This is a genomic window from Streptomyces sp. NPDC001401 (genome assembly GCF_042895385.1).
GTDB lineage: Bacteria > Actinomycetota > Actinomycetes > Streptomycetales > Streptomycetaceae > Streptomyces.
On the sequence record NZ_JBIAWI010000001.1, the window covers coordinates 323,980 to 437,792 of the forward strand.

Sequence of the window (113,813 nt, forward strand, 5' to 3'; positions counted from 1 at the left end):
ACCGTACGCACCATCTCGGTCAGACGGCGGTTGAGCTTGACCGCCTCCAGGTGGTCGCGCAGGTTCTGCCCGGCCTTGCCCTTGACCTCCTCGACGCGCTCGACGAGCTCCGCGAACGAACCGAACTGGTTGATCCACTTCGCGGCCGTCTTCTCGCCGACCCCGGGAATGCCCGGCAGGTTGTCGGACGGGTCGCCGCGCAGGGCCGCGAAGTCGGGGTACTGCGCGGGCGTCAGCCCGTACTTCTCGAAGACCTTCTCCGGGGTGAACCGGGTCAGCTCGGAGACGCCCTTCGTCGGGTACAGCACCGTCGTGTGCTCGCTGACCAGCTGGAAGGAGTCACGGTCGCCGGTGACGATCAGCACCTCGAAGCCTTCGGCCTCGGCCTGGGTGGCGAGGGTGGCGATGATGTCGTCCGCCTCGAAGCCGTCGACCGCGAACCGTGCCGCGTGCATCGCGTCGAGGAGCTCGCCGATCAGCTCGACCTGGCCCTTGAACTCGTCCGGGGTCTTGGAGCGGTTCGCCTTGTACTCCGTGAACTCCTCGGAGCGCCAGGTCTTGCGGGAGACGTCGAAGGCCACCGCGAAGTGGGTGGGCTCCTCGTCACGCAGGGTGTTGGCCAGCATCGACGCGAAGCCGTAGATCGCGTTCGTCGGCTGGCCCGTCGCCGTCGTGAAGTTCTCCGCGGGCAGCGCGAAGAACGCGCGGTAGGCCAGTGAGTGCCCGTCCATGAGCATGAGGCGGGGCCGCTTGCCGCCGGAGGTCGTCTCGGTCTTCTTCGATGCTGTCTCTGCCACGAACCCGATCCTGCCACGAGCCACTGACAGTCGGACCTCCGCACGCCCTGGCACCCTCGCTGTCACCGGCGCGTGCGAGGATCGAAGTGGTAGCTCGCAGGTGTCTGTGAAGGAGAGTGCGCGATGGCGACGAAGCCGCCCAAGGGTGATCCGGTCCAGGACGCGCCGCAGGTCGCCGAGCCGAAGCACGCGGCGGCCGGGCTGCCGGCCATCGGGCACACCCTGCGCATCGCCCAGCAGCAGATGGGCGTGAAGCGGACCGCGCTGACGCTGCTGCGCGTCAACCAGAAGGACGGCTTCGACTGCCCGGGCTGCGCCTGGCCGGAGCCGGACCACCGGCACAAGGCGGAGTTCTGTGAGAACGGCGCGAAGGCGGTCGCCGAGGAGGCCACCCTGCGCCGGGTCACCCCGGAGTTCTTCGCCGCGCACTCCGTCGCCGACCTCGCCACCCGCAGCGGTTACTGGCTGGGCCAGCAGGGCCGCCTCACGCACCCCATGCATCTGCCCGAAGGGGGCACGCACTACGAGCCGGTGAGCTGGGAGCGGGCCTTCGGCATCGTCGCCGAGGAGATCGCCGCCCTCGGCTCCCCCGACGAGGCGCTCTTCTACACCTCGGGGCGCACCAGCAACGAAGCGGCCTTCCTGTACCAGCTGTTCGCCCGGCAGCTCGGCACGAACAACCTGCCCGACTGCTCCAACATGTGCCACGAGTCGTCCGGTTCGGCACTGAGCGAGACGATCGGCATCGGCAAGGGCAGCGTCCTGCTGGAGGACCTGTACAAGGCCGACCTGATCATCGTCGCCGGCCAGAACCCCGGCACCAACCACCCGCGCATGCTCTCCGCCCTGGAGAAGGCCAAGGCCAACGGCGCGAAGATCATCAGCGTCAACCCGCTGCCCGAAGCCGGCCTGGAGCGGTTCAAGAACCCGCAGACCCCGCAGGGAATGCTCAGGGGCGCCGCCCTCAACGACCTGTTCCTGCAGATCCGCATCGGCGGCGACCAGGCCCTCTTCCGCCTCCTCAACAAGCTGATCCTCGAGAGCGAGGGCGCGGTCGACGAGGATTTCGTGCGCGAACACACCCACGGCTACGAGGAGTTCGCGGCGGCCGCCCGCGGAGCCGACTGGGACGAGACGCTGACCGCGACCGGTCTCACGCGCGCGGAGATCGACCGCGCCCTGAAGATGATCCTCGCCTCCAAGCGCACCATCGTGTGCTGGGCGATGGGCCTCACCCAGCACAAACACGCCGTGCCGACCATCCGCGAGGTCGTCAACTTCCTCCTCCTGCGCGGCAACATCGGCCGCCCCGGTGCGGGCGTGTGCCCGGTGCGCGGCCACTCCAACGTGCAGGGCGACCGCACCATGGGCATCTTCGAGCGCCCCGCGCCCGCCTTCCTGGACGCCCTGGAGAAGGAGTTCGGCTTCGCCCCGCCGCGCGAGCACGGCTACGACACCGTCGAGGCCATCCGCGCCCTGCGTGACGGCAAGGCGAAGGTGTTCTTCGCCATGGGCGGCAACTTCGTCTCCGCCTCCCCCGACACCGACGTCACCGAGGCCGCCATGCGGCGCGCCCGCCTCACCGTGCATGTGTCGACCAAGCTCAACCGCTCGCACGCCGTCACGGGCGCGCGTGCCCTCATCCTGCCCACCCTCGGCCGCACCGAGCGCGACCTTCAGGGCAGCGGCGAGCAGTTCGTGACCGTCGAGGACTCCATGGGCATGGTGCACGCCTCCCGCGGCCGCCTGGAGCCCGCGAGCAGCCACCTTCTGTCCGAACCGGCCATCGTGTGCCGCCTGGCCCGCCGCGTGCTCGGCGAGGACAGCACGGTGCCCTGGGAGGAGTTCGAGAAGGACTACGCCACCATCCGCGACCGCATCGCGCGCGTGGTCCCCGGCTTCGAGGACTTCAACGCGCGCGTGGCCCATCCCGGCGGCTTCACCCTCCCTCACGCCCCGCGCGACGAACGCCGCTTCCCGACCGCGACGGGGAAGGCGAACTTCACCGCGGCGCCCGTCGAGTACCCCAGGCTCCCCGAAGGCCGCCTGCTATTGCAGACGCTGCGCTCGCACGACCAGTACAACACCACCATCTACGGCCTCGACGACCGCTACCGCGGCATCAAGAACGGCCGCCGGGTCGTCCTGGTCAATCCCGAGGACGCACAGGCGCTCGGGGTGGCCGACGGGTCGTACGTCGACCTGGTCGGCGAGTGGAAGGACGGCGTCGAGCGCCGGGCGCCCGGCTTCCGCGTCGTGCACTACCCGACGGCACGCGGCTGCGCGGCCGCCTACTACCCCGAGACCAACGTCCTGGTCCCGCTGGACTCCACCGCGGACACCAGCAACACCCCGGCCAGCAAGTCCGTCGTCGTACGTCTGGAACAATCGACAGCCGACTGAGCGTTTGCTCAGGCAGGCTGGACGAGTGATCAGGACGAACGGAGCCGGGCCCATGGGCGAGCAGCAGTACGTGAAGTTCCCGCAGGAGGTCATCGACGAGTACGCCGCACTCGGCGTCGACCTCCCGGCCCTGTTCTCCGCCGGACACCTCGGCACCCGCATGGGCGTGGAGATCATCGAGGCCTCCGCGGACCGCGTCGTCGGCACGATGCCCGTCGAGGGCAACACCCAGCCCTACGGACTCCTGCACGGCGGCGCCTCCGCCGTCCTCGCCGAGACCCTCGGCTCCGTCGGCTCCATGCTCCACGGAGGCAGCACCAAGATCGCAGTCGGCGTCGACCTGAACTGCACCCACCACCGGGGCGTGCGGTCGGGGCTGGTGACCGGCGTGGCCACACCCGTCCACCGCGGCCGCTCGACAGCCACGTACGAGATCGTGATCAGCGACGAGGACGGGCGGCGCGTGTGCAGCGCACGGCTGACCTGCCTGCTGCGGGACGTGCGGCCGGGGGACGGGGCCCCCGTGGGTGCCGCCAACTGACGTACGCACGGCACGGATGAACCGGCCGGAAGACGCACACGGGACGGTTGTCGGCGGACAACCCCTGTCCTAGCGTCAAGAACATGAGGAGAACCCCTCCCAGGTACGGGCGCGCCCGCACCGGCGCCCGCGCGCTCGCCACCGCAGCCCTCGCCATCGCACTCGGCGCGGGCTGCTCCACCCCTTCGGCATCGGGGAAGGCCACCACCCCGTCCCCGGACGACACCTCACCCGTCGGCGCCTGCACCAAGCTGATCTCGTACTGGGCCAAGGAGTCGATCACCGGCGGGAAGTGGGCCGGCCTCGACTGGGAACAGAAGGGCCTGTCCAACCAGCAGTACGAGATCATGGACGTGATCATCAAGAACGCCCGCGCCGAGCAGAAGCGCCATGGACTGGCATCCGCGAAGAAGTTGATCGACCGTCAGACCAAGCAGCGCTGCACCGAGGAGAACGGTGCCACCTGGAGCTCACAGAACTGGCGCCCGCCGAAATGACCAGCGGCATCGGCCCAGTCGAGGAATCCGCGCACGACAGTCGAGAGGCCCGGGAGCGCGACAGCGGGAGTCGCGACCGGGAGATCATTGTCTCCAACTCCCCGTCCGGACACTCCCGTTCACGGCTGCGTGCCCCCGCGATGGTCGCCGCCACCACCGTCGCCCTCACGGCCGGCCTGCTCACCACCCCCCTCGGCGACGCCCCGCGCACCGCACCCGCACCCTGGCCGCTCAGCGTCACCCAACTCACCTACACGGGCCTGCGCAAACCCCCCGACCCGCACACCCGCACGTTCGCCTTCCGGCTCCAGGCCTCCCTGGCCGCCGGGCCCCCCACGACCCTGACCCGCCTGACCCAGCCGTACGACGGGCTGACCATGAACGTCACTCCCGCCACCCCGCTCACCCTGAAGACCGGAAAACCACGCAACCTGACGCTCGTCGTGGCCGTCCACCACTGCACAGGGCTTCCACAGGGAGTCGAACTTCCCCTCCTGAACGTAACATTGCGTAACATGCGCGGAACCCAGAACCCGAGCTACATCCTCGGGGCCGCCTATGCGCAAGACCTGTCCACGTCACTTCACGCAATCTGCGCGTGACTTGGATCGGCACCTCGCTCCGCGCCGCGACGGAACTGCGGATTCTCAGCATGCGGTCATCACAACGGGGGTGAAATGCCCGATATGTTCCCCGTATGTCATGGGTAACGGCCCGATCGATAACAGTCGAGTCACATCCGACCTTCACCGCTCCCTCATGCCGTCAGCTGGACCTAAAGTCACCGCCAGTCACTGTGCCACGGGGGCGCGCCTACGGAATCGAATCACCGGCTCCGACGACCCCCGCGCACAACGGCACCTCAGCAGAGGGAGCCGCGCCTGGGAAAGGATTGACCGTGCGAAACCGTTCCTTGCTCATCATCACCACCGTGATCACCACTGGTGCCCTCACGCTGACCGCATGCGGATCGCGCGACAAGAACGACTCCAAGAGCAACGGGGGCACCACCGTCGTCATCGGTGTCGACGCCCCGCTCACCGGCTCGCTCTCCGCGCTCGGCCAGGGCATCAAGAACTCGGTGGACCTCGCCGCCAAGACGGCCAACAAGAACAAGGAAGTCAAGGGCGTCACGTTCAAGGTCGTTCCCCTCGACGACCAGGCGGTTCCCGCCTCCGGTCACCAGAACGCCGTCAAGCTCGTCGGCGAAAGCGACGTACTCGGCGTCGTCGGCCCGCTGAACTCCGGCGTCGCCCAGTCCATGCAGAGCGACTTCGCCAAGGCCAACCTCGTCGAGGTCTCGCCGGCCAACACCAACCCGGCACTCACCCAGGGCGACAACTGGGCCAAGGGCGACCTCAAGCGCCCCTTCCCCACCTACTTCCGTACGGCCACCACCGACGTCATCCAGGGCCGCTTCGCCGCGCAGTACTACTACAACGAGGCCAAGAAGCGGAAGGTCTTCGTCATCGACGACAAGCAGACCTACGGCGCCGGCCTCGCCGCGATCTTCTCCCAGGAGTTCAAGCGCCTCGGCGGCAAGGTCGTCGGCACCGACCACATCACCGTGAAGGAGACCGACTTCTCCTCCACCGCCGACAAGGTCAAGACCTCCGGCGCCGACTCCGTCTACTTCGGCGGCCAGTACCCCGAGGGCGGCCTCATCTCCGACCAGGTCAAGAAGACCGGCGCCAAGATCCCCACCATGGGCGGCGACGGCATCTACGACCCCGCCTTCATCTCCGCCTCCGGCGTCCCCAACGACGGTGACCTCGCCACCTCCGTCGGCTACCCGGTCGAGCAGCTCGACACCGCCAAGACCTTCATCAACGACTACAAGGCAGCCGGCTACAAGGACCCGTACGCGGCCTACGGCGGCTACTCCTACGACGCCGCCTGGGCCATCATCCAGGCCGTCAAGTCGGTCGTCGACGCCAACGGCGGCAAGCTCCCCAGCGACGCCCGCGCCAAGATCACCAAGGCCATGAGCGACGTCTCCTTCGACGGCGTCACCGGCAAGGTCTCCTTCGACCAGTACGGCGACACCACCAACAAGCAGCTGACCGTCTACAAGGTCGAAAACGGCGCCTGGAAGGCCGTGAAGAGCGCCACCTTCAAGGACTGACCCACACACAACCAGCCCCGCACCACCTGAAACCCACCGCGCGAGGGCGCAAACAGCGCCCTCGCGCGGAGTCATATCCGACACGCTCATCGGAGGCCCTGCGGTGCACGAACTGCCGCAAACGCTGGCCAACGGCCTGACCCTTGGTGCCCTGTATGGCCTCATCGCCATCGGCTACACCATGGTTTACGGAATCGTCCAGCTCATCAACTTCGCCCACGGCGAGATCTACATGATCGGGGGCTTCGGTGCCCTCACCATCTACATATGGCTCCCCAGCGGCACCCCGCTGTTCGTCGCCATCCCGTTCATGATCATCGGTGGCGTGATCGCCTCAGTGGCCGTCGCCACCGCCGCCGAAAGATTCGCCTACCGGCCCCTGCGCACCGCGCCACGCCTGGCCCCGCTGATCACCGCAATCGGCCTCTCCATCGCCCTCCAGCAAATCGTCTGGGGCTTCTACCCCGGCGCCAAGCAGGCCAAGAGCTTCCCCGAATTCCACGGCGACGCCTTCAAGATCACAGACAACCTGCAGATCCAGCGCGCCGACCTCTTCCTCCTCATCGCCGCCCCCCTCTGCATGCTCATGCTCGGCCTCTTCGTCTCCAAGAGCCGCGCCGGCCGCGCCATGCAGGCCACCGCGCAGGACCCCGACACCGCCAAGCTCATGGGCGTCAACACCGACCGCATCATCGTCATGGCCTTCGCCATCGGCGCCGCGTTCGCCGCCATCGCAGCCGTCTCCTCCGGCCTCAAATACGGCCAGATCAACTACGAGATGGGCTTCATCGCCGGACTCAAGGCCTTCACCGCCGCCGTCCTCGGCGGCATCGGCAACATCTACGGCGCCATGCTCGGCGGCGTCGTCCTCGGCCTCGCCGAAGCCCTCTCCATCCAGTACATCCAGGACATCCCCGGAATGGACAAGCTCGGCGGCGGCGCCTGGGCCAACGTCTGGGCCTTCGTCCTCCTCATCGTCGTCCTCCTGGTCAGGCCCCAAGGCCTGCTCGGCGAACGCGTCGCGGATCGAGCGTGATAACGATGACCACCACAAACCACGAGACCACCCCGGTCATCCCGCTCCCCGAGGCAGGCGCACGCCTCACCCTCGCCGTCGGAGCCATCGCCACCCTCGCCAGCACATTCCTCTCCTGGACCTACACCACCGACTTCCCCGGCGACCTCACCGTCACCGGCTACCCCGGCGGCCTCCAAGTCCTCACCCTCGTAGGCGCAGCCCTCACCCTGCTCTACGCCGCCGCCGGCTTCGGCATCCGCGGCCTCGGCTGGCTCAACCCCGCAGGCAGCAACACCCCCCTGCTCCTGATGGCCCTCGGCACCTTCGCCACCACCTGGTTCACCGTCATCGCCATCGCCGCCGAACTCGGCGGAATCGTCAACCTCGACCCAGGCGGCTTCATAGCAGCGGCAGCCTCACTCATCGCCCTGCTCGCCGCACTCGGCCTCCCCCTCCCCCGCGACACCGACCCCACCAGCACCGGTTTCGCACGAGCCACCACCCCGATCCTGGGCACCGCCCACGGCCGCCTCAAGCAGCCCAAGGCACTCAACTCCTGGGCCGAAATCGGCATCATCATCGTCGCCTTCGCCCTCGGCCTCTTCGTCGCCGCCTACGGCATCGCCACCCCCTACGGCGAACTCTTCGTCGGCTTCCTCATCCTGGCCGGATTCGCCCTCGGCGCCCTCGCCCGAGCCGGACTCACCACCCGCCTCAAAGCCCTCACCACCAAACACCGCCAAGTCACCGTCGGCGCCGCCTTCGCAGCCGCCGCCGTCTTCCCCTTCACCCAGAAAACCGACGAGTTCACCCTCCTCGCCGTCAGCATCCTGATCTTCGCCACCGTCGCCCTCGGCCTCAACGTCGTCGTCGGCCTCGCCGGACTCCTCGACCTCGGATACGTCGCCTTCCTCGGCGTCGGCGCCTACACCGCAGCCCTCGTCTCCGGCACCACCGCCAGCACCTTCGACGTCAAATTCCCCTTCTGGGCCGCCGCCCTCACCGGCGCCGCCGCATCCCTCATCTTCGGCGTCCTCATCGGCGCCCCCACCCTGCGACTGCGCGGCGACTACCTCGCCATCGTCACCCTCGGCTTCGGAGAAATCTTCCGCATCGCCATGGGCAACCTCGACGGCACCTCAGGCCCCAACATCACCAACGGGCCCAACGGCATCCCCAACATCCCCGACCTCAAAATCCTCGGCTACGACTTCGGCGCCGAACACACCATCCTCGGCTTCACCCTCGGCTCCTACGCCAACTACTTCTGGCTGATGCTCCTGGTCACCGCGCTGGTCGTCACCATCTTCGCCCGCGCCGGAAACTCCCGCATCGGCCGCGCCTGGGTCGCCATCCGCGAAGACGAAACCGCCGCCACCGCCATGGGCATCAACGGCTTCCGCGTCAAACTCATCGCCTTCGCCCTCGGCGCCACCCTCGCCGGCCTCGCCGGCACCGTACAAGCACACGTACAGCACACCGTCGTCCCCGAGATGTACGTCTTCGCCGGACCCGTGCCCCCCAGCTCCGCCTTCCTCCTCGCCGCCGTCATCCTCGGCGGCATGGGCACCATCACCGGCCCCCTCCTCGGCGCCACCCTGCTCTACGTCATCCCCACCAAACTGCAATTCCTCAACGACTACCAGCTGCTCTTCTTCGGCATCGCACTCGTCCTCCTCATGCGCTTCCGCCCCGAAGGAATCGTCGCCAACAAACGACAGCAGCTCGAATACCACGAGACCGACCAACTCGCCGTACCCGAAGACACCACACTCCCCGAGGGCACGGTCGGCGTCTCCAAGGCAGGGGCGTGAGACCCGAGATGACCACCAACACCACCACCGGCACCCCCGTACTCGAAGCCGCCGGAGTCACCATGCGCTTCGGCGGACTCACCGCCGTACGCAGCGTCGACTTCACCGTCAACAGCGGCGAAATCGTCGGCCTCATCGGCCCCAACGGCGCCGGAAAAACAACCTTCTTCAACTGCCTCACCGGCCTCTACATACCCACCGAAGGCACCGTCCGGTACAAAGGCAACGTCCTCCCCGCCAAGCCACACCTCGTCACCAAAGCCGGCATGGCCCGCACCTTCCAGAACATCCGGCTCTTCGCCAACATGACCGTCCTGGAAAACGTCCTCGTCGGCCGCCACACACGGACGAAGGAAGGCCTCTGGTCAGCGCTGCTCCGCGGCCCCGGCTTCAAAAAAGCGGAAAAGGCCTCCGAGGAACGCGCCATGGAACTCCTCGAGTTCATCGGCCTCGCAGGCAAACGCGACCACCTCGCCAGAAACCTCCCCTACGGCGAACAACGCAAGCTGGAAATCGCCCGCGCACTGGCCAGCGAGCCGGGCCTGCTGCTCCTCGACGAGCCCACGGCCGGCATGAACCCCCAGGAAACGCGCGCCACAGAGGAACTGGTCTTCGCCATCCGCGACAAGGGCATCGCCGTCCTCGTCATCGAGCACGACATGCGCTTCATCTTCAACCTCTGCGACCGCGTCGCCGTCCTCGTCCAGGGCGAAAAACTCGTCGAAGGCACATCCGAAGTCGTCCAGGCCGACGAACGCGTCATCGCCGCCTACCTCGGCGAACCCTTCGAAGGCGACCCCGGAGAAGCCGAAGCGGCCGAAATCGCCGCCGTCGAAGCGGCCGCCGACGCGCCCAGCACCACCAAGGGAGAAGCCCAGTGACCGCACTTCTCGAGGTCGAAGACCTCCGGGTCGCCTACGGCAAAATCGAAGCCGTAAAAGGCATCTCCTTCAAAGTCGAAGCAGGCCAGGTCGTCACCCTCATCGGCACCAACGGCGCCGGCAAGACGACGACCCTGCGCACCCTGTCCGGCCTGCTGAAGCCCAGCACCGGCAAGATCATGTTCGACGGGCAGCCCCTCAACCACGTCCCCGCCCACAAAATCGTCGCCCTCGGCCTCGCCCACTCCCCCGAAGGCCGACACATCTTCCCCCGCCTCACCATCGAGGAAAACCTCCGCCTCGGCGCCTTCCTCAGGAAAGACAAGGAAGGCATCCAAAAGGACATCCAGCGGGCCTACGACCTCTTCCCCATCCTGGGAGAGCGCCGCAAGCAGGCTGCAGGCACCTTGTCCGGCGGCGAGCAGCAGATGCTGGCCATGGGCCGCGCCCTGATGTCCCAGCCGAAACTGCTCATGCTCGACGAGCCCTCCATGGGCCTCTCCCCGATCATGATGCAGAAGATCATGTCGACCATCGCCGAACTCAAGTCCCAGGGCACCACGATCCTGCTCGTCGAACAGAACGCCCAAGCGGCGCTCTCACTCGCCGACCAGGGCCACGTCATGGAGGTCGGCAACATCGTCCTCTCCGGCAGTGGGCAAGACCTGCTGCACGACGAGTCGGTACGGAAGGCGTACCTCGGCGAGGACTGAGGTCCGGTTTCTTGGTTGCAGGTTGTACGACGAGGCCCGCGCCCCTGATCACTCAGGGACGCGGGCCTCGGTCTGTGCTCGGGCGGGGCTGGGTCAGCCCTTCGACGCCTTCTTCTCATCCGCGTCCTGAATGACCGCCTCCGCCACCTGCTGCATCGACATCCGACGGTCCATGGACGTCTTCTGGATCCACCGGAACGCGGCCGGCTCCGTCAGCCCGTACTCGGTCTGGAGGATGGACTTCGCACGGTCGACGAGCTTCCGCGTCTCGAGGCGGAGCGTGAGGTCGGCGACCTCCTTCTCCAGCTCCTTCAGCTCGGTGAACCGGGACACGGCCATCTCGATGGCAGGCACGACGTCACTCTTGCTGAACGGCTTCACGAGGTACGCCATGGCACCGGCATCCCGGGCGCGCTCCACTAGGTCGCGCTGCGAGAAAGCGGTGAGCATGAGCACCGGGGCGATCCGCTCCTCGGCGATCTTCTCGGCCGCCGAGATGCCGTCCAGCTTGGGCATCTTCACATCGAGGATCACGAGGTCGGGCTGGTGCTCACGGGCGAGCTCGATGGCCTGCTCACCGTCACCGGCCTCGCCGACGACGCTGTAGCCCTCCTCCTCCAGCATCTCTTTGAGGTCGAGCCGGATCAGGGCCTCATCCTCGGCGATGACGACACGGGTCGTCAGCGGAGGCACGTGCGACTTGTCGTCGTCGGGCGCGTCTACGGGCTGGGGCGACTCGGGGGCGGTCACGGGGGCTCCTTGTTCAGGGCAGGGGTGCTGCTGACAAGAGACTACCTAGCTGCGATAAGGTAGGGGCACAGCGGGTGACCGCTGACCTTTGTTTTAGGGGAAGCCCCGGTAGTCCAGCGGTAGAGACACGGTGCTCAAACCACCGACAGCGTCGGTTCGAATCCGACTCGGGGCACTTTTCCTTCGATTCGAAGGTCGACACCAAAAGCGGATGTCCACGTTCTCGTGAACATCCGCTTTTTACTGCGTGTCGTCGCGATCACGCTCACAAGCTGTCCATATGTACGACATCAGCACGCGCAAGCGGGCACTCGCCTTGGTTGCACAGGGGCGGAGCCTGAATTCGGTCAGCCGCGAGACGGGTATCTCACGCGCTGCACTCCGCTCCTGGCAAAGCCGCATCGAGCCCCTGCTTCGCATGGCATCGCCGGACCCCGGGCCACCTGCAGATGAACACGCGTACGCCTACCTGCTGGGCCTCTACCTCGGCGACGGCTGCGTCAGCCCCCATCCTCGTGGCACCGGCTACTACCTGAGGATCGCGTGCGCCGACGCGTGGCCTGGGCTGATCGAGCAGTGCCGCGACGCCATCAAGAAGGTGCGGCCCGCTCTTGGCGTCTACCTCATGCAGAGAGAGGGCTGCACCATGGTCACGAGCTACAACCGACGCTGGCCCGCCCTCTTCCCTCAACACGGCCCCGGCAAGAAACACGAGCGTCGGATCGCCCTCGAGCCTTGGCAGCAGGAAATCGTCGACGCCCACCCTTGGCAGTTCATCCGCGGCCTCATCCACTCCGACGGCTGCCGTATCACCAATTGGACGACTCGCCTCGTCGGCGGTGAGTGCAAGCGCTACGAATACCCCCGGTACTTCTTCACGAACGTCTCCGACGACATCCGCCGGCTCTACACGGACACCCTCGACAAACTCGGCGTCGAGTGGACCCAATGCACGCGCAACGGAACCCCGTTCAACATCTCCGTTGCAAAGAAGGCTTCGGTCGCCCTCCTCGACACCCACGTAGGCCCCAAGTACTGACCCCAGCCGCCTACTTGGGGCTGTCGTCCTCCCCAATGTGATGCACCCGCACCATGTTCGTCGACCCCGACACCCCCGGAGGCGACCCCGCCGTAATCACCACGACGTCACCCTTCTGGCAGCGGCCGTACTTCAACAGCAGCTCGTCCACCTGGTCGACCATCGCATCCGTCGAGTCCACGTGCGGCCCAAGGAACGTCTCCGCTCCCCACGTCAGGCTCAGCTGGGACCGCGTCGCCGGCTCCGGTGTGAAGGCGAGGAGCGGGATCGGTGAGCGGTAGCGGGAGAGGCGGCGGGCGGTGTCGCCGGACTGGGTGAAGGCGACCAGGAACTTGGCGCCGAGGAAGTCGCCCATTTCCGCCGCCGCCCGGGCGACCGCGCCGCCTTGTGTGCGGGGCTTGTTGCGTTCGGTCAGGGGCGGGAGGCCCTTGGCGAGGATGTCCTCCTCCGCTGCCTCGACGATCTTCGCCATCGTCCGGACCGTTTCGATGGGGTACTTGCCGACGCTCGTCTCGCCGGACAGCATCACCGCGTCCGTGCCGTCGATCACGGCGTTCGCCACGTCACTCGCTTCCGCGCGTGTCGGGCGGGAGTTTTCGATCATCGAGTCGAGCATCTGGGTCGCCACGATGACCGGCTTGGCGTTGCGCTTCGCCAGTTTGATTGCGCGCTTCTGGACGATTGGCACGTCTTCCAGGGGCATTTCCACGCCGAGGTCTCCGCGGGCGACCATGATGCCGTCGAAGGCGGCGACGATGTCGTCGATCGCTTCGACCGCCTGTGGCTTCTCCACCTTGGCGATGACGGGCAGCCGACGCGCCTCCTCGTCCATGATGCGGTGGACGTCCTCGATGTCGCGGCCGCTCCTCACGAACGACAGGGCGATGACGTCGAAGCCCGTCCGCAGGGCCCACCTCAGGTCCGCTTCGTCTTTGTCCGAGAGGGCGGGGACGGAGACTGCGACGCCAGGGAGGTTGAGGCCTTTGTGGTCGGAGACCATGCCGCCTTCGATGACCCGGGTGTGGACGCGGGGGCCGTCGACGGTGGTGACTTGGAGGCAGACTTTGCCGTCGTCGACGAGGATGCGTTCGCCGGGGGTGACGTCGGTGGCGAGGCCGGAGTATGTCGTGCCGCAGGTGTGGCGGTCGCCTTCGGCGCCGTCCTCGACCGTGATGGTGAAGGTGTCGCCGCGTTCAAGGAGTACGGGGCCTTCGGTGAAGTGGCCGAGTCGGATCTTCGGGCCTTGAAGGTCGGCGAGGAGTCCGATGCTGCGGCCGGTTTCGTCGGCGGCCTTGCGTACGCGCTGGTAGCGCTCCTCGTGTTCGGCGTGGGTGCCGTGGCTGAGGTTGAAGCGGGCGACGTCCATTCCGGCTTCGACCAGGGCTTTGATCTGGTCGTAGGAGTCGGTGGCGGGGCCCAGGGTGCAGACGATTTTTGCTCGGCGCATGTTTTTGACCCTAGGCCTTACCAGTGGGTAGAGAATTGGGTGTGCGTGACTACTCAACAACCTTTGGGTGAAGGGGTGTTGACAAGTATTGAATTGTGCATGGGGGCGCTCCGATGAGCATTTCTACGCCGTACTTGGACCGTGATTACAGCTGTGGCGGCGCCATGGTGAAGCGGGCGTTGACTGCGGCGTATACGCGTTGGCGTTGGGGTTCGAGGTCGAGTGCGGGGGCGGTGTCTTCGGCGGCTGCCCCGTAGGCCATGGAGCGCATGCGGCCGCCGGGGGCTTGCGGGTAGGGCTGGGCGTCCTCGGCTCCGATGTCGGCGAGTTCGACGAGTGCGGCGAGTGATGTGCCGAGTGCCTCGGCGTACTCCCTGGCTCGTTGGACTGCTTCCTTCACTGCCTGTTGTCGGGCTTCGCGGTGGGCGGGTGAGTTGGGGCGCAGGGCCCACCAAGGGCCGTCGACTCGGGTGAGGTCCAAGTCGGCGAGGCGGGTGGTGAGTTCGCCGAGGGCGGTGAAGTCGGTGAGTTCGGCGGTGAGGTGGACGCGGCCGTGGTAGGCGTGGATGCGTTCGCCGCGGCCTTTGTCCTTCAGTTCGGGGCTGATGGAGAAGGCGCCGGTCTCCAGTCGTTCGACGGCGTCGCCGTAGGTCTTGATGAGGTCGAGGGCGGTGGTGTTGCGGCGGGTGAGGTCGTCGAGGGCGGCGCGGCGGTCTTTGCCGCGGGAGGCAACGGTGATGCCGATGCGGGCGATTTCGGGGTCGACTTCGAGGCGGGCTTCGCCGCGGACGGCGATGCGGGGGGCGTCGGGGGTGCCGTAGGGGACGGCGGGCTGGGGGGTGTCGGACGGAGGGGTGGTCATACGCCCCACTCTGTCACTCCTTGGCTGGTTACGGGCTTGGGATGGGCAGGTTGGGTCACCAGATCGAAACCTGCCAGACCTGTTGCCGCTTGCCATGACCGGGTCAGAATCTACGCGCGTCGTTGACCATTCGCCGAGGAGATCCAGACATGCCCTTGAACCGTCGGAAGTTTCTGAAGGAGTCCGCCGCGACCGGAGCGGGGGTGGCGATCGCGAGTGCGGTGGCTGCTCCGGCGGCGCAGGCGGCGGAGAGCACGGCGGTGCAGAGGCCCGCCAGGCGGTACTCGCTCACCGTCATGGGCACGACCGATCTGCACGGGCATGTCTTCAACTGGGACTACTTCAAGAACGCGGAGTACTCCGACAAGGCCGGCAACGCCCAGGGTCTGTCCCGGATCTCGACGCTGGTGAATCAGGTGCGTGCGGAGAAGGGGCGTTGCAACACGCTGCTGCTGGACGCGGGCGACACGATCCAGGGCACCCCGCTGACGTACTACTACGCGAAGGTGGACCCGATCACCGCGAAGGGTGGTCCGGTGCATCCGATGGCGCAGGCGATGAACGCGATCGGGTTTGACGCGGCGGCGCTGGGCAACCACGAGTTCAACTACGGCATCGAGACGCTGCGGAAGTTCGAGGAGCAGCTGCACTTCCCGCTGCTGGGTGCGAACGCGCTGGATGCGAAGACGCAGAAGCCGGCCTTCCCGCCGTACTTCATCAAGAGGTTCCGGGTGCCGGGGCTGCCGTCGGTGAAGGTGGCGGTGCTCGGTCTGACGAACCCGGGTATTGCGATCTGGGACAAGGCGTATGTGCAGGGGAAGTTGGAGTTCCCGGGTCTGGAGGAGCAGGCCGCGAAGTGGGTGCCGAGGCTGAAGTCGATGGGTGCGGACGTGGTGGTCGTGTCCGCGCACAGCGGTTCGTCGGGGACGTCGTCGTACGGTGATCAGCTGCCGTATGTGGAGAACTCGGCGGCGCTGGTGGCGCAGCAGGTGCCGGACATCGACGCGATTCTGGTCGGGCATGCGCACGTGGAGATTCCCGAGCTGAAGGTCACCAACACCAAGACCGGGAAGACGGTGGTGCTGTCGGAGCCGCTGGCGTATGCGGAGCGGCTGTCGCTCTTCGACATCGAGCTGGTCTTCGCGAGGGGCCGTTGGAGCGTGGAGTCCGTGTCGTCGAGGGTGCTGAACTCCAACAGCGTCGCCGATGACCCGAAGATCACCAAGCTGCTCGGTGACGAGCATGCGAAGGTCGTCGAGTACGTCAACCAGGTGGTCGGTACGGCGACTCAGACGCTGACGACGGTCGAGGCGCGGTACAAGGACGCGCCGATCATCGATCTGATCACCAAGGTCCAGGAGGACGTCGTGAAGGCGGCTTTGGCGGGTACGTCGTACGCGTCGCTGCCGGTGATCGCGCAGGCTTCCCCGTTCTCGCGGACGTCCGAGATCCCGGCTGGCAATGTGACCATCCGGGATCTCTCCAGCCTGTATGTGTACGACAACACGCTGGTTGCGAAGTTGCTGACGGGTGCGCAGTTGCGGGCGTATCTGGAGTACTCGGCGGAGTACTTCGTGCAGACGGCGGCCGATGCGGTGGTCGACGTGGAGAAGCTGACGAATGCGAACGGCCGTCCGGACTACAACTACGACTATGTGTCGGGGCTGTCGTACGACATCGACATCGCCCAGGCGGCGGGTTCGCGGATCAGGAACCTCACCTACAACGGTGCCGCGCTGGACGACGCTCAGCAGTTCGTGTTCGCGGTGAACAACTACCGTGCCAATGGTGGTGGTGCGTTTCCGCATGTGGCGTCGGCGGCCGAGTTGTGGTCGGAGTCGACGGAGATCCGGACGCGGATCGCGGAGTGGGTGACGGCGAAGGGTGTGCTGGATCCGAAGGACTTCGCGTCGGTGGACTGGAAGCTGACCAGGAACGGCACCGCTGTCTTCTAGAGGTCCGGCTGGAGGTCGAGCAGGGTTACGTCGATGGCGTCGGCGATGGCTTTTGCGCCGGCGTCGTTGATGTGGAGGCCGTCGCCGGCGTTGAACTCGGGCCGGATCCGGGTGGGTTGGTCGGGGTCGGCGACGGCTGCGGCGATGTCGATGACGGCGTCGAAGGGGTGGTCGGGGCCGAGGAGCCAGTCGTTGACCTGGTGGCGTATGGCTTGGCCTTCGGGGGTGTCGACGCCGTCGTAGATGGTGCCTTCGTAGGGGCCGAGGGTGGTGCCGATGGCGGTGAGGCCTGCGGTGTGGATGCGGTCGGCGAGGGTGGTGAGGCCGGTGATGAGGTCGTCGGCGGTGGGCCTGTCGGTCGGGGGTTCGGGGTGGGACTGGGCGCTGGGCAGGCCGATGTCGTTGAGGCCGATGTGGATGAGGATGTGGCTGGCTCCGGGGACGGCGAGGGCGTCGCGGTCGAGGCGGGCGAGGAGGTGTTCGCCGACCTCGTCGGTGAGCAGGCGGTTGCCGGAGATGCCCTGGTTGACGATCCAGCCGTGGGTGAGGCGGCGGCTGAGCTGGGCGGGGAAGCTGTTGTCGGTGCCGGGGGTGGTGAAGGCGCCTTCGATCCAGGAGTCGCCGAATGCGACGGCGATGCGGGTGTCTTGCGGGGCGAGGACGTCGACGCCGGTGAGGAAGTGGCCGGTGGGCAACTCTTCGGCGTTTTCGAGGACTTCGGCGGACAGTTGGTTGCCGGGGGCGGCGTGGCCGATGTCGTAGGGCACGGCGCTGTACGTGCTCAGTCCTGTGTCGCCGGGGAGGTGGAGGGTGACGGTGAGTTCCTCGCCCGCGCTCACGGGCAGTTCGACGGGGTCGCTGACGATTTCCTCGCCGACGGGGATGGTGACGGTGTGGGTGCCGGAGAAGCGCAGGGGTGTGTCGCTGGTGGGGTCGATGCCGCTGCCCTGGGTGCGTACGGCGAGGTGGGCGCCGCCGATGTCGAGGGGTTCTTTGCCGTAGCGGTTGCTGAGCCGTATCCGTAGGGCTTCGCCTCCTCCGGCCGCTCGCAGGGTCTGCCTGATGGTCTGGCCGGTGAAGGAGCGGGGTTCGAAGAGGTGGAAGCCTTCGTGCGGGTTGATGACGGCGGTGCGGTGGGCTGCGATCCAGGTCGTGGTCATGGTTTGCCGCAACACCGCCGCTGCCGGAGTTCTTCCTGCCCTTTGTGGCTTCTTATCTGCCGTCGGTGAGCGGGGTGAGGACTTGTGCCTGGCGGGCTCGTGGGATGTGGGGCTGCTGTTGCTCGTCGAGTCCGAAGGTGGTGAAGGCGGTTCGGGCGGGGAGGGGGTAAGTCTCTTTTCCGGTGAGGGAGTTGAGGATGGTGGCGGAGCGCCAGGCGGCGAGGCCGAGGTCGGGGGTGCCGACGCCGTGGGTGTGTCGTTCGGCGTTCTGTACGTAGACGTGGCAGTCGGCGGCGCTGATGGAGGGGTCGAGGGCGAGGCGGAAGCGTTCGTCGATGCGGGGGCGGTCGCGGCTGTCGCGGCGCAGGTAGGGGTCGAGGCCGGCGAGGAGGCGGTCGAGGGGGCGTTCGCGGTAGCCGGTGGCGAGGACGACGGCGTCGGTGGTGAGGCGGGAGCGGGTGTCCTGCTGGATGTGTTCGAGGTGGAGTTCGACTTTGGTGGTGGCGAGGCGGCCTGCGGTGCGCACCCGGACGCCGGGGGTGAGGACGACGTCGGGCCAGCCGCCGTGCAGGGTGCGGCGGTAGAGCTCGTCGTGGATGGCGGCGATGGTGTCGGCGTCGATGCCTTTGTGGAGTTGCCACTGGCTGGTGACGAGGCGGTCGCGGACGGCTTCGGGCAGGGCGTGGAAGTAGCGGGTGTAGTCGGGGGTGAAGTGTTCGAGGCCGAGTTTGGAGTACTCCATGGGGGCGAAGGCCTCGGTGCGGCCGAGCCAGTGGAGTTTTTCGCGGCCGGTGGGGCGGGCGCGGAGCAGGTCGAGGAAGATTTCGGCGCCGGATTGTCCTGATCCGATGACGGTGACGTGGTCGGCGGCCATGAGTGTGTCGCGGTGGTTGAGGTAGTCGGCGGAGTGGACGACGGGTACGCCGGGGGCTTCGACGAGGGTTTTGAGGGGTTCGGGGACGTGGGGCTCGGTGCCGATGCCGAGGACGATGTTGCGGGTGTGGGTGCGGCCGAGGGCCTGGGCTTCTCCGTCGGCGTCGAGCTGGGTGAAGTCGACCTCGAAGATGTCGCGTTCGGGGTTCCAGCGGACGGCGTCGATCTGGTGGCCGAAGTGGAGTCCGGGGAGGTGGTCGGCGACCCAGCGGCAGTAGGTGTCGTACTCGGTGCGCTGGATGTGGAAGCGCTCGGCGAAGTAGAAGGGGAAGAGGCGGTCGCGGGCCTTGAGGTGGTTGAGGAAGGTCCAGGGGCTGGCGGGGTCGGCGAGGGTGACCAGGTCGGCGAGGAAGGGGACTTGGATGCGGGCGCCGTCGATGAGGAGGCCGGGGTGCCAGGTGAAGGCGGGGCACTGGTCGTAGAAGACGGCGTCGAGTTCGGCGAGGGGGTGGGCGAGGGCGGCGAGGGAGAGGTTGAAGGGGCCGATGCCGATGCCGACGAGGTCGCGGGGTGCGTCGGGCTCGTGGTGTGAAGGGTGTGGGTGCGGGGGTGTGCTCATCGGGGTGTTCCTTCCACGGGTGGTCGGCGGGCTCTTCGGCGGGTTCTTCGACTTCGCGGGCGGCTTCGTCTCGGCGGGTTCGGGCGGGTCTCAGGCGGGTTCCTGGACGGTTTTTTCGACGAGAGCGAGGAGGGCGGCGAGGTCGTCGGGGCGGGTGTAGGGGTTGAGCAGGGTGGCTTTGAGCCAGAGGCGGCCGTCGAGGCGGGCGCGGCCGAGGACGGCGCGGCCCTGGTGGAGGAGTTTTCGGCGGACGGCGGCGACGGTGTCGTCGGTGGTGTGTGCGGGCCGGAACAGGACGGTGCTGATGGTGGGCCGGTCGTGGAGTTCGAAGGCGGGGTGGCCTTGGACGAGGGCGGCGAACTCCTGGGCGTGGTCGCAGACTTGGTCGACGAGGGTGCCGAGGCCGGTGCGGCCGAGGGTTTTGAGGGTGACGGCGATTTTGAGGATGTCGGGGCGGCGGGTGGTGCGCAGGGAGCGGCCGAGGAGGTCGGGGAGGCCGGCTTCGGTGTCGTCGTCGGCGTTGAGGTAGTCGGTGTGCTGGTGGAGTGCGGTGAGGTCGTGCGGGTCGCGTACGGCGAGGAGGCCGGCGGCGACCGGCTGCCAGCCGAGTTTGTGCAGGTCGAGGGTGACGGTGCCGGCGGCGCCCAGACCGGTGAGCTTGTGCCGCTGTCTGTCGCTGAAGAGGAGTCCCCCGCCGTACGCGGCGTCGATGTGCAGGCGGGCGCCGTGGGTTTGGCAGACGGCGGCGATCTCGGGGAGCGGGTCGATGAGTCCGGCGTCGGTGGTGCCGGCGGTGGCGGCGACGAGGTGGGGGCCGTGGATCTCGGTGAGTGCGTCGTCGAGGGCGGCGGGGTCGAGGGTGCCGGCGGGTGCGGGGACGATCACGGGGTCGGGCAGGCCCAGCAGCCAGGCGGCGCGGGGCAGGGAGTGGTGGGTGTTGGCTCCGCAGACCAGGTGGACGCCGGCGCCGAGAGCTTCTCTGGCCAGGAGGAGGGCCAGTTGGTTGGATTCGGTGCCGCCGGTGGTGACGAGGGCGTCGGATGCGCCGGCCTCTCTCGCCAGTGCCCGGGTGACGAGGGCTTCCAGTTCGGAGGCGGACGGGGCCTGGTCCCAGGAGTCGAGGGAGGGGTTGAGGACGCCGACGGCGAGGTCGGCGGCGGTGGCGACGGCGAGGGGCGGGCAGTGCAGGTGGGCGGCACACAGCGGGTCGGCCGGGTCGGCGGCGCCCTCGGCGAGGGCGTGTACGAGGGTGCGCAGGGCGTGGGGGTCGCCGTTGGGTGGCAGTACGTCGCCGACGGCGGCCCGGACGCGTGCGGCGACGGCGGCCGGTCCGCCGGCGGGCAGGGGTCCCCCGCGTGCGTGTGCGCCCTCGTCGAGCGCTTCGAGCACGGTGTCGAGCAACGGCCGTAGGGCGTGGGGGCCTTGGGGGCCCGAGGCGAGGCTCGGTGTGCTCATGGGTTCCTCCCGGGCGCGCGGGCAGAGGGGGTTCCAGCTTGTCGGTGGATGGGTGCGCGTGCCCGAAAGGTTCAACGATCGGAACCCGAAAGGGTGTCCTTACGGCTTTCCTGCGGGGAAAACGTGTTGGGGGTTCAGGGGTGTTGGGCCGTTGCCCGGCCTCAGGCCCGGAAGTCGTCCGTGTGGTCGTCGGCCCAGGCGGCGAAGGTGCGGGCCGGGGTTCCGGTGATCTTTTCGACGGTGGTGGTGATTTCCGGGGGGACGCCGACGGTGGCCGCGAAGGACTTCAGCAGGCTCTCGCGCATCTGCGGCGGGAGGTGCGGGAAGAGTTCGGGGCCGGCTTGGTCCGGGGCCACCTCGACGAAGTCCAGGTCGCGTCCGATCGCCCGGCCGATGGCGGCGATCTGATCGGCGTTGCTGACCGCCTCGGGCCCGGTGAGGCGGTGGACGGCGCCTTCGTGGCCGGGGTCGAGGAGGGCGCGTTCGGCGACGGCGGCGATGTCGTCCTCGTGGATGGGGGCGCTCAGCCCGTCCGCGAAGACGCCGCGGACGGTGTCGCCGGCGCGGATCTGCGGTGCCCACTGGAGGGCGTTGGCGGCGAAGGCGTTGGGTCGCAGGAAGGTCCACTCCAGTCCGCTGTCGCGGATGGCCCGTTCCACGGTGGCGTGCATGACGTGGATGGGGTGGGTTTCGTCGGCGCCCTCCTGGATGATCCCCGAGGACAGCAGGACGACCTGCCGGACGCCGGCCGCGCGGGCCGCCGCCAGCAGGTCGGTGCCTGCCTGGATGTAGAGGAAGAGCTTTGCCGCTCCTTCGAACAGGGCCTGAGGCCGGTCGTGTTGGAGCCGTACCACCTCGGCCCCGCCGGGCAGTGCGGCCCGCTCCGGATCACGGGTCAGGGCCCGCACCGGCCGCCCGTCGGCGACGAGGCGTTCGACGAGGGCACGGCCGACGTTGCCGGTGGCGCCGGTCACTACGATCACGGGGTTGCCTCCTGAGGAGAGTTCGGACTGATCGCCCTTGGCCCGGTCGAGCCTAGGAAGGACAATCAACTCCCCGCATCGTCGTCAGGGACCAGCCGCGCCCGCGACGTCGTACGTCCCCGGTCCTACGCCTTCCTCACCCGCAACACCCGTGCCAGGTCGTCGAGTTCGTCGGCAAGGCTGCGGCGCAGGGACGGGATCGGGTCGGCGTGGTCGAGGCACTCTTCGCCGAGGCGCAGGTTCTCGGTGTCGACGGCGTGGGCGGGGAAGGCCCGGCGGCCGACGGCGGTGGCGATGGCGGGGCCGCGGCGGGCGGCGACGGTGACTGCGTCCTGGTAGTAGCGGGGGACGTACTCGCGTACCAGGTCGGCCTGTTCGGGCTGCCAGAAGCCGCGGGCGGTGGCGGTGAAGAGGTAGTTCGACAGATCGGTGCGGTCGTCGCCGCCGAACATTGCCGCCCAGGCCCTGGCCTTGGCCTCGGCGTCGGGCAGGGCGGCACGGCAGCGGGCGGCGCCTTCCTGGCCGGTGGCGGAGGGGTCGCGGTCCAGTTCGGCGGCGATGGCGGCCTCGTCGGTGGCGCCGAGGACGGCGAGGCGGGCGAGGACGCGCCAGCGCAGTTCGGGGTCGAGTTCGGGGCCGCCGGGGACGGTGCCGTCGGCGAGCCAGGCGGCGATGGTGTCGGGGTGGGCGGCGACGTCGATGAAGTGGCGTACGGCGATCAGGCGCAGGCCGGGGTTGTCGCCGTCCTCGGTGCGGCGGATGAGGTCGCGGCAGAGGGAGGTGAGGGTGGTCAGGGCTGCCGGGCGCTGCTCGGGGGTGAGGTAGCGGTCGGCGATCTGGGCGGTGGCGAAGGCGAGGACGCCCTGGGTGATGGCGAGGTCGGTTTCGTGCGGGAGGTGGGTGCGGGCGGTCTCCAGGTAGGCGGTGGGTGGGAGTTGGCCGTCGCGGACGGCGTCGCGCAGGGCGTTCCAGACGACCGCGCGGGTGAGGGGGTCGGGCAGGCCGGAGAGGCTGGTGCGGACGGCTTCGAAGGAGTCGGCGTCGAAGCGGATCTTGGCGTAGGTGAGGTCGCCGTCGTTGAGGAGGAGCAGGGCGGGGCGTTTGCCGACGGGTTCGGGTGCGGTGTGCGGGATGTCGAGGTCGAGGCGGTCGCGCAGGACCAGGTGGCGGCCCTCGTCGGCGACGTCCAGGTCGTAGAGGCCGACGGCGATGCGGTGCGGGCGGCTGCCGGTGTGTTCGATGTGCAGTGTGTACGTGCCTTCGTCGCCGGGGGTGACCACGGGGGTGAGGGTGTCGACGCCGGTGGTGCGCAGCCAGGTGTCGGCCCAGGCGTGGACGTCGCGCTCGGTGGCGGAGGCGAGGGAGTCGATGAAGTCGGCGAGGGTGGCGTTGGCGAAGCGGTGGCGGGCGAAGTGGGTGTTGATGCCGGCAAGGAAGTCCTTCTCGCCGAGCCAGGCGACGAGTTGGCGTAGTGCGGAGGCGCCCTTGGCGTAGGAGATGCCGTCGAAGTTGAGGAGGGCGGAGGCCGTGTCGTCGACGTTCTCGGGGGCTACGGGGTGGGTGGACGGGCGCTGGTCGGCGTCGTAGCCCCAGGCCTTGCGGGCGACGCCGAAGTCGGTCCAGGTGTCGGTGAAGCGGGTCGCCTCGGTGAGGGTCTGGTAGCCCATGTATTCGGCGAAGGACTCGTTCAGCCAGATGTCGTCCCACCAGCGCAGGGTGACGAGGTCGCCGAACCACATGTGGGCCATCTCGTGGGCGATGACCATGGCGCGGGTCTGGCGTTCGGTGTCGGTGACGGCGGAGCGGTAGACGAACTCGTCGCGGAAGGTGACCAGGCCGGGGTTCTCCATGGCGCCGGCGTTGAACTCGGGGACGAACGCCTGGTCGTAGGAGTCGAAGGGGTAGGGCTCCTCGAACTTCTCGTGGTAGCGGTCGTAGCACTGGCGGGTGATCTCGAAGAGCTCGTCGGCGTCCGTGTCCAGGTGCGGCGCGAGGGAGCGGCGGCAGTGCAGGCCGAAGGGCAGGCCGCGGTGTTCGGTGCGTACGGAGTGCCAGGGGCCGGCGGCGACGGCGACGAGGTAGGTGGAGATCAGGGGGGTGGGGGCGGCCTGCCAGCGGCCCTCGCCGAGGTGTTCGGTGGTGCTGTTGGCGAGGACGGTCCAGCCTTCGGGGGCGGTGACGGTCAGCTCGAAGACGGCCTTGAGGTCGGGCTGGTCGAAGGCGGCGAAGACGCGCTGCACGTCGTCCATGAACAGCTGGGTGTAGACGTAGGTCTCGCTGTCGGTGGGGTCGGTGAAGCGGTGCATGCCCTCGCCGGTGCGGGAGTAGCGCATGCTCGCGTCGATGCGCAGTTCGTGCTCGCCGGCGGTGAGGTTGTTCAGGGGCAGCCTGTTGCCGTCCAGGGTCTGCGGGTCGAGGGGCTGTCCGTCGAGGGTGGCGGAGCGCAGCTGGGCGGGCTTGAGCTCGACGAACGTGTCCGCGTCCGTGCGCGCGGTGAAGCGGATGACGGTGCGGGAGTCGAAGGTCTCGTCGCCGGTGGTCAGATCGAGGTCGATCGTGTAGCGGTGGGCGTCGAGGAGTTTGGCACGGGTCTGCGCTTCGTCGCGCGTCAATACGGACATGCAGGTAATGCTGCCCGATGGCACTGACATGGCACAGGGGCGGACCGGTACGCGGTCTATGTCCGGTCCCCTTCGAGCTCCCCGTTGTGCGCCTGGCTGAGGCGCTGAGTGGGGAGGCGGGCGTCCGGGTGGGGCAGGGCGGTGGCGCGGGGGGCGGGTTCGTCGGCCTCGGTGTGGTCCTTGACGAGGGCGCGCAGTTCGCGGATCTCCTGCTCCAGGGCGAGGTGGCGGCGGTGGGCGTCGTAGAGGTAGCGGACCTTGGTGCGCAGCGACCAGGGGTCTATGGGTTTCATGACGAGGTCGGCGACGCCGAGTGCGAAGGCGGTGGAGGTCAGTAACCGGTCCGGGCCGAAGCCGGTGAGGAGGATGACCGGGATGTGCTGGGTCTGTTCCACGCGGCGCATGTAGCGGACCACGTCCAGGCCGCTGACGCCGGGCATGCGGACGTCGAGCAGGAGGAGGCCGACCTGTCCGCGGAGCACCTGCTTGAGGGCCTCGTCGCCGTTGGTGGCGCGGCCCAGCTGATAGCCCAGCGGGGCCAGGGCGCTCTCCAGGGCGTACAGGGTGTCCTCGTGGTCGTCCACGATGAGGATCTTGGCTTCCGGCATGGCCCGTCGTCCCTCCCGCGAGACAACCAGCTTATGTCCGAGGCGCTGACGGGCCGTGGCCGTCAGCTGACAAGGAGTGCACAGCGCAGCATGCCCTCTGCGGGCCCTCCTGTCACGCCCTCTGCGGCATTCACCGAGGTCAATTCGCCGTTTTTGCGCAGCCGTTCACGGCGTCGTCCGCGATGCGTTCGTGGTGGCGGATCACCTCGGCGATGATGAAATTCAGGAACTTCTCAGCGAACGCCGGGTCCAGCTTGGCGCTTTCGGCGAGGGCGCGCAGGCGCTCGATCTGGCGGGCCTCGCGGGCCGGGTCGGCGGGCGGCAGCTGGTGTGCGGCCTTGAGGTGGCCGACCTGCTGGGTGGCCTTGAAGCGTTCGGCGAGCATGTGGATGACGGCCGCGTCGATGTTGTCGATGCTGTCGCGCAGCCGGGCGAGTTCCTCGCGGACGGCGGGGTCGACGTCGCGGGTGCCGGTGTTGCTGGTGGTCATGGGCGCCCAGCCTACGTGGCGGGCACAGGTCCGATCATCCCTACCTGGCGGGCGGGCGTTCGATCATCGGTGGGTCGTCGGGGTCGGGGACCTGGTTGCTCCAGCCGCCGGGGACGGCACGGTACTGCTGCGCGCGGAAGCGGACGGGCGGCATGCCGACGCGGCGGGTGAACAGGCGGGAGAAATAGGCCGGATCGTCGTAGCCGACGCGGCGGGCGACGGCGGCGACGGGGAGTTCGGTGGCGGCGAGGAGTTCCTTGGCGCGGCCGAGGCGGATGCCGAGCAGGTAGTCCTTGGGGCTGCAGCCGGCGCCGCGGCGCACGGCGGTGCGCAGTTCGGCGGGGGTCATGCCGTGCCGGGCGGCGTGGTCGGCGACCGAGAGGGGCAGGCAGGCGTCGCGGGCGAGGGCCTTGAGGACCGGGTCGCCGTCGGGGGCGAGGTCGGCTCGGGCGCGGCGCAGGGCGACGAGGAGTTCGTGGACGGCGGCGCCGGTCTCCACCTCCAGGAGGGGGTTTCCGCGGCGGGCGGCGCGGGCGATGCGTCCGATGACGGCGCGCGGGCCGGTGGCGTCGGAGAGGGGTACGACGGGGCGGTCGGGTTCGATGTAGCCGAGTTCGGTGTACGTGGTCGTCGCGGGCCCGGTGAAGACGGCGAAGCCCTCGTCCCAGCCGGCGTCGGGGTCGGGCCCGTAGTGGTGCGGTACGCCGGGGGTGAGCCACAGCAGGGCGGGCGCGGTGACGGTGGTGCGGCGGCCGTCGGGGCTGAGGTACCAGCCGCTGCCCGCGTTGATGACGACGGCGACGTGGTGGTCGAGGGTGCGGGGGCCGACGGTGGGCAGTGCGCCGTACTGCAGGCCGACGCCGAGGCAGACGAGGCCGAGACGGTGGTGGGCCGGTCCGGGCGTGAAGAACCGCATCCAGGTGTGGTACATCGGCGCGCTCCTCCCGGCGTCGTCCGGGCCGTTGACCGGACCGTGGTTCGGTCCGTCGTTCAACCGTCGTGTTTTCGTCCAAGCAGCGCTGATCTTTGTCCATGGACGGTGATCGACGCCAGGGGTGAGGCTGGGGTGCATGAGCGAGTTCACGGTGGGCGAGGCTGACTTCCTGCTGGACGGGCGGCCGGTGCGGCTGCTGTCCGGCGCGCTGCACTACTTCCGGGTGCACGAGGAGCACTGGGGTCACCGGCTGGCGATGCTGCGGGCGATGGGCCTGGGCTGCGTGGAGACGTATGTGCCGTGGAACCTGCACGAGCCGCGGCCGGGGCACTTCGAGGACGTGCAGGCCCTGGGCCGTTTCCTGGACGCGGCCCGTCAGGCGGGGCTGTGGGCGATCGTGCGGCCGGGGCCGTACATCTGCGCCGAGTGGGAGAACGGCGGGCTGCCGCACTGGCTGACGGGCGAGCTGGGCACGCGCGTGCGTACGCGTGACGAACGGTTCCTGGAACACCTCGAGCGCTGGTTCGGCGCGCTGCTGCCCCAGATCGTGGACCGGCAGATCGACCGCGGCGGCCCGGTGATCATGGTGCAGGTGGAGAACGAGTACGGCAGCTACGGCTCGGACGCCGCGTATCTGCGCCGCCTCGCCGACCTGCTGCGGGAGCAGGGCGTCACGGTCCCGCTGGTCACCTCGGACGGCCCGGAGGACCACATGCTCGGCAGCGGTTCGATCCCAGGTGTGCTCGCCACGGTGAACTTCGGCTCCCACGCGCGCGAGGGCTTCGGGACGCTGCGCCGGCACCGCCCCGAAGGGCCGCTGATGTGCATGGAGTTCTGGTGCGGCTGGTTCGACCACTGGGGCGGCGAGCACATCACCCGCGACGCCGGGGACGCCGCGGCCGCTCTGCGGGAGATCCTGGAGTGCGGGGCCTCGGTCAACCTCTACATGGCGCACGGCGGCACCAGCTTCGCCGGCTGGGCGGGCGCCAACAGAGGCGGCGGCGCGCTGCACGAGGGGCCGCTGGAGCCCGATGTGACGTCGTACGACTACGACGCACCGATCGACGAGTTCGGAAGGCCGACGGAGAAGTTCTGGCGCTTCCGGGAGGTGCTCGCCGAGTACGCGCAGGTCCCGCTGCCCGAACTGCCGCCCGCCCCCGCGCGGTTGGGTGCGCCGGCCGAGGTGCGCCTCGACGGCTGGGCGCCCCTGGACGTCGTACTGGAGGCACGGGGAGGCCCGGAGACTTCGGCGCCCGTGCCGCCCACCTTCGAGGAACTGGACGTGGACCGCGGGCTCGTACGGTATGCGGTGACGGTGCCCGGGCCGCGGCAGCCGTACCCGCTGACCGCGCGCGGCCTGCGGGATCTGGCCGTGGTGTACGTCGACGGTGAGCGGGCCGGTGTGCTCGCCGAGGGCGACGAGCAGCTCAAGGAGCCCGTCGCCGGGCACGCGCGCGTGGAGCTGTGGGTGGAGTCCCTGGGACGCGTCAACTACGGGCCGCGCAGCGGCGAGTCCAAGGGCGTCACCGGAGGTCTGCTGCACGAGCGGCAGTATCTGCACGACGTACGCGCGCGTGGGCTGCGTCTGGATGCGCTGGACGACATCGGGGACGTCCCCTTGCAGCCGCTTGCCGAGGACGGCGCCCCGGGGCTGTACCGGGGCACCGTCACGGTGCGGGGCGCCGGGGACGCGCGGCTCGAACTGCCGGGCTGGACCCGGGGGTTCGCCTGGGTCAACGGGTTCAATCTGGGCCGCTACTGGTCGGCGGGCCCGCAGCGGTCTCTGTACGTGCCCGGTCCCGTGCTGCGCGAGGGCGAGAACGAGGTGTGGCTGCTGGAGCTGGAGGAGTCGGCCCCGGCAGGCACGGAAGGCGTCCTCCTGCGCACCCCCTAGAGGGGCTTACAGCGCGTCCGCCGCCCGGGATATGGCGTTCGCGAAGGTGCTGACCTGGGTGTAGATACCGGGCGCGCCCCGGCGTGCGCAGCCGTCGCCCCAGCTGGTGATGCCGACCTCGACCCAGTGGCCGGCGTCGTCCTTGCGGAACATGGGGCCGCCGGAGTCGCCGGAGCAGGTGTCGACGCCGCCCTGGGGGTAGCCGGCGCAGATGTCGTCCTTGGGCTTGAGCCTGTCCCCGTAGTGCCGCTTGCACACGCTGTCGGAGACATAGGGGACGGTCGCCTTGAGGAGCTTGGTCGGGCGGCTCCCGCCGCTCTCCTTCGTGGTGCCCCAGCCGATGATGGTGAACTTCCCCCGGTCGTAGCGCGTGCTGGTGGCGATCTTCAGGGTGGGCAGGTCGACCGGCTGGGCAAGCTTGATCAGCGCCCAGTCCTTGCCGTTGGTCTCGCCGTGGAAGCCGGGGGCCTGCACGACCTCGGTCGACTTCACCTTGATCGCGGAGGAGGAGTTGAGGTCGGTGACACCGGCGGTGACGGTGATGCCGGTGTTGCTGCCGGAGCCGTGCACGCAGTGGGCGGCGGTCAGCACCACGTCCTCCTTGTAGAGCGCGCCGCCGCAGCCCATGGAGAGATGGACCATGAACGGGAACTCGTTCTGCGCGGCGGGCGTTCCTCCGACGACGGGTGCGCGCGTGGTCTGGGTGGCCTGCGCGGCGAGGGGCTCCAGGCTCGCGACCGCCAGGACGACGGCACCGGCGGCCACGGCCCGCTTCACCGGCGTGAGCCCGCGTCTACGGGAGGTGGAACGGGTCAACGGACGTCCTTTCGTGGGGGGTTCGGCGGCCCGCAGTATGAAGATCGGGAGGCGTGCATGACAAGGACGGATGTCACGCCCGCGCCATGGAACCCGGCCGGGGAAATTCCGCTCACCTCCCCGTAAAGTGGAATCGGGTTCAGGGCGTCTTGGGGGTTCAGGCGTGGCGAACGGCGGACCGGTCGAGCACGGCTACCCACACCTGGAGACGGTGCGGGCCGCCATCACCGCGCTCTACAAGCGGTTGTCGTACGACACCATCCAGACCTTCTCCAGCAGTGTCCTGCCCGCCGATGTGGCCTTCTGCGACACGGACGACCTCTATATGGGCGCCCAGCGGGTGGCCCGCGAGCTGGTGCGCCACTACCGGCTGCCGGACGCCCGGCTGATCGTCAGCTTCCGCGAGATGCAGCACGCCGCGAACGTCGAACTCGCCGCGGGCCCCGAGTACTTCGTCGAACTGAACGACCGCTTCCGCACCCACCGCCGCGACATCGGCGCCGCCCTGGCCCACGAGATCATGCACGTCTATCTGCACCGCCTGGACCTGTCCTTCCCCGGCACCCGCGACAACGAGATCCTCACCGACACGGCGACGACGTACCTGGGCGCGGGCTGGCTGCTGCTGGACGCCTACCGGGAGGACTCGGCCTCCTCCCAGAAGCTCGGCTATCTGACCCCCGAGGAGTTCGGCTACGTCCTGGCGAAACGCGCGCTGATCTTCAACGAGGACCCGTCGATCTGGTTCACCAGCCCCCAGGCCTACGAGGCCTACACCCGGGGCATGACACAGGCCCGCCACGACGGGCAGCAGCCCCCGCTGACGGCGGCCGGCTGGGCGGGCCGCCGCCGCTACGCCCGCGACCGCCGGCACGCCCAGGACACCCACGCGGCGTCGCGCCCCGGGGCGCCGTACACGTTCACTCCCGACGGCCGGGGCCCCCTCCGGGTTTCCTTCCCCTGCCCGACCTGCCATCAGCGCATCAGGGTGCCGGTACGGGGGCACGTCCGTGCGCGGTGCGGGCTGTGCCGGACTGTGCTGGAGTGCGACACGTAGCCGTCCGGGGGCTGCCGCCCCCAGACCCCCGCTTCGGCCTGAACGGCCTCGTCCTCAAACGCCGGACGGGCTGAAATACCTCATGCTCCGGGCGGGCTGGGCGACACCGCCCGGCGCGGCAGCGCACCGCACAGCACCGCGCACACCACGAACGTCCCGGTCACCCACGGCATCGCCGCCGTCAGGGCGTCCGTCAGGCCGTCCCCGGCGTGATTGAAGAACACCGTGCCCACAGTGGCCGCACCGAGCGCACCCCCGAACTGCTGCGCCGTGGAGAAGATCCCGGACGCGCCGCCCGCCAGCTCCCCCGGCACGGCGGACAGCACCACGTTCACCAGTGGCACCACCAGGAACCCCAGCCCGGCCCCGGCGATCACCAGCCCCGGCACCAGCGGCCACGACCCGGTGTGTGCGGCGGACGCGTCGGTGACCGCCGCCCACACCCAGCCGAAGCCGGCCGCCATCATCAGCGCACCGGCCCCGATCACCAGACGCCCGAACCGCACCGCAAGCCCGTCCGCGGCAGGCGCCGTGAGAAAGCCCCCGACCGAAAAGGCCGCGGTCACCACTCCGGCCTGCATCGGCGTGTACCGCTCGCCGCCCTGCAGCCAGAGCGCGAAGACCAGGAAGAAGCCCTGCATACCGACCGAGAACAGCAGTTGCACCAGCACGCCCACCGAGAACGCGGGCAGCCGGAACGCCCGCGCCGGCAGCAGCGGCACCGTCCCCGCCGTACGCCGCCGCGCCTCGAACACCCCGAGCCCGGCGACAGCGCAGACACCCGCGGCGAGGCAGACCCAGCCCCACAGCGGCCATCCGTTCTCCCGCCCCTGCACCAGGGGCAGCACGATCGCCACCAGCCCGGCCGCCAGCACCAGGCTGCCGAGCAGATCCGGCCGCCCGGCGGACCGCTCCTTGGTGGACGGCACGAGCACCAGCCCTGCGACCAGGGTGCCCACCGCCACGGGCACGTTCACCAGGAACACCGAGCGCCAGCCCCACCCGAACAGATCGGCATCGGTCAAAAGTCCGCCGAGCAGCAGCCCCACCGCGGAGGCGAACCCGGCGACGGCGCCGTACATCCCGAAGGCGGCTCCACGCTCCTTGCCCCGGAACAGTGTCCGGAACGAGCCGAGCACCTGCGGCATCAGCACCGCCGCCAGCACACCCTGCACGGCCCGTGCGGCGATCAGCTGACCGGGCGTCTGGGCGAGGCCACACCCCAGGCTCGCCAGCCCGAACCCCGCGGTGCCGGCGAGGAACAGTCCCCGGCGCCCGAAGCGGTCCCCGAGGTGCCCGGAGACGATCAGTGTGGCGGCGAAGCCCAGCAGATAGGCGGAGACCAGCCACTGCAGGTCGCTCTGCGAGGCGTGCAGGTCACGGCCGATGGACGGGATCGCCACGTTCACGATCGTCACGTCCAGCAGGTCCATCAGCGCCGCGATCATCATCACGACGGCGGCGGCCCAGCGGCGCGGATACGGATCCGCCTCGGTGGGCGGGGATGGGGCAAGGGTCGTGGTCACAGCGTCTCCCGTTGGCTCGGATTTATTTCGTTCGACCTAACGAAAGACTTGCACCGACACTTCCGTGATCGCAAGTACTTAGTTCGACCGAACGAAATATTTGCTACGCTGACGCCATGAGCCACGTGCCAAATCTCGAGGCGGCCGTCCCCAAGGACGACAAGCCGCGGGCCGAAACGCTGTTGCGGCTGTTCGCCGTGGGCCGGGAGAACAGCGGCAGCACAGTGATGTTCCATTCCGCGGTGGCCGCCAAGCAGGGCCTGAACCCGACCGAGGAGAAGGCCCTCGACCTCCTGGAGCGGCACGGTCCGCTCACCGCGAAGGAGCTCGCCGAACGGACCGGTCTGGCTCCCGCGTCCGTCACCGGCCTCGTCGACCGGCTCGAGGGCAAGGGATTTGTACGCCGGGTCAAGCACCCGACGGACAAGCGGCGGGTGCTCGTCGAGCTGAACCGGGAGAAGATCGCCCATCTCTTCGCGTTCTTCGAGGAGTGGGCGCGCGACATCGCCGCGGCGTGCGAGGAGTTCAGCACGGAGGAGCTGGACACCGTGATCCGCTTCCTGCAGGTGATGACGGAGGAGCAGCGCAAGGCCGCCGCCCGTCTCACCGGCTGAGCGCGCTCAGGCGCCGTACACCGCCCCCGGCTCCACCGCCTGTGCCAGCAGCTTCAGGGCCGCCTCACCCGCCTCGCCCGGACTCCAGCGCGCCCCCTTGTCGGCGCTCGGTCCCGGCCGCCAGCCCTCCATGACCGTGATCCGGCCGCCCTCCGCCTCGAACACCCGCCCGCTCACACCGGCACTTGCGGCGGAGCCGAGCCAGACCACGAGGGGGGAGACGTTCTCGGCAGCCATCGCGTCGAAACCGGCCGCGGGCGCCGTCATCGTCTCGGCGAAGGTACGTTCCGTCATCCGCGTCCGGGCCGCGGGCGCGACGGCGTTGACCTGGACGCCGTACCGGCGCAGTTCGGCCGCGGCGACCAGTGTCAGGCCGACGATGCCGGCCTTCGCGGCGCTGTAGTTACCCTGCCCGACCGATCCCAACAGCCCGGCCCCGCTGCTTGTGTTGACGATCCTGGCCGCCGGCATGCGGCCCGCCTTGGCTTCGGCCCGCCAGTGCGCGGCGGCGTGCTTCAGCGGCAGGAAGTGACCCTTGAGATGGACGCGCAGGACGGCGTCCCAGTCGTCCTCGTCGAGGTTGACGAGCATCCGGTCGCGCAGGAAGCCGGCGTTGTTGACGAGCGTGTCGAGCCGGCCGTACGTCTCCAGGGCGGTCGCGATCAGGGAGGACGCCCCTTCGGTGGTGGCGATGTCGCCGCCGTGGGCGACCGCCCGGCCGCCCGCCGCGCGGATCTCGTCCACCACCTGCCTGGCCGGACTGCCCGGGCCCGGCGCGCCGTCCAGGCCCACCCCCAGGTCGTTGACGACCAGCAGGGCTCCTTCCGCCGCGAACGCGCGCGCGTGCGCTCGCCCGAGCCCGCGGCCGGCACCGGTGACGACCACGACACGTCCGTCGCAGATTCCGCTCATCTCACGCCTCCTTGTTGGCAGTTGCCGCATCCAGGAACGCCGGCCGCTCCCCTCCCCCGTGCACGAGCAGGCTCGCCCCGGTGATGTAGGCGGCCGCGTCGGAGGCCAGGAACACGGCGCCGGCGCCGACATCGGCGGGCGTGGCCAGCCGGCCGAGCGGCACCGTGCGGGAGACCGCCTCGATGCCGTCCTCGCCGCCGTAGTGGAGGTGGGCCAGCTCGGTGCGGACCATGCCGACGACGAGGGTGTTGACGCGGACCTGGGGCGCCCACTCCACGGCCATCGAGCGGGCGAGGTTCTCCAGGCCCGCCTTGGCCGCCCCGTAGGCCGCCGAACCGGGCGACGGGCGGCTCCCGCTGACGCTGCCGATCATCACCACGGCGCCCTTCGCCCGCCGGAGGTGCTCGTACGCGGCCAGGGAGACCGTCAGCGGCGCGACGAGGTTCAGCTCCAGGACGCGCGCGTGCCGCTCGGCGTCCGCGTCGGCCAGCAGCCGGTAGGGCCCGCCGCCCGCGTTGTTGACCAGGACATCGAGCCGGGGCAGGGCGGCGAAGAAGGCGCGCACGGCGGGCGGGTCGCGCAGGTCGAGCGGCGCGAACTCCACGCCGTCGAGCGGCACTTCGGGCGGTCTGCGCGCACAGGCGACGACCTGGGCACCGGCCTCGACGAATGCCTTGGCGATCCCGGCTCCGACGCCGCGGGTGCCGCCGGTGACGACGACGGTCCTGCCGCTCAGCTGCGGCCGGCGCAAGTTTTCCACAGGCCTCCCGCTCCGATCCGACGGCTGCTAGCTTCGAAGCCTCGCACCTAACAAATGTTTGGTGGAAAGGCGTTGGTTGGAAAGGTAGCTGATGTGCCCATGGGTGTCTCCACCTCGTCCCCGGAAAAGGGGCCGGAAAAAGATGGAATCGCCGTCGTGACGGTCGACTTCCCGCCGGTGAACGCGCTGCCGGTGGACGGCTGGTTCGCCCTGGCCGACGCCGTGCGCACAGCGGGCCGCGACCCACAGGTGCGGTGCGTGGTGCTGGCCGCGGAGGGGCGGGGGTTCAACGCGGGCGTGGACATCAAGGAGATACAGACGCAGGGCTCGAGCGCGCTGGTCGGCGCCAACCGCGGCTGCTTCGAGGCGTTCGCGGCGGTGTACGAGTGCGCGGTGCCCGTGGTGGCGGCCGTGCAGGGCTTCTGCCTGGGCGGCGGGATCGGGCTGGTGGGGAACGCGGACGTGATCGTCGCGAGCGAGGACGCCACCTTCGGGCTGCCGGAGCTGGACCGGGGCGCCCTGGGCGCGGCCACACACCTGTCCCGGCTGGTCCCGCAGCACCTGATGCGCGCGCTGTACTACACCTCCCGCACCGCGACCGCGGCCGAGCTGCACGCGCACGGCTCGGTGTGGCGGGTGGTACCGCGCGAGGAACTGCGCGCCGCCGCCTTGGAGTTGGCGCGCGAGATAGCCGCCAAGGACGGTGAGCTGCTGCGCCTGGCCAAGGCCGCCATCAACGGCATCGACCCGGTCGACGTGCGCCGCAGCTACCGCTTCGAGCAGGGCTTCACCTTCGAGGCAAGCGCGGTCGGCGTGGCCGACCGGGTTCGGGACACCTTCGGCAAGGAGAAGGAGGGTGCGTAGGCGTGAGTGACAAGACGATGACCGCCGAGGAGGCCGTCTCCCGTCTGGAGAGCGGCATGACCCTCGGCATCGGCGGCTGGGGTTCACGACGCAAGCCGATGGCCCTGGTCAGAGCACTGTTACGGTCGGACGTCAGCGACCTCACGATCGTCTCGTACGGCGGCCCGGACGTCGGCATGCTCGCAGCGGCCGGGCGGGTGCGGAAGCTGGTGACGGCCTTCGTCACCCTCGACTCGATCCCGCTCGAACCGCACTACCGCGCGGCTCGCGAGCGCGGCGCCTTCGAGCTGATGGAGATCGACGAGGCGATGCTCATGTGGGGGCTGCACGCGGCGGCGAACCGGCTGCCGTTCCTGCCGGTGCGGGCCGGGATCGGCTCGGACGTGATGCGGGTCAACCCCCGTCTCAGGACGGTGACTTCGCCGTACGACGACGGGGAGACGTTCGTGGCGATGCCCGCCCTGCGGATGGATGCGGCCCTGGTGCACGTGGGCCGAGCCGACCGGCTGGGCAACGGGCAGTATCTGGGCCCGGACCCGTACTTCGACGACCTGTTCTGCGAGGCGGCGGACGCGGCGTACGTCTCGTGCGAGCGGATCGTCGACACGGCCGAGCTGACGAAGGAGGCGGCACCGCAGACGCTGCTCGTCAAGCGGCACACGGTCACCGGTGTCGTCGAGGCTCCGAACGGCGCGCACTTCACGTCCTGCGCGCCGGACTACGGCAGGGACGAGGCCTTCCAGAAGCAGTACGCGTCCACACCCTGGCCGGAGTTCGCGGCCCGCTTCCTCGCCGGGGACGAACAGGCCTACCGATCCGCCGTCCAGGCCTGGCAGGAGGAGCAGCGATGACCAGCGCCCCGCCACTCACACCCACCCGCGCCGAGTACTGCGTGATCGCCTGCGCCGAGGCCTGGCGCGACGCCGGTGAGATCCTGGCAAGCCCGATGGGCGTGATCCCGTCCGTGGGAGCCCGGCTGGCGCGGCTCACCTTCTCCCCGGACCTGCTGCTGACCGACGGCGAGGCGATGCTCGTCCGCCCGGACGGGACGACGGAGGGCTGGCTGCCGTACCGGCAGCACCTTGCCCTGGTCTCCAGTGGCCGGCGGCACGTGATGATGGGCGCGAGCCAGATCGACCGGTTCGGCAACCAGAACATCTCGTGCATCGGTGACTGGGAGCGGCCGAAACGGCAGTTGCTCGGGGTGCGGGGCGCGCCGGTCAACACCCTCAACAATCCGACCAGTTACTGGGTGCCGAGGCATTCGAGGCGGGTCTTCGTCGAGAAGGTCGACATGGTGTGCGGAGTCGGATACGACCATGCGTCCGCGCATCCGGACACGGCCCGCTTCCACCGCATCCCGCGCGTCGTCTCCGACCTGGGTGTCTTCGACTTCGAGACGCCGGACCGCTCGATGCGGGCGGCTTCCCTGCACCCGGGGGTGAGCGTCGACGAGGTGCGGGAGGCGACCGGCTTCGAACTGTTCGTCCCGGACGACGTGCGGCCGACCCGCGAACCCACTGCCGAGGAGCTGCGGCTCGTCCGGGAGGTCATCGACCCGGCCGACTCCCGTGCCAGGGAGGTCGGTTAGTGATGGAGACCGCGCTCACCCGGCTGGTCGGGGTCCGGCACCCGATCGTGCAGACGGGTATGGGCTGGGTGGCGGGCCCGCGTCTGGTCTCCGCGACGGCGAACGCGGGTGCGCTGGGCATCCTGGCCTCCGCGACGATGACCGTCGACCGGCTGCGCGAGGCGATACGGGAGGTCAAGTCCCGTACGGACGCGCCGTTCGGGGTCAACCTGCGCGCGGACGCGGGCGACGCCCACGACCGGGTTCGCCTGATCATCGACGAGGGCGTGCGGGTCGCCTCGTTCGCCCTCGCCCCCTCCCCCGAGCTGATCGCCGAGCTGAAGGAGGCCGGCGTGGTCGTCATCCCCTCCATAGGCGCCCGGCGGCACGCCGAGAAGGTCGCGGCGTGGGGTGCTGATGCCGTGATCGTGCAGGGCGGTGAGGGCGGCGGGCACACCGGCGAGGTGGCGACGACGGTGCTGTTGCCGCAGGTGGTGGACGCGGTCGGCATACCGGTCGTCGCGGCCGGCGGCTTCTTCGACGGGCGGGGGCTGGTCGCGGCGCTGGCGTACGGGGCGGCGGGTGTCGCGATGGGCACGCGGTTCCTGCTGACCTCCGACTCGACGGTGCCGGACGCGGTGAAGGCGAGATACCTGGCGGCCACGGTCCGGGACGTCACGGTCACCACGGCGGTGGACGGGCTGCCGCACCGCATGCTGCGCACGGACCTGGTGGACTCCCTGGAGAACTCCGGCCGCGCGAGGGCTCTGCTGCAGGCGGTCCGCCGGGCGACGGGGTTCCGGAAGCTGTCCGGCCTCACCTGGCGGCAGATGGTGCGCGACGGGCTCGCCCTGAAGCACGGCAAGGAGCTGTCCTGGAGTCAGGTGCTGCTGGCCGCCAACACCCCGATGCTGCTCAAGTCGGCGATGGTGGACGGCCGTACGGACCTCGGGGTGATGGCCTCGGGACAGGTCGCCGGGGTCATCGAGGATCTGCCGTCGTGTGCGGAGCTGGTGGGGCGGGTGATGGCCGAGGCCGCGGAAATCGTCGGTGCACTGTCGGCGGGCGGTGCTTCAATGCGCGCATGACGGAGACGATCAAAGAGCCCTGGGGGCTCAGTGTGTTCGGTGCGGGCAGTGTGCGGGTCGAGCCGCAGCTGGTGCGGGTCAAGCTGACGGTGGATGTGCTGGAACCCTTGCCGGACAAGGCGTTTCAGGAGGCGGGCGGGTCGGTGGCACGGCTGCGCGAGGTGCTGCGCGGACACGGGATACCGGACGCGTCGGTGTCGGGTTCCCGGCTCAAGCTCAGCTCGGACTACGCCGGTTACGGAGGCGAACGCAAGTTCCTCGGCTACCGCTGCCAGGCCTCGTACGTCATCGAGACCGCGACGCTCGACGACCTCCAGCAGCTGATCGTGGACGCCGTCGACGCCGGGGCGCACCAGATCGACAGCGTCGAGTTCGACGTGCACGACAAGCCGGCGCTGCGGGACGAGGCACGCCGGAAGGCGGTGGCCGCCGCCCGCCGCAAGGCCGAGGTGTACACGGAGGCGGCGGGCGTGCCGCTCGGTCCGGTGGTGCACATCCAGGACGTGGACTCGGAGTCGTACGAGTTCCACCAGTACCGGGGCCACGGCGGCGGGGGCGGCAACTCGGCGGGCGATCTCGCGCCGGGCATGGTCGAGGTGTCCGCGGGCGTGGTGCTGGGCTTCTCCCTCGGACGGTGACGGCTCACGGCGGCCGAGGGGCCGCCGTCAGATCCGCTCGATGATCGTCACGTTCGCCTGACCGCCGCCCTCGCACATGGTCTGCAGTCCGAACCGGCCGCCGGTGCGCTCCAGTTCGTGCAGCAGGGTCGTCATGAGCTTGACGCCGGTCGCGCCGAGTGGGTGGCCGAGGGCGATGGCGCCGCCGTTGACGTTGACCTTGTCCGGGTCGGCGCCGGTCTCTTTCAGCCAGGCCAGGACGACCGGCGCGAAGGCCTCGTTGATCTCGACGAGGTCGATGGCGTCGATCGACAGGCCGGTCTTCTTCAGGGCGTGGGCGGTGGCCGGGATGGGGGCGGAGAGCATACGGATGGGGTCCTCGCCGCGGACGGAGAGGTGGTGCACGCGCGCGCGTGGCGTCAGCCCGTGCTCGCGCACCGCCCGCTCCGAGGCGAGCAGCATGGCCGCAGCGCCGTCGGAGACCTGCGAGGAGCAGGCGGCGGTGATGGTGCCGTCGTCGAGGACCGGATTGAGCCCGGCCATCTTCTCCAGGGAGGTGTCCCGGCGCGGCCCCTCGTCGACGGCGACCGGGCCGTAGGCAACGGTCTCGCGGTCGAAGCGACCTTCGTCGATGGCCCGCAGCGCCCGCTGATGGGACCGCAGCGCGAACTCCTCCTGGTCCCGACGGCTGATCCCCCACTTCGCGGCGATCATCTCGGCCCCGACGAACTGGTTCACCGGCTGGTCCCCGTACCGCGCCCGCCAGCCCTCGCTGCCCGCGAACGGGCCGGCGGTGAATCCAAGGGGCTCGGCGGCCTGGCGGGTGGCGAAGGCGATCGGGATCTGCGACATGTTCTGCACGCCGCCCGCGACCACCAGGTCCTGCGTGCCGGACAGGACGCCCTGCGCCGCGAAGTGCACGGCCTGCTGCGAGGAGCCGCACTGCCGGTCGATCGTCACGCCCGGCACCTCCTCGGGCAGCCCGGCCGCCAGCCAGCAGGTCCGCGCGATGTCCCCGGCCTGCGGGCCCACCGTGTCCAGGCAGCCGAACACGACGTCCTCGACGGCCGCCGGGTCCACGCCGGAGCGCGCGACCAACTCCTTCAGCACATGCGCGCCCAGGTCCGCCGGGTGGACCCCGCTCAGTCCGCCCCCGCGCCGCCCGACGGGCGTACGGACCGCTTCGACGATGTAGGCCTCGGTCATGACAACTTCCCAGCCTTCCCGATGAGTTGCTCGGTTCGCCTCGCGATGTTCGCGTCGGCTTCCTCTGCTGACCTGCTTTTCTGCTGGGGGTCCGGGGGTTATCCCCCGGAGTGATGCAGTGTGCGTACGGCGATCCCGTCCAGCACCATCGACAGGTACTGCCGGGCAATCTCCTCCGGGCTGTGCTGTCCGCCGGGCCGGTACCAGGACGCGGCCACCCACACGGTGTCGCGCACGAACCGGTAGGTGAGCCGGACGTCGAGGTCGGCCCGGAAGACCTGGGCGGCAACCCCGCGCTCCAGCGTGGACAGCCACGCCTTCTCGAACTTGCGCTGCGACTCGGCGAGGAACGCGAACCGCTCCTGCGCGAGAAGCTGCTTGCTCTCCTTCTGGTAGATCGCGACGGCGGCGCGGTGCCGGTCGATCTCCCGGAACGACTCGGTGACCAGGGCCTCCAGGGTCTCCCGCGGTCCCAGCTCGGCGTCCAGGACGCTGTCGTAGCCGCCCCAGAGCTCGTCGAGGAAGGTGCGCAGGATCTCCTCCAGCATCGATTCCTTGGAGTCGAAGTGGTAGTAGAGGCTGCCCGCGAGCATGCCCGCGTGGTCCGCGATCTTGCGTACGGTGGTGGCGTTGTAGCCCTGCTCGGCGAAGACCTCGGCGGCGGTCTCGAGGAGTTCGCGGCGGCGCGCGGGCGCGGCGGTCACCTGGGGCTTCTTCTTGGTCGGCACGGTCCCATTCTCGTCCTACGCATGCTGGCTGCTGACGGAGACGACTTCGCCCGTCATGTACGAGGAGTAGCCCGACGCCAGGAACACGATCACGTTGGCCACCTCCCAGGGCTCGGCGTAGCGCCCGAAGGCCTCGCGCGCGGTCAGTTCCTCCAGCAGTTCGGGCGTGGTCACCTTCACCAGGTGCGGGTGCATGGCGAGGCTCGGCGAGACGGCGTTGACCCGCACCCCGTACTCGGCGGCCTCGATCGCCGCGCACCGGGTCAGCGCCATCACCCCCGCCTTCGCTGCGGCGTAGTGCGCCTGCCCGGCCTGGGCGCGCCAGCCGACCGCGGAGGCGTTGTTGACGATCACGCCGCCCCGCCCGTCCGCCCGCATCAGCCGCAACGCCGCCCGTGTACACCGGAACGTCCCGTTCAACGTCACGTCGAGGACGCGGGCCCACTGCTCGTCGCTCATGTCGACGAGGTCCGAAGTGCCGCCCAGACCAGCGTTGTTGATCACGACGTCCAGCCGCCCGTGCTCCCGTAGGGCGGCCTCGAACAGGGCCTGTACCTGGCCCTCGTCGGTCACGTCGCACGGCAGGGCGGCGACCGACGAGGCCCCGAACTCGCCGGCGAGCTCGGCCTCGTACTCCTTGAGGCGCCGCACATGCGCGTCGCCGATCAGCACGCGCGCGCCCTCCTCCAGGAAGCGCCGCGCGGTCGCGCCGCCGATGCCCGCTCCGGCCGCCGCGGTGATGACGGCGGTGCGTCCCTTCAGCAGCCCGTGCCCCGGCTCGTACACGGGACTCTCGACGACTGTCATAGCCCCACGCTAACCTACCAAACACTTGTTAGGGAAGGATGGCAGCCGATGGATCTCGCCTTCACGCAGGACGAGGAGGCCTTCCGTGCCGAGGCCCGGGCCTGGCTCGCGGACCATGTGCCGCGCGCTCCCCTGCCGTCCCTGGAGACCGGGGAGGGCTTCGCGGCCCACCGCGCGTGGGAGGCCGAACTGGCCGCGGACCGCTGGTCGGTGGTGTCCTGGCCGAAGGAGTACGGCGGCCGGGACGCGGGGCTGATCCGGTGGCTGATCTTCGAGGAGGAGTACTGGGCGGCGGGGGCGCCGGGCCGGGTCGGTCAGAACGGGATCAGTCTGCTCGCCCCGACCCTCTTCGACCACGGCACCGAGGAGCAGAGAGCGCGCGTGCTGCCGCCCATGGCCACGGGCGAGGTGGTCTGGGCGCAGGCCTGGTCCGAGCCGGAGGCGGGCTCGGACCTGGCGTCCCTGCGGGCGAAGGCCGTGCGCACGGACGGCGGCTGGCTGCTGAGCGGGCACAAGACGTGGTCGTCGCGGGCCGCCTTCGCTGACCGCGCCTTCGGCCTGTTCCGCAGCGACCCGGACGCCCCGAAGCCCCACCAGGGTCTGACCTACCTGATGTTCGACCTGCGTGCGCAAGGCGTCACGGTCCGCCCGATCGGCCGGCTCGACGGGAAACCGGCATTCGCCGAGCTCTTCCTGGACGAGGTGTTCGTGCCGGACGGGGACGTGATCGGCAGGCCCGGCGAGGGCTGGCGGATCGCGATGTCGACGGCGGGCAACGAACGGGGCCTGATGCTCCGCTCCCCCGGCCGTTTCCTGGCGTCCGCGGAACACCTGCGGCAGCTCTGGCAGCGAGGGGGGAGCCCGCAGCACGTCCACGACCGGGTGGCCGACGCCCTGATCGGCGCCCGCGCCTACCAGCTCTTCACCTACGCGGCGGCGTCCCGCTTCCTGGAGGGCGAGTCCATCGGCCCGGAGTCCAGCCTGAACAAGGTCTTCTGGTCCGAGCTGGACCTCGCCCTGCACGAGACGGCGCTCGACCTGCTCGAAGGGGAGGGCGAGTTGGCGGACACGGCCTGGTCCGAGGGGTACGTCTTCTCGCTCGCGGGCCCCATCTACGCAGGCACGAACGAGATCCAGCGCGACATCATCGCCGAGCGCCTGCTGGGCCTGCCGAAAGGACGCCGCTGATGCACTTCTTGCCCGACACCGAACAGCGGGCGTTCGCCGCCTCGTTGGACGCGATGCTGACGGCAGCGGACACCCCGTCGGTCGTACGGGACTGGAGCCGCGGCGACCACGCGCGCGGGCGCGCGCTGTGGTCACGTATCGCAAAGGCGGGCGTCTTCTCGCTGGTGGTTCCGGAGGAGTACGGGGGTGTGGGCGTCCGGCCCGTCGAACTCGCCGTCGCCTTCGTCGAGTTGGGGCGGCACGCGGTGCCGGGTCCGCTGATGGAGACGGTCGCGGCGGCCGCGCTGTTCACCGAACCGAGCCCGGCCGCAAAGCGCCTGCTCCCTCCGCTGGCGTCGGGCGAGGCGATGACAACGCTGGCGTACGAAGGTGCGTACGCGCTGGACGCGGACGTGGCGACCACCCGGCTGTCCCTGGCACCCGACGGTCTGCGGCTCGCCCCCGGCCACGGCCCGGTGCGGCCCTCCCTCGACCCCGCCCGCCGACTCGCGCCCCTGGCACCGGGCGGCGAGCTCCTCACCGCCGCGCCACCTGTCGAGCGCGCCCTCACCCACGCGCGCCTCGCCACCGCCGCCCAGGTCCTCGGCGTCGGGATCGCGCTCCTCGACAAGACCGTCGCATATGTCAAGCAGCGCACGCAGTTCGGCGTCCCCATAGCCTCGTTCCAGGCGGTCAAGCACCGCCTGGCCGATGCGAAGATCGCGTTGGAGTTCGCGCGCCCCTTGCTGTTCGGCGCCGCGCTCACCATGGCCCCCGCAGACGTCGCCGCCGCCAAGGTGACCGCGTGCGAGGCGGCGTACGCCACCGCCCGTACGGCACTGCAGCTGCACGGCGCGATCGGCTACACCGCGGAGTACGACCTGTCCCTGTGGCTGACCAAGGCCCGCGCCCTGCGCACCGCGTGGGGCGGGCCGCGGGAGTGCCGGGCCCTGGTCGTCAGTGCTGGTGATCGCCGCTGGTGAGTTCCCGGTACTCCTCCACCGTCGGCTTCGGAATGTGCGACTCGGACCCGAACATGACCCGGGCCAGCCGGGCCCGCACCCGCTGCCCCGGCTTGACCGGCCGCCGTACGCCGTTCGCGTCGACGAGCGGGCCGATCTCGTAGGGCGGGTTCTGCTCGTGCTGGGTGAGGGTGAACAGCTCGTTCTGCGCGAGGGGTTCGTGGACCTCGACGAACTCGCCGTGCGGCAGCCGTTTGATGGTGCCGCTCTCCCTGCCGTGCAGCACCTTGTCCCGGTCCCGGCGCTGCAGGCCCATACAGACCCGCTTGGTGACGAGGAACGTGACGACCGGCGCCACGAAGAAGGAGATCCGCACGAACCAGGTGATCGAGTTGATGGACAGATGCAGATGGGTGGCCACGATGTCGTTGCCGCCGCCGATCAGCAGGACGGCGTACAGGGCCAGCCAGGCCGCGCCCAGGCCGGTGCGGACGGGCATGTTGCGCGGCCGGTCCAGGATGTGGTGCTCGCGTTTGTCGCCGGTGATCCACGCCTCGATGAGTGGATACACGCCGAGCGCGAGCAGGATCAGCGGGAAGAGCGAGAAGGGGATGAAGACGCCGGGCTCCAGCGTGTGGCCCCAGAAGTTGAGCTCCCATCCCGGCATCACCCGGATCAGGCCCTCGGAGAAGCCGAGATACCAGTCGGGCTGGGCGCCGGTGGTCACCAGATCCGGGCGGTAGGGGCCGAAGGCCCACACGGGGTTGATGCTGGCGATGCCGCCCATGAACGCCAGCACACCGAAGACGAGGAAGAAGAAGCCGCCCGCCTTGGCCATGTAGACCGGCAGGAAGGGCATGCCGATCACGGTCTTCTGGTCCCGTCCGGGCCCCGGGTACTGCGTGTGCTTGTGGTAGAAGACCAGGATCAGATGGGCGACGACCAGGCCCAGCATGATCCCCGGCAGCAGCAGGACATGGACCGGGAAGAGCCGCGAGATGATGTCGTGCCCCGGGAACTCCCCGCCGAACAGGAACATCGACAGATACGTCCCGACGATCGGAATCGACAGGATCGCGCCGTCGGCGAAGCGGATTCCGGTGCCGGACAGCAGGTCGTCGGGGAGCGAGTAGCCGGTCAGGCCGGTGATGATGCCGAGCATCAGCAGGGTCCAGCCGAACAGCCAGTTGATCTCGCGCGGCTTGCGGAAGGCTCCGGTGAAGAACACCCGCATCATGTGGATGAGCATGCCGCCGATGAAGACCACGGCGGCCCAGTGGTGGATCTGCCGGATCAGCAGCCCGCCGCGTACGTCGAAGCTGATGTCGAGCGTGGACTCGTAGGCCCGCGTCATCGGGATGCCGTTGAGCGGGACGTACGAGCCGTGGTAGATCACCTCGACGCCGCTCGGCTCGAAGAACAGGGTGAGATAGATGCCGGTGAGGATCAGGATGATGAAGCTGTAGAGGCAGATCTCCCCCAGCATGAAGGACGGGTGGTCCGGGAAGACCTTGCGCATGTTGGCCTTGGCCAGCCCGTACAGCCCGAGCCGCCCGTCGGCCCAGTCCGCGAGCTTCTCGCCCGCGCCCGCCGGCTCCCTGCGCGCGGAGCCGGCCGCTTCGTTCCCCGATCGTGCGCCGTCCATATGTTCGTCGCCTCCCCGTCGGATCATCCTCAGGGTGGCACGGCGTCCCCGGTAAGCCAACGGTGAGAGCAGCCGTACGAGTGATTCGCGCCGGTCACGGGCTATCGGGCCGGCCGCACGATCCCCTGCGCCCGCGCCGCCACCAGCCACTGCGGGAACTCCCCGACCAGCCGGTCGTACAGCTCGGCGTCGGTCACCTGCCCCGGATCCGACCCTGCGTGGAAGAACCCGGCGTTGTCGACGACCCGCTTGTGCGGCACCGCCAGCTCGTCGAGCTTGCGCAGGAAGTCGAACTGCTTGCTGCCCGGGTCCCCGAAGCCCACGAACTGCCAGAACAGCGGCAGCCCGGCCGCCTTGCACAGATAGCGCTCCGCCGCGAGCTTGTTGATCGGGCCGCCGTCGGTCTGGAAGACGACCAGGGCGGGGGCCGTCGAGCCGCTGTCGAGGTAGTGGTCGATCACGGCGTCCATCGCCAGGTGGTAGCTGGTCTTGCCCATGTGCCCGAGCCCGGCCGCGATCTTCTCGATCCGGCCCTGGTGCCCGGCGAGGGCGATGTCCGACACGGCGTCGACGTCCGTCGAGAAGAACACGACCGGCACGGTCCCGTCGTCGTCGAGATGCGCGGACAGCCCCAGCACCCGGTCGGCGAGGGCCTGCACACTGCCGTCCTTGTAGTACGGCTTCATCGACCCGGAGTAGTCGACGACGAGGTACACCGCGGCCCGCAGCCCGTCCAGCCCGTGCTTCTGGAGCGATACCCCGGCGCTCTTGTACAGGCTGACCAGCGCGGGTGCCGTCTCTTCCACCTTGCGAAGACTGATCGCCGCCATACGACTCCCCCTCGATCACCGGAACCAGCTGCCGAGGTTACGTCACGCCGGCCCCACCCCTCCCTCCGGCCACAGGTGTTCGCTATTTTGTTCGCCGCCGTCCCCACCGGCTCGCCGACCGTCCCACCCCTTAGAGGAGCCGGCTGTGGAATCCGAGTCCACCGTCACCACCTGCTACCGCCATCCCAAGGTGGAGTCCCACGTCCGCTGCACCCGCTGCGACCGGTACATCTGCCCGGACTGCATGCGGGAGGCGGCCGTCGGCCACCAGTGCGTGGAGTGCGTCAAGGAGGGCGCGCGCTCGGTACGGCAGGCGCGCACGGCGTTCGGCGGCCGGATCACGACGGCGCCCGTGGTGACGTACGTGCTGATCGGGCTCAATGTGCTCGCGTACCTGGGCGAGTTGGTGCGGTCGTCGATCGTGGACCGGTTCGAGATGCTGGGCCGCGGGCTGGTCGGACCGGACGGCGGCCACTACATATGGGTGGCCAACCACTCCTCGGACTACCACGCCGAAGGGGTCGTCGCCGGCGAGTGGTACCGCCTGCTGACCGGCGCGTTCCTGCATCTGCCGGTCGCCGAGGGGACGTTCGGCATCCTGCACATCGTGATGAACATGGTGTCGCTGTGGAACATCGGGCGGGTGGTGGAGTCCCAGCTGGGCCGGATCCGCTACATCACGCTCTATCTGCTGTCCGCGCTCGGCGGCTCGGTCCTCGTGCTGCTGATCGCGCCCGAGACCCCCACCCTCGGCGCGTCCGGCGCGATCTTCGGGCTCGGGGCGGCGTACTACGTGATGGCCCGGCGTCTCGGCGCCGACATGAGCCAGGTCAACCGTTTCATGGCGGGCCTGCTGCTGTGGCTGCTGATCTCCGCGGGCCTCACGTCCTGGCAGGGCCACCTCGGCGGACTGCTGGCGGGCGGCGTCGTGACGCTGGCGTACGCCTACGCGCCGCGTGACCGCAGCCGCTCCCTGATCCAGGCGAGCGCGTGCCTCGCCCTGCTGGCACTCCTGGTGATCCTGACGGTCGCGAAGGTCACGGAACTGGCGGCGTGAGCGGCCCCGGAACCTACGAGGCCCCCTGGCCCCCGCCCCACTTCTCCCGCAGCACCTCCTCCGCCGGTTTCCCGTGCGGGGTGTACGCCAGCCGCACCGGCGTCTCACCGCTGTCGGGCCAGTCGTCCCACATCCACCAGCACACGCCGGCCCACCAGCGTCGGCCGGTGAAGGAGTCCAGCAACGCCCGGTAGGCGGCGGCCTGCTCGGCGGGGGCCGTGTGCCTGCTGACGGTCCAGGAGTACGGGGCGGTCGTGGAGCCGCGCTGGCTGACGTAGCCGGCCTCGGTGAACAGGATGCGGCGGCCCTGGTGCCCGGCGAACGCGGCGAGCTCCTTCCTGATCGGCGCCCAGGCGCGGCGCAGCCGGCCGGTGTCGTCGGTGGGGCGGCCGGACAGCGGCCAGTAGGCGTCGATGCCGATCAGGTCGAGGTCCTTCCAGAAGCGGATCTTCTTGTACTCGTCGTAGTTGGCGGCGTAGGTGAGCGGGCCGTCGTAGTGGTCACGGACGTCCTTGATGACGTCCCGCCAGTCGGTCAAGTCGCCGGAGACTCCGGCGAGTTCGGTCCCCACCGCGAACTGCTCGGCGCCGGTGTCCGCAGCGAGGTCGGCGTAGCGGGTGATGAAGTGGCGGTACGAAGTGAACCAGGCGGCGCGGTCGCGGGGGCGGATCTCGGCGCGGTCGGCGTCGCCGGGGAGGTCGACGTGCGGCTTGATCATCACCTTGAGGCCGAGTGCGTGCGCCCGGCGCACGATGTCGCGCAGGCTGGTGTCGCTCGCGGTCTCCTCAGTGGTGTGCATGCCGGAGTCGCTGCGGCGCTTCTGGTACCAGGTCGGGGTGAAGGTGACCCAGCGGGCGCCGGTGGCCCGGATGCCGCGCAGATAGCGGTCGGCGGCCGGGCTGTCGTAGTCGGTGCGGTACCAGGAGGGCAGGGTGATGCCGCGCATGGCCGGACTCCCCTTGCCGGACCCGCCGGTGTCCGTGTCCTTGGCCGCGCCGTCCGTCGTACACCCCGTCGCGACGAGGAGGACCGCCGCCACACAGGCGACGGTCCTCCTCCTGCCGTGTGCCCTCACAGGCTGCTCGGGCTGACGAAGGTGTAGCCCAGCGCCTTGATGCCGTTGATCGTGTCCTTGAGCGGCTGGGTCGGGTAGTAGGGGTGGTAGAAGAAGCTGGCGAACCCGTCGCGGACGGCCAGGTTGGCCTTGGCCGCGGCGATGAGATCGGCGGGCAGCCGAGGCGGGTGGTTGTTGTAGGCCACCGGCTCGTAGTTCCCGATGTCCTCCGGCAGCACCTTGGTCCCGTACACGTCCTTCACCACGTACGGGAAGAACTGCCCGATGAAGGTGTTGGGACCTGCGGAGTTGCCGCTGAGCGTGCCCGAGAAGTACAGCGAACGCTCCAGGCGCGCCGAGAAGTTGGAGCTGAACACCTTGTAGTCGGCGGCGGATCCCGCGTAGTGCGGAGTGGTCCACAGCGTCGGCTTGGGCAGCCCGGCCGCGGTGAACCCGGCCAGGGCACTGGTGACCCGGCTCTGCGCCCAGGCGGTGGAGTCCTCGGCGACCGGACCGTCGTAGACGACGTTGTTCGCCGCGTCGACGTGCGCCCGGTAGAACTCGAAGTCGTCGCCGGTGACGCCGTCGTAGGGGTTGGCGATGTTGCTGTACTGGTGCGTGTAGCCGTGGTCCATGAGGACCGCGCCCCTGGCCAGCATGTACTTCAGGGCGCTGACCACCTGCGGCCGCTGGGCGAGCGTGATCGTCTGCGGGACACCGTTGTTGTAGGTGCCGTTCGGGTCCGTGTAGACGGGGATCACGTTGATGCCGTAGGGAATGTTCTGCGACTTGAGGTAGTCGGCCATCGTGCGGAGTTCGGTGGGATCCGAGTCGGGGCTGATGTCCTCCAGGCGCACGACCGCGCGGTGCCGTTCGGCCGTGGCCGGCGCGAGGGCGTCGAACAGCAGGTCCTCGATGACGATGACGCGGTCGCTCTCGGAGACGTACGCGAAGGGGATCTCACCGATGTAGGTGAGGTTGGAGGAGCGGATCGCCCACCCGAAGGTGTGCCCGTTCGAGGTGTCCAGTCCCTCCGCGAGCCTGGTGACCGCGGGATATCCGGTGCCCGTGAGGACATTGGGGCGCAGCACGCCGCCGTCCTGACCGGCCGGGATGTTCCGGGTGAGGGCCTGGTTCTTGTACGTCACCTGCGTCACGGTGCCGATCGAGCCGCCGTCCTCGTAGTACGACGTCGTCGGGTCCCAGCCGTACTTCTGGGTGAAGGCGGCTACGCCCGTGGAGTTCGCCATGTTCCAGATGTTGTCGCCCATCCAGATCACCGGCTTGGTGCTCGCCGCGGCGTCGGCGTAGAACGCGGCCGGGATCGCGTCCGGGATGTCGCCGCCGTAGTAGGTCGAGCCGATGTAGATCACGGCCGAGTAGGAGTTGATCATTCCGGCGGTGTACTGCTGGACGGGCTTGGCCGTCACGGTGCCGAAGTGACCTGCGAGGTTGGCCGTGGCCATGGCGTACAGCTCGCCCAACTGCCCATAGGGCCCTGCGGTGTCGTAGAGGACGAGGGTGGTCGGGTCGGCCGCTGCGGCGACGGACGCGGGCCGCAGCAGGGCTGACTGCCGGGTGAGCGCCGTGGCGGTGCGGACCGGTAAGCCGGCCGCGGCCGACAGCGCCGAGCCCTTCAAATGCGGCTTGGCATGGCGCGCCTGGTCGGCCTTGAGCTGGGCCTTCGCCCAGCCTTTGAGGTCGATATGGCTCATTCCGGATTTACCGCCGACGGCTTCATGACCGTGCCCGTGTCCGCGGCCGGCGGCCTGGGCGTTCGCGGCCAGAAAAGTGCCGCTCAGCAGGGCGGCGAGCAGCAACAGAACCACAGAAAACTTCGATATTCCTCGTCCCCGAGGACGGATCACTGGTCTCACGATCTTTCCCCCCACTTTGCCAATCATTGGCAAAGGTTTTTCCGAATAGGAAGTCACCGATTCTTGTTGGCGATCAAGAAGGGTGTCAATGGGCCGAAAGGTGAATTCCTGGAGTGCCGTACGACTCCACCAGAAGATGGGACATGTCCTTTTTCCTCATACTCTTCTGACTCGGGCCGGACGTCTGCTACGTTCACTTTCGCGCGATGGGGACGCGCTGTGAAAAGTGGGGGGACAATGTACGGACGACCCGCTTTGGGGACGCTGTTACCCCTGGCAGGGGCGATGGCAGCACCCGAGGCAATACCGGGGCTACCTCTGGCCAAAGCCCTGCAGGCAGTGGCCGGGGCGGGATTCCTGCTCTATTGCCTGACGGCCTGCCTGATTCTGCTGGCCCGGATACGGCTGCGCCGACATGCGCACAAAGTGCAGGCCGACACCGGGAGCGGCCATGATCACTGAACTGCTGTTATGGGCAAGCATCACCTTGATCGTAATGGCCGGCTGTTACAACACGAGCCTGTTTCTGCTGTCCAGACGCAGAATTCGGCGCTCCCGAGCAGACCGTAAAGAACGGTTGTACGTATTTCTCGTCGCCTGCCTCAACGAGGAAAAGGTTCTTTCCGAAAGCCTCGCGCGCATCACCTCTCTGCCTGCCCGGAATTTCATGGCGCTGGTGATCGACGACGGCTCCGACGACCGCACCTCCGAGATCGCCCTGGCCGCCGATCCGGCCCTCGTCCGGCTGCATCGGCGCACCCCGCCGAACGCACGCAAGGGAAAGGGCGCCGCGCTCAACGACGGAGTGCGCCGGCTGCGCGAGTCCGGCCTGCTCGACGGCCACGACCCCGCGGACGTGGTCCTCTGTGTGGTCGACGCGGACGGTCGGCTCGACCCGCATGTCGTGCAGTCGGTCGACCCGTACTTCGACGATCCGAAAACGGGCGCGGTCCAGGTCTGCGTCCGTATGTACAACCGGCGGTCGGGACTGCTCGCCCGCATGCAGGACATGGAGTTCGTCGTCTACGGCGACGTCTTCCAGAGTGCACGCCGCTCCATCGGCAGCGTGGGCATGGGCGGCAACGGGCAGTTCATGCGGCTGTCGGCGCTCAACACCCTTGACGGGGACGGGCCGTGGAGCGACAGCCTCACCGAGGACCTCGACCTCGGGGTGCGGCTGATCGCCAAGGGCTGGACCAACCAGCACTGCACCGCGGCCGCCGTCTCCCAGCAGGCCGTGCTCAGCCTCAGACGTCTGATCCGCCAGCGATCCCGCTGGTTCCAGGGCCACTTGCAGTCGGCCGGTCTCGTCCCGCTCATCCTCAGGGACGTGCCGACCCGGGCGGCGCTCGATCTGCTCTACCACCTCTCCAGCCCGGTGCTGATCCTGCTCACCTCGCTGCTGCCGCTGTCCTTCCTCGTCGCCCTGGGCGCCACCACCGTGGCCTCCGTCCAGGTGGGACACCCGCTCGTCTCGCCGATGTGGCTGCTCGGCCCGTACCTGCTGTCGTTCACGGCCGCCTACGCATACGGCTTCGTGTACGCCAAGCGCGAGCGGGAGCTGGGCCTGGTGCGCTCGGTGCTGCTCGCCCACCTCTTCGTCTTCTACGGCTACATCTGGTTCGCCGCCGGCTGGTGGGGCTTCTGGCGGATGCTCACCGGCCGGCGCGGCTGGCTGAAGACCGCTCGCACCTGAGGACGTTCAGGCCGCGCCGAATCCCCGCGCGGGTCCTCGCTTCGCATCACTCAGTACCTCTCATCACCCTCACGCGGTCGCTGCGTCGATCGCGCATGCCCAAGGGGGGCACCCATGTCCACAGACCCTTCGACCATGCCCGTACGCGCCATGCTGGTGCTGGGCACCCGCCCGGAAGCGATCAAACTGGCGCCGCTGGCACGGGCGATGGCCTCCGGCACACAGTTCGATCCGGTCGTCGTCACCACCGGCCAGCACCGCGAGATGCTCCACCAGATGCTCGGCATGCTGGGCATCGACGTCCGGATAGCGCTCGATGTGATGCGCAGCCGGCAGCGGCTGTCCGACCTGACCGCCCGGCTCGTGCGGGAGCTCGGCGAGGTCCTGCGGGCGCAGCGGCCGGACCTGGTCGTGGTGCAGGGGGACACCACGACCGCGCTGGCCGGCGCGCTGGCCGCCTTCTACGAGAAGATCCCGGTCGCCCATGTCGAGGCGGGCCTGCGCACGGGCGTCGTGGACAACCCCTTCCCGGAGGAGCTCAACCGCACCCTGATCGGCCGCATCGCCCGCTGGCACTTCGCGCCGACACCGACCGCGGCCCGGCACCTGACCGACGAAGGCGTCGCCGAGGAGCAGGTGTTCACCACCGGCAACACGGTGATCGACAACCTGCTGTGGGTGCTGGCCGAGGGCACCGGCAGCTCCGCGTTCCGCACCGGAGCCAGGGCCTGCGACGCCGAGCTGATCCGCCGGGCAGGCCCCAAGCGGATCCTGGTCACCCTGCACCGCCGGGAGAACCAGGGCGAGCGCATGCGCGGCATGGGCCGGGCGCTGACCCGGCTCGCGGCGCGCGGGGACGTGGAGATCGTGCTGCCGCTGCACAAGAGCCCCGCCGTACGGGACGTACTGCTGCCCGAACTCGAAGGACACCGGGGCATCACGCTCGTGGAGCCGCTCGGCTACCTGGACTTCGCGGCCACCCTCGCCGAGTGCGACCTGGTCCTCACCGACTCCGGCGGCATCCAGGAGGAGGCCCCGAGCCTGAGCAAGCCCGCGCTCGTCCTGCGGACGACCACCGAGCGGCCCGAGGCGGTCGCGGCCGGCGCGGCCCGGCTGATCGGCACCGAACCGGAGGCGATCGTGAGCAACGCAGAACAACTCCTCGACGACCCCGTCGAGTACCGGAAGATGGCAGGCGCCGGCAACCCGTTCGGCGACGGCCGCGCGGCCGCCCGCATCCTGGCTCAGCTGGCCGAGGACTTCGCCGCCGATGTCCCGGTCGGGCTCACCGCATCCGGGCCATACTCGACGGCATGACGCCTTCGCCGCTGCGCCCCCGTCGGCGGTTACCCCTGGTTCCGCCGGGGCGCAGGGGCCGTATCGTCACTGGCCTGGCACTGGCCCTCGCGCTGGCCGCGATCCTCGCGATCAGCCTGAGCCAGTGCCAGGCCGACGACTCGCCACCGCCCAGGCCCTGGGTCGACGGCACCACCCACGGCCGCTGGCTCTCGGTGTTCAACGGTCACGGCAGCAACATCGGCGACAACGACTCGCTCTCTCTGTCGCCGAAGGCCGCCGAGGACCCCGGCACCACCCACGCGGGCCTCGTCGTGAGCACGGCCTCATATCGGAACGTGCGCTACGAGGCACGGATGCGGACGGTGAAACAGCTGCGCGATCCCGACCCGAACCCCTGGGAAGTGCCCTGGCTGGTCTGGGCGTACACCGACCCGGAGCACTTCTACTACATCACCCTCAAGCCGAACGGCTGGGAGCTCGGCAAGCGGGACCCGGCCTATCCGGGCGGGCAGCGCTTCCTGGCGACGGGGAGGACGAAGTACCCGGTGGGTGCCTGGTACACCGTGAAGGTGGCGCAGCGGGAGGCGGTGCTCTCGGTGTCGGTGGGCGGAAGGCCGCTGGTGACGTTCACCGACGTCGAACGGCCTTATCTGCAGGGCAGGGTGGGCGCGTACACAGAGGATGCGACGGTGAAGTTCGAGGGCCTGAAGGCGAGTTCGGGGTAGTTCGGGAAATACATGGGGACATGCGACGGCGCCTGCCCATCGTCCGGTCGGGGACTGGGCAAGCGCCGCGCTGTGTTCCGTACGCCTTTGTACGGGACGTTCTTGGATTGTTCCTGACGGGCCGTCAGGCCATCAGGGCCCGGTCCGTCGGGCGGATCGGGGCCGGCAGGTCGCTGGCGCCGGTCAGGAAGCGGTCGGTGCCGCGGGCGGCCGAGCGGCCCTCCGCGATCGCCCACACGATGAGCGACTGGCCGCGGCCCGCGTCACCGGCGACGAAGACACCGGGGACGTTGGTCTGGAAGTCGGCGTCGCGGGCGATGTTGCCGCGCTCGTCGAGGTCCAGGCCGAACTGCTCGACGAGGCCGTTGTCGCGGTCGGTGCCCGTGAAGCCCATGGCGAGGGTGACCAGCTGGGCGGGGATCTTGCGCTCCGTGCCCGGCTTCGAGGTCAGCTTGCCGTCGATGAACTCGACCTCGCTGAGGTGCAGCCACTGGACGTTGCCGTCCTCGTCGCCCTCGAAGTGGGTGGTGGAGACGGAGTAGACCCGCTCACCGCCCTCCTCGTGCGCGGACGTGACCTTGTAGAGCATCGGGAAGGTCGGCCAGGGCTGGGCGACCGGGTTCCGCTCGTCGTTCGGGCGGGGCATGATCTCCAGCTGCGTGACGGAGGCCGCGCCCTGGCGGTGGGCGGTGCCCACGCAGTCCGCGCCGGTGTCGCCGCCGCCGATGACCACGACGTGCTTGCCCTCGGCCGAGATCGGAGAGGTGACGTAGTCGCCCTCCTGGACCTTGTTCGACAGGGGCAGGTACTCCATCGCCTGGTAGATGCCCTTGAGCTCGCGGCCGGGGACCGGGAGATCACGGGCGGTCGTCGCACCTGCGGCGATGACGACCGCGTCGTACCGCTTCTTCAGGTCGGTCGCCTTGAGGTCGCGGCCGATCTCGATGCCGGTACGGAAGCGGGTGCCCTCCGCGCGCATCTGCTCGATACGGCGGTTGATGTGCCGCTTCTCCATCTTGAACTCGGGGATGCCGTACCGGAGAAGGCCTCCGATGCGGTCCGCGCGCTCGTAGACGGCGACGGTGTGACCCGCCCGGGTGAGCTGCTGGGCGGCGGCCAGGCCCGCGGGGCCCGAGCCGATGACGGCGACCGTCTTGCCCGAGAGGCGCTCGGGGATCTGCGGGGCGACGTCACCGGTCTCCCACGCCTTGTCGATGATCGAGACCTCGACGTTCTTGATGGTCACCGGCGGCTGGTTGATGCCGAGCACACACGCCGACTCGCACGGAGCGGGGCACAGCCGGCCCGTGAACTCCGGGAAGTTGTTCGTCGCGTGCAGGCGCTCCGACGCGGCCGACCAGTCCTCGCGGTAGGCGTAGTCGTTCCACTCGGGGATGAGGTTGCCCAGCGGACAGCCGTTGTGGCAGAAGGGGATGCCGCAGTCCATGCACCGGCTGGCCTGCTTGCTGATGATCGGCAGCAGCGAACCGGGGACGTAGACCTCGTTCCAGTCCTTCAGACGCACGTCGACCGGGCGGGACTTGGCGACCTCACGGCCGTGGTTCAGGAAGCCCTTCGGGTCAGCCATTGATCGCCGCCTCCATCATCTTCTCGGTGATCTCGGACTCGGAGAGTCCCGCCTGCTCGGCGGCGTCCTTGGCGGCGAGCACTGCCTTGTACGTGCTGGGGATGATCTTGCTGAAGCGGTCCACGGCGGTGTCCCACTCGGCGAGCAGCTTCTCGGCGACCGTGGAGCCCGTCTCCTCCTGGTGCCGGCGCACCACGTCGTGCAGCCACTGCTTGTCGGTGTCGTCCAGGGCCTCCACGGCGCTGACGTTGCCGACGTTGACGTTGTCGACGTTCAGGTCGACGACGTATGCGATGCCGCCCGACATACCGGCCGCGAAGTTGCGGCCCGTCTCGCCGAGGACCACCGCGCGACCGCCGGTCATGTACTCGCAGCCGTGGTCGCCCACGCCCTCGGAGACGACCGTGGCACCGGAGTTGCGGACACAGAACCGCTCGCCCGTACGACCGCGCAGGAACAGCTCGCCGCCGGTCGCACCGTAGGCGATGGTGTTGCCCGCGATCGTCGAGAACTCGGCGAGGTGGTCGGCGCCCCGGTCGGGACGGACGATCACACGGCCGCCGGAGAGGCCCTTGCCGACGTAGTCGTTGGCGTCGCCCTCCAGGCGCAGCGTGACACCGCGCGGCAGGAAGGCGCCGAAGGACTGGCCCGCGGAGCCGGTGAAGGTGATGTCGATGGTGTCGTCGGGCAGACCGGCCCCGCCGAACTTCTTCGTCACCTCGTGGCCGAGCATCGTGCCGACCGTACGGTTGATGTTGCGGATCGCGACCTGCGCCCGCACCGGCTGGGCGTCGGTGGCGCTGGACGCGGCCAGGGCGTCGGCGGCGAGCTTGATCAGCTCGTTGTCGAGCGCCTTCTCCAGGCCGTGGTCCTGCTCGATGACCTGGTGGCGCACCGCGCCCTCGGGCAGCGACGGCACATGGAACAGCGGTTCCAGGTTCAGGCCCTGCGCCTTCCAGTGGTTCACCGCGCGGGTCACGTCGAGCGCCTCGGCGTGGCCGACGGCCTCCTCGATGGTGCGGAAGCCCAGCTCGGCGAGGATCTCGCGGACCTCTTCGGCGATGTACTGGAAGAAGTTGACGACGTACTCGGCCTTGCCGGAGAACCGGTCCCGCAGGGTCGGGTTCTGGGTGGCGATGCCGACCGGGCAGGTGTCCAGGTGGCAGACGCGCATCATGACGCAGCCGGAGACGACGAGCGGCGCGGTCGCGAAACCGAACTCCTCGGCGCCCAGCAGCGCGGCGATGACGACGTCACGGCCGGTCTTCAGCTGGCCGTCGGTCTGTACGACGATGCGGTCGCGCAGGCCGTTGAGCAGCAGCGTCTGCTGGGTCTCGGCGAGACCGAGCTCCCAGGGACCGCCCGCGTGCTTGAGCGACGTCAGCGGGGAGGCACCCGTACCGCCGTCGTGACCCGAGATCAGGACCACGTCCGCGTGCGCCTTGGAGACACCCGCGGCGACCGTGCCGACGCCGACCTCCGACACCAGCTTCACGTGAATCCGCGCCTGCGGGTTCGCGTTCTTGAGGTCGTGGATCAGCTGAGCCAGGTCCTCGATGGAGTAGATGTCGTGGTGCGGCGGCGGGGAGATCAGACCGACACCCGGGGTCGAGTGACGGGTCTTGGCGACCCACGGGTACACCTTGTGGCCGGGCAGCTGGCCGCCCTCGCCGGGCTTGGCGCCCTGGGCCATCTTGATCTGGATGTCGTCCGCGTTGACCAAGTACTCGGAGGTCACACCGAAGCGGCCGGAGGCGACCTGCTTGATGGCGCTGCGCCGGGCCGGGTCGTACAGACGGTCCGGGTCCTCGCCGCCCTCACCGGTGTTGGACTTGCCGCCCAGCTGGTTCATGGCGATGGCGAGCGTCTCGTGCGCCTCGCGCGAGATGGAGCCGTACGACATGGCGCCGGTGGAGAAGCGCTTGACGATCTCGGAGACCGGCTCGACCTCGTCGATGGAGATCGAAGGGCGGTCCGACTTGAAGCCGAACAGGCCGCGGAGCGTCATCAGCCGCTCGGACTGCTCGTTCACGCGCTCGGTGTACTTCTTGAAGACGTCGTAGCGGCCGGTGCGCGTGGAGTGCTGCAGGCGGAAGACCGTCTCCGGGTCGAACAGGTGCGGCTCGCCCTCGCGGCGCCACTGGTACTCGCCCCCTATGTCGAGGGCGCGGTGGGCCGGCGCGATGCCGGACGCCGGGTAGGCCTTCGCGTGGCGGGCGGCGACCTCCTTGGCGATGACGTCGATACCGACGCCGCCGATCTTGGTGGCCGTACCGTTGAAGTACTTCTCGACGAAGGCCTCGTCGAGACCGACGGCCTCGAAGACCTGGGCGCCGCGGTAGGAGGCGACGGTCGAGATGCCCATCTTGGACATGACCTTCAGAACACCCTTGCCGAGGGCGTAGATCAGGTTGCGGATGGCCTGCTCGGCCTCGATGTCCGACAGGAAGGTGCCCGCGCGGACCAGGTCCTCGACGGACTCCATCGCCAGGTACGGGTTGACGGCCGCGGCGCCGAAGCCGATGAGCAGGGCGACGTGGTGGACCTCGCGGACGTCACCGGCCTCGACCAGCAGGCCCACGTGGGTGCGCTGCTTGGTGCGGATGAGGTGGTGGTGGACGGCCGCGGTGAGCAGCAGCGAGGGGATCGGCGCGTGCTCGGCGTCCGAGTGACGGTCCGACAGGACGATCAGCCGGGCACCGTTGTCGATGGCGGCGTCGGCCTCGGCGCAGATCTCGTCGATGCGCGCGGCGAGGGAGTCACCGCCGCCGGAGACCCGGTACAGGCCGGACAGCGTCGCGGCCTTGAAGCCGGGCATGTCGCCGTCGGCGTTGATGTGGATGAGCTTGGCCAGCTCGTCGTTGTCGATCACCGGGAAGGGCAGGGTGACCGAGCGGCACGAAGCGGCCGTCGGCTCCAGGAGGTTGCTCGCCGGGCCGAGGGACGAGCGCAGACTCGTGACCAGTTCTTCCCGGATCGCGTCCAGCGGCGGGTTGGTGACCTGCGCGAACAGCTGGGTGAAGTAGTCGAAGAGCAGACGGGGACGCTCGGAGAGAGCGGCGATCGGGCTGTCCGTACCCATCGAACCGATCGGCTCGGCACCGGCCTTGGCCATCGGCGCGAGGATGACGCGCAACTCCTCCTCGGTGTAACCGAAGGTCTGCTGGCGGCGGGTGACCGAGGCGTGGGTGTGGACGATGTGCTCGCGCTCGGGCAGGTCGCCCAGCTCGATCTCGCCGGCCTCGATCCACTCGGCGTACGGCTGCTCGGCGGCGAGCGTCGCCTTGATCTCGTCGTCCTCGATGATGCGGTGCTCGACCGTGTCGACGAGGAACATCTTGCCGGGCTGCAGGCGGCCCTTGCGGACGACCTTGGAGGGGTCGATGTCGAGGACGCCGACCTCGGAGCCGAGGACGACCAGGCCCTCGTCGGTGACCCAGTAGCGGCCGGGGCGAAGGCCGTTGCGGTCGAGGACCGCGCCGACCTGCTTGCCGTCGGTGAAGGTGACGCAGGCCGGGCCGTCCCAGGGCTCCATCATCGTGGAGTGGAAGTTGTAGAAGGCGCGGCGGGCCGGGTCCATGGAGTCGTGGTTCTCCCACGCCTCCGGGATCATCATCAGCACGGAGTGCGGCAGCGAACGCCCGCCCAGGTGCAGGAGTTCGAGCACCTCGTCGAAGGACGCCGAGTCGGAGGCGTCCGGCGTACAGATCGGGAAGACGCGCTCCAGGCCCTTGTCGCCGAATAGGTCGGAGACGAGCTGGGACTCGCGGGCGGCCATCCAGTTGCGGTTGCCCTTGACGGTGTTGATCTCACCGTTGTGCGCGACGAAGCGGTACGGGTGCGCGAGCGGCCACGACGGGAAGGTGTTCGTGGAGAAGCGCGAGTGGACCAGGGCGACGGCCGAGCCGAAGCGGCGGTCGGACAGGTCCGGGAAGAAGGGCTCCAGCTGGCCGGTGGTCAGCATGCCCTTGTAGACGATGGTGCGGGCCGAGAGCGACGGGAAGTAGACACCGACCTCACGCTCGGCGCGCTTGCGCACCGCGAAGGCCTTGCGGTCGAGGGCGATACCCGTGGCAGGCACAGCGGAGCCGTCGGCGACGAAGATCTGCCGGAAGACGGGCATCGTCGAACGGGCGGTGGCGCCGAGCAGTTCGGGCGCGACCGGAACCTCGCGCCAGCCAAGGACGGTGAGGCCCTCGTCGTCGGCGATCGTCTCGATCTGCGAGACGGCCTCGGCCGCACCGTCCTCCGGCAGGAAGGCGATACCGACGGCGTACGCGCCGGCCTCGGGCAGCTCAAATCCGGCCACCTCGCGGAAGAAGGTGTCGGGAACCTGGGAGAGGATGCCGGCGCCGTCGCCGGAGTCGGGCTCGGAGCCGGTGGCGCCGCGGTGCTCGAGGTTGCGCAGGACCGTCAGGGCCTGTTCAACCAGGGTGTGGGACGCCTCGCCGGTGAGGGTGGCGACGAAACCGACGCCGCACGCGTCGCGTTCGTTGCGGGGGTCGTACATACCCTGCGCAGCAGGGCGAGCATCCATGAAGGACCAGTTCTGGCCATTCGCGGAGTGCTGGGACGGCTGGCGCGGCGTACGCATCGGCTCTCCCGTCGTCGTCTCAAGTGGCATATGCATATTGCCGAGGGACGACGCTGGCCCTCTGCGGAGTGCAAAATTTCGTGCAGGTTACATGATGGAGCGGTTCTCGGGAACCGGGATAATCCGTTCCAACATGCGGACGCCGCGGGGTAGCGGCGAGGCACCGCACTCGGCGGCGGAAGCTATGGGGACCGATGCGGACAGATCGTTGTCCATCAGCCCGTGAGCGAGGGGAGCGTCGTCGCCACCCCGCGGGTGCGCGGCAGGCCTCATTGCCCACAGCGCTTACGGCTCATGCCCGGTGGTTAAGCATTCGAAACCAGCGAGTAACGGCTACTTATGCGGCCCAACGCATAACTTGTAGCCGCCCTATCCTACGGCCGTTCCGAACAGACTGCCCAGGGCGTACGTCACACCGGCCGCCGCGCCACCAAGAGCGAGCTGCCTGAGCCCGCTGAACCACCAGGTCCGCGCGGTCACCTTGGCCACCACCGCACCGCACGCGAACAGCCCCACAAACGCCAGCAGCAGAGCCGGCCACAGCGCGGTCGCACCGAGCAGATACGGAAGTACGGGCAGCAGGGCGCCCAGCGCGAAGGAGCCGAACGACGACACGGCGGCGACCAGGGGGGACGGCAGGTCGCCGGGGTCGATGCCGAGCTCCTCACGGGCGTGTATCTCCAGGGCCTGCTCGGGGTCCTTCGACAGCTGGCGGGCCACCTCACGCGCCAGCTCCGGCTCGACGCCACGGGCCTGGTACAGCGCAGCGAGCTCGGCCTCCTCGTCCTGGGGGTGCTTGCGCAGCTCCCTGCGCTCCACATCCAGCTCGGCCTCGACGAGCTCACGCTGCGAGGCGACGGAGGTGTACTCCCCGGCGGCCATCGAGAAGGCACCGGCGGCGAGGCCCGCGAGCCCCGTAAGGACAATGGTGTGCTGGCCCACGGCTCCGCCCGCGACACCGGTCATCAACGCGAGGTTGGAGACAAGCCCGTCCATGGCACCGAAAACAGCAGGCCGCAGCCAGCCGCCGTTCACATCCCGGTGGGTGTGGTTGTCGCGGTGCGCCACGTGCAGCGCGGCCTCGGTTTCGATGATCGCCATTGCGAGGATCCCCCAGGGAAGCTAAGCCAAAGCTAACTTTGGACAAGTTCTACTCTTCGACAACACGGAACCTACGCCTTGAATTCCACTCTCGCCAGCAAGGAAAGGCTCGGCTAACCAGCGGTTTTACCTCTCTGTGCTCACCCGTGCACATACCTGCACAGATGTCGACCGGGTGACATGACTCCGCCCGAGGCTCAGGTCAACCGCCGATGGTGGGACACATGGGCAAAGGGTTCGCGCCCTGTGCGATCCCCCTCCCGGAGAGGCCGCGTATGGCATCGATCGCCTGCATTCCCTCGGTCCCGTCGCCCGGGAACGCCACCGAACTCCGCGAACGGGCACGCGGCGCGCTGCTGGGTCTGGCCGTCGGCGACGCCCTGGGGGCACCGGCGGAGAACATGAAGCCGTCGGAGATCCGCGCCCGCTGGGGCCGCATCACGGGATACGTGGCGGAGAAACCGGCGGGCACGGACGACACCGAGTACGCGATCTTCTCCGGCCTGCTGCTGGCCCGGCACGGCTCGGCGCTCACCCCGGCACATGTGGAGGCGGCGTGGCACGAGTGGATCGCGGACCGCGAGGAGGGCCCGTTCCGGGGCGCGGGCTTCAGCGAACGCGGCACCCTGGAGAACCTCCGCCGCGGCCTTGCCGCCCCCATCTCGGCCCAGCACCGTCACGCCTGGAGCGACGGCCTGGCCATGCGCGCGGCCCCCTTCGGCGTCTTCGCCGCGGGCCGCCCCGCCGAGGCGGCCCGGCTGGCGGGGATCGACGGCTCGGTGAGCCACGACGGCGAGGGCATCTACGGCGGCCAGGCGGTCGCGGCGGGCGTGGCGGCGGCGATGGCGGGCGCACCGACGATCGCCGTCGTGGCTTCCGCACTGGCCGTCGTCCCGGACGACTCCTGGACGGCCCGCTCGCTGCGCCGGGCCGTGGCGGTGGCCCACCTCGGCGAACGGGCGGTCCGCTCGGCGGTCGTCATCGGCGGCTACCCCTGGACCGACCTGGCGCCGGAGGCGGTCGCCCTGGCCTTCGGGGCGTACGCGGCGGCCGACGGCGACTTCGAACAGGCCGTCCTCACGGCGGTCAACATGGGCCGCGACGCGGACACCACAGCCGCGGTGGCGGGCGCACTGGCCGGCGCGACACAGGGGGTCTCGGCCATCCCGGCGGAATGGGCAGCGGCAATCGGCCCGGCACGCGGCAGCTGCCTGCCGGCCATGGCGGGCCACCACGTACTGCACGTGGCGGACCTGCTGGTGCCGGGCGAGGCCGTGGCCGTGGCCGTGGCCGTGGCCGTACACGAGGACTTCCCACTCCCGGACCCCACCACCTTCACCCTGGCCGCGAACGACGAGCAGGAGACGCCCCGATGAGCCCGCCCACCCCATGGGACGAGCCATCCGCACCCCACACCGAAGACCGCACGAGCGGTCCCGCAACTCCGAACGAACCCGCAGCCGCCGACGACGAGAACACCCCACAGGGGCCACCCGGACCCGACAACGAAAGCCGCACGAGCGGTGCCGGTGGGAACGCAAAGGCCGAAGGCGCAGCCGAGGCCGTTCACCATGCACCGCCCCCGCAGGGACGCCGTATCGAAGGCCTCCTGCTCGGCCTGGCCGCAGGCGACGCCGCCGGCTGGCCCGCCGCCCGCCACCGAGCCGCCCGTATGCCGGAGTGGACCCGCCGCCTCACCCGCGAACTCGACACCTTCGCCGAACAGAACGCCACCACCACCCTCCCGGTCCCCATCGCCCTGAACCAACCCCCGGAGCCCCTCCTCCTCGGCCCCTCCGACGACGCCGAATGGGCGGCCTTCACCGCAGAAGCCGTCCTCCGTGCCGGCGACGACACCGCCCTGGGCGACCTCACCCGCGAACGCCGCGCCAGAGCCGCGATCGACCTGAACTGGAACGACCTCGCCGGCGAGGTCGCCGCCGCAGCGGACCGCGCCCCGGAGGTCGAGTCCGCCGTCCTCCCCCTCCGCGCCCGCATCTCCGTCCGCGCCGGCCTCGGCAACCTCGCCACCGGCCTGCGCCCGCCCGCCACCGGCCACGACAACCCCCACTACTTCGACGACGCGGCCTGCGTACGGGCCTGCGTGCTCGCCGTCGCCCACCCCGGCGCCCCCCGACTCGCCGCCGACCTGGCCGAGTTCGACGCCCGCTACACCCAGGACGGCGACGGAGTGCACGGCGCCCGGGCAATGGCAGCGGCACTCGCACTGGCGCTGACCGGCGCGGACGTCGAGACCTGCGTGACAGCAGCCCTTGCCGAACTCCCCGAGACCACGGAGATCGGCCGCAACGCCCGCCACGCACTCAAGCTGGCAGCCGACGCCGAGACCGCCTTCACCCTGATCCCCCTCCTGGAACACCAAATCGTCGACCACGTCTACAGCTACGGCATCGCGGCAGCCGAAACGGTCCCGGTGGCCCTGGCCCTGACCGCCGCGTCGAACGGCCGTATCGCCGAAGCGGTACCGGCCGCGGCCTGTCTCTCCCGGGTCGCCGACTCGGCCCCGGCCCTCGCCGGCGCCCTCACCGGAGCGCTGGGCGGCGGCGAGTCGATCCCGCCGTCCTGGCGGGAAGCCTGCCGCACCCTCTCCGGCTGCGCACTCCCCCGCCTCACCGGCACCGACCTGGTGGAACTCGCCGAACTCCTGGAAGCCACACAACCGGCCCCACCAGGAGGATGATTCGGGCCATGAGGCCCAAACACACCAAAACCAGCCTCGAGGACCGCATCGCCGGGGCCCTCGTGGGCGCGGCGGTGGGCGACGCCCTCGGCGGCCCCGTCGAGGGCTACTCCCCCGACCAGATCCTCGAACAGCACAGCGGCCGCGTCCACGGCATCGTCGGCCCCTGGAACGGCGAGGCCTGGCGTACGGCGCGCCCCATCGCGCCGTACCACAAGGGCGACGGCCACGTCACCGACGACACCTTGATGACGCATGCGCTGGTACGCGTCTACGCACAGGTCCGCGACCACCTCGACGCCTACGCGATCGCGGAGCACCTGGTCCCCGACCTGATGACGAGGCCGCGCTGGATCCCGGAACTGGAGCAGGAGGCCCTCCCCCTGCACCGCATCTTCCTGGCGGAGAAATGGCTGGTGGCCCGCCTCCACTACGGCCATGTCGACCCCCGCGAGGCCGGCGTCGGCAACATCGTCAACTGCGGTGCCGCGATGTACATGGCCCCGGTGGGACTGGTGAACGCGGCCAACCCCACGGCCGCCTACACCGAGGCGATCGACATCGCAGGCGCCCACCAGTCGTCGTACGGCCGCGAGGCGGCAGGAGTCTTCGCCGCGGCGGTGGCCGCGGCAGCCACCCCGGGAGCAACCCCGGACTCGATCGTCACCACGGCCCTCTCCCTCGCGAAGGACGGCACCCGTACGGCGATCGAGAAGGTCTGCGAAGTGGCGTCCCACCACACGGACTTCGAGTCGGCCCTGATTCCGCTACGGGAAACAGTCACCCCCTACGACACGGTGGGCCCGGACTACCGCGCCCCTTCCCTCGGAGCCCGCCGCCCGTCCCGCCTCCATGCGATCGAGGAACTCCCCATCGCCCTGGGCATGTTGCTGGTGTCCCGCGGCGACTACCGCCACGCGGTGCTGGGTGCGGTCAACTACGGCCGCGACTGCGACTCGACCGCGACGATGACCGGCGCGCTCGCCGGGGCCCTGGGTTCCCCGGTCCCGGAGGACTGGTCGAAGCAGGTGGCGGAGGCCAGCCGCCTGGACCTGTGGCAACCGGCGACGACCCTCACCGACGTAACCCGGGAGATCTTCGAGCGGGACGTACACCGCCGCCGGACCCACGAGGCGGCGTTCACGGACCTCGGAGGCCTGAGATGCTCCGACTGACCTGGGTCCAGCCGGAGGACCTCCTCGGCCACGAACTGAGACAGGCGACCCTGGACGGCCGCGAGCCGTCGGCGATCGCGGCGAGGTGGAGGGCGGCGGGAGGAGGGGAGGCCCCGTTGCGGGCCGGGGCATCACCGGAACCGGCTTCGCGGTATCTGCGCCAGCTGGCGAAGGACCTGCTCGACGAACTGGCGGACCTGCCAAGCAAGTTGGCGGAGACGGAGCCAACAGACCTGGCACGGATCAAGGCCCTGTGCTCGAACTGGCCCACCGAGTCTGCCGGCAGTCGTGCTGCCGGGGCCGCAACCCGCTCTTCCGCCGCACCGGGCGAACCGAGCGCGCGTAGCTGCGGGCAGTCGTGCCGCTTGGGCGGCTCTCGACCCGAGGAAAGCGGCACCCCGCCGGCGCGGGCAGGCGCCCCCACACCACCGAGCCTGCGGGCAATCGTGCCGCCTGGGGTGGTACGGGTGGGCGCAGGCGGCACCTTGCCGGCGCCAGTAAGCGCCCTCACCCCCTACAGCACCACCACCCAGGCCCGCCTGGAAGCCGCCTGGCTGGGCCGAGCCGCCGGCTGCCTCCTGGGCAAACCAGTCGAGAAGCTCCCCCTGGAAGGCATCCGCCAACTGGCCAAATCCACTGGCAACTGGCCCCTGAACACCTACTTCACCGCCAAAGGCGTCCCCGCCGAACTGCTCTCCGCCCACCCGTGGAACCGCCGCTCGGCAAACAACTCCCTCGCCGAGAACATCGACGGCATGCCCGAGGACGACGACCTCAACTACCCCCTCCTCAACCTCCTCCTGCTCCAACGCCACGGCAGACACTTCACCCCCACCGACGTGGCCGGCCTATGGCTGTCCGAACTCCCCGCAGGCCGCACCTTCACCGCCGAACGCATCGCCTACCGCAATCTCCTCCTCGGCCTGGAGCCACCCCGAACGGCCCGCCACCGCAACCCCTTCCGCGAATGGATCGGCGCCCTCATCCGAGCCGACGTCCACGGCTGGACCAACCCCGGCGACCCGGCTGCCGCAGCCGAACAGGCCCACCGGGACGCCACCCTCACCCACACCGCCAACGGCGTCTACGCGGCGATGTTCACGGCGGCCACCATCGCGCAGGCAGCCACCGGCACCCATGACATCCACGCCTGCCTCCGCACCGGCCTAACGGTGATCCCACCCCACTCCCGGCTGGCCCGAGCCATCCGCCAAGCCGTCCAACTCGCCGAAGAACACGCCGACTTCGACACCGTCGTGGACGAACTCCACGCCACCCACGCCGCCACCCACCACTGGGTCCACGCCGTCCCCAACACGGCCCTGATCGCCGCCGCCCTCACCCACGCGAACGGCGACTTCACCGGCTCCATCTGCCGTGCCGTGTCGGGAGGTTGGGACACGGATTCCAACGGCGCCACGGCAGGCAGCATCGCCGCCCTCCTCACCGGCACCCCCGCCGCCCTCCCCGACCGCTGGACCACCCCTCTCAAGAACCGACTGGCCACCTCCATCGGCGACTTCAACGGCATCGGCTTCGACACCCTGGCCCACCTCACCCACCGGGAGGCATCCCGCCCATGACCCACATCGTCGTACTGGGCAGCACGAACATGGATCTCGTCGCCTACGTCGAGAAGGCCCCGCAGCGCGGAGAGACCGTGACGGGACGGGAGTTCCGTACGATCCCCGGCGGCAAGGGCGCCAACCAGGCGATCGCCGCGGCCCGTGCGGGCGCGACCGTCTCGATGATCGGCGCGGTCGGCAACGACGCCTTCGGCACCCGCCTCCGCTCCACCCTGGAACACTTGGGCGTCGACACCGACCTCCTCCGCACCGTCGAAGGCCCCTCCGGAACCGCCCACATCGTCGTCGACGACGAAGGCGGCAACTCGATCGTCGTGATCCCCGGCGCCAACGGCACCGTCGACCACCTCGTCCCCGGCGACGAGGGCCTCATCGCCTCCGCCGACGCCCTGCTCCTCCAACTGGAGATCCCGCTCGCGGCCGTACTGGCGGGCGCGCGGGCCGCCCGCGCCCACGGCATCCGTACGATCCTCACCCCGGCCCCAGCCCAGCCGCTCCCGCCCGAACTCCTCGCCGCCACCGACCTGTTGGTCCCCAACGAGCACGAGGCGGCCACCCTCACCGGCCGCACCGACCCGAGCGCCGCGGCCACGGCCCTGCTCGACCAGGTCCCGGAAGTGGTCGTCACCCTCGGTTCGGCAGGCAGCCTGTACGCGGCCCGCGGCAACGACCCGCTCATCGTCCCCGCGCCGCAGGTCACCGCCTTGGACTCGACGGGCGCGGGCGACACGTTCGTCGGCGCCCTCGCCGTGGCCCTGACCGAGGGGCGGCCGATGCGGTCCGCGCTGGCCTGGGCGGGAGCGGCAGCGGCGCTCTCCGTCCAGCGGCCCGGCGCGTCGGCGTCGATGCCCTGCCGCCCGGAGATCGAAGCGCAGTTCACCTCATGAACGAAGCCCCTCTCACCGGCCTGCGCGTCCTCGACCTCGCCACCCTCTTCGCCGGTCCGCTCGCCGCCACGATGCTCGGCGACTTCGGCGCGGAGGTCATCAAGGTGGAACACCCGGCGAAGCCCGACCCCTCCCGCGGCCACGGACCCTCCAAGGACGGCGTCGGCCTCTGGTGGAAGCTCCTCGGCCGCAACAAGCAGACCATCACCCTCGACCTGTCGAAGCCGGGCGGCCGCTCCACCCTTCTCCGCCTGGCCGCCACCGCGGACGTCGTCATCGAGAACTTCCGCCCCGGCACCCTGGAGAAGTGGGACCTGGGCTGGGCGGAGCTGTCCGCCGCCAACCCCCGCCTGATCCTCACCCGGGTCACCGCCTTCGGCCAGTTCGGCCCCTACGCGCACCGCCCCGGCTTCGGCACCCTCGCCGAGGCCATGAGCGGCTTCGCCGCGATCACCGGCGAACCGGACGCACCCCCGACCCTCCCGCCGTTCGGCCTCGCCGACTCCATCGCCGGCCTGGCCACCGCCTACGCCGTCATGACCGCACTGTCCGCCCGCGACCGCACCGGCGAGGGCCAGGTCGTCGACATGGCGATCATCGAGCCGATCCTGACCGTCCTCGGCCCCCAGCCCATCTGGTACGACCAGCTCGGCCACGTCCAGCCGCGCACCGGCAACCGCTCCCAGAACAACGCCCCACGCGGCACCTACCTCACCGCCGACGGCACCTGGGTCGCCGTCTCGACCTCCGCCCAGTCGGTCGCGGAACGCGTACTGCGCCTGGTGGGCCGCCCGGAGCTGATCGACGAACCGTGGTTCGCGACGGGCGCCGACCGCGCCCGCCACGCCGACCTCCTGGACGAGGCGGTCGGCACCTGGATCGCCGAGCGCCCCCGCGACGAGGTCCTCGCGGCCTTCGAGAAGGCCGAGGCCGCGGTGGCGCCCGTCCAGGACGTACGGGACGTGATGACCGATCCGCAGTACGCGGCCCTGGACACGATCACCACCCTCGACGACCCCGACCTGGGGCCCCTGCGCATGCAGAACGTCCTCTTCCGCCTCTCCGCCACCCCCGGCGCGATCCGCTGGGCGGGCCGCCCGCACGGCGCCGACACGGAGGCGGTCCTCACCGCGCTGGGCCTGACCCCGGCCGAACTGACGACCCTGCGCGAGGAGGGCGCCGTATGACAGCGCCCCCGCTCACCTGGCTCTACGCCCCCGGGGACCGCCCGCACGTGGTCGCCAAGGCCCTGGCCGCCGGCGCCGACGTCGTCGTGATCGACCTGGAGGACGCGATCGCCCCGGACCGCAAGGAGTACGCCCGCGCGGCCACCGCCGAACTCCTCTCCGCCCCGCAGCCGGTCCCGGTCCACGTCCGGGTGAACGCCCTGGACGGCCCGCTGGCGCCCCGGGACCTGGAGGCGGTGGCCGCCCTGCCCGGCCTCTCGGGCCTGCGCCTGCCGAAGGTCACCTCTCCCGAGCAGATCATCCGCACCGCGGAACGCTCCGCGCCCTCCACCGCAGGCGCCCCCGCTCTGTACGCCCTGCTGGAAACCGCCCTGGCCGTCGAGCACGCCTACGCCATCGCCTCCGCCCACCCCGCCATCCGCGGCATCGCCCTCGGAGAAGCGGACCTACGGGCCGACCTGGGCCTGCGCGAGGACGCGGGCCTCGACTGGTGCCGCTCCCGGATCGTCGTCGCCGCCCGGGCGGCGGGCCTGCCCCCGGCACCGCAGTCGGTCCACCCGGACATCCGCGACCTGGAGGGCCTGGCAGCCTCCTGCGCCCACGGCCGCACCCTCGGCTTCCTGGGCCGCGCGGCCATCCACCCCCGCCAACTCCCCATCATCGAACGGGCCTACCTCCCCACGGAGCGGGAGGTCGAGGAGGCCGAGACGATCGTCAAGGCGGCGACGACACAGCAGGGCGCCCAGGCCCTCCCGGACGGAAGATTCATCGACGCCGCGGTGGTGGCGGCGGCGCAGCGCACACTGTCACTCGCCCGCCGGAACTGAAGACGAGGGCGCCCGGACCTCGTGGCCCGGGCGCCCTCGTCGACGTACTACCGACCGTCAGCTCTTCTTGGCCGACTCGGCCTCGTCCTTCGCCTCGTCCTTCGCCTCGTCGTCCGCCGGTTCCTCGTCCGCCTGCTCTTCGGCGGAGCCCTCCGCGTCCGACTTCGGCTCCGAGGAGTCCGCCTTGTCCTTCTCGGCGGCCTCGTCGTCAGCCTCGGCCCCGGCCTCGTCCTCCGAGGCGCCCGGCTCGACGACTTCTTCCCTGCCGGGCCGCTTCTTCGCCGACACCACGATGTACGTCACCGCGAGCAGGAACACGATCAGCGCGGTCCAGTCGTTGAGCCGCAGGCCCAGGATGTGGTGGGCGTCGTCGACGCGCATGTACTCGATCCACGCCCGGCCCACGCAGTACGCGGCGACATACAGCGCGAACGCCCGCCCGTGTCCCAGCTTGAAGCGGCGGTCGGCCCAGATCACGAGCAGCGCGACGCCGACACACCAGAGGGACTCGTAGAGGAACGTCGGGTGGTAGTACCCGGGCACGCGGCCGTCCGCCGAGGACGTGATGTGCAGCGCCCAGGGAAGGTGGGTCTCCTTGCCGTACAGCTCCTGGTTGAACCAGTTGCCCCAGCGGCCGATGGCCTGCGCGAAGGCGATACCGGGGGCGATGGCGTCGGCGTAGGCGGGCAGCGGGATGCCCCGGCGCCGACAGCCGATCCACGCGCCGACCGCGCCGAGCGCGATCGCGCCCCAGATGCCGAGGCCGCCCTCCCACACCTTGAAGGCGTCCACCCAGTCACGGCCCTTGCTGAAGTACAGCTCGTAGTCCGTGATCACGTGGTAGAGGCGGCCGCCGACCAGGCCGAAGGGCACCGCCCAGACAGCGATGTCGGCGACCGTGCCGGCCCGCCCGCCGCGGGCGATCCAGCGCTTGTTGCCGAGCCAGACCGCGACGAAGACGCCGATGATGATGCAGAACGCGTAGCCGCGCAGCGGAATGGGGCCGAGGTACAGCACCCCGCGCGACGGGCTGGGAATGTAGGCAAGTTCCATGGCAAGGTCGACGCTACCGTGCCGGGCCGGGCCGACGGCAGGCAGCCCGGCTACGGGTCCATAACGGGCGGGCGTGAAAACTCTTACCCCTTGTTCGCCGCCAGCACCAGTTGCTTCAGTTTCGCGGGCGTCATCGTCTGGTCCTGGTAGATGTTCTTGCCGTCGAGCAGCACGGTCGGTGTCCCGCTGAAGCCGCCGGCCTTGAAGGCTGCGTTCGACTTGTCGACCCAGCTGTCGTGCTTGCCGTCGTTGACGCACTTGCGGAAGACCGCCGTGTCGAGGCCGCCCACCTTGCCCGCCAGGTCGATCAGTTTGGCGTTGTTCGCGAAGGTGTCGACGGTTTCCTTGGGCTGGTTCTCGTAGAGCACGTCGTGGTAGTCGCGGAACTTTCCGGCGTTCTGGGCGCAGGCAGCGGCATTGCCCGCGCGGAGGGAGCCGGTGCCGCCGAGGTTGCCGTCGATGAGCCGTACCAGGTGGTATTCGATTCTGAGCTTGCCGGAGTCGGTCAGCTCGTGGAGCGTGGGTCGATAAACCGTCTCGAAGGACTGGCAGGCCGGGCAGCGGAAGTCCTCCCAGATCGTGAGCGTCGGCTTGGCGCCGTCCTTGCCCACGGCAATCGCGAGGCTGTCCTTGCCCTGCGCCCCGGAGGGCGCCACGACCGGGCCCGAGCTCTTGTCCTTGTCCTTGCCCGCGTTCGCGGCGACCACCCCGATCACCGCCGCGAGGCCCAGGACGCAGACGACGCTCGCGCCCACGATCAGCGTCCGCCGTCGCTTCTCCGCGGCCTTCTGCTTCTCACGCTCGACCGCCAGCCGCTCCCGGGCGGTGCGCTTTCCGTCACGGTTCTTCTCGCTCACACCCCCAGAACGAACCGGGGAGGCGCAGTGCGCCTCCCCGGTCCCAGATCCACCCGTTCGGAGGACCCGTAAGAAATGAACTGCTCGGTCACGCCTGTCCGCGCACGCCCTTGGCGAGTTCACCGGCGAGCGAGCGGACGGCCTCGACGCCGGCCGCGTCGTCCGGTGCGTCCAGCATCCGCTTGACGAAGGCCGAACCGACGATCACGCCGTCGGCGAAGCCGGCCACCTCGGCGGCCTGCTCCGCGTTGGAGACACCGAGCCCGACGCAGACGGGCAGGTCGGAGCCGGTGGCCCGGGTCCGCTCCACCAGGTTCTGGGCCTGCGCGCCCACCGACTCACGGGTGCCGGTGACGCCCATCAGCGAGGCGGCGTACACGAATCCGCTGCCCGCCGCGGTGATCTGGGCAAGCCGCGCGTCCTTGCTGCTGGGCGCGACCACGAAGACCGTGGCGAGCCCGTGCTTCTCGGCGTGCTCCCTCCACAGGGCCGACTCCTGCACCGGCAGGTCGGGCAGGATGCAGCCCGCGCCGCCTGCCTCGGCGAGCTCGGCGGTGAAGCGCTCGACGCCGTAGCGGTCGATCGGGTTCCAGTACGTCATCACGAGCACCGGCTTCCCGGTGGCCGCGTGCGCCTCACGGACCGTACGCATGACGTCGGCGATCTTGACTCCGCCGCGCAGAGCGATGTCGTCCGCGGTCTGGATGACGGGGCCGTCGAGGACGGGGTCGCTGTGCGGCAGCCCGACCTCGACGACGTCCGCGCCGCCGTCGAAGACGGCCTTGATCGCCTCGATGCCGCCGTCCACGGTCGGGAACCCGGCCGGGAGGTAGGCGATGAGCGCGGACCGGCCTTCGGCCTTGGCACCGGCGAGGGTGTCCGTCAACAGCTGGATGTTGCCGCTCACTTGGCGTCCCCCTCGATCTCGGCGGTGTCGGCGGCGTTGGCTGCGACTTCGGCGTCGGTGTCGTACAGGCCGAAGTAACGGGCGGCGGTGTCCATGTCCTTGTCGCCGCGGCCGGACAGGTTGACGACGATCAGCCCGTCCTTGCCCAGCTCCTTGCCGACCTCCAGGGCGCCGGCCAGTGCGTGGGCGCTCTCGATCGCCGGGATGATGCCCTCGGTGCGCGAGAGCAGGCGCAGGGCCTGCATCGCCGCGTCGTCGGTGACCGCACGGTATTCGGCGCGGCCGCTGTCCTTGAGGTAGGAGTGCTCGGGGCCGATGCCCGGGTAGTCCAGACCGGCCGAGATCGAGTACGGCTCGGTGATCTGGCCCTCCTCGTCCTGCAGGACGTAGGAGCGGGAGCCGTGCAGGATGCCGGGCTCGCCCGCGGTCAGGGTCGCCGCGTGCTCGCCCGTCTCGACGCCGTGCCCTGCGGGCTCGCAGCCGATGAGGCGAACGCTCGCGTCCGGGATGAAGGCGTGGAAGAGACCGATGGCGTTGGAGCCGCCGCCGACGCAGGCGATGGCCGCGTCGGGCAGGCGTCCGGCCTGCTCCAGCAGCTGGCGGCGGGCCTCGACGCCGATCACGCGGTGGAAGTCGCGGACCATGGCCGGGAAGGGGTGCGGGCCGGCGACCGTACCGAACAGGTAGTGGGTGTGGTCGACGTTGGCGACCCAGTCGCGGAACGCCTCGTTGATGGCGTCCTTGAGCGTGCGGCTGCCGGACTTCACCGCGACGACCTCGGCGCCGAGCATGCGCATGCGGGCCACGTTGAGGGCCTGGCGCTGGGTGTCGATCTCGCCCATGTAGATCGTGCACTCGAGACCGAACAGCGCGCAGGCCGTCGCCGTGGCGACGCCGTGCTGGCCGGCGCCGGTCTCGGCGATGACGCGGGTCTTGCCCATGCGCTTGGTGAGCAGGGCCTGACCGAGGACGTTGTTGATCTTGTGGGAGCCGGTGTGGTTGAGGTCTTCCCGCTTCAGGAAGATCCTTGCGCCGCCGGCGTGTTCGGCGAACCGCGGCACCTCGGTGAGGGAGCTGGGGCGGCCGGTGTAGTGGACCAGCAGGTCGTCGAGCTCGCGTGCGAACTCGGGGTCGTGCTTGGCCTTGTCGTACTCGACGGCGACCTCGTCCACGGCGGCGACGAGGGCCTCCGGGATGAACTTGCCGCCGAACGCGCCGAAGTAGCCTTCGGGGCTGGGGATTTGACCCTCCGGGTCGGGGATGAAGAAGTCGCTGGGCATGCGGAAACCTCACGGTGAGTTTGGAAAATACCTAATCGCCGTGGGGGCGGGGCTTGATCGACGACTGACCGCCGTCTGTGGCTTGTCGCGCAGTTCCCCGCGCCCCTATAGGGCGCGCTGCCATCGACGGCCGTTCACCTGCCCGGGTTCGTCTCCGATGACGTATCGCACTCGACGACCATGCACCCTCCGTGCGGGCGCGCGGCAACCACGAGGGCGGCAGCCGCGCGCGAGGCGGGCGTACCTGTCCGTGGTGGTCGTCGTGAGTGTCATCGGGGCAAGCCTATCGAAAGATCAACCGCGGCCGTGCCGCAGTGCCGGGTGCTCGCCCGCTGCCACCAGGTCGGAGACCGCGGACTTCGGGTCCTTGCCGGTGACCAGGGACTCGCCGACGAGTACGGCATCGGCGCCGGCGTTGGCGTAGGCGATGAGGTCGTGCGGGCCGCGGACGCCGGACTCGGCGATCTTGACGATGCCGTCGGGGATCTCGGGGGCGACGCGCTCGAACGTGCCGCGGTCGACCTCCAGGGTCTTCAGGTTGCGCGCGTTGACGCCGATGACCTTGGCGCCCGCGTCGACAGCACGCTCGACCTCGTCCTCGTCGTGCACCTCGACGATGGGCGTGAGGCCGATGGAGACGGCGCGCTCGATCAGGGACTCCAGGGCCGGCTGGTCGAGGGCGGCGACGATCAGCAGCGCGAGGTCGGCGCCGTATGCGCGGGCCTCCCACAGCTGGTACGAGGTGACGATGAAGTCCTTGCGGAGGACCGGGATGTCCACGCGGGCGCGGACCGCCTCGAGGTCGGCCAGTGAGCCGCCGAAGCGGCGCTGTTCGGTGAGGACGGAGATGACGGCCGCGCCGCCCGCCTCGTAGTCCGCGGCGAGGCCGGCCGGGTCGGCGATCGCGGCCAGAGCGCCCTTGGAGGGGCTGGAGCGCTTGACCTCGCAGATGACCTTCACACCGTCGCCGCGCAGTGCGGCCAGGCCGTCCTTGGCCGCGGGGGCCTTCGCCGCGCGCTCCTTGAGCTCGTCGAGGCTGACGCGCGCCTGCCGCTCCGCGAGGTCGGCACGGACTCCGTCGATGATCTCGTCGAGCACACTCACGCGAGCGGTCCCCTTCCAGACGGTTGACTGTTCAAGCGGTTGACCCGAGGGAAAAACAGATGGTCACTGCGATGGTATCCGGAGGGAGGCGTAGGCCTCACATCCGGTTGACGCCGGTCCCACTAGCTGGACATTCACCAATTGATCAAGGATGTAGCCAGCCACCGAACGGCAGGTTCCGGACAACCGTGAAGACCAGCGACAACGTCCCCAGCAGCCACAGCTGCCCCCTCCCGAGCTCGATGCGCACCGGCCGGCCGCGCACCGCGCGCACCACCCATACGGTCCACAGCACGGCGAAGCCCAGATAGCCGACGACGGCGAGGGCGTTGTCCTGGAGTGCCGCGAGGAAGTCCCCGTGGATGAAGGAGTGCGCGCTGCGCAGGCCGCCGCAGCCGGGGCAGTAGATGCCGGTGAGCCGGTAGAGCGGGCAGACGGGGTAGTGGCCGGGCTGGTACGGGTTCACGGTCCCCACGTACGCGAAGGCCCCGGCGACGGCCGCCAGCACCCCGGCGGGGACGGCGAGCCGAGCCGTCACCGTGGATTCGGCGTCGGACTGCGTCACGGGCTGGCTCTCGGCGTTCACGTGTCGCATTGTCCCCCCGGGCGGGCCCCACGCACGCGTGAGGGGCGATCCGGTGCCGGATCGCCCCTCAGCAGTCGTACGCGCAGACGTCGTACGCGAGTCAGCTCTTCGCGGTCGCGGCCTGGCTCTCGGCCAGCGCCTCCTGGAACTTCTCGTGCGAGTCCTTGGGCTGGCCCATGCCCATCGCGCTCATGATCCAGCCGACGATGCCGCCGACGACCACGATCGCCATGCCGGCCCAGAAGCCCACGGGCTCGGCCATCACCATGAAGGCACCCGAGACGCAGAAACCGATGAACGCGATAGTGACACCGGTCCAGGCGGCCGGGGTGTGACCGTGGCTGCTGCCCGCCATGACTTGCTCCTCGTTGCTGTGTACGTGTCTGAGCCGGACGCTCAGCGGACATTGTCCCGCACGCGCACGCGCGCGCTGCTCGGGGGTCGCTCCTTGCGCGTGGCGCCGGGAGAAGGCGGGCTATGCGCCGGTGGGGTCCTCGCCCCGGTCGAGTGCCTTCCAGATGTCCTCGGGGCGGTCGGGGTCCACGGTCGCAGCCCGGCGGCGGGGCTTCGGGGCGCCGTCGCGTTCGTAGCGGCCGGACATCGCGGGCCAGTTCCGGCCGTAGCGCAGGGCGAGCAGGCCCGCGACGAGGAGCAGGGCGCCGCCCACGGCAGCGACGTACGGCCAGGCGGTGTGGGTGAGGGCGTCCACGGTGGCCGAGGTGTCGCCGGCGGCCTGCGCGGCCTTCTCGTCGAGCGCGGAGCTGTCGGATACGCCCAGCAGGGCCGCGGCGATGGTGCCGGCGCCGGAGAGCGTCAGCAGGGCCGAGACCAGCAGGCGGCCCGCCTTGCGGACGGCGAAGACGGCGACGAGCGCGGCGAGGCCCACTATGGCGAGCGCCGCGGGCACGCCCGTGACGTCGCTGCCCTTGGCGGTCAGAGGGAAGGCGCCGCCGGCCACCGTCGCGGTCCCCTCCGACCAGCGCTGACGGGTGGCCAGCAGCGCCACGGCCGCGCCGAGCGCACCGCACAGCAGGGCAAGGGCGAGACTCCGGCGACCGGACCGCGCGGGTCCGTCGGCTTCGGAACGGGGATGAGGAACAGCAGTCACGTACTCCACTATCGCCCGAACCCCGGGCGAACCGTCACCCGGGGTTCAGTGAGAAGCGCCCCACTTGGCTCCACTTGCCGGGGAAGGGTCCTACTTGCCCAGCCGGTTGGCCGTGTGGACCGCCCGGAGCACGGCCGCCGCCTTGTTGCGGCACTCCTGGTCCTCGGCGACCGGGTCGGAGTCGGCGACGATGCCGGCGCCCGCCTGGACGTACGCCGTGCCGCCCCGCAGGAGGGCCGTGCGGATGGCGATGGCCGTGTCGGAGTCGCCCGCGAAGTCGAGGTAGCCGACGCAGCCGCCGTACAACCCGCGCCGGGACGGCTCGAGTTCGTCGATGATCTGCATCGCCCGGGGCTTGGGGGCGCCGGAGAGGGTGCCCGCCGGGAAGCAGGCCGTCAGGACGTCGAAGGCGGTGCGGCCCTCGGCCACCTTGCCGGTGACCGTCGAGACGATGTGCATCACGTGCGAGTACCGCTCGACGGACATGAAGTCGACGACCTCGACCGAGCCGGGCTCGCAGACCCGTCCGAGGTCGTTGCGCCCCAGGTCGACGAGCATGAGGTGCTCGGCGCGCTCCTTGGGGTCGGCGAGCAGCTCGTCGGCGAGGGCCTGGTCCTCCTGCGGGGTGGCGCCGCGGTGTCGCGTACCGGCGATGGGGTGGACCATCGCCTGACCGTCCTCGACCTTGACGAGGGCTTCGGGGGACGACCCGACGACATCGAACCCGTCGAAGCGGAACAGGTACATGTACGGCGAGGGATTCGTCGCCCTCAGGACCCGGTAGACGTCCAACGCGCTTGCCGTACAAGGGGTTTCGAAGCGCTGCGACGGTACGACCTGGAAGGCCTCCCCGGCCCGGATGCGCTCCTTGATGTCCTCGACGGCCTCCTGGAAGTCGGGGCCGCCCCACAGGGCCGTGTACTCGGGGAGCTCGGAGGGCGGGAGGACTGCGGGCGGCTGGGCGACCGCGCGTGCGAGGTCCGCCTCCATGGCGTCCAGGCGGGCCATCGCGTCCGCGTAGGACTCGTCGACGCCCGTGTCGAGGTCGTTGTGGTTGATCGCGTTGGCGATCAGCAGGACCGAGCCCTCCCAGTGGTCCATCACCGCGAGGTCGCTGGTGAGGAGCATGGTCAGCTCGGGCAGCTGGAGGTCGTCGCGCTCACCGGGGCCGATCTTCTCCAGACGGCGCACGACGTCGTAGCCGAGATAGCCGACCATGCCGCCGGTGAACGGCGGCATGCCCTCCTGATGCGGGGTGTGCAGGGCCTCGATGGTGGCGCGCAGGGCGGCCAGCGGGTCCCCGTCGACGGGGACGCCGACGGGCGGGGCGCCGAGCCAGTGGGCCTGCCCGCCGCGCGCGGTGAGGGTGGCGGCCGAGCGGACGCCGACGAAGGAGTAGCGGGACCAGGAGCGGCCATTCTCGGCGGACTCCAGCAGGAAGGTGCCGGGGCGCTCGGCGGCGAGCTTGCGGTAGAGGGCGACCGGGGTGTCGCCGTCGGCCAGGAGCTTGCGCGTGACGGGGATCACGCGGCGGTCGGTGGCCAGCTTGCGGAACGTCTCGAGGTCCATGGCGGCTGACCTTACTGATCCGCGGACGGTACGCCGGAATCGGCGCCGTCCTTGAGGAGCACGTCGGTGTCGAAGCAGGTGCGCGCGCCGGTGTGGCAGGCGGCTCCGACCTGGTCGACCTTGACCAGCACGGTGTCGGCGTCGCAGTCCAGGGCGACCGACTTGACCCACTGGAAGTGGCCGGAGGTGTCTCCCTTCACCCAGTACTCCTGACGGCTGCGCGACCAGTAGGTGCAGCGGCCGGTGGTGAGGGTGCGGTGCAGCGCCTCGTCGTCCATCCAGCCCAGCATGAGCACCTCTCCGGTGTCGTACTGCTGGGCGATGGCGGGGACGAGCCCGTCGGCGCTGCGCTTGAGGCGCGCGGCGATCTCCGGGTCGAGGCTGCTGGGCGGGGGCGTGCTGGTCATGGGTGCCATTGTGCCGCGCGCCACTGACAGTGACCGGGGGGTGTCCACTGATTGGAAAAGGGTGGCGCGCTGGGGGTCCCCCCAGGCCATTGAGGCACTGGGGGGAGCCTCGGTGAGGGGCGGTGGTCGGGAGACGGGTGGGCGGACCCATTGCGTGGCCGTAGGCTGACTCCATGTCGACTTTCGCCAAGCGTGAACGACTTCTTCTGGCCGACCTGTTGGAGGCGGAGGGCCCGGACGCCCCGACCCTCTGCGAGGGCTGGCTCACCCGTGACCTCGCCGCGCACGTGGTGGTGCGCGAGCGCCGCCCCGATGCCGCCGGCGGCCTCCTGATCAAGCAGCTGGCTCCGCGCCTGGAGCGGGTGCAGGCCGAGTTCGCCGCGAAGCCGTACGAGGAGCTCATCCAGCTCATCCGCACCGGGCCACCGCGCTTCTCACCGTTCCAGCTCAAGCAGGTCGACGAGATGTCGAACACGGTGGAGTTCTACGTCCACACGGAGGACGTCCGCCGGGCCCGACCGGACTGGACTCGTCGCGAGCTCGACCAGGTCTTCCAGGACGCCCTGTGGTCGCGCCTGGAGCGCACCGCCCGGCTGATGGGCCGCGGTGTCCCCACCGGGCTGGTGCTGCGCCGCCCGGACGGGCAGACGGCGGTCGCCCACCGCGGCACGCCCGTCGTGACGGCGACCGGCGAGCCGTCCGAGCTGCTGCTGTTCACCATGGGCCGGCAGAGCACCGCCAAGGTCGAACTGGACGGCGACGAGGACGCGATCGCCAAGCTGCACGACGCGAAACAACTGGGCATCTGAGGGGCTCGCGATGATCAAGGTCGCCATGACGAGCGTGTACGTCGACGACGTCACCAAGGCGCACGCGTTCTATACGGACGTGCTCGGCTTCGAGACCCGGACGCACATGGACCTGGGCGGCGGCACGCTGTTCGTCACCGTGGGCGCGCCCGAGGGGGCCCAGCAGGACCTCCAGCTGCTGCTGGAGCCCGGCCAGGGCCCCATCGCGGAGCCGTACCGAAAGGCGGTGTACGAGGCGGGACTGCCCTGCATCGTCTTCTCCGTGGACGACATCGAGGCCGAGTACGAGCGCTTGCAGGGGCTCGGCGTGCACTTCACGCGGGGCCCGCAGGAACAGGGGCCGGTGATCGCAGCCGTACTGGACGACACGGTCGGGAACCTGATCCAGCTGGCGCAGCCCAAGGGGTGAGGTCAGCCGGGCAGTTCGGCGTGGCGCAGGGCGGGGACGCAGAGTGCGACCACGCCGCCCAGCCCGCACAGGACGGCGCTGACGACGAAGACGGGGCCCGTGCCCCAGGCGCCGATCGCGGCGGCGGTCAGCGGCATGCTCAGCGGTGTGAGGCCGAGGCTGACCAGGCTTGCGACGGCCGTGACGCGGCCGAGGTAGGCGGGGTCGGCCTGGGTCTGCAGCAGCGCTGCGCACATGGCGCCACTGAGTCCGGTGAGCGCCCCGATCAGCAGGGCCGTGCCGACGGCGGCGACGACGGTCGGGGCGTAGGCGAGGGCACCGACAGCGACCGAACCGGCGAGGATCGACCAGCCGGCGACCTGCCCGGCGTGCGGCAGCCGCCCCCGTACGGTCAGCAGCAGTGAGGCGGCGCCCGCGCCGACACCGAACCCGGCGAGCACCCAGCCCATCCCGGCAGCGCCCCAGCCGCGTTCGTCGGACAGCAGGGTCAGACCCACGTTGAGCGGTCCGACGAAGCCGAGGTCGCCCAGGGCGATGGCCAGCATCAGCGGCGCCAGCACGCGGTGGCGGCGGACGTGACCGAGTCCGGACACCAGGTCGGCCCAGGCCGTGCCGCCGCGTGAACCGGCGGTGTCGTCCGGCGGCAGCTCCCGTATCCGCACGGAGACCAGCAGCGGCACCGACACCGCGATGAGCAGCCCCGCGATCCCGAACGCCGCCGCCGCGCCGCCCACCGCCACGCCCAGGCCGCCGAGCGGCCCTCCGACAACGGTCGAGAACCGGATCGCGAGACCCCGCATGCCCTGCACGCGCGCGAGCTGGCCACGGCCCGTCACGCGCGCGGGGAGGGCACCCACCGCAGGCATGAACACGGCGTCGACAGTGCCGAAGACCAGGGCGAGCAGGGTCAGCGGCCACAGGCCGGGGCTGGTGACGATCAGCAGCGCGGCCACCGCGAGGACGGCCGCACAGCGCACGGTGTCGCTGCCGATGACGACCCGACGTGGGCCCAGCCTGTCGGCGACCACTCCCCCGCCCAACATCAGCAGAGCCCGGGGCACGGCGCTCGCCGTCATCACGAGCCCCGCCTGCGCGGGCGTACCGGCCTGTACGGCGGCCCAGGACAGGGCTATGTAGTACACGCTGTCGCCGACCATCGAGGAGGTGTAGGCGGCGAGCCAGCGCAGGACGTTGCCGTCGCGGTGGGCGGGGAGCTCGACGGCTGCAGTGGCCGTGCCGCCGCCGAGCGCAGCCTCAGACACGGAACGGGAATCCGTACGTGTGCACCGCGACGTTCTCGCGGCCCTCGGTGTCGCCTGCGGCGACGGCGGCACGGCCGCGCTCCTCGTACCGGCGGACGACGGCGTACATCTCCTTGGCCAGCTCGGCCAGTTCGTCCGGGGTGAGCCGCAGCAGCCACTCGGCGGATTCGGAGGCCGTCGTCCACGCGTCGCTCCAGTCCGTGCGCTCGTCGAGGTAGCGCCGGAACATGTCGGCACGCTGTTCGAAGAAGAGACGGCTGGCGGCGGTGTGCGCGGCGGCCTTCTCCGGGGCGTCGCGGAAGTCCTCGTCGCGGATGGACACCCCGTCGGAGGCGGGCTGCCACCAGCGCTCCCGGCCGTCCGCGCTCTGTGTCTCGGCCTCCTCGATGAGGCCGTGCTCGGCGAGCTTGCGCAGGTGGTAGCTGACCAGTGAGACGGCCTCGTCGACCTGTTCGGCAAGCTGGGACGCGGTCGCCGTGCGGGCGACGGTCAGGGCTCGGTACAGGTTCATTCGCAACGGGTGGGCCAGCGCCTTGAGCGTGCCCAGGTCCCTGATCCGGCGGTCTCTCTCCCTGTCTGCCACATCTCCACGCTAGATACAAAAGAAAAATTGCGCAATAATTTTTGCGCAACTTCCCTTTCGTATCTGCCCATGAGTAAGCCCCGGCCACCAGGGCGGCCGGGGCTTACAACGCCTCTACGGGGGACGTCACCGCACAGGGTGCCCCGCTTCCTTCAATGCCTGCTTCACCTCGCCGATCCGCAGATCCCCGAAGTGAAAGACGGACGCCGCCAGCACCGCATCCGCGCCCGCCCCGATCGCCGGCGCGAAATCGGCCAGCTTGCCGGCGCCGCCCGAGGCGATCACCGGGACCGTGACGTGCTTGCGGACCGCGGCGATCATCTCCAGGTCGTAGCCGTCCTTCGTGCCGTCCGCGTCCATGGAGTTGAGCAGGATCTCGCCCGCACCCAGTTCGGCGGCCCGGTGCGCCCACTCGACGGCGTCGATGCCGGTGCCGCGACGGCCGCCATGGGTGGTCACCTCGAAGGTGCCCTCGGGAGTGCGGCGGGCGTCCACCGACAGGACCAGCACCTGGCGGCCGAAGCGCTCCGCGATCTCACGGATGAGCTCAGGACGGGCGATCGCGGCGGTGTTGACTCCGACCTTGTCCGCACCTGCCCGCAGCAGCTTGTCCACGTCCTCGGCCGTGCGCACACCGCCGCCGACGGTCAGCGGGATGAACACCTGCTCCGCCGTACGGCGCACCACGTCGTACGTCGTCTCACGGTTGCCCGACGACGCGGTGATGTCCAGGAACGTCAGCTCGTCGGCGCCCTCGGCGTCGTACACCTTGGCCATCTCGACGGGGTCGCCCGCGTCGCGCAGGTTCTGGAAGTTGACGCCCTTGACGACCCGGCCGTTGTCCACGTCCAGGCAGGGGATGACTCGGACCGCCAGGGTCATGAAGCCGGCTCCTAATGTCCTCTGAATGCTTCTACTTCAACTTCGACCAGGATGCGCGGGTCGACGAAACCCTCCACGACCAGCAAGGTCGAGACCGGGCGCACCGCGTCGAAGAGCTCCTTGTGAGCCCTGCCCGCGGCGTCCACGTCCCGCGCGTGGGTCAGGAACATCCTCGTACTGATCACGGACTCGACACCGAGCCCGAACTCGCCGATCGCCTCGAGTGCGCTGGTGAAGGCCACCTTGGCCTGCTCGTACGGGTCGCCCTCCCCGTACAGCACGTGCCCCTTGAAGGACGTCGTGCCCGCCACCAGCACACGGTCGCCCGCCGCGACGGCGCGTGCAAAACCGAAGGACTCTTCCCAGGGACTTCCGCTCTGCACGCGCCGTACGGCTTCGGACGTCATGACGCAACTGCCTCCAGTGCTTCTTCCAGGGTGAACGCCTTCGCGTACAGGGCCTTCCCGACGATAGAGCCCTCGACACCGAGGGGTACCAGTTCGGCGATGGCGCGGAGGTCGTCGAGGGACGACACGCCGCCGGACGCCACGACCGGGCGGTCGGTCGCCGCGCAGACGTTCTTCAGCAGCTCCAGGTTGGGGCCCTGGAGCGTGCCGTCCTTCGCGATGTCCGTCACCACGTACCGCGCGCAGCCCTCCTTGTTGAGTCGCTCAAGCGTCTCGTAGAGGTCGCCGCCGTCGCGGGTCCAGCCGCGGCCGCGGAGAGTCGTACCCCGTACGTCGAGACCGACGGCGATCTTGTCGCCGTGCTCGGCGATGACCTTGGCGACCCAGTCCGGCGTCTCCAGGGCGGCGGTGCCGAGATTCACCCGGGTGCAGCCGGTGGCGAGGGCGGCGGCCAGCGAAGCGTCGTCCCGGATGCCTCCGGACAGCTCCACCTTGATGTCCATCGCCTGCGCGACCTCGGCGATCAGCTCACGGTTGTCGCCGGTGCCGAACGCGGCGTCCAGGTCGACCAGGTGCAGCCACTCGGCGCCCGACCGCTGCCAGGCGAGGGCGGCCTCCAGGGGAGAGCCGTACGAGGTCTCCGTGCCGGACTCGCCGTGCACGAGGCGGACGGCCTGGCCGTCGCGGACGTCGACGGCGGGGAGGAGTTCGAGCTTGGCCATGGTCTACAGGGTTCCGATCCAGTTGGTGAGCAGCTGCGCTCCGGCGTCGCCGGACTTCTCGGGGTGGAACTGGGTGGCCCACAGGGCGCCGTTCTCGACGGCGGCCACGAAGGGCTTGCCGTGCGTCGTCCAGGTGACCAGCGGGGCCTTCATCGCCGGGTTCGCGGTCTCCAGGGTCCAGTCGTGGACGGCGTAGGAGTGCACGAAGTAGAAGCGCGCGTCCGCGTCCAGTCCGGCGAACAGCTCGGAGTCGGCGGGCGCCTCGACGGTGTTCCAGCCCATGTGGGGCACGATCTCGGCCTGCAGCGGCTCGACCGAGCCGGGCCACTCGTCGAGACCCTCGGTCTCCACGCCGTGTTCGATGCCGCGCGCGAAGAGGATCTGCATGCCGACGCAGATGCCCATGACCGGGCGCCCGCCGGACAGCCGGCGGTCGATGATCCAGTCGCCGCGTGCCTCCTTCAGGCCCTGCATACAGGCGGCGAAGGCGCCGACGCCCGGCACCAGCAGGCCGTCCGCGTTCATGGCCCGGTCGAAGTCACGCGTGATCTCGACGTCCGCTCCCGTGCGCGCGAGGGCACGTTCGGCGGAACGGACGTTCCCGAAGCCGTAGTCGAAGACCACGACCTTCTTGGAGTTGCTCAATTCCACACCTCCAGCCTCAGGACACCCGCGACCAGACACATCGCGGCGCTGACGGAGAGCAGCACTATCAGGCTCTTCGGCATCTGCTGCTTGGCGAAGGAGATGATGCCGCCGACCAGGAAGAGGCCGACGACGATCAGGACGGTCGACAGTCCGTTCATGGCTTTACAGCGCGCCCTTCGTGGACGGGAGGATGCCGGCCGCGCGCGGGTCGCGCTCGGAGGCGTAGCGCAGGGCCCGCGCGAGCGCCTTGAACTGGCACTCCACGATGTGGTGCGCGTTGCGCCCGTACGGCACGTGCACGTGCAGCGCGATCTGGGCCTGGGCGACGAAGGACTCCAGGATGTGCCGGGTCATCGTGGTGTCGTACTCGCCGATCATCGGCGCCATGTTCTCGGGCTCGGTGTGCACGAGGTACGGGCGGCCGCTCAGGTCCACCGTCACCTGGGCCAGCGACTCGTCCAGGGGAACCGTGCAGTTGCCGAATCGGTAAATCCCCACCTTGTCGCCGAGCGCCTGCTTGAAGGCGGCGCCGAGCGCGAGGGCGGTGTCCTCGATGGTGTGGTGCGAGTCGATGTGCAGGTCGCCCTCGGTCTTCACGGTCAGGTCGAACAGACCGTGCCGGCCGAGCTGGTCGAGCATGTGGTCGTAGAAGCCGACGCCTGTCGACACATCGACCTTGCCGCTGCCGTCGAGATCGATCTCGACGAGCACCGACGTCTCCTTGGTGACTCGCTCCACGCGTCCTACGCGGCTCATGCGCTCTGCTCCTTCGGGGGTGTGGGGGTGTCGCCCACAAGACACTGCAGTTCACGTACCGCGTCGAGGAACGCGTCGTTCTCTTCGGGGGTTCCGGCGGACACCCGCAGCCACCCCGGGATGCCGTTGTCCCGGACCAGGACGCCCCGGTCGAGGATCGCCTGCCAGGCCGTGTGGGAGTCCTCGAACAGCCCGAACTGCACGAAGTTCGCGTCGGACTCCACGACCTCGTATCCGGCCGCCCGCAGCTCGCTCACCAGCCGGTCCCGCTCCGACTTCAGCTGCTCGACGTACTTCAGCAGCGTGTCGGTGTGCTCCAGGGCGGCCAGCGCGGTCGCCTGGGTGATCGCCGAGAGGTGGTACGGCAGCCGTACGAGCTGGACGGCGTCGACGACGGCCGGGTGCGCGGCGAGATAGCCGAGGCGCAGACCGGCCGCGCCGAAGGCCTTCGACATCGTCCGCGAGACGACGAGATTCGGCCGACCTTCGATCAGCGGCAGGAGCGAGTCGCCGTGGCTGAACTCGATGTACGCCTCGTCGACCACGACCATCGACGGCTTGGCCGCCTGCGCGGCCTCGTACAGCGCGAGGACCGTCTCGCGCGGCACCGCGTTGCCCGTGGGGTTGTTGGGGGTGGTGATGAAGACGACGTCCGGCCGGTTCTCGGCGATGGCCTGCGCGGCCGCCTCGACGTCGATCGTGAAGTCCGCGTTGCGGGGACCCGAGATCCAGCCCGTGCCCGTGCCGCGCGAGATGAGCGCGTGCATCGAGTACGACGGCTCGAAGCCGATCGCCGTACGGCCCGGTCCGCCGAAGGTCTGCAGCAGCTGCTGGATGACCTCGTTGGAGCCGTTGGCCGCCCAGACGTTGGCGAGGCCGACCTCGTGACCGGACGTGTCCGTCAGGTACTTGGCGAGCTGCGTGCGCAGCTCCACGGCGTCCCGGTCCGGGTAGCGGTTGAGGTCGCGGGCGGCCTCGCGGACGCGCTCGGCGATGCGCTCGACCAGCGGCTCGGGCAGCTGGTAGGGGTTCTCGTTGGTGTTCAGCCGTACGGGGACGTCCAACTGGGGCGCGCCGTAAGGGGACTTGCCGCGCAGCTCGTCCCGTACGGGGAGATCGTCGATGCCGGTCACTTGCTCTCGGGAACCTTCCATTCGAACCGCGCCTTGACCGCCGCGCCGTGCGCGGGCAGGTCCTCCGCCTCCGCCAGCGTGACCACGTGATGCGCGACCTCGGCCAGCGCGTCCTTCGTGTAGTCGACGATGTGGATGCCGCGCAGGAAGGACTGGACCGACAGGCCCGAGGAGTGGCAGGCGCAACCGCCGGTCGGGAGCACGTGGTTGGAGCCGGCCGCGTAGTCGCCCAGCGAGACCGGCGCCCAGGGACCGATGAAGATCGCGCCGGCATTGCGAACCCGGTCCGCGACCGCGGCGGCGTCCGCCGTCTGGATCTCCAGGTGCTCGGCGCCGTATGCGTCGACCACCCTCAGCCCCTCGTCGATGCCGTCGACGAGGACGATCGCGGACTGCCGGCCCGCGAGCGCCGGGCGGATCCGGTCCTCGATGTGCTTGGTGGCCGCGACCTGCGGCTCCAGCTCCTTCTCGACCGCGTCCGCGAGCGCGACGGAGTCGGTGACCAGGACGGCGGCGGCGAGCGGGTCGTGCTCGGCCTGGCTGATCAGGTCGGAGGCGACGTGCGCCGGGTCGGCCGTGTCGTCGGCGAGGACCGCGATCTCGGTCGGGCCGGCCTCGGCGTCGATGCCGATCTTGCCGGTGAAGTAGCGCTTGGCGGCGGCGACCCAGATGTTGCCGGGGCCGGTGACCATGTTGGCCGGGGCGCAGGACTCGGTGCCGTGCGCGAACATCGCGACGGCGGTGGCGCCACCGGCGGCGTACACCTCGTCGACGCCGAGCAGGGCGCAGGCGGCGAGGATGGTCGGGTGCGGCAGGCCTCCGAACTCGGCCTGGGCGGGCGAGGCGAGCGCGATGGACTCGACCCCCGCCTCCTGGGCGGGCACGACGTTCATGATCACGGAGGACGGGTAGACCGACCGGCCGCCCGGCGCGTACAGCCCGACGCGCTCGACCGGCACCCACTTCTCGGTGACGGAACCGCCGGGCACGACCTGCGTCGTGTGCGTCGTACGCCGCTGCTCGCGGTGGACGAGACGGGCGCGCCGGATGGACTCCTCCAGGGCCGCGCGCACGGCCGGGTCGAGTTCTTCGAGCGCCTTTGTGAGTGCTTCCGCGGGCACCCGCACCCGGTCCAGCTTGACCCCGTCGAACTTCTCGGCGAAGTCGATCAGCGCCGCGTCGCCCCGATGATGCACGGCTTCGCAGATCGGGCGCACCTTCTCGAGGGCGGCCTGAACGTCGAAGTCGGCTCGGGGCAGCAGGTCGCGCAGGGCGGGACCCTCGGGGAGGGCGTCGCCGCGCAGATCGATTCGGGAGATCACATGCGCAATTCTCTCAGACCGAGGTCGGGCGCCGTTCGCGCGTTCCAATGGCTGATACAGAACCCCGGCGGAACCCGGAAGATCGCCTTCACGTCTAGCGTTCAGGGCGTCACCCAGCGGGCATGAACGGTTGTGCGAAACCCGCGAGCGGAAGTAGGAGGATGGAAGCGCAGTGACCGAGGGGGCCGGCCTTCGAGCCGGAGACCTGCCGGACGATCTGACCGCCACCGAGGCCGGCATGTGGCAGGCCTTCCGCAACGGCAGTGTGTACGACCTGAGCAGCGGGGACACCGTCGTCGACGATCCGCACGGCGGGCATCCCTGGGGGCCCGAGCGGACCGTGCGGGCACGCATCGTCTGCTGGCTGCTGCTCGACGGCCCGCCCGCGCTCGCGGGCCGGGTGTCCTCGCTGAAGCTGCGCGGCGTGCAGATCAGCGGCTCCCTGGACCTCGCGGGCGGCACGGTCACGCCGTACGTCGAGATGCGTGGCTGCCGCTTCGAGCGGGACGTGCTGCTGCCGGAGGCCCACTTCACGACCATGCGCATGGTGGACTGCTCGGTGCCCCGTCTGGAGGCGGCCCGCGTGCACACGGAGGGCGACCTGCACCTCCCGCGCTGCCGCTTCCACAACGGCATCAGGCTGACCGACGCACACATCGGTACGGATCTGCTGCTCAACCAGGCCATCGTCTACCGCGACCGCAGCGGCCGCTCGATCGCCGCCGACGGTATGACCGTGGGCCAGGACCTGCAGGCCGAGCTGCTGGAGTCGCACGGCGAGCTGAGCCTGCGCAGCGCCAAGATCGGCGTGTCGCTGAGTCTGCGCGGCGCCCGGCTGGCCAACCCGTACGGCAGGCTCGCGCTGAACGCGCCCCAGCTGACCGTCGGACGCACGCTGTACCTGACGCCGGCCGGCGTCGGCGCCTCGATGCTGAGCGGTGCGACGCCCGCGCGCGGGACGCGGATCCAGCGGTTCGAGTGCCAGGGCGGGGTGCGCCTGGACGACGGACGGTTCGAGGACGCGGTCGACCTGGAGCGGGCCCGGTTCACCTTCACCGACGACCAGGAGCTGTCGCTGCGCCGGGCGCAGACGCCCGAGCTGCGCTTCCTCGGGGAGCGGCCGCAGCGCGGCAAGGTCGTCCTGTCGGGCGCGCGGGTCGTCAACCTGATCGACCGGGCGAGCGCCTGGCCCGGGCCGGGCAACCTGCACATGGGCGGTTTCCAGTACGAGAACCTGGTGCCGCAGGGTCCCTTCCCGCTGACCGAGCGGCTGGAGTGGGTGAGCGCCGCGACCGCCGAGTACAACCCGGAGCCGTACGAGCGACTCGCCTCCGTGCTGCGGAACGGCGGCGAGGACGAGGACGCGCGCGAGGTGCTCCTCGCCAAGCAGCGCCGGCGCCGCGAGAGCCTGCCGATCGCCGCCAAGCTGTGGGGGTATGCGCAGGACTGGACGGTGGCCTACGGGTACCGGCCGGGCCGGGCCGCCGTATGGATGGCGGTGCTGTGGGCGGCGGGCTCGCTGGCCTTCGCGCATGCGAGTCATCCGCCGGTGCAGCCCGGGGTTCACCCGCCGTGGAACCCGGCCCTGTTCGCCCTGGACCTGCTGCTCCCGGTCATCGACCTGGGCCAGGTCGGCGTCTGGCAGCTGAGCGGCGGCTGGCAGTGGCTGGCGGCGGCGATGATCCTGCTGGGCTGGATCCTGGCGACGACGGTGGCGGCGGGGGCGACGCGGCTGTTGCGACGGAACTGAAGTCCTGGTGGCAGTGGGGTTTCGCACACAACGGCCCAACAGTTGTCGAACAGTCACCCTTTACCGGCACTTGACCGATCCGCGTACAACTTTCCACGAGTTGCCCGTGGGCCCTGGCGCAGGGTTGACCTGCGGCCTTTCAATGGTCGACACCATGGCTCTGCTGCATCCGTTCAGCCGCACGGCCCGGACCTTCCGGACCGCGCCGCGCCCCGCCGCCGGACTCCCCACCGACGACGAGGTACTGCTCGACGTGCCCGATGACCGCCTCGGCCCCGCGCTGGTCGCGGCCGCGCGCGGCGAGCACGGCCCCGCCTCCGCGCTGCTGGCCGCCACGCGCGCGCGTGGCGACTGGGAGAACCGCGACCGGTACGCGAGACGGCTCGCGGCCTTCGCGCACGCCCGCCCGGAATGGCTGCAGGCATGGTCCATCGCCACCCCGCACGACCCGGACGTGCTGCTGATCAGGGCCCAGCTCGCGGTGGACGATGCCTGGCGCTCACCGGCACGCGCGGAGCTGCTGCGCGAGGTGAGCCCCCTGATCACGGCTGCCGCGCGCGGCGACGACCGCGACCCGGTGCCGTGGCGGCTGGCGCTGGACCATGCGCGCGGCACCGGCGCCGGCCCCAAGTACTTCGGCGAGCTCTGGGAGGCGGCGCTGCGCCGCGCCCCGCACCACTACGGCTGTCATGTGGCGGCCCTGCGCTATCTGGCCGCGTCCTGGCAGGGCTCGTACCGCGAGTGCTTCGACTTCGCCGACCTGGCGGCGCAGGACGCCCCGCCCGGCTCGCTCATCCAGGCGCTGCCGTCGCGGGCGGCCTTCGCCTGTCTGACCGACGGCGTCGGCGCCGGGGTGCCGCGCGCACGGCTGGACGCTGCGGCCGACCGGGCCATCGCGCTCTCCGCACGCTTCCCGGCGGCCGACCCGTGGCCGGCGGAGATCCGCAACAAGCTGATGTACGTCCTCGTACGCCTGGACCGCTGGCAGGAGGCCCTCACCGAACTGCACCAGATCGGCCCGTACGCCACGTCCTTCCCCTGGGGCCGGTTGTCGGACGACCCGCTGGTCCTCTTCCTCAAGGTGCGCGGCGAGATCCTCGCCCGCACAGGCCTCGTGCCCCCGCCCCGGCATCCACGGAGTGAGCGCGCCGGACGCGCCGGCTCCGGCGACCACTAGGCTCTTGCGGCGTGACCACCGTCCGGCTCCCGCTCTTCCCCCTGAACTCGGTGCTGTTCCCGGGGCTAGTGCTCCCATTGAACGTGTTCGAGGAGCGCTATCGCGCCATGATGCGCGATCTGCTCAAGACACCCGACGACGAACCGCGCCGGTTCGCCGTCGTGGCGATCCGCGACGGCCACGAGGTGGCACCCAGCGCGCCCGGTATGCCCGACCCCACGGCCCTGCCCGAACTCGGGCCCGCGGCCGGCTTCGGCCCCGACCCGGCGAAGTCGTTCCACACGACCGGCTGTGTGGCGGACGCGGCGACGATCCGCGAACGCGCCGACGGCACCTTCGAGGTCCTGGCGACGGGCACGACCCGGGCACGCCTCGTGTCCGTGGACGCGTCGGGCCCCTTCCTGACGGCGGACCTGGAAGAACTCCCGGAGGACCCGGGCGACGAGGCGGGCGCACTTGCCGAAGGCGTACTGCGGGCATTCCGCCAGTACCAGAAGCGCCTGGCAGGCGCGCGCGAGCGCTCGCTGTCGACCGGCGCCGACCTCCCGGACGAGCCGTCCGTGGTCTCCTACCTGGTGGCGGCGGCGATGATGCTGGACACCCCCACCAAGCAGCGCCTGCTCCAGGCCCCGGACACCGCGTCCCGGCTGCGCGACGAACTGAAACTCCTTCGCTCCGAGACGGCGATCATCCGTAGCCTGCCGTCACTGCCGGCGTCGGACCTGACGCGCGGCCGCACAAGCCTCAACTGAAGTCCTGCAAGAGTCACTGCAGAAGTCCCTACGAAGGCCGGAATGGCAAAGAAGCCGAAGAAGAACCAGCAGCAGGGCGGCACCCCCGCGACAGTCGCCCTGACGTCCGCCGGAGTGCCGTACACGATCCACGCCTACGACCACGACCCGTCCCACCCCTCCTACGGCGAGGAGGCGGCCGAGGCGATGGGCGTGTCACCGGACCGCGTCTTCAAGACCCTGGTCGCGGACGTGGACGGCAGCCTGACGGTGGCCGTCGTCCCCGTGGCAGGCCAGCTGGACCTGAAGGCCCTGGCCTCGGCGGTCGGCGGCAAACGAGCCGCCATGGCGGACCCCGCCCTCGCCGAACGCACCACGGGCTACGTCCGCGGCGGCATCTCCCCCCTGGGCCAGCGAAAGAAACTCCCCACGGTCCTGGACGCCTCGGCCTCCGCCCACCTCACGATCTGCATCTCGGCGGGCCGCCGCGGCCTGGAGGTCGAGCTCTCCCCCGAGTCCCTGACCAAGCTGACCCAGGCGGTAGTGGCCCCCATCGGGCGTGCATGACCCCTCGACGACTGCCCCTCCCTCGACTAATTACGAGGGACATGTCGAAGAAAACACGAAAACGCAAGTGGCGCACCAAGAAGGGCCGCTCCAACCACGGCCATCGCCCGGCGTAACCAAGCCCCACATCCCCGGGCCCTCAACGCCGGCCGCCACCTCCCACTGAGCCCGTCCGGCGTTCGAGGCCGCCCCCGCCATCCCAATCCCCGCGGGGCACACCCTCGTCTCTCAGCCCGTCCGGCGTTCGAGGACGAGGCCGCCATCCCGATCCCCCACCCACCCGCAGGGGGGCACACCCCCCAGGCGCCGGTGCGCGCCTTTCAGCCCGTCCGGCGTTCGAGGACGAGGCCGCCATCCCCATCCCCCACCCACCCACGGGGGGCACACCCCCCCCAGGCGCCGGTGCGCGCCTTTCAGCCCGTCCGGCACTTGAGGACAAGGCCGCCATCCCCATCCCCCACCCACCCACACGGGACGCACCCTCCAGGCGCCGGTGCGCCCCTTTCAGCCCGTCCGGCGTTTGAGGACGAGGCCGTTCAGGCCGATCGGGGGTCCAGGGGGCGGAGCCCCTTGGCGGGGTCGAAGGGGCGGAGCCCCTGGGGATGGGACGGGTAAGGGCGGCGGGGGCGCAAAACATCCGCACCCCCAACGGCGCCGCGCCTATCCCAGCGGCGCCCCATAAGGATCCTTGGGAACAGCCCCCGGCTCCAGATACGGCGGCTCCGGATCCCGGGGCCCGAACAGCGCCGTCAACCCAAGATGCACCACCAGCGCAGCCAACGACCACGCCAGCAACGCCCCCTTGGCACCGAGCTTCAGCGGCGCAGAGAACGTAACCCCCTTGCCCACAGCCTTCGCATGGGCGATCACATCCTGCGCGGGCCCGAGCCACACCCCGACCTTCCAGGCCAGCAACGACCCGAGCAGCCCCCCGACCCCCAGCGCCACCGCCAACGGCACACCCCCACGCCGCCGCCACAAAAAGACCCCGAGCGCACTCACCGCACCGAAGGCCACAGCAAGCAGCGTGAACGTTCCGTCCACCCCGATCGCCTGCTCCCCCTCACTGTCGGAGAGATAGACGACCCAGTTCTTGTCGACCACGTCCCCGACGAGCGGCACATGCGGCGCCAGCCACCACCACAGCACCCCGAGCAGCACGCCCGCGACCGCAACCGCCACCGTGACCACGGCGGCCTCCCGCACTTCGGTCTTCATCCCGGGCCCGTCCTGTCCGTACGTCCCGTCCCATACGGCGTCGTGCGCCGCAGGAGCCACGTACCCGGCAGCCGGCGGCTGCCACGCATTCTGCGAGGACTGTTCAGAGGACTGTTCATGCGGCGGCGGAGGCGGAGTCAACGGTGCGGTCACCCTGACATCGTGCCAGGCCCGGCTGTGCGGCGCGTCACCGGACGGCCGCCCGACGGTACGCCCAGGTGGCGACGGCCAGCGAGACAACGCCCACACCGGCACACACGCCGAGATCCCCGACCACGAAGGCCCAGTCGGGATGCGCCCCGAAGGTCCGCGCGAAGGCCTCGACGCCGTACGTCGACGGCAGCAGATCCCGCGCGAACCGCACGACCTCGGGCATCCTGTCGGCCGGCAGCACCCCGAGCAGCAGCGCCGCGGACATGCCCAACTGGCCGAGCAGAGTGGCCAGTTCGGGCCGCGGCGCCAGCAGCCCCAGCGCCGCGCCCAGCCCCGCGAGCGCCGCCCCCGCCAGCGGAATCACCGCGACGAGCACCCACAGATGCGCCAGCGGCAGCCCGAACAGCACGCACCCGAACACCGCCGTGGCCACGGTCCCTGGCACGGTGAACGACGCATACGCCCCGGCCGCCCCCAGCACCACGGCAGCAGGCGGCACCGGCAGCGTCGCGTAGTGGTCGAGCCCGCCGCTGGCCCGCAGCTGTCCGAAGTACTGCGCGAGCAGATTCAGCGCGACGAACGCCACGACGAGCACCGACGCCCCGGCCACCACCGACTCGGCCTCGCCGCCGCCGTTCACGACCCCCCGCATCAGGATCATGATCCCGATCGACTGGAAGGTCGCCACGAACAGCAGCGGAATCCGGGCCACCCGCGCACGCGACAGCTGCGCCCGGTACACCGCGACGAGGGCCGGCCACATCCGCGCCCGCGGCCCGAGCTCGGCCGCGTCGCGGTCGGCCTCCTCCACGGCCGGGGCACTGCCCGGCAGGACATCGGCGGGTACGACACTCACGTCGCGCTGCTCCCCTTCTTGCTCGGGCCCACTGAGCTCGGGCCCACCGAGGCGATCGCCCTCTCCCGTAGGGACCATACGGCTGCGGCGGCCCGCGCACTCACGGCGATGTCGCTCACGCCTTCACCAGCCCCTGCTGTGCGGCGCCGCCCAGTGCCAGGTACACGTCCTCCAGGCTGGGCGTGGCCAGGGTGAAGTCGTCGAGCGCGGCGAACGCGCTGCCGCCGGTGACGGTGGCGACGATCGCGCGGGCCTCCTCGGGGGCGAGCCTGAGCGTCCAGCGGCGTCCGGACTCGGCGGCCCGCTCCTGGAGCGCGGCGACCTCGGGGACGTGCAGCGGCGCGGCCTCGCGCCACACCAGCTCGACCCGGACCTCCCCGGCGACCTGCTCCTTGAGCCGGGCGGGGGTGTCGCAGGCGATGACCCGCCCCTGGTCGAGGACGGCGACCCGGTCGAGGACGGTCTCGGCCTCGATGACGTTGTGGGTGACCAGCAGAACCGTCGACCCGTGCTCCGCCCGTCGCCGGTCCACGGCCGCCCACACGGCCCGCCGCGCCACCGGATCCATCCCCGTGGTGGGCTCGTCGAGCACCAGCAGCGGCCGCTCACCGACCAGTGCGGCGGCGAGACACGCCAGCCGCCGCTGCCCGCCGGACAGCTTCTTCAGCGGCCGCCCGCCGATGGCCGTAAGGCCGAGTTCTTCGAGTACGGCGTCCCGCTCGGCCCGCGCCTGACGGGCCTCCAGCCCGCGCAGCCGCCCGGTCGTCTCGGCGGCGAGGGACACGGTCAGTTCATCGAGGGCGCTCGACTCCTGCCCCAGGTAGGCGAGGATCCGCGCGGCCCGCTCCGGGTGCCGCACGATGTCGTGCCCGAGGATCTCGACCCGCCCGGCGTCGGGCCGCATCAGCCCGGTCAGCTGCCGTACGAGAGTGGACTTGCCTGCGCCGTTCGGCCCGAGGAGCCCGAAGATCTCACCGCGCCGGATGTCCAGGTGCACATCATCGGTGGCCCGCACCGCGGGCGTCCCCGGCGCGCCCCGCCGCCCCCGCACCGCCGGATAGGTCTTGGTCAGTCCGCGTACCGCGCACACGACATCCCCACCATGCCGAAGTGCCTGTGCCGCGCGCGTACTCACAAAGGACGAGGGTACGGGGTCCGGAAGGCCTGCCCGGTCTCGGGTAGGCCCATAACGGCAAATCCACCGGTAAAGAACTACTCACCTGCAGGCGCGTGCTCGGCGGCCGTCCTTACGTCGATCTCCCGCCAGAATCCGGCCCGGATCGCATACCGGTCGTGCTCGTCGATCTGGTCGTCCTTGTGGGCGAGCAGCCCGAACCGGGCGGCGTAGCGCAGCAGCTCGCCGTCGATGCGGTGCGGGACCCGGGGATACATCCCGGACAGCTTCTGCAGATGGCTCTGGTCGCCCAGGCGCTCCATCCACCGCCGTGCGAACACCTGCCCGACCTCGTACGGATCGCCGCCGACCGTGGTGATGTCCTCCTCGCGGTCGGCCCACCGCTGCTCCGCCGTGGTCAGCTGCGCCAGCGTCGGCATCGACGCGGCCTCGGGAGCCTCCACGGCGGGCCGGTCGACCCAGCCCTTGTCGGAGGACCAGCGCAGGGTCGCGTTCGCGGGGTGCTGGGCGGGCTGCACCCCGGGGGCGCGCAGCGCGGCCAGGTCCTTCGGGGTGGGCACGCCCTTGGGTGCGGGCACCCGCTCCTGCGTGCCGTTCTCGGAGCGGCCCGCCGCGGGCGCGTGCTCGCCCTCCTCGGCGGTCCGCTCGGCCGCGGCGGCGAGCGCGGACTCCGGCAGCGGCGCGGAGAGGATCGCGGCGATCTCGGGCCGTGGCACGGGCGGCGGCGCACAGATCCCGCCGAGCTCCTTGGCCCGTACAGCCTTGGTGATCCAGGTGCGGTCCAGGACGCGCCGCTCGTCCGCCTCGGCGACCAGGTCCTCGGACTGGTTGTAGTCCCCGTCGGCGGCCTGCACGGCCCACAGGTGTACGGCGACACCGTGCTCCTTGGCGGCCATCATGCCCGGCAGCAGATCGCCGTCGCCGGTGACCAGGACGATGTCGGAGCAGGCACGGTTGCGGGCCAGCTCGGTGAGCTCGGCGTGCATGGCGGCGTCGACGCCCTTCTGCGCCCAGCGTCCGTCGCTGCGGGTCAGGGCGCCGAGCCGGACGGTGACCCGGGGCATCACCCGCAGCCTGCGGTGCTCGGGCTGCGGGACGCGGTCGGGGGCGCCGTCGAACCAGTAGATGCGCAGCAGCGGCCGTTCCGTGTCGGACTCGGCGCGTTCTCGCAGGGCCTGGATGAGGGCGGCGTGATCAACGGTGATGCGGGAGCGGGAGGAGTCCCCGGCAAGGAGACTGGCGGCGGCCCCCAGCAGATACCCGGCGTCCACCAGGACGATGCAGCGGTCCACGCGGTCCACCCTCTTTCCGGGAGGTTTGCTTCGGGCTTCCTTCGAGTCTGCCCGACTGCGCGGGGGTTAACGGCCCGAACTCGATCTTCGGCGTGGCGTTTCGGGTTGCGCGCGGCGTCCTCGCGCTCCGAGATGCCCTGTCACAGACGGTAATTATCCGAAATGCGGTCGTTGTCAGCCTATGTGAATCTGGTCGCGGCCCTGGCCCCTAGATCCCCCACAGGAGGCAGAACCATGGCCAAGAACAAGAACCGTGAGCGAAAGCAGCCGCAGTCCGAGCGTGGTCAGCAGGCGGCCCAGCAGTCCTCGATGGAGTCGCAGGCCGAGCATCGCGCGAGCCAGGTGACCCCTGGTGACATGGCGCGCAAGGGCAAGCAGAAGCGCTTCGGTCACAACTGACATCTGAATAACGGGTTGTTGAAACCCAGGCACACAGAGGGGCGCACCCGGCACCGGGTGCGCCCCTCACGCATGTACGTCGCTCAGCCGGCCAGGCAGGACGGTCCGAGCAGCACCTTCAGGTCGCCGAAGAGCGCCGGATCGGGCTTCACCCGGTGCCGGTCGAGGCGCAGGACCGTGGTCTTCGTCGGGCCCTGGAGCTTGATGCGGACCTCGCTGTCGCCCTTGTGGTGGCTGAGGATCTCGCCGAGGCGGCTGACCATCGGCGGGGTGACCCTCGTTGCCGGGATGGTGAGGATCACGGGCGCGTTGGTGCCCGCGTTCGACAGGTCCGGGACCTGGAGTTCCATCGCCACCAGCCGCGGCACGTCCTCGCGCTTGTCGAGGCGGCCCTTGACGAACACGACGGCGTCCTCGACGAGTTGGGTCGACACCAGCTGATAGGTCGCCGGGAAGAACATGCACTCGATGGAGCCCGCGAGATCCTCGACCGTGGCGATCGCCCAGGCGTTGCCCTGCTTGGTCATCTTGCGCTGCAGGCCCGAGATGATGCCGCCGATGGTGACCACCGCGCCGTCCGAGTGCTCGCCTCCGGTCAGCTGGGAGATGCCCGCGTCGGCCTTGTCGGACAGCACGTGCTCCAGGCCGAAGAGCGGGTGGTCGGAGACGTACAGACCGAGCATCTCCCGCTCCTGGGCGAGCAGATAGGTCTTGTCCCACTCCTCGGTGGTGAATTCCACGTCGAGTCCGAAGCCCGGCTCGTTGCTCTCCTCCTCGCCCATGCCGCCGAAGAGGTCGAACTGGCCCTCGGCCTCCTTGCGCTTGACCGCGACCACGTTGTCGATCATCGGCTCGAAGTGCGCGGTGAGGCCCTTGCGGGTGTGCCCCAGGGTGTCGAACGCACCCGCCTTGATCAGCGACTCCGTGGTCCGCTTGTTGCACGCGACCGCCTCGACCTTGTCGAGGTAGTCGGGGAAGGAGGCGTACTTGCCCTTGGCATTGCGGCTCTTGATGATCGACTCGACCACATTGGTGCCGACGTTGCGCACGGCCTCGAGGCCGAAGAGGATCACGTCGTCGCCCTGTGCGGCGAAGTTGTGCACCGACTCGTTGACGTTCGGCGGGAGCACCTTGATGCCCATGCGGCGGCACTCGTTGAGATAGACGGCCGACTTGTCCTTGTCGTCCTTGACGGAGGTCAGCAGCGCGGCCATGTACTCGGCGGGGTGGTTCGCCTTGAGGAAGGCGGTCCAGTACGAGACCAGTCCGTACGCGGCCGAGTGCGCCTTGTTGAACGCGTAGCCGGCGAACGGGACCAGCACGTCCCACAGGGCCTGGATGGCCTCGTCGCTGTAGCCGTTCTTCTGGGCGCCGGCCTGGAAGATGGTGAAGTTCTTCGCCAGTTCGTCGGGCTTCTTCTTGCCCATCACTCGGCGGAGGATGTCGGCCTCGCCGAGCGAGTAGCCGGCGATGATCTGGGCGGCCTTCTGCACCTGCTCCTGATAGACGATCAGGCCGTAGGTGACGGCCAGGACCTCTTCGAGGGGCTCCTCCAGCTCCTTGTGGATCGGGGTGATCTCCTGGAGCTTGTTCTTGCGCAGCGCGTAGTTGGTGTGCGAGTCCATGCCCATCGGGCCGGGACGGTAGAGCGCCGAGACGGCGGAGATGTCTTCGAAGTTGTCGGGCTTCATCAGGCGCAGCAGCGAGCGCATGGGGCCGCCGTCGAACTGGAAGACGCCGAGGGTGTCGCCGCGCTGGAGGAGTTCGAAGGTCGTCGGATCGTCGAGCGGCAGCGACAGCAGGTCGATGTCGAGACCCTTGTTGGACTTCACCATCTTGACGGCGTCGTCCATGATCGTCAGGTTGCGCAGGCCGAGGAAGTCCATCTTCAGCAGGCCGAGCGACTCGCAGCTCGGGTAGTCCCACTGTGTGATGGTGACGCCGTCGGTGTGCCGGACCCACACGGGCACGTGCTCGGTGATGGTCTCGCTGGACATGATCACGCCGGCGGCGTGCACGCCCATCTGCCGGACCAGGCCCTCGACGCCCTTGGCGGTGTCGATGACCTTCTTCACGTCGGGCTCGTTCTCGTACATCCCACGGACCTCGCCCGCCTCCGAGTACCGGGGGTGCGAGGAATCGGTGATGCCGTTGAGGTCGATGCCCTTGCCGAGGACGTCGGCGGGCATGGCCTTGGTGATGCGGTCGCCCATCGCGTACGGGTAGCCCAGCACGCGCGCGGAGTCCTTGATCGCGTTCTTGGCCTTGATCTTGCCGTACGTGCCGATCATGGCGACCTTGTCGGCGCCGTATTTCTCCGTCACGTACCTGATCACCTCGACGCGCCGACGCTCGTCGAAGTCGATGTCGACGTCGGGCATGGAGACGCGCTCGGGGTTGAGGAACCGCTCGAAGATCAGGCCGTGCGGGATCGGGTCGAGGTCGGTGATGCCCATGGCGTACGCGACGATCGAACCGGCCGCGGAGCCTCGGCCGGGGCCGACCGCGATGCCGTTGTTCTTGGCCCACATGATGAAGTCGGCGACGACGAGGAAGTAGCCCGGGAACCCCATCTGGATGATGACGTCCATCTCGTACTCGACCTGCTTCTGGCGGTCCTCGGGGATGCCGCCGGGGAAGCGGCGCTCCATGCCGCGGCGGACCTCCTCCTTGAACCAGGTGACCTCGGTGTAGCCCTCGGGGATGTCGAACTTCGGCATGAGGTTCTTGGCCTCGAACATGCCGGCGGTGTCGACCTGTTCGGCCACCAGGAGGGTGTTGCGGCAGCCCTCCTGCCAGGCGTCCGAGGAGTCGATGGCGTACATCTCGTCCGTGGACTTCAGGTAGTAGCCGGTGCCGTCGAACTTGAAGCGGTCCGGGTCGGAGAGGTTCTTGCCGGTCTGGATGCACAGCAGGGCGTCGTGGGCGGTCGCCTCGTGCGCGTACGTGTAGTGCGAGTCGTTGGTGACCAGCGGAGGGATGCCGAGCTTCTTGCCGATGTCGAGGAGGCCGTCGCGGACCCGGCGCTCGATGTCGATGCCGTGGTCCATCAGCTCCAGGAAGTAGCGGTCCTTGCCGAAGATGTCCTGGTACTCGGCGGCGGACTTCAGGGCCTCGTCGTACTGGCCGAGACGAAGGCGGGTCTGGAGCTCTCCGGAGGGGCAGCCGGTGGAGGCGATCAGGCCCTCGGACCACTGGGAGATGGTCTCCTTGTCCATCCGGGGCCACTTCTGCAGCCAGCCCTCGGCGTACGCGTCCGAGGAGAGCCGGAAGAGGTTGTGCAGACCGGTCGCGTTGGCCGCCCAGATCGTCTTGTGGGTGTAACCACCGGAACCGGAGACGTCGTCGCGCTTCTGGTGCGGCTGGCCCCACTGGATCTTGCGCTTGTTGCGCCGCGACTCCGGGGCGACATACGCCTCGATACCGATGATCGGGGTGACCCCGGCCTTCTTCGCGGAATGGAAGAAGTCGTACGCGCCGTGGAGGTTGCCGTGGTCGGACATGGCGATATGGGTCATGCCCATCTCGTTGCACGCGTCGAACATGTCCTTCAGCCGCGCGGCACCGTCCAGCAGCGAGTACTGGGTGTGGACGTGCAGGTGCGTGAACGGCGGCTTTGACACGGTCGGGCCTCCAAAGGAAACGCTGGACGAAGGGCTGGCGGACAGTCCTGGGGTCAGCGTCGAAGTCTATGCCTCGGCACTGACACTCAGGGGGCTCCCCCGCGTACCTTCACTGCGAGGATCGCGGGCACTTCCGCGCACCCTCACCCGTTGGAAACAACAGAAACGCCGTCGTACACATCCATGCACCAGGAGGCACCCCGGATGTCGGTTCCCCAGCTCAACGACGAGCAGCGCGGCGAGGAGATCCTCGCCGTCTTCGACACCGCCTTCGGCCGGCTCCTGGCCGCCGACCCGGCCGCGTTCCGCGTGAAGTTCCGGAAGATGGCGGCCTCGGCCTTCGCGTTCTACCGGGGTACGGCCTGCCTCTTCTACCACGATCTGGATGCTGAGAAGCGGGGCGGCCCGTACCTCGACGAGCGCACCTCGCGCGTGTGGATCCACGGCGACCTGCACGCGGAGAACTTCGGCACGTACATGGACGCGAACGGCCGCCTGATCTTCAACGTCAACGACTTCGACGAGGCGTACGTCGGCCCCTTCACCTGGGACCTGAAGCGCTTCTCCGCCTCCATCGCCCTCATCGGGTACGCGAAGGCGCTCAGCGACGAGCAGATCACCGAGCTGGTGCAGGTATACGCGGGCGCGTACCGCGAGCGCATCCACGCCCTGGCCACCGGCGCGAAGAGCGACGAGGTGCCGCCGTTCACGCTGGACACCGCCGAGGGCCCGCTCCTTGGCGCCCTGCGCGCCGCCCGCTCGCTGACCCGCTTCGAGCTGCTGGACTCGATGACCGAGATCCGCGACTTCGAGCGCCGCTTCGCGCCCGGCGGCGGCTCGATCGAGCTGGACGCGGCGACCCGCTACAAGGTCCTCGCGGCCTTCGACGGCTATCTGGAGACGCTGCCGGACTCCTCGCTGGCCCGCCCCGACTCGTACCGCGTGAAGGACGTGGTCGGCCGCCGGGGCATCGGCATCGGGTCGGCCGGCCTGCCGTCGTACAACATCCTTCTCGAGGGCCACAGCGACGCCCTGGAGAACGATGTGGTGATCTACATCAAGCAGGCCCAGACCCCGGCCGTCTCCCGGCACATCACCGACCCGGCGATCCGCGACTACTTCCAGCACGAGGGCCACCGCACCGTGATCTCCCAGCGCGCCCTGCAGGCGCACGCCGACCCGTGGCTGGGCTGGACCGAGCTGGACGGCGCGGGGCAGCTGGTGGCCGAGGTGTCGCCGTACGCCGTCGACCTCGACTGGGGCGACATCGACGACCCGGAGGAGATCGCGACCGTCGTGGCCGACCTGGGCCGGGCCACGGCCACCATGCACGCGGCCGCGGACGACACCTCCGGCGAGTCCCTCGTGCCGTTCTCCACAGAGCGCGCCATCGACGCGGCGATCGCCGCGGACGAGGACGGATTCGCGGGCGTGCTGACCGACTTCGCGCACAGCTACGGCGCACGCGCGCGTGCCGACCACCAGATCTTCGTGGACCTGTTCCGCAACGGCCGGATCCCGGGGCTCTGACAGTCCGTAATCTCACAGGGAGCTTTTAGGGGTCCCTTACAGGACCACGTGACAGACTCTCCACGCTATGGACATATCCGGGACCCGCATCAGAGCGCTTCGCGCGGCGCTGTTCACGGCCTTGGTCGTGACGCTCAGCACCGCGTCGCACGTGCTGCTGTCGCGGGTCCCGCTGCCGTTGAACACGGTGGCCGCGGTCGCCGCCACCGTGTTCACGGTCGCCTACGCCCTGGCCGGCCGCGAGCGCGGTTTCGGCCGGATCGCGGCCCTGCTGATCCCGCTGGAGCTGGCCGCCGACACGGTCTTCACCACCGGCCAGCACGTCTGCTACGGCCGCGCGGGCGGCCCCGTCGCGGGCCCCCTACGCTCCGTCGGCTTCGACGTGCTGTGCGGCAACGGCACCGGCATCGGCACCGGGGCAACCGCCCCGCTGGCCCGCGTGACCGGCACCGGCACCGACCGGCTCGCCGCCCTGCTCTCCCACGCCGACCCGGCGACCGCCTGGCTGCTGCTGGCCGCTCACGTCGGCGTCGGCCTGCTGGCCGCAGCCTGGCTGCGCCGCGGCGAGCGGGCGCTGGCCCAGCTGGTCCGCGCGGTGGCCGCGACCACCTTCCGTCCGCTGCTGCTGGCCGTCGCCGCGGTGGCCGTCCGGCCGACCGCGCCGGTGCAGCGCGTACGCCACATCGACCGCCCGGCGGCCACCGCCCGCGAGCGGATCCTCGTGCACTCCCTGGGACGGCGTGGACCGCCGTGCTCGGTCGTCTTCGCCTGAGCGACACCTGGTGCGCGGCACAGCACGCACCGTCACTCCGCACAGCACCTGAGCACGACCAGTCCCCCACACGTATCCCGCGTACGACGTATGCGCGTCCCACATGGAGAAAACCGACATGAGCAAGCGGAACAGCCAGGCCTCGAAGACGGCGGCCCGAGAGCGGCTGCGGCAGGAGCGAGAGCGGCAGGCCAAGAGGGCCAAGGCCAAGCGGCAGGCCATCGTGGCCGGTTCGGTCGTGGCCGTACTGGCGGCGGCCGGCGGCATAGGTTACGCCGTCGTCCAGGCCAACAAGCCCAGCTATTGGGAGGGCCTGAAGGACGCCAAGGTCACGGCCCCCGCCAACACCACGGGAACCAAGGGCACCACCGTGGTCATCGGCAAGGCCACTGCCAAGAAGACCCTCAAGATCTACGAGGACCCGCGCTGTCCCGTCTGCGCCCAGTTCGAGCAGACCGTCGGCTCGACCTTCAAGAAGGACCTCGACTCCGGCAAGTACAAGTTCCAGTACGTCGGCGCCACCTTCATCGACAACAAGGACAACGGCCAGGGCTCCAAGAACGCGCTGAGCGCCCTGGGTGCCGCGCTGAACGTCAGCGACGAGGCGTTCCTCGACTACAAGGCCGCGCTGTACTCGGCGAAGTGGCACCCGGACGAGACCACGGACAAGTTCAAGGACGACAGCTACCTCATCAAGGTCGCCCAGACCGTCCCCGCCCTGAAGGACAACACGCAGTTCCAGAACGCGGTCAAGAAGGGCACCTACGACGCCTGGGCGATGGCCATGTCGAAGACCTTCGACGACAACAAGGACGGCGTGACCGGCACTCCGGGCTTCGTCATGGACGGCAAGCAGCTCTTCGCCGACGGCAAGAGCACTCCGCTCCTGACGGTGGCCGACTTCAACAGGGTGGTGGGGGCGGCCCTCAAGGGCTGAACCGAGGGTCAGTAACCGCTTCCAAATTCGACCGTCGGGAGAAGAGCGGGCGAACTTTTACGAGTTCGCCCGCTCCCGTTCATACTGCTCAGTAACCTGATCGCTCGTGACCAGTCGATACAGAGCACCCGCGCGCGCCGCCTCGCAGTCCGAGGCCGCCAACTCGCTTTCCCCACGCCGCCGTACGGTCGTCAAGGCCGCGGCGGCCACTGCTGTCCTGGCCGGCCCGCTCGTCGCCGCCCTGCCCGCCCGGGCGGCCGCCGAGACCCCGCAGTTCCTGCACGGTGTCGCCTCCGGTGACCCGCTGCCCGACGGCGTCCTGCTGTGGACCCGAGTGACGCCCACCGCCGAGGCCATACCCGGCTCCGGGCTCGGCCCGGACACCGAGGTCAGCTGGATCGTCGCCAAGGACAAGGCGCTGACGAACGTCGTCGCGAAGGGCTCGACCACCGCGAGTGCCGCCTCCGACCACACCGTCAAGGCGGACATACGGGGCCTGCAGCCGGCCACCGACTACTGGTTCCGCTTCTCCGCCGGCCCCACCGACTCCCCGGTCGCCCGCACCCGCACGGCGCCCGCCGCCGACGCCGCCGTGCCGGGCCTGCGCTTCGGCGTGGTCTCCTGCGCCAACTGGGAGGGCGGCTACTTCTCCTCGTACCGCCATCTCGCGGCCCGTAGCGACCTGGACGCCTGGCTGCACCTGGGCGACTACATCTACGAGTACAAGTCCGGCGAGTACGCGGCCCGCGGCACGGTCGTCCGCCCGCACGCGCCGACGAACGAGATCATCACGCTCGCCGACTACCGCACCCGGCACGGCAAGTACAAGACCGACCCGGATCTGCAGGCCCTGCACCACAAGGCGCCGGTCGTCGCGATCTGGGACGACCACGAGTTCGCCGACAACGCGTGGTCCGGCGGTGCGGTCAACCACACCGAGGGCGCCGAAGGCACCTGGACCGACCGCAAGGCGGCCGCCAAGCAGGCCTACTTCGAGTGGATGCCGGTCCGCCCGGCGATCGCGGGCACGACCTACCGCCGGCTGCGCTTCGGCAAGCTCGCCGACCTGTCCCTCCTCGACCTGCGCTCCTTCCGCTCCCAGCAGGCGTCCACGGCGAGCGGCTCGGTCGACGACCCGGACCGTACGATCACCGGGCGCGCCCAACTCGACTGGCTGAAGGCCAACTTGAAGTCGTCCGACACGACCTGGCGGCTGGTCGGCAACTCGGTGATGATCTCGCCGTTCGCCGTCGGCTCCCTCTCCGCCGACCTGCTCAAGCCGCTCGCCAAGCTGCTCGGGCTGCCGCAGGAGGGTCTCGCCCTCAACACCGACCAGTGGGACGGCTACACGGACGACCGGCGCGAGCTGCTGGCCCATCTGCGCTCGAACGCGATCGGCAACACCGTCTTCCTGACCGGCGACATCCACATGGCGTGGGCCAACGACGTGCCGGTGGACGCCGGGACGTATCCGCTGTCGGCCTCCGCCGCCACGGAGTTCGTGGTGACCTCGGTGACCTCCGACAACCTCGACGACATCGTGAAGGTCCCCGAGGGCACTGTCTCCGCGATCGCCGCGCCGATCATCAAGGCGGCCAACCGGCACGTCCACTGGGTCGACACCGACCGCCACGGCTACGGCGTCCTGGACATCACCGCCGACCGCGCGCAGATGGACTACTACGTCCTGTCGGACCGTACTAAGGCCGACGCGACCTCGACGTGGGTGCGTTCGTACCGCACGCGCACCGGCACGCAGAAGGTCGAGCGGACCTACGACCCCGTATAGCCCCCGCCTACAGGCTGTCGAGGAAGCCGAGCGCCACCCGCCAGGTGGCCTCGGCGGCCTCCTCGTCATAGTCCGGCAGCCCGGGGTCCGTGTAGATGTGGCCGGCTCCGGCATATCGGTAGATCTCCACGTCCGCGCCCGCTCTGCCCATCTGCAGATACCAGGCGCTCAGCCAGTCGTCCGTCTCGAACGGGTCCGGCTCGGCGACATGCAGCTGGACCGGCAGGTCGTCCACGGACACATTGGGCGCGATGTCCGACGTGCCGTGCAGGAGCAGCAGCCCGCGGGCCTTCTCGTCGCCGAGCGCGAGGGTCTGCGCGATGGAGGCACCGAGCGAGAACCCGGCGTACACAAGGCCTCTGGCCGAGTAGGGCGCGGCGGCCAGCACGGCTCTCTTGAGCAGCTCGTCCTTGCCGATCTCGTCGTTGTGGGCCATGCCCTCCTCGACCGTCTCGAACGTACGCCCGTCGAAGAGGTCCGGGGTCCACACCTCGTGCCCGGCGCCGCGCAGCCGGTCCGCGGCCTCGCGCACCGCGGGCCGCAGACCGTAGGTCGAGTGAAAGAGCATGATGTTCATGAGGCCATGGTGCCAGCCGGGACTGACAACGCTGCCGTGCGGCCGTACCCCCTCCGGGCCCGAACTCACATGTTCATGACCCCCCGGGTCCGGTTAGGTTCGCAGGCATGGAGAACGTACTGCGCCCGCTGATCGTGATCGGCGGCTCGGTCGTGCTCACGCTGCTCGTCGGCTGGGCCACCGACCTGCTGCTGCGCAAGGCCGACGAGCGGCACGGCGAGACCCCGCTGTGGGGGCTGCTGCGCCGCGGCCGCATCCCCTACCAGCTGGTGCTGTGCTCGGCCATCCTCAGAGGGTCCTACGACGAGGCGCAGCTGCTGCAGGAGCACAAGGTCGGCGTCGGCCGGACGCTGACCCTGGTGCTGATCGGGGCGACGGCCTGGCTGGTGATCCGTATCGCCGCGGCCGTCGTGGAAACGTCCTACACCCGTTACGCCCGCGTCCACCGCGATCCGGCCCGGGTCAGGCGCGTGCGTACCCAGGTGTCCCTGATCATGCGGGTGGTCTCCGCGATCGTCGGCGTGGTGGCCGCGGCCACGATGCTGCTGACGTTCCCGGCGATGCGCGCCGCGGGCGCCTCGCTGCTGGCCTCGGCCGGCATCCTCGGCATTGTCGCCGGTGTCGCCGCCCAGTCCACGCTCAGCAACATGTTCGCGGGACTGCAGATCGCCTTCGGCGACATGGTGCGCATCGGCGACACGGTCGTGGTGGACGGCGAGTGGGGCACGGTCGAGGAGATCACGCTGACGTTCCTGACCGTGCGGACCTGGGACGAGCGCCGGATCACCATGCCGGTCTCGTACTTCACCTCGAAGCCCTTCGAGAACTGGTCCCGCGGCGGCACCCAGATGACGGGCATCGTCTACTGGCACCTCGACCACTCGGCGCCGGTGGAGCTGATGCGCGAGAAGCTCCGCGACATCCTGCGCGAGTGCCCGGCCTGGGACGGCCGCGACTACGGCCTGGCCGTCACGGACACCACCCCGACCACCATGCAGGTGCGGGCCCTGGTGACGGCCAAGGACGCGGACGACATATGGACGGTACGGGTCACGGTCCGCGAGCGGATGGTCCGCTGGCTGTGCGAGCAGCACCCGTACGCCCTGCCCCGGGTCAACACGTCGGACGCGGCCGTGCCGTCGAGCCGGCGCGCCCCCGACGGCTCCCCGGACGGCGCCGCACGCCGCACACAGGAGTCGCCGAGGACGGGCCGCGGCTGAGCGCCGGGGAACGGCCTCAGTGGCCGCGCTCCGCACCGCCGTTGACCTGGACGACCTGCGAGGTGATGTGCCCGGCGCCCGAAGAGGCGAGCCAGTGCAGGGTCGCGGCCACGTCGCCGGGGGTGCCTGCGCGCTTGTTCAGGGTGTCGTTGACGAGCCGTTCGCGCCGCGCGGGCTCGATCTGCGGCCCGAAGAACTCGGTGTCCTCGATGTACCCGGGCGCGACCACGTTGGCGGTGATCCCGCGCGGCCCCAACTCCCGGGCAAGGTCGTGGGCGTACGGGTGCAACGCGGCCTTGGCGCCCGCGTACGCCCCACTGCCGGACCCCCGGTAGGCGGCGATGGAGCTGACGAACAGCACCCGCCCGCCAGGAGTGGCGAGCCGGTCCTTCAGGGCCTCGGTCAGCAGGGCCGCGGTCAGGGTGTTGATGCGGAAGTTCACGGTCCAGTTGTGCGCGACACGGTCGAGTGGATCGTCGCTCTCCGACGCGGGCTCCAGATGCCCGGCGCCACCGGCACTGTGGATCAGCACGTCCACCGTCCCGAACTCCCGCCCGACGAAGTCGGCGACCCCGCGCACGGCACCCGGATCACTCAGATCCGCCGCATACGTCAGCGCCCCCGGCAACCCGGCCTTCTTCAGCACCTCCACCCGCCGCCCGAGCAGCAGGACCCGGTCCCCGTCCGCCGCGAAGACCTGCGCCGCGGCAAGTCCAATCCCCGTACCACCACCGCTGATGACGACATTGCGAGACATGATCCGACCCTACGCACCTCACGCGGACGGATCGCTGCTTTTACGCGCCCGCCATGCGCAGATCATGAACAGCGTCCCGTTCACCGCAGACTTCGCACGTCAAGATGGCGAAGCACCCGGTCCACGATCTCCGGATCCGCCCCGGGCTCGCTGCGCGCCGCCAGCACCTCGTGCCGTGCGGCGCTGAGCATCTCGCCCTGGATCCGCCGCACCCGCTTCAGCCGGCGCGCCCGGTGTTCGTGCGCCTCGCGCCGCTCCTCGTCCCCCATGTCCGGGCTGATCCGCACCCCGATGTCAAAGGCCCGGCGCAGCATCTGCTCGGACAGCTCCTCCGGCAGCTCCTCGACCTGTTCGATCTCCTTCAGCCGCCGCTTGGCCGCCTTGGCCGCCCGGACTGCAAGGGTCTTCTCGAAGTCCTTCTCCCGCTCCGTGTCGGCCTGTACCCCCAGCCGCTTCACCAGCCACGGCAGGGTCAGCCCCTGCAGCACCAGCGTCCCCATGATCACCCCGAAGGCGATGAACACGATCTCGTCCCGGTCGGGGAAGGCCGAACCGTCATCGGTCGTCAGCGGAATCGCCAGCGCCAGAGCCACCGAGGCCACTCCCCGCATCCCCGACCACCACATGACCACGGTCTCCCGCCAGCTCATCGGGATGTCCTCGTCGTAGTCCCGTTTCGCGTGCAGCCGCTTGGTGAGCCAGGTCGCCGGCAGCAGGTACACCAGGCGTACGACGACCACCACGGCCACGATCACGCCCGCCCAGCCGAGCATTTCGCCCCACCGCCCGGACGCCGTCCGGATCGCGTTGTGCAGCTCGAGGCCGATCAGCCCGAAGGCGACGCCCGTGACGAGCGTGTCGACGATGTCCCAGAACGCATGCCCGGTCAGCCGGGTCAGCACGTCGTCGGCGTCGGTGGCGTACTCGGCGAGGAACAGCGCGGTCGTGAGCACGGCGAGCACACCGGAGCCGTGCAGTTCCTCTGCCAGCACGTACGAGGCGTACGGCACAAGCAGCGTCATCCCGATCTGCAGGGTCGCGTCGCCCAGCAGATCCATGAGCTTGTTGGCGCCCCAGCCGAGCGCAAGCCCCACCGCCACGGCCACCACCGCGGAGAGCACCAGGTCGAGCGCGGCCCGCCCCGGTGTGAAGCTGCCGCTGACGGCGGCGGCGATCGCCACGTGGTACAGCACGATCGCCGTGACGTCGTTGAACAGTCCCTCGCCCTCCAGGATGGACACGAGCCGCCGCGGCAACCCCAGCTGCCCTGCGACCGCGGTCGCGGCGACCGGGTCGGGCGGCGCGACGAGCGCACCCAGCGCCACCGCGGCGGCGACGGACAGCCCCGGCACGATCGTGTGCGCCACCAGGGCCACGCACACGGTGGTGACGAACACCAGCGCCACCGCCAGCAGGAAGATCGGCCGCCGGTTGGCCGCGAACTGCCGCCAGGACGTGCGCCGCACCGCCGCGTACAGCAGCGGCGGGAGCAGCAGGGGCAGGATCAGCTCCGGTGGAACGTCGACGTTCGGCACGAAGTCGAGTACGGCGAGGACGATCCCGAGGAGCGTCATCAGCACCGGCGCCGGCAGCCCGAACCGGTCCCCGACCGGGACGCTCACCAGGGCCCCGAGCAACAGCACGAACAGCAGGGCCAACTGATCCACGGTCAGCGCTCCGGGAAGGTCGACGTACGGGCAGCGGTTCTCAAGCCTGCCACGCCGCCGTCCCCACCAGCGTTTTCAGCTCCTTGGCTGCAGAGCGCGCCGCATCGCCCGGTGCGGGATGCCCGCCTCCGGGTACTCCGGCCCGTACGCCTCGTATCCCAGCCGCTCGTAGAACCCCAGCGCATGCGTCTGCGCGTGCAGATCCACCGCCGCGAGCCCACGCGCGCGTGCCGCATCCTCGATGGCCCGCACGAGGGCGACGCCGATGCCCAGTCCGCGGGCCTCCTGGGCGACAGCGAGCCGCCCGAGCGAGCCCACCGTCAGATCGCCGTCGACCTTCGCCGCGGCCGCCTCTCCGTACAGCAGCCGCCCGGTGCCGAGCGGCACTCCGTCCTCCCGCACGGCCAGCACATGCACGGCTACGGCGTCGTACGCGTCGTACTCAAGATCCTCCGGCACACCCTGCTCGCCGACGAAGACCTCCTTGCGCACCGCGAAGCACGCCTCCCGGTCGGCGGGATCCTCGGCGACGCGCACCACGTACGCGCGCGTGCCGCTCATCCGTAGGTCTCCTCGCGGACCTGGTCCAGGGCCTTCTGCAGATCGGCGGGGTAGTCGCTCTCGAACTCCACCCACTGCCCGTCCCCGGGGTGCTCGAAGCCGAGCCGCACGGCGTGCAGCCACTGGCGGGTCAGGTGCAGCCGCTTGGCGAGCGTCGGGTCGGCGCCGTACGTCAGGTCGCCGACGCACGGGTGGCGGTGGGCGGCCATGTGGACGCGGATCTGATGGGTGCGCCCGGTCTCGAGCTTGACGTCGAGGAGCGAGGCGGCACGGAAGGCCTCGATGAGGTCGTAGTGCGTGACGGAGGGCTTTCCGTCGGCCGTGACCGCCCACTTGTAGTCGTGGTTGGGGTGGCGGCCGATGGGCGCGTCGATGGTGCCGCTGGTCGGATCGGGGTGGCCCTGCACCAGCGTGTGGTAGCGCTTGTCGACCGTGCGCTCCTTGAACTGGCGCTTGAGCGAGGTGTACGCACGCTCCGACTTGGCGACCGCCATCAGGCCCGAGGTGCCGACGTCGAGCCGGTGCACGATGCCCTGGCGCTCGGCGGCGCCGGAGGTGGAGATGCGGTAGCCGGCCGCGGCGAGGCCGCCGATGACGGTCGGCCCGGTCCAGCCGGGGCTGGGGTGGGCGGCGACACCGACCGGCTTGACGATCACGACCACGTCATCGTCGTCGTACACGATCTCCATGCCCTCGACCGGCTCCGCGACGATCTGCACGGGTGCGGGCGCCTGCGGCATCTCGACCTCGAGCCAGGCGCCACCGCTCACCCGCTCGGACTTACCGACCACCGATCCGTCGACCGTGACCTTCCCCGCGGCGGCGAGTTCGGCCGCCTTGGTCCGGGAGAAGCCGAACATGCGGGAGATGGCGGCGTCGACGCGCTCGCCCTCCAGGCCGTCGGGCACGGGCAGGGTACGGATCTCGGGAATGGTGCTCACCCGTCGAGTATGCAGGACACCGCCGACGGCCCCGAACGAGCCTGTGGAAAACCCGGGCTCAGTCCTTGTGGACGGTCCCGTCCGGGTCGAGCCCCTTGAAGGACAGCAGCACGATCAGGATGCCGCCGCAGACGATCGCCGAGTCGGCCAGGTTGAAGACGGCGAAGCCCTTGGGCGAGATGAAGTCGACGACGGCGCCCTCGAAGACGCCGGGCGAGCGGAAGATCCGGTCGGTGAGGTTGCCGAGCGCGCCGCCGAGCAGCAGGCCGAGGGCGATCGCCCAGGGCAGGCTGTAGAGCTTGCGGGCGAGCCGGGCGATCACGACGATCACGGCAGCCGCGATCAGGGTGAAGATCACGGTGAAGGCCTCGCCGAAGCCGAAGGCCGCGCCCGCGTTGCGGATCGCCTCGAACTGCAGCCAGTCCCCGATGATCCGGATCGGCGCGTGGTGCTCCAGCTTGGCGACCACGATCATCTTGCTGACCAGGTCGAGGGCGTATGCGAACGCGGCGACCGCGAACAGCACGGCGATACGGCGCTTGCCCCTGGGGCGCGCGGTCTCGCCCTGCTCCGCCTCGGTCCCCGCCGCCTCTGGGGTATCCGGCGTACCGATGATGCGCTCCGCCTCTGCCACGTGAGTCCCTCAACCTAGGTACCTGACTGAGGACGAGGGTACGACACGCCAGTGTGGTCCCTCAGTACCGGCGTTCCTGCTTCTGCTTGCACTCCACGCACAGAGTGGCCCGCGGGAAAGCCTGCATCCGGGCCTTGCCGATCGGATTGCCGCAGTTCTCGCACAGCCCGTAGGTGCCGGCATCCAGCCGCACCAGGGCGCGCTCGGTCTGCGTCAGCATCTCGCGCGCGTTGGCCGCGAGGGCCAGCTCGTGTTCACGCGTGATGTTCTTGGTACCGGTGTCCGCCTGGTCGTCGCCCGCCCCGTCCCCGGAGTCCCGCATCAGGCCGGCGACGGCGTTCTCGGACGAGGTGATCTCGTCGCGCAGCCGCTCCATCTCGGACAGCAGCTCGGCACGCGCCTCCTCGACCTCCTCCGGGGTCCAGGGGTCCTCACCGGGGCGCACCGCAAGCTCGCCCGGCTCCGCCGCGGCCAGCCGTGCCTTGGGTACGGCGGTCTTGGCCGCCGTGGCCGTGCCAGGAGTCTTCTTCGCAACCACTGTCGTGGCTCCCGTCTGCTCCGCGGCCTCGGCCGCGCCCGCCTTCTTGGCCGTGCTCTTCCTGCTCGCACGCTTCGCGCCAGCGGTCTCCTTACCCGCCCGCTGCGCGCCGGCACCCTTCGCCTGCACGGTCTCCTCGGCCGCACTCTTTGCGACCGTGCTCTTCGTGGCCGTGCTCTCGCGTTTCGTGGCCGTGCTCTTCGCCGCTGCGCTCGTCCTGGCCGCGGCCTTCTTGCCGGTGCCTTCCTCCGCGCCCTGATTGCTCCTGCCCGGTTCGGCGGCGCTCTCAGGGGCAGCGGTTTTTCCGGCTGTGCCTTTCTTGCCGGTCGTTTTCTTCACCACCGGCTCCTTGGCCGCCGCGCCCTTCGCCTCCGCCTTCCTGCCTGCCGCCTTCTTCGCAACCGGCTCCCCGGCCCCCGCCTGCTCGGGACCGCCCTCCTCGGCGACACCCTTGGGAACGGCGGTCTTCTTGGCTGCCGTTTTCTTCGCAGCGGCCTTTTTCGCGACGGTCCTCTTCGCCGCAGCCTTCTCGGTTGCCGCCTTCTCCGTCGTGGCCTTCTTCGCTGCCGCCTTCTTCGCCGCGCCCTTCTCGGCCACCGCCTCCTTGCCGCCCGCCGCCTTCTCTCCGGCGGCCGACGCCGCGGTGCCCGCAGATCTCTCGGGTCCCTCCTCCTCGACCGCCTTCTTCGAACGAGACGCGTCGGAGGCGGTCGCCTTCTTGGCGGCGGTCTTCTTCTCACCAGCCGTCTTCTTGCCGGCCGGCTTCCCGGCGGCCCGTGTCCTTCCCCCGGCCGCAACCCCCCGCACCGTCTTCACCGGCTTCGCGGTCTTCTCCGCCGCAGCCGCCGCGGTCCCGGTAGCCGCACGCGCCGTGGCCCCTCCCCGCGCGCTCTTCTTCCCGCTCACATCCTTGGCCGCACCGCCGGAGGCCTGAGTGGACCCGTCGGACGCCGACTGCTGTACGGCGGTCTTCTTCGCCACCATGGCCGCGGCCCCTTCACATATTGTGATCTTGCACGCGAATCGTGCTGGGACGATAAATCGACTTCAGTCCCGCGGCAACGGGGCACACCGCCCGATTCGCCCGGCTCGCGCACGCCGCTCCGCAAGCCTGCATGCGTTGTGCCCAGCTCCCCGCGGGGTAATCCGCCGGACCGTCCGTCCCAGAATCCGAACACGCGTACCGCCCCATTCGGGTCATCTCCGTCCGTACGGCGCCCCTGAACCCGGGGACGCGAAAACCGGTCGGCCGCTGTCCGCGCGGCGCCGTACACTGGGCGGAGCGAAAAGCGTGGATGGGGACGAGTAGCGGCGTACGCAGCCCAGAGCGACCCGGGGACGGTGGAAGCCCGGGGGCCGGCGCGACGTGAAGATCACCCCGGAGCCGCCGGAAGAAAGCCGCAGCCGAAGAGCAGCGGCCGGTAGAACCGGCATCGCGACCCCAATGAGGGGGCTCACCGGAGCGCGGGATGCACCGGGGAGCCAAGGAGGGTGGTACCGCGGGAGCGCGCCGAAACCGGCGTACAGAAGACAGCTCTCGTCCCTCCGGACGGAAGGCAGCAAGTCCGCCGGAGGAAGCTCGCTGATGACAACGCCGACGTACCGCCAGGTGCCCGCCCAGGTCGACCTGCCCGCGCTCGAGCACGCCGTGCTCGACTTCTGGCGCGAGCAGAAGATCTTCGCCAAGACCCTCGAGCAGTCCGAGGGCCGCCCCGAGTGGGTCTTCTACGAGGGCCCGCCCACCGCCAACGGCATGCCGGGCGCCCACCACATCGAGGCGCGCGTCTTCAAGGACGTCTTCCCCCGCTTCCGCACCATGCGCGGCTACCACGTGGCCCGCAAGGCCGGCTGGGACTGCCACGGCCTCCCGGTGGAGCTCGCGGTGGAGAAGGAGCTCGGGTTCAGCGGCAAGCAGGACATCGAGGCGTACGGCATCGCCGAGTTCAACGCCAAGTGCCGCGAATCGGTGACCCGCCACACCGACGCCTTCGAGGCACTCACGACCCGCATGGGTTACTGGACCGACCTGAACGACCCCTACCGCACGATGGACCCCGAGTACATCGAGTCGGTCTGGTGGTCGCTCAAGGAGATCTTCAACAAGGGCCTGCTGGTCCAGGACCACCGCGTCGCCCCCTGGTGTCCGCGCTGCGGCACCGGCCTGTCGGACCACGAGCTGGCGC

General features: G+C 70.0%; 105 protein-coding genes and 1 tRNA gene (2 of these 106 only partly in view). 47 read left to right on the top strand and 59 right to left on the bottom strand.

Features of this window, described 5'->3' with window-relative positions:
- Positions 1-797: the start of a DNA polymerase I gene (gene polA / locus ACFY10_RS01520; protein WP_390662978.1), read on the bottom strand. Its footprint begins 1,927 nt before the window's first position; 797 of the gene's 2,724 nt are visible here — the first part of the coding sequence; its start codon is at positions 795-797; its stop codon lies beyond the left edge, outside the window.
- Between the two features lie 123 nt (positions 798-920).
- Here polA and ACFY10_RS01525 point away from each other — a divergent pair, with 123 nt between their 5' ends.
- The 9 genes from ACFY10_RS01525 (at position 921) to ACFY10_RS01565 (ending at position 10,789) form a co-directional block, all read left to right on the top strand.
- A complete protein-coding gene (locus ACFY10_RS01525) occupies positions 921-3,200 on the top strand; it encodes an FdhF/YdeP family oxidoreductase (RefSeq protein WP_390662979.1) in 2,280 nt (759 codons plus the stop codon).
- Positions 3,201-3,252: 52 nt separating this feature from the next.
- Positions 3,253-3,741 carry a PaaI family thioesterase gene (locus ACFY10_RS01530; RefSeq protein WP_390662980.1) on the top strand — a complete coding sequence of 163 codons (489 nt, stop codon included), beginning with the start codon at positions 3,253-3,255 and terminating at the stop codon, positions 3,739-3,741.
- Positions 3,742-3,824: 83 nt separating this feature from the next.
- A complete protein-coding gene (locus ACFY10_RS01535) occupies positions 3,825-4,238 on the top strand; it encodes a hypothetical protein (RefSeq protein ID WP_390662981.1) in 414 nt (137 codons plus the stop codon).
- On the top strand, positions 4,235-4,840 hold the full coding sequence (locus ACFY10_RS01540; protein ID WP_390662982.1) for a Tat pathway signal sequence domain protein: 606 nt from the start codon (positions 4,235-4,237) through the stop codon (positions 4,838-4,840). The genes ACFY10_RS01535 and ACFY10_RS01540 overlap by 4 nt, the downstream gene beginning before the upstream one ends.
- A 296-nt stretch (positions 4,841-5,136) precedes the next feature.
- Positions 5,137-6,363, top strand: a complete 1,227-nt coding sequence (locus ACFY10_RS01545; RefSeq protein ID WP_390662983.1) for a branched-chain amino acid ABC transporter substrate-binding protein — start codon at positions 5,137-5,139, stop codon at positions 6,361-6,363.
- 103 nt (positions 6,364-6,466) lie between these two features.
- The gene (locus ACFY10_RS01550; RefSeq protein WP_390662984.1) at positions 6,467-7,399 is read left to right on the top strand and encodes a branched-chain amino acid ABC transporter permease; all 933 of its coding nucleotides are present in this window, start codon (positions 6,467-6,469) and stop codon (positions 7,397-7,399) included.
- A 5-nt stretch (positions 7,400-7,404) separates the two neighbouring features.
- Complete coding sequence (locus ACFY10_RS01555; protein ID WP_390662985.1) at positions 7,405-9,195, top strand: branched-chain amino acid ABC transporter permease; 1,791 nt, start codon at positions 7,405-7,407, stop codon at positions 9,193-9,195.
- Positions 9,196-9,203: 8 nt separating this feature from the next.
- Entirely contained in the window at positions 9,204-10,076 is an 873-nt protein-coding gene (locus ACFY10_RS01560; protein ID WP_390662986.1) for an ABC transporter ATP-binding protein, read from the top strand.
- Positions 10,073-10,789 carry an ABC transporter ATP-binding protein gene (locus tag ACFY10_RS01565; RefSeq protein ID WP_390662987.1) on the top strand — a complete coding sequence of 239 codons (717 nt, stop codon included), beginning with the start codon at positions 10,073-10,075 and terminating at the stop codon, positions 10,787-10,789. Before ACFY10_RS01560 ends, ACFY10_RS01565 begins: the two co-directional genes overlap by 4 nt.
- Positions 10,790-10,882: 93 nt before the next feature.
- Here ACFY10_RS01565 and ACFY10_RS01570 read toward each other — a convergent pair whose 3' ends face one another.
- Positions 10,883-11,539: an ANTAR domain-containing response regulator gene (locus tag ACFY10_RS01570; protein ID WP_275771249.1), complete on the bottom strand. Its 657-nt coding sequence runs from the start codon at positions 11,537-11,539 to the stop codon at positions 10,883-10,885.
- Between the two features lie 102 nt (positions 11,540-11,641).
- Here ACFY10_RS01570 and ACFY10_RS01575 point away from each other — a divergent pair.
- Together ACFY10_RS01575 and ACFY10_RS01580 are read left to right on the top strand one after the other, a co-directional pair.
- Positions 11,642-11,714 (top strand) — tRNA-Leu (locus tag ACFY10_RS01575).
- A gap of 105 nt (positions 11,715-11,819) precedes the next feature.
- Positions 11,820-12,578, top strand: coding sequence for a transcriptional regulator (locus ACFY10_RS01580; RefSeq protein ID WP_390662988.1), 759 nt, complete (start codon positions 11,820-11,822; stop codon positions 12,576-12,578).
- A 10-nt stretch (positions 12,579-12,588) separates the two neighbouring features.
- On the opposite strand, the gene pyk is transcribed toward ACFY10_RS01580, so the two are convergent.
- Both pyk and ACFY10_RS01590 read right to left on the bottom strand, forming a co-directional pair.
- A complete protein-coding gene (gene pyk / locus ACFY10_RS01585; RefSeq protein WP_390662990.1) occupies positions 12,589-14,025 on the bottom strand; it encodes a pyruvate kinase in 1,437 nt (478 codons plus the stop codon).
- Positions 14,026-14,170: 145 nt separating this feature from the next.
- Positions 14,171-14,887 (bottom strand): SIMPL domain-containing protein, encoded by a 717-nt coding sequence (locus ACFY10_RS01590; protein ID WP_390662991.1) that lies wholly within the window; start codon positions 14,885-14,887, stop codon positions 14,171-14,173.
- A gap of 149 nt (positions 14,888-15,036) precedes the next feature.
- On the opposite strand from ACFY10_RS01590, the gene ACFY10_RS01595 reads away from it, so the two are divergent.
- Positions 15,037-16,842, top strand: coding sequence for a bifunctional metallophosphatase/5'-nucleotidase (locus ACFY10_RS01595; protein ID WP_390662992.1), 1,806 nt, complete (start codon positions 15,037-15,039; stop codon positions 16,840-16,842).
- On the opposite strand, the gene ACFY10_RS01600 is transcribed toward ACFY10_RS01595, so the two are convergent.
- From ACFY10_RS01600 to ACFY10_RS01635, 8 genes are all read right to left on the bottom strand, one after another.
- Positions 16,839-18,002: a GDSL-type esterase/lipase family protein gene (locus tag ACFY10_RS01600; RefSeq protein ID WP_390662993.1), complete on the bottom strand. Its 1,164-nt coding sequence runs from the start codon at positions 18,000-18,002 to the stop codon at positions 16,839-16,841. The two genes, ACFY10_RS01595 and ACFY10_RS01600, sit on opposite strands and share 4 nt — an antisense overlap.
- 52 nt (positions 18,003-18,054) lie before the next feature.
- Positions 18,055-19,494 carry a lysine N(6)-hydroxylase/L-ornithine N(5)-oxygenase family protein gene (locus ACFY10_RS01605; RefSeq protein WP_390662994.1) on the bottom strand — a complete coding sequence of 480 codons (1,440 nt, stop codon included), beginning with the start codon at positions 19,492-19,494 and terminating at the stop codon, positions 18,055-18,057.
- A gap of 90 nt (positions 19,495-19,584) precedes the next feature.
- Complete coding sequence (locus ACFY10_RS01610) at positions 19,585-20,949, bottom strand: pyridoxal phosphate-dependent decarboxylase family protein (RefSeq protein WP_390662996.1); 1,365 nt, start codon at positions 20,947-20,949, stop codon at positions 19,585-19,587.
- A gap of 161 nt (positions 20,950-21,110) precedes the next feature.
- Positions 21,111-21,932, bottom strand: coding sequence for an NmrA family NAD(P)-binding protein (locus ACFY10_RS01615; RefSeq protein ID WP_390662997.1), 822 nt, complete (start codon positions 21,930-21,932; stop codon positions 21,111-21,113).
- Between the two features lie 125 nt (positions 21,933-22,057).
- A complete protein-coding gene (pepN, locus tag ACFY10_RS01620; protein WP_390662999.1) occupies positions 22,058-24,553 on the bottom strand; it encodes an aminopeptidase N in 2,496 nt (831 codons plus the stop codon).
- A gap of 56 nt (positions 24,554-24,609) precedes the next feature.
- Complete coding sequence (locus tag ACFY10_RS01625) at positions 24,610-25,161, bottom strand: two-component system response regulator (RefSeq protein WP_390663000.1); 552 nt, start codon at positions 25,159-25,161, stop codon at positions 24,610-24,612.
- 139 nt (positions 25,162-25,300) lie between these two features.
- Positions 25,301-25,651, bottom strand: a complete 351-nt coding sequence (locus ACFY10_RS01630) for a chorismate mutase (RefSeq protein ID WP_390663001.1) — start codon at positions 25,649-25,651, stop codon at positions 25,301-25,303.
- Positions 25,652-25,691: 40 nt separating this feature from the next.
- Positions 25,692-26,582, bottom strand: coding sequence for a helix-turn-helix domain-containing protein (locus ACFY10_RS01635; RefSeq protein WP_390663002.1), 891 nt, complete (start codon positions 26,580-26,582; stop codon positions 25,692-25,694).
- A gap of 139 nt (positions 26,583-26,721) precedes the next feature.
- Between ACFY10_RS01635 and ACFY10_RS01640 the strand changes: the two genes are divergently transcribed.
- Positions 26,722-28,479 carry a beta-galactosidase family protein gene (locus tag ACFY10_RS01640; RefSeq protein WP_390663003.1) on the top strand — a complete coding sequence of 586 codons (1,758 nt, stop codon included), beginning with the start codon at positions 26,722-26,724 and terminating at the stop codon, positions 28,477-28,479.
- 6 nt (positions 28,480-28,485) lie between these two features.
- On the opposite strand, the gene ACFY10_RS01645 is transcribed toward ACFY10_RS01640, so the two are convergent.
- On the bottom strand, positions 28,486-29,295 hold the full coding sequence (locus ACFY10_RS01645) for a S1 family peptidase (protein WP_390663004.1): 810 nt from the start codon (positions 29,293-29,295) through the stop codon (positions 28,486-28,488).
- A gap of 163 nt (positions 29,296-29,458) precedes the next feature.
- Here ACFY10_RS01645 and ACFY10_RS01650 point away from each other — a divergent pair, with 163 nt between their 5' ends.
- A complete protein-coding gene (locus tag ACFY10_RS01650; RefSeq protein ID WP_390663005.1) occupies positions 29,459-30,352 on the top strand; it encodes a hypothetical protein in 894 nt (297 codons plus the stop codon).
- 80 nt (positions 30,353-30,432) lie between these two features.
- Here ACFY10_RS01650 and ACFY10_RS01655 read toward each other — a convergent pair whose 3' ends face one another.
- On the bottom strand, positions 30,433-31,878 hold the full coding sequence (locus ACFY10_RS01655) for an MFS transporter (RefSeq protein ID WP_390663006.1): 1,446 nt from the start codon (positions 31,876-31,878) through the stop codon (positions 30,433-30,435).
- A 116-nt stretch (positions 31,879-31,994) separates the two neighbouring features.
- Between ACFY10_RS01655 and ACFY10_RS01660 the strand changes: the two genes are divergently transcribed.
- A complete protein-coding gene (locus ACFY10_RS01660; protein ID WP_390663007.1) occupies positions 31,995-32,492 on the top strand; it encodes a MarR family winged helix-turn-helix transcriptional regulator in 498 nt (165 codons plus the stop codon).
- Positions 32,493-32,498: 6 nt separating this feature from the next.
- Here ACFY10_RS01660 and ACFY10_RS01665 read toward each other — a convergent pair whose 3' ends face one another.
- Together ACFY10_RS01665 and ACFY10_RS01670 are read right to left on the bottom strand one after the other, a co-directional pair.
- The gene (locus tag ACFY10_RS01665) at positions 32,499-33,404 is read right to left on the bottom strand and encodes an SDR family oxidoreductase (RefSeq protein ID WP_390663008.1); all 906 of its coding nucleotides are present in this window, start codon (positions 33,402-33,404) and stop codon (positions 32,499-32,501) included.
- 1 nt (position 33,405) lies between these two features.
- On the bottom strand, positions 33,406-34,164 hold the full coding sequence (locus ACFY10_RS01670; RefSeq protein WP_390663009.1) for an SDR family oxidoreductase: 759 nt from the start codon (positions 34,162-34,164) through the stop codon (positions 33,406-33,408).
- 99 nt (positions 34,165-34,263) lie between these two features.
- On the opposite strand from ACFY10_RS01670, the gene ACFY10_RS01675 reads away from it, so the two are divergent.
- Genes ACFY10_RS01675 through ACFY10_RS01695 form a run of 5 tightly spaced genes read left to right on the top strand, consistent with a single transcriptional unit; the run spans position 34,264 to position 38,324 of the window.
- Positions 34,264-35,028: an enoyl-CoA hydratase family protein gene (locus tag ACFY10_RS01675; RefSeq protein WP_390663010.1), complete on the top strand. Its 765-nt coding sequence runs from the start codon at positions 34,264-34,266 to the stop codon at positions 35,026-35,028.
- Positions 35,029-35,030: 2 nt separating this feature from the next.
- Positions 35,031-35,879 carry a CoA transferase subunit A gene (locus ACFY10_RS01680; RefSeq protein WP_390663011.1) on the top strand — a complete coding sequence of 283 codons (849 nt, stop codon included), beginning with the start codon at positions 35,031-35,033 and terminating at the stop codon, positions 35,877-35,879.
- On the top strand, positions 35,876-36,619 hold the full coding sequence (locus tag ACFY10_RS01685) for a CoA-transferase subunit beta (RefSeq protein WP_390663012.1): 744 nt from the start codon (positions 35,876-35,878) through the stop codon (positions 36,617-36,619). The genes ACFY10_RS01680 and ACFY10_RS01685 overlap by 4 nt, the downstream gene beginning before the upstream one ends.
- A 2-nt stretch (positions 36,620-36,621) precedes the next feature.
- Complete coding sequence (locus tag ACFY10_RS01690) at positions 36,622-37,686, top strand: NAD(P)H-dependent flavin oxidoreductase (RefSeq protein ID WP_390663013.1); 1,065 nt, start codon at positions 36,622-36,624, stop codon at positions 37,684-37,686.
- Positions 37,683-38,324, top strand: a complete 642-nt coding sequence (locus ACFY10_RS01695; protein ID WP_390663014.1) for an SIMPL domain-containing protein — start codon at positions 37,683-37,685, stop codon at positions 38,322-38,324. Before ACFY10_RS01690 ends, ACFY10_RS01695 begins: the two co-directional genes overlap by 4 nt.
- 27 nt (positions 38,325-38,351) lie before the next feature.
- Here the strand turns inward: ACFY10_RS01695 and ACFY10_RS01700 are convergent, their stop codons facing one another.
- From ACFY10_RS01700 to ACFY10_RS01710, 3 genes are all read right to left on the bottom strand, one after another.
- Positions 38,352-39,509, bottom strand: coding sequence for an acetyl-CoA C-acetyltransferase (locus ACFY10_RS01700; RefSeq protein WP_390663015.1), 1,158 nt, complete (start codon positions 39,507-39,509; stop codon positions 38,352-38,354).
- A 98-nt stretch (positions 39,510-39,607) separates the two neighbouring features.
- Positions 39,608-40,237, bottom strand: a complete 630-nt coding sequence (locus ACFY10_RS01705) for a TetR/AcrR family transcriptional regulator (protein WP_390663016.1) — start codon at positions 40,235-40,237, stop codon at positions 39,608-39,610.
- A gap of 15 nt (positions 40,238-40,252) precedes the next feature.
- Positions 40,253-41,044, bottom strand: a complete 792-nt coding sequence (locus ACFY10_RS01710) for an SDR family oxidoreductase (protein WP_390663018.1) — start codon at positions 41,042-41,044, stop codon at positions 40,253-40,255.
- A 48-nt stretch (positions 41,045-41,092) separates the two neighbouring features.
- Here ACFY10_RS01710 and ACFY10_RS01715 point away from each other — a divergent pair, with 48 nt between their 5' ends.
- Positions 41,093-42,232, top strand: coding sequence for an acyl-CoA dehydrogenase family protein (locus tag ACFY10_RS01715; RefSeq protein ID WP_390663019.1), 1,140 nt, complete (start codon positions 41,093-41,095; stop codon positions 42,230-42,232).
- Positions 42,232-43,194, top strand: coding sequence for an acyl-CoA dehydrogenase family protein (locus ACFY10_RS01720; protein ID WP_390663020.1), 963 nt, complete (start codon positions 42,232-42,234; stop codon positions 43,192-43,194). Before ACFY10_RS01715 ends, ACFY10_RS01720 begins: the two co-directional genes overlap by 1 nt.
- Here ACFY10_RS01720 and ACFY10_RS01725 read toward each other — a convergent pair.
- Positions 43,169-44,818 carry a cytochrome bc complex cytochrome b subunit gene (locus tag ACFY10_RS01725; RefSeq protein ID WP_390663021.1) on the bottom strand — a complete coding sequence of 550 codons (1,650 nt, stop codon included), beginning with the start codon at positions 44,816-44,818 and terminating at the stop codon, positions 43,169-43,171. The two genes, ACFY10_RS01720 and ACFY10_RS01725, sit on opposite strands and share 26 nt — an antisense overlap.
- A 101-nt stretch (positions 44,819-44,919) precedes the next feature.
- A complete protein-coding gene (locus ACFY10_RS01730; RefSeq protein WP_390663023.1) occupies positions 44,920-45,648 on the bottom strand; it encodes a vWA domain-containing protein in 729 nt (242 codons plus the stop codon).
- A 145-nt stretch (positions 45,649-45,793) separates the two neighbouring features.
- Here ACFY10_RS01730 and ACFY10_RS01735 point away from each other — a divergent pair, with 145 nt between their 5' ends.
- The gene (locus ACFY10_RS01735; protein ID WP_390663024.1) at positions 45,794-46,705 is read left to right on the top strand and encodes a rhomboid family intramembrane serine protease; all 912 of its coding nucleotides are present in this window, start codon (positions 45,794-45,796) and stop codon (positions 46,703-46,705) included.
- Between the two features lie 13 nt (positions 46,706-46,718).
- On the opposite strand, the gene ACFY10_RS01740 is transcribed toward ACFY10_RS01735, so the two are convergent.
- The gene (locus ACFY10_RS01740) at positions 46,719-47,744 is read right to left on the bottom strand and encodes a glycoside hydrolase family 113 (protein WP_390663025.1); all 1,026 of its coding nucleotides are present in this window, start codon (positions 47,742-47,744) and stop codon (positions 46,719-46,721) included.
- Positions 47,745-47,776: 32 nt separating this feature from the next.
- Positions 47,777-49,588 carry a DUF2334 domain-containing protein gene (locus tag ACFY10_RS01745; protein ID WP_390663026.1) on the bottom strand — a complete coding sequence of 604 codons (1,812 nt, stop codon included), beginning with the start codon at positions 49,586-49,588 and terminating at the stop codon, positions 47,777-47,779.
- 333 nt (positions 49,589-49,921) lie between these two features.
- On the opposite strand from ACFY10_RS01745, the gene ACFY10_RS01750 reads away from it, so the two are divergent.
- The 4 genes from ACFY10_RS01750 to ACFY10_RS01765 all read left to right on the top strand — a co-directional run bounded on the left by ACFY10_RS01750 (position 49,922) and on the right by ACFY10_RS01765 (position 53,356).
- Positions 49,922-50,098, top strand: a complete 177-nt coding sequence (locus ACFY10_RS01750; protein WP_390663027.1) for a hypothetical protein — start codon at positions 49,922-49,924, stop codon at positions 50,096-50,098.
- A 34-nt stretch (positions 50,099-50,132) separates the two neighbouring features.
- On the top strand, positions 50,133-51,332 hold the full coding sequence (locus tag ACFY10_RS01755; RefSeq protein ID WP_390663028.1) for a glycosyltransferase: 1,200 nt from the start codon (positions 50,133-50,135) through the stop codon (positions 51,330-51,332).
- Positions 51,333-51,446: 114 nt separating this feature from the next.
- A complete protein-coding gene (wecB, locus tag ACFY10_RS01760; RefSeq protein ID WP_390663029.1) occupies positions 51,447-52,649 on the top strand; it encodes a non-hydrolyzing UDP-N-acetylglucosamine 2-epimerase in 1,203 nt (400 codons plus the stop codon).
- Positions 52,646-53,356 carry a calcium-binding protein gene (locus tag ACFY10_RS01765; RefSeq protein WP_390663030.1) on the top strand — a complete coding sequence of 237 codons (711 nt, stop codon included), beginning with the start codon at positions 52,646-52,648 and terminating at the stop codon, positions 53,354-53,356. Before wecB ends, ACFY10_RS01765 begins: the two co-directional genes overlap by 4 nt.
- Before the next feature lie 124 nt (positions 53,357-53,480).
- Here the strand turns inward: ACFY10_RS01765 and ACFY10_RS01770 are convergent, their stop codons facing one another.
- The 3 genes from ACFY10_RS01770 to ACFY10_RS01780 all read right to left on the bottom strand — a co-directional run bounded on the left by ACFY10_RS01770 (position 53,481) and on the right by ACFY10_RS01780 (position 60,639).
- Complete coding sequence (locus ACFY10_RS01770) at positions 53,481-54,944, bottom strand: glutamate synthase subunit beta (protein WP_390663031.1); 1,464 nt, start codon at positions 54,942-54,944, stop codon at positions 53,481-53,483.
- Positions 54,937-59,538: a glutamate synthase large subunit gene (gltB, locus tag ACFY10_RS01775; RefSeq protein ID WP_390663032.1), complete on the bottom strand. Its 4,602-nt coding sequence runs from the start codon at positions 59,536-59,538 to the stop codon at positions 54,937-54,939. Before gltB ends, ACFY10_RS01770 begins: the two co-directional genes overlap by 8 nt.
- Before the next feature lie 369 nt (positions 59,539-59,907).
- The gene (locus tag ACFY10_RS01780) at positions 59,908-60,639 is read right to left on the bottom strand and encodes a VIT1/CCC1 transporter family protein (protein ID WP_390663033.1); all 732 of its coding nucleotides are present in this window, start codon (positions 60,637-60,639) and stop codon (positions 59,908-59,910) included.
- A 275-nt stretch (positions 60,640-60,914) separates the two neighbouring features.
- Here ACFY10_RS01780 and ACFY10_RS01785 point away from each other — a divergent pair, with 275 nt between their 5' ends.
- From ACFY10_RS01785 to ACFY10_RS01815, 7 genes are read left to right on the top strand one after another with little or no spacing between them, the layout of a single operon-like run.
- Complete coding sequence (locus ACFY10_RS01785; protein ID WP_390663034.1) at positions 60,915-62,015, top strand: ADP-ribosylglycohydrolase family protein; 1,101 nt, start codon at positions 60,915-60,917, stop codon at positions 62,013-62,015.
- On the top strand, positions 62,012-63,340 hold the full coding sequence (locus tag ACFY10_RS01790; protein ID WP_390663035.1) for an ADP-ribosylglycohydrolase family protein: 1,329 nt from the start codon (positions 62,012-62,014) through the stop codon (positions 63,338-63,340). The genes ACFY10_RS01785 and ACFY10_RS01790 overlap by 4 nt, the downstream gene beginning before the upstream one ends.
- 8 nt (positions 63,341-63,348) lie before the next feature.
- Complete coding sequence (locus ACFY10_RS01795) at positions 63,349-64,515, top strand: ADP-ribosylglycohydrolase family protein (protein ID WP_390663037.1); 1,167 nt, start codon at positions 63,349-63,351, stop codon at positions 64,513-64,515.
- Complete coding sequence (locus ACFY10_RS01800) at positions 64,503-66,098, top strand: ADP-ribosylglycohydrolase family protein (RefSeq protein ID WP_390663038.1); 1,596 nt, start codon at positions 64,503-64,505, stop codon at positions 66,096-66,098. The genes ACFY10_RS01795 and ACFY10_RS01800 overlap by 13 nt, the downstream gene beginning before the upstream one ends.
- Positions 66,095-66,988 carry a ribokinase gene (gene rbsK, locus ACFY10_RS01805; RefSeq protein ID WP_390663039.1) on the top strand — a complete coding sequence of 298 codons (894 nt, stop codon included), beginning with the start codon at positions 66,095-66,097 and terminating at the stop codon, positions 66,986-66,988. Before ACFY10_RS01800 ends, rbsK begins: the two co-directional genes overlap by 4 nt.
- Entirely contained in the window at positions 66,985-68,175 is a 1,191-nt protein-coding gene (locus tag ACFY10_RS01810; protein ID WP_390663040.1) for a CaiB/BaiF CoA transferase family protein, read from the top strand. The genes rbsK and ACFY10_RS01810 overlap by 4 nt, the downstream gene beginning before the upstream one ends.
- A complete protein-coding gene (locus tag ACFY10_RS01815; RefSeq protein ID WP_390663041.1) occupies positions 68,172-69,002 on the top strand; it encodes an HpcH/HpaI aldolase/citrate lyase family protein in 831 nt (276 codons plus the stop codon). Before ACFY10_RS01810 ends, ACFY10_RS01815 begins: the two co-directional genes overlap by 4 nt.
- A 57-nt stretch (positions 69,003-69,059) precedes the next feature.
- Here the strand turns inward: ACFY10_RS01815 and lgt are convergent, their stop codons facing one another.
- From lgt to hisI, 11 genes are all read right to left on the bottom strand, one after another.
- Positions 69,060-70,055, bottom strand: coding sequence for a prolipoprotein diacylglyceryl transferase (gene lgt, locus ACFY10_RS01820; RefSeq protein ID WP_390663042.1), 996 nt, complete (start codon positions 70,053-70,055; stop codon positions 69,060-69,062).
- 83 nt (positions 70,056-70,138) lie between these two features.
- On the bottom strand, positions 70,139-70,912 hold the full coding sequence (locus ACFY10_RS01825) for a DsbA family protein (protein ID WP_390663043.1): 774 nt from the start codon (positions 70,910-70,912) through the stop codon (positions 70,139-70,141).
- 88 nt (positions 70,913-71,000) lie between these two features.
- Positions 71,001-71,819, bottom strand: a complete 819-nt coding sequence (gene trpA / locus ACFY10_RS01830) for a tryptophan synthase subunit alpha (RefSeq protein ID WP_390663044.1) — start codon at positions 71,817-71,819, stop codon at positions 71,001-71,003.
- Positions 71,816-73,099, bottom strand: a complete 1,284-nt coding sequence (gene trpB, locus ACFY10_RS01835; RefSeq protein ID WP_390663045.1) for a tryptophan synthase subunit beta — start codon at positions 73,097-73,099, stop codon at positions 71,816-71,818. Before trpB ends, trpA begins: the two co-directional genes overlap by 4 nt.
- Before the next feature lie 105 nt (positions 73,100-73,204).
- The gene (trpM, locus tag ACFY10_RS01840) at positions 73,205-73,372 is read right to left on the bottom strand and encodes a tryptophan biosynthesis modulator TrpM (protein ID WP_164932276.1); all 168 of its coding nucleotides are present in this window, start codon (positions 73,370-73,372) and stop codon (positions 73,205-73,207) included.
- 21 nt (positions 73,373-73,393) lie between these two features.
- The gene (gene trpC / locus ACFY10_RS01845) at positions 73,394-74,203 is read right to left on the bottom strand and encodes an indole-3-glycerol phosphate synthase TrpC (RefSeq protein WP_390663046.1); all 810 of its coding nucleotides are present in this window, start codon (positions 74,201-74,203) and stop codon (positions 73,394-73,396) included.
- A 145-nt stretch (positions 74,204-74,348) separates the two neighbouring features.
- The gene (locus ACFY10_RS01850; RefSeq protein WP_390663047.1) at positions 74,349-74,798 is read right to left on the bottom strand and encodes a DUF2752 domain-containing protein; all 450 of its coding nucleotides are present in this window, start codon (positions 74,796-74,798) and stop codon (positions 74,349-74,351) included.
- 91 nt (positions 74,799-74,889) lie between these two features.
- Positions 74,890-75,144 carry an HGxxPAAW family protein gene (locus ACFY10_RS01855; protein WP_390663048.1) on the bottom strand — a complete coding sequence of 85 codons (255 nt, stop codon included), beginning with the start codon at positions 75,142-75,144 and terminating at the stop codon, positions 74,890-74,892.
- Positions 75,145-75,264: 120 nt separating this feature from the next.
- Positions 75,265-75,906: a TIGR02234 family membrane protein gene (locus tag ACFY10_RS01860; RefSeq protein ID WP_390663049.1), complete on the bottom strand. Its 642-nt coding sequence runs from the start codon at positions 75,904-75,906 to the stop codon at positions 75,265-75,267.
- Between the two features lie 81 nt (positions 75,907-75,987).
- Positions 75,988-77,466 carry an anthranilate synthase component I gene (locus tag ACFY10_RS01865; protein WP_390663050.1) on the bottom strand — a complete coding sequence of 493 codons (1,479 nt, stop codon included), beginning with the start codon at positions 77,464-77,466 and terminating at the stop codon, positions 75,988-75,990.
- 11 nt (positions 77,467-77,477) lie between these two features.
- Entirely contained in the window at positions 77,478-77,873 is a 396-nt protein-coding gene (gene hisI / locus ACFY10_RS01870; protein WP_390663052.1) for a phosphoribosyl-AMP cyclohydrolase, read from the bottom strand.
- Positions 77,874-78,046: 173 nt separating this feature from the next.
- Here hisI and ACFY10_RS01875 point away from each other — a divergent pair, with 173 nt between their 5' ends.
- Both ACFY10_RS01875 and ACFY10_RS01880 read left to right on the top strand, forming a co-directional pair.
- A complete protein-coding gene (locus ACFY10_RS01875) occupies positions 78,047-78,682 on the top strand; it encodes a TIGR03085 family metal-binding protein (RefSeq protein ID WP_390663053.1) in 636 nt (211 codons plus the stop codon).
- Between the two features lie 10 nt (positions 78,683-78,692).
- The gene (locus ACFY10_RS01880) at positions 78,693-79,091 is read left to right on the top strand and encodes a VOC family protein (RefSeq protein WP_390663054.1); all 399 of its coding nucleotides are present in this window, start codon (positions 78,693-78,695) and stop codon (positions 79,089-79,091) included.
- A 2-nt stretch (positions 79,092-79,093) separates the two neighbouring features.
- On the opposite strand, the gene ACFY10_RS01885 is transcribed toward ACFY10_RS01880, so the two are convergent.
- From ACFY10_RS01885 to hisD, 10 genes are all read right to left on the bottom strand, one after another.
- Positions 79,094-80,353: an MFS transporter gene (locus tag ACFY10_RS01885; protein WP_390663055.1), complete on the bottom strand. Its 1,260-nt coding sequence runs from the start codon at positions 80,351-80,353 to the stop codon at positions 79,094-79,096.
- Positions 80,346-80,936, bottom strand: a complete 591-nt coding sequence (locus ACFY10_RS01890) for an ArsR/SmtB family transcription factor (RefSeq protein WP_390663056.1) — start codon at positions 80,934-80,936, stop codon at positions 80,346-80,348. The genes ACFY10_RS01885 and ACFY10_RS01890 overlap by 8 nt, the downstream gene beginning before the upstream one ends.
- Before the next feature lie 126 nt (positions 80,937-81,062).
- Complete coding sequence (hisF, locus tag ACFY10_RS01895) at positions 81,063-81,818, bottom strand: imidazole glycerol phosphate synthase subunit HisF (RefSeq protein WP_390663057.1); 756 nt, start codon at positions 81,816-81,818, stop codon at positions 81,063-81,065.
- 11 nt (positions 81,819-81,829) lie between these two features.
- Positions 81,830-82,225, bottom strand: coding sequence for a RidA family protein (locus ACFY10_RS01900; RefSeq protein WP_390663058.1), 396 nt, complete (start codon positions 82,223-82,225; stop codon positions 81,830-81,832).
- Positions 82,222-82,947 carry a bifunctional 1-(5-phosphoribosyl)-5-((5-phosphoribosylamino)methylideneamino)imidazole-4-carboxamide isomerase/phosphoribosylanthranilate isomerase PriA gene (gene priA / locus ACFY10_RS01905; RefSeq protein ID WP_390663059.1) on the bottom strand — a complete coding sequence of 242 codons (726 nt, stop codon included), beginning with the start codon at positions 82,945-82,947 and terminating at the stop codon, positions 82,222-82,224. Before priA ends, ACFY10_RS01900 begins: the two co-directional genes overlap by 4 nt.
- Before the next feature lie 3 nt (positions 82,948-82,950).
- The gene (gene hisH, locus ACFY10_RS01910) at positions 82,951-83,598 is read right to left on the bottom strand and encodes an imidazole glycerol phosphate synthase subunit HisH (protein ID WP_390663060.1); all 648 of its coding nucleotides are present in this window, start codon (positions 83,596-83,598) and stop codon (positions 82,951-82,953) included.
- On the bottom strand, positions 83,589-83,753 hold the full coding sequence (locus ACFY10_RS01915) for a hypothetical protein (RefSeq protein WP_266954266.1): 165 nt from the start codon (positions 83,751-83,753) through the stop codon (positions 83,589-83,591). The genes hisH and ACFY10_RS01915 overlap by 10 nt, the downstream gene beginning before the upstream one ends.
- 4 nt (positions 83,754-83,757) lie before the next feature.
- Positions 83,758-84,351, bottom strand: coding sequence for an imidazoleglycerol-phosphate dehydratase HisB (gene hisB, locus ACFY10_RS01920; protein ID WP_030932889.1), 594 nt, complete (start codon positions 84,349-84,351; stop codon positions 83,758-83,760).
- Positions 84,348-85,505, bottom strand: coding sequence for a histidinol-phosphate transaminase (locus tag ACFY10_RS01925; protein ID WP_390663061.1), 1,158 nt, complete (start codon positions 85,503-85,505; stop codon positions 84,348-84,350). Before ACFY10_RS01925 ends, hisB begins: the two co-directional genes overlap by 4 nt.
- Complete coding sequence (gene hisD, locus ACFY10_RS01930; RefSeq protein ID WP_390663062.1) at positions 85,481-86,806, bottom strand: histidinol dehydrogenase; 1,326 nt, start codon at positions 86,804-86,806, stop codon at positions 85,481-85,483. Before hisD ends, ACFY10_RS01925 begins: the two co-directional genes overlap by 25 nt.
- 172 nt (positions 86,807-86,978) lie before the next feature.
- Here hisD and ACFY10_RS01935 point away from each other — a divergent pair, with 172 nt between their 5' ends.
- The 4 genes from ACFY10_RS01935 to ybaK all read left to right on the top strand — a co-directional run bounded on the left by ACFY10_RS01935 (position 86,979) and on the right by ybaK (position 91,031).
- Positions 86,979-88,556 carry an oxidoreductase gene (locus ACFY10_RS01935; RefSeq protein ID WP_390663063.1) on the top strand — a complete coding sequence of 526 codons (1,578 nt, stop codon included), beginning with the start codon at positions 86,979-86,981 and terminating at the stop codon, positions 88,554-88,556.
- 142 nt (positions 88,557-88,698) lie between these two features.
- The gene (locus ACFY10_RS01940; protein ID WP_390663064.1) at positions 88,699-89,733 is read left to right on the top strand and encodes a hypothetical protein; all 1,035 of its coding nucleotides are present in this window, start codon (positions 88,699-88,701) and stop codon (positions 89,731-89,733) included.
- An 11-nt stretch (positions 89,734-89,744) separates the two neighbouring features.
- Positions 89,745-90,485 (top strand): LON peptidase substrate-binding domain-containing protein, encoded by a 741-nt coding sequence (locus tag ACFY10_RS01945; protein ID WP_390663065.1) that lies wholly within the window; start codon positions 89,745-89,747, stop codon positions 90,483-90,485.
- A gap of 42 nt (positions 90,486-90,527) precedes the next feature.
- Positions 90,528-91,031, top strand: a complete 504-nt coding sequence (gene ybaK / locus ACFY10_RS01950; RefSeq protein WP_390663066.1) for a Cys-tRNA(Pro) deacylase — start codon at positions 90,528-90,530, stop codon at positions 91,029-91,031.
- A 660-nt stretch (positions 91,032-91,691) separates the two neighbouring features.
- On the opposite strand, the gene ACFY10_RS01955 is transcribed toward ybaK, so the two are convergent.
- From ACFY10_RS01955 to ACFY10_RS01970, 4 genes are all read right to left on the bottom strand, one after another.
- Positions 91,692-92,402 carry an AAA family ATPase gene (locus ACFY10_RS01955; protein ID WP_390663067.1) on the bottom strand — a complete coding sequence of 237 codons (711 nt, stop codon included), beginning with the start codon at positions 92,400-92,402 and terminating at the stop codon, positions 91,692-91,694.
- 34 nt (positions 92,403-92,436) lie between these two features.
- Entirely contained in the window at positions 92,437-93,258 is an 822-nt protein-coding gene (locus tag ACFY10_RS01960; RefSeq protein ID WP_390663068.1) for an ABC transporter permease, read from the bottom strand.
- Positions 93,259-93,373: 115 nt separating this feature from the next.
- Positions 93,374-94,348, bottom strand: a complete 975-nt coding sequence (locus tag ACFY10_RS01965) for an ABC transporter ATP-binding protein (protein WP_390663069.1) — start codon at positions 94,346-94,348, stop codon at positions 93,374-93,376.
- Positions 94,349-94,470: 122 nt separating this feature from the next.
- A complete protein-coding gene (locus ACFY10_RS01970; RefSeq protein WP_390663070.1) occupies positions 94,471-95,685 on the bottom strand; it encodes an NYN domain-containing protein in 1,215 nt (404 codons plus the stop codon).
- Positions 95,686-95,919: 234 nt separating this feature from the next.
- On the opposite strand from ACFY10_RS01970, the gene ACFY10_RS01975 reads away from it, so the two are divergent.
- Positions 95,920-96,084 (top strand): hypothetical protein, encoded by a 165-nt coding sequence (locus ACFY10_RS01975; protein ID WP_390663071.1) that lies wholly within the window; start codon positions 95,920-95,922, stop codon positions 96,082-96,084.
- An 83-nt stretch (positions 96,085-96,167) separates the two neighbouring features.
- On the opposite strand, the gene dnaE is transcribed toward ACFY10_RS01975, so the two are convergent.
- A complete protein-coding gene (dnaE, locus tag ACFY10_RS01980) occupies positions 96,168-99,707 on the bottom strand; it encodes a DNA polymerase III subunit alpha (RefSeq protein ID WP_390663072.1) in 3,540 nt (1,179 codons plus the stop codon).
- Positions 99,708-99,911: 204 nt separating this feature from the next.
- Between dnaE and ACFY10_RS01985 the strand changes: the two genes are divergently transcribed.
- The 4 genes from ACFY10_RS01985 (at position 99,912) to ACFY10_RS02000 (ending at position 104,735) form a co-directional block, all read left to right on the top strand.
- Positions 99,912-101,237 (top strand): DUF2252 domain-containing protein, encoded by a 1,326-nt coding sequence (locus ACFY10_RS01985; protein WP_390663073.1) that lies wholly within the window; start codon positions 99,912-99,914, stop codon positions 101,235-101,237.
- Between the two features lie 67 nt (positions 101,238-101,304).
- A complete protein-coding gene (locus tag ACFY10_RS01990) occupies positions 101,305-102,009 on the top strand; it encodes a hypothetical protein (RefSeq protein WP_390663074.1) in 705 nt (234 codons plus the stop codon).
- 118 nt (positions 102,010-102,127) lie between these two features.
- The gene (locus ACFY10_RS01995) at positions 102,128-102,946 is read left to right on the top strand and encodes a thioredoxin domain-containing protein (RefSeq protein ID WP_390663075.1); all 819 of its coding nucleotides are present in this window, start codon (positions 102,128-102,130) and stop codon (positions 102,944-102,946) included.
- A gap of 106 nt (positions 102,947-103,052) precedes the next feature.
- The gene (locus ACFY10_RS02000) at positions 103,053-104,735 is read left to right on the top strand and encodes an alkaline phosphatase D family protein (RefSeq protein ID WP_390663076.1); all 1,683 of its coding nucleotides are present in this window, start codon (positions 103,053-103,055) and stop codon (positions 104,733-104,735) included.
- 7 nt (positions 104,736-104,742) lie between these two features.
- Here ACFY10_RS02000 and ACFY10_RS02005 read toward each other — a convergent pair whose 3' ends face one another.
- Complete coding sequence (locus ACFY10_RS02005; RefSeq protein WP_390663077.1) at positions 104,743-105,381, bottom strand: dienelactone hydrolase family protein; 639 nt, start codon at positions 105,379-105,381, stop codon at positions 104,743-104,745.
- A gap of 38 nt (positions 105,382-105,419) precedes the next feature.
- On the opposite strand from ACFY10_RS02005, the gene ACFY10_RS02010 reads away from it, so the two are divergent.
- Positions 105,420-106,532 carry a mechanosensitive ion channel family protein gene (locus tag ACFY10_RS02010; RefSeq protein ID WP_390663078.1) on the top strand — a complete coding sequence of 371 codons (1,113 nt, stop codon included), beginning with the start codon at positions 105,420-105,422 and terminating at the stop codon, positions 106,530-106,532.
- A gap of 16 nt (positions 106,533-106,548) precedes the next feature.
- Here the strand turns inward: ACFY10_RS02010 and ACFY10_RS02015 are convergent, their stop codons facing one another.
- From ACFY10_RS02015 to ACFY10_RS02040, 6 genes are all read right to left on the bottom strand, one after another.
- Complete coding sequence (locus tag ACFY10_RS02015; RefSeq protein WP_390663079.1) at positions 106,549-107,289, bottom strand: SDR family NAD(P)-dependent oxidoreductase; 741 nt, start codon at positions 107,287-107,289, stop codon at positions 106,549-106,551.
- Between the two features lie 80 nt (positions 107,290-107,369).
- A complete protein-coding gene (locus ACFY10_RS02020) occupies positions 107,370-108,956 on the bottom strand; it encodes a Na+/H+ antiporter (RefSeq protein ID WP_390663080.1) in 1,587 nt (528 codons plus the stop codon).
- A 75-nt stretch (positions 108,957-109,031) separates the two neighbouring features.
- Positions 109,032-109,517: a GNAT family N-acetyltransferase gene (locus tag ACFY10_RS02025; protein ID WP_390663081.1), complete on the bottom strand. Its 486-nt coding sequence runs from the start codon at positions 109,515-109,517 to the stop codon at positions 109,032-109,034.
- Positions 109,514-110,458, bottom strand: a complete 945-nt coding sequence (locus tag ACFY10_RS02030; protein ID WP_390663082.1) for an RluA family pseudouridine synthase — start codon at positions 110,456-110,458, stop codon at positions 109,514-109,516. The genes ACFY10_RS02025 and ACFY10_RS02030 overlap by 4 nt, the downstream gene beginning before the upstream one ends.
- A gap of 58 nt (positions 110,459-110,516) precedes the next feature.
- Positions 110,517-111,092: a signal peptidase II gene (gene lspA, locus ACFY10_RS02035; RefSeq protein ID WP_390663083.1), complete on the bottom strand. Its 576-nt coding sequence runs from the start codon at positions 111,090-111,092 to the stop codon at positions 110,517-110,519.
- A gap of 61 nt (positions 111,093-111,153) precedes the next feature.
- Positions 111,154-112,614, bottom strand: a complete 1,461-nt coding sequence (locus ACFY10_RS02040) for a TraR/DksA family transcriptional regulator (protein WP_390663084.1) — start codon at positions 112,612-112,614, stop codon at positions 111,154-111,156.
- Positions 112,615-113,215: 601 nt separating this feature from the next.
- Here ACFY10_RS02040 and ileS point away from each other — a divergent pair.
- A protein-coding gene (ileS, locus tag ACFY10_RS02045) for an isoleucine--tRNA ligase (protein ID WP_390663085.1) crosses the window boundary here: on the top strand, positions 113,216-113,813 show its 5' end (the start). It continues 2,540 nt past the right edge of the window; only the first 598 of its 3,138 coding nucleotides appear in the window; its start codon is at positions 113,216-113,218; its stop codon lies beyond the right edge, outside the window.

Excerpts from the sequence above, each read along its gene's own strand:
- ACFY10_RS02040 (WP_390663084.1), bottom strand. The coding sequence starts at position 112,614 with ATGGTGGCGAAGAAGACCGCCGTACAGCAGTCGGCGTCCGACGGGTCC.
- ACFY10_RS01785 (WP_390663034.1), top strand. The coding sequence starts at position 60,915 with ATGGCATCGATCGCCTGCATTCCCTCGGTCCCGTCGCCCGGGAACGCC.
- ACFY10_RS01810 (WP_390663040.1), top strand. The coding sequence starts at position 66,985 with ATGAACGAAGCCCCTCTCACCGGCCTGCGCGTCCTCGACCTCGCCACC.
- ACFY10_RS01580 (WP_390662988.1), top strand. The coding sequence starts at position 11,820 with ATGTACGACATCAGCACGCGCAAGCGGGCACTCGCCTTGGTTGCACAG.
- ACFY10_RS01865 (WP_390663050.1), bottom strand. The coding sequence starts at position 77,466 with ATGGACCTCGAGACGTTCCGCAAGCTGGCCACCGACCGCCGCGTGATC.
- ACFY10_RS01880 (WP_390663054.1), top strand. The coding sequence starts at position 78,693 with ATGATCAAGGTCGCCATGACGAGCGTGTACGTCGACGACGTCACCAAG.
- ACFY10_RS01995 (WP_390663075.1), top strand. The coding sequence starts at position 102,128 with ATGAGCAAGCGGAACAGCCAGGCCTCGAAGACGGCGGCCCGAGAGCGG.
- ACFY10_RS01630 (WP_390663001.1), bottom strand. The coding sequence starts at position 25,651 with ATGACCACCAGCAACACCGGCACCCGCGACGTCGACCCCGCCGTCCGC.
- ACFY10_RS01800 (WP_390663038.1), top strand. The coding sequence starts at position 64,503 with ATGCTCCGACTGACCTGGGTCCAGCCGGAGGACCTCCTCGGCCACGAA.
- ACFY10_RS01755 (WP_390663028.1), top strand. The coding sequence starts at position 50,133 with ATGGCCGGCTGTTACAACACGAGCCTGTTTCTGCTGTCCAGACGCAGA.
- ACFY10_RS01635 (WP_390663002.1), bottom strand. The coding sequence starts at position 26,582 with ATGTACCACACCTGGATGCGGTTCTTCACGCCCGGACCGGCCCACCAC.
- rbsK (WP_390663039.1), top strand. The coding sequence starts at position 66,095 with ATGACCCACATCGTCGTACTGGGCAGCACGAACATGGATCTCGTCGCC.
- gltB (WP_390663032.1), bottom strand. The coding sequence starts at position 59,538 with ATGCGTACGCCGCGCCAGCCGTCCCAGCACTCCGCGAATGGCCAGAAC.
- ACFY10_RS01770 (WP_390663031.1), bottom strand. The coding sequence starts at position 54,944 with ATGGCTGACCCGAAGGGCTTCCTGAACCACGGCCGTGAGGTCGCCAAG.
- ACFY10_RS01590 (WP_390662991.1), bottom strand. The coding sequence starts at position 14,887 with ATGACCACCCCTCCGTCCGACACCCCCCAGCCCGCCGTCCCCTACGGC.
- ACFY10_RS01535 (WP_390662981.1), top strand. The coding sequence starts at position 3,825 with ATGAGGAGAACCCCTCCCAGGTACGGGCGCGCCCGCACCGGCGCCCGC.
- wecB (WP_390663029.1), top strand. The coding sequence starts at position 51,447 with ATGTCCACAGACCCTTCGACCATGCCCGTACGCGCCATGCTGGTGCTG.
- ACFY10_RS01675 (WP_390663010.1), top strand. The coding sequence starts at position 34,264 with ATGGGTGTCTCCACCTCGTCCCCGGAAAAGGGGCCGGAAAAAGATGGA.
- hisB (WP_030932889.1), bottom strand. The coding sequence starts at position 84,351 with ATGAGCCGCGTAGGACGCGTGGAGCGAGTCACCAAGGAGACGTCGGTG.
- ACFY10_RS01855 (WP_390663048.1), bottom strand. The coding sequence starts at position 75,144 with ATGGCGGGCAGCAGCCACGGTCACACCCCGGCCGCCTGGACCGGTGTC.
- ACFY10_RS01525 (WP_390662979.1), top strand. The coding sequence starts at position 921 with ATGGCGACGAAGCCGCCCAAGGGTGATCCGGTCCAGGACGCGCCGCAG.
- ACFY10_RS01540 (WP_390662982.1), top strand. The coding sequence starts at position 4,235 with ATGACCAGCGGCATCGGCCCAGTCGAGGAATCCGCGCACGACAGTCGA.
- ACFY10_RS01555 (WP_390662985.1), top strand. The coding sequence starts at position 7,405 with ATGACCACCACAAACCACGAGACCACCCCGGTCATCCCGCTCCCCGAG.
- lgt (WP_390663042.1), bottom strand. The coding sequence starts at position 70,055 with ATGGAACTTGCCTACATTCCCAGCCCGTCGCGCGGGGTGCTGTACCTC.
- ACFY10_RS01765 (WP_390663030.1), top strand. The coding sequence starts at position 52,646 with ATGACGCCTTCGCCGCTGCGCCCCCGTCGGCGGTTACCCCTGGTTCCG.
- ACFY10_RS01665 (WP_390663008.1), bottom strand. The coding sequence starts at position 33,404 with ATGAGCGGAATCTGCGACGGACGTGTCGTGGTCGTCACCGGTGCCGGC.
- ACFY10_RS01900 (WP_390663058.1), bottom strand. The coding sequence starts at position 82,225 with ATGACGTCCGAAGCCGTACGGCGCGTGCAGAGCGGAAGTCCCTGGGAA.
- ACFY10_RS01610 (WP_390662996.1), bottom strand. The coding sequence starts at position 20,949 with ATGAGCACACCGAGCCTCGCCTCGGGCCCCCAAGGCCCCCACGCCCTA.
- ACFY10_RS01690 (WP_390663013.1), top strand. The coding sequence starts at position 36,622 with ATGGAGACCGCGCTCACCCGGCTGGTCGGGGTCCGGCACCCGATCGTG.
- ACFY10_RS01700 (WP_390663015.1), bottom strand. The coding sequence starts at position 39,509 with ATGACCGAGGCCTACATCGTCGAAGCGGTCCGTACGCCCGTCGGGCGG.
- ACFY10_RS01750 (WP_390663027.1), top strand. The coding sequence starts at position 49,922 with ATGGCAGCACCCGAGGCAATACCGGGGCTACCTCTGGCCAAAGCCCTG.
- hisF (WP_390663057.1), bottom strand. The coding sequence starts at position 81,818 with ATGACCCTGGCGGTCCGAGTCATCCCCTGCCTGGACGTGGACAACGGC.
- ACFY10_RS01720 (WP_390663020.1), top strand. The coding sequence starts at position 42,232 with ATGCACTTCTTGCCCGACACCGAACAGCGGGCGTTCGCCGCCTCGTTG.
- ACFY10_RS01685 (WP_390663012.1), top strand. The coding sequence starts at position 35,876 with ATGACCAGCGCCCCGCCACTCACACCCACCCGCGCCGAGTACTGCGTG.
- priA (WP_390663059.1), bottom strand. The coding sequence starts at position 82,947 with ATGGCCAAGCTCGAACTCCTCCCCGCCGTCGACGTCCGCGACGGCCAG.
- ACFY10_RS01815 (WP_390663041.1), top strand. The coding sequence starts at position 68,172 with ATGACAGCGCCCCCGCTCACCTGGCTCTACGCCCCCGGGGACCGCCCG.
- ACFY10_RS01725 (WP_390663021.1), bottom strand. The coding sequence starts at position 44,818 with ATGGACGGCGCACGATCGGGGAACGAAGCGGCCGGCTCCGCGCGCAGG.
- hisI (WP_390663052.1), bottom strand. The coding sequence starts at position 77,873 with ATGACCAGCACGCCCCCGCCCAGCAGCCTCGACCCGGAGATCGCCGCG.
- ACFY10_RS01560 (WP_390662986.1), top strand. The coding sequence starts at position 9,204 with ATGACCACCAACACCACCACCGGCACCCCCGTACTCGAAGCCGCCGGA.
- ACFY10_RS01695 (WP_390663014.1), top strand. The coding sequence starts at position 37,683 with ATGACGGAGACGATCAAAGAGCCCTGGGGGCTCAGTGTGTTCGGTGCG.
- ACFY10_RS01660 (WP_390663007.1), top strand. The coding sequence starts at position 31,995 with ATGAGCCACGTGCCAAATCTCGAGGCGGCCGTCCCCAAGGACGACAAG.
- pyk (WP_390662990.1), bottom strand. The coding sequence starts at position 14,025 with ATGCGCCGAGCAAAAATCGTCTGCACCCTGGGCCCCGCCACCGACTCC.
- ACFY10_RS01710 (WP_390663018.1), bottom strand. The coding sequence starts at position 41,044 with ATGACAGTCGTCGAGAGTCCCGTGTACGAGCCGGGGCACGGGCTGCTG.
- ACFY10_RS01790 (WP_390663035.1), top strand. The coding sequence starts at position 62,012 with ATGAGCCCGCCCACCCCATGGGACGAGCCATCCGCACCCCACACCGAA.
- ACFY10_RS01730 (WP_390663023.1), bottom strand. The coding sequence starts at position 45,648 with ATGGCGGCGATCAGTCTTCGCAAGGTGGAAGAGACGGCACCCGCGCTG.
- ACFY10_RS02015 (WP_390663079.1), bottom strand. The coding sequence starts at position 107,289 with ATGTCTCGCAATGTCGTCATCAGCGGTGGTGGTACGGGGATTGGACTT.
- trpM (WP_164932276.1), bottom strand. The coding sequence starts at position 73,372 with ATGACACTCACGACGACCACCACGGACAGGTACGCCCGCCTCGCGCGC.
- ACFY10_RS01600 (WP_390662993.1), bottom strand. The coding sequence starts at position 18,002 with ATGACCACGACCTGGATCGCAGCCCACCGCACCGCCGTCATCAACCCG.
- ACFY10_RS01605 (WP_390662994.1), bottom strand. The coding sequence starts at position 19,494 with ATGAGCACACCCCCGCACCCACACCCTTCACACCACGAGCCCGACGCA.
- pepN (WP_390662999.1), bottom strand. The coding sequence starts at position 24,553 with ATGTCCGTATTGACGCGCGACGAAGCGCAGACCCGTGCCAAACTCCTC.
- ACFY10_RS01875 (WP_390663053.1), top strand. The coding sequence starts at position 78,047 with ATGTCGACTTTCGCCAAGCGTGAACGACTTCTTCTGGCCGACCTGTTG.
- ACFY10_RS01795 (WP_390663037.1), top strand. The coding sequence starts at position 63,349 with ATGAGGCCCAAACACACCAAAACCAGCCTCGAGGACCGCATCGCCGGG.
- ACFY10_RS01640 (WP_390663003.1), top strand. The coding sequence starts at position 26,722 with ATGAGCGAGTTCACGGTGGGCGAGGCTGACTTCCTGCTGGACGGGCGG.
- trpB (WP_390663045.1), bottom strand. The coding sequence starts at position 73,099 with ATGCCCAGCGACTTCTTCATCCCCGACCCGGAGGGTCAAATCCCCAGC.
- ACFY10_RS01625 (WP_390663000.1), bottom strand. The coding sequence starts at position 25,161 with ATGCCGGAAGCCAAGATCCTCATCGTGGACGACCACGAGGACACCCTG.
- ACFY10_RS01925 (WP_390663061.1), bottom strand. The coding sequence starts at position 85,505 with ATGGAAGGTTCCCGAGAGCAAGTGACCGGCATCGACGATCTCCCCGTA.
- ACFY10_RS01715 (WP_390663019.1), top strand. The coding sequence starts at position 41,093 with ATGGATCTCGCCTTCACGCAGGACGAGGAGGCCTTCCGTGCCGAGGCC.
- ACFY10_RS01780 (WP_390663033.1), bottom strand. The coding sequence starts at position 60,639 with ATGGCGATCATCGAAACCGAGGCCGCGCTGCACGTGGCGCACCGCGAC.
- ACFY10_RS02025 (WP_390663081.1), bottom strand. The coding sequence starts at position 109,517 with ATGAGCGGCACGCGCGCGTACGTGGTGCGCGTCGCCGAGGATCCCGCC.
- ACFY10_RS01975 (WP_390663071.1), top strand. The coding sequence starts at position 95,920 with ATGGCCAAGAACAAGAACCGTGAGCGAAAGCAGCCGCAGTCCGAGCGT.
- ACFY10_RS01595 (WP_390662992.1), top strand. The coding sequence starts at position 15,037 with ATGCCCTTGAACCGTCGGAAGTTTCTGAAGGAGTCCGCCGCGACCGGA.
- ybaK (WP_390663066.1), top strand. The coding sequence starts at position 90,528 with ATGGCAAAGAAGCCGAAGAAGAACCAGCAGCAGGGCGGCACCCCCGCG.
- ACFY10_RS01985 (WP_390663073.1), top strand. The coding sequence starts at position 99,912 with ATGTCGGTTCCCCAGCTCAACGACGAGCAGCGCGGCGAGGAGATCCTC.
- ACFY10_RS01940 (WP_390663064.1), top strand. The coding sequence starts at position 88,699 with ATGGTCGACACCATGGCTCTGCTGCATCCGTTCAGCCGCACGGCCCGG.
- ACFY10_RS02010 (WP_390663078.1), top strand. The coding sequence starts at position 105,420 with ATGGAGAACGTACTGCGCCCGCTGATCGTGATCGGCGGCTCGGTCGTG.
- ACFY10_RS01990 (WP_390663074.1), top strand. The coding sequence starts at position 101,305 with ATGGACATATCCGGGACCCGCATCAGAGCGCTTCGCGCGGCGCTGTTC.
- ACFY10_RS01915 (WP_266954266.1), bottom strand. The coding sequence starts at position 83,753 with ATGAACGGACTGTCGACCGTCCTGATCGTCGTCGGCCTCTTCCTGGTC.
- ACFY10_RS01850 (WP_390663047.1), bottom strand. The coding sequence starts at position 74,798 with ATGCGACACGTGAACGCCGAGAGCCAGCCCGTGACGCAGTCCGACGCC.
- ACFY10_RS01530 (WP_390662980.1), top strand. The coding sequence starts at position 3,253 with ATGGGCGAGCAGCAGTACGTGAAGTTCCCGCAGGAGGTCATCGACGAG.